The sequence below is a fragment of the Actinomadura sp. K4S16 genome, from assembly GCF_008327685.1.
Taxonomy (GTDB): Bacteria; Actinomycetota; Actinomycetes; order Streptosporangiales; family Streptosporangiaceae; genus Spirillospora.
The window spans coordinates 1-115,343 of record NZ_BDDE01000009.1; the positions used below are offsets into that span (position 1 = coordinate 1).

Consider the following 115,343-nt stretch of genomic DNA (forward strand, 5'->3'; position numbering starts at 1 on the left):
CGCCGACAGAGCCAGGAAGGCGGCCACGGCGAAGCCGGTCGGCAGGCTGAACAGCACCACCGGGTTCTGTGGAGCCGTTCCCGGCGGCCCGGCCAGATAGGCCGCGGTGACCGGCAAGGAGAAATCGGTGGCCAGCACGCCGATCAACACCGCCTGGACGGCGTGCAGCACGGCGGCCGCCGCGTTCCCGCGCCGCAGGCTCCGTCGCTGACGTCGATCCATGCCTGCTCCTGGGAGAGTGTCGTCGCGCCGTGTCACTACCCGCTGGATGCCAAGGGACGCTCACTACCGGCTCCAGGAGAGGGCTGGACCGGTTCAGCTCAACTCCAGTACGCCCTTGCCGACCGTGATGGCGGCTCCTGTGAGCGCCAGCGCGATGACGCCTTGGCGGGCGCGGGTCGCCGGCACCCGGTCGGCGATCCGGTTGCCGGCGATGATTCCGATGGCCAGCCCGAACGCGGTCACCGCCCAACCGGCGGTGCTGAGTGATGGCAGCCGGCCCTTGGCCAGCAGTGAAGCGACGCCGATGACCGCGAAGATCAACTGGGCCGTGGCGGCGAAGGACCGGTGCGGCCAGCCGGTCGAGACCGCGTAGACAGTGATCGCCGGGCCGCCCACCCCGGCCGTGACGTTCATGAATCCGGAGCCGGCGCCGGCGATCAGGGCGCCGGGGCGGCCTCGGAGCACGCGTGCCTTCTCGCTGGTCAGCACGGCGACCAGCGCCACGAGGACGAGCCCCCCGATGAGGATCGCCAACAGGGGGGCGGGAAGGCGCCTGGCGGCCCAGGCGCCTGGAATCACGGCGGGGACGGCGGGCGCGAGCAGCACGGCCGCCTGCCGGAAGTCGACGTCGCGCCAGACCTGGGTGAGTACCAGTGAGGCAGTGATCACACCACAGGCGTTGACCAGGAGCACGCCGTCGAAGGGTCCCAGCAGCAACACGAGGAAGGGGGCTGCGACCAGCGCGAACCCGAGGCCGGTGATTCGCTGCACACCGGCGCCGGCCAGCACGGCGATCCCGAGACCGGCCAGGTGCATTCAGGGCCGCCAGGCCAGGTAACGGACGTCCTGGAACTCGGTGAGCCCGGCGGCGGCGCCCTCTCGTCCCAGTCCGGACTGCTTCACGCCCCCCATCGGGGCGAACGCCACGGACGGCAGAGGGTCGTTGGCTCCTACGATGCCCACCTGGAGGTGGTCGGCGAGCCGCCAGACGCGTCCTGCGTCGGCGGTGTAGACGAAGGCGGCAAGTCCCACCTCGCTCGCGTTCGCGCGGTCGAGGGCCTCCGCCTCGTCGCGGAAGCGGGAGACGGCGGCGGCCGGACCGAACACCTCCTCGCGTGCGAGGGCGACATGGTCTGGTACGTCACAGAGCAGTTGGGGGGCGAGGTAACTGCCCCTGGAGGGGACCGGGCGCTCCGCTGTGAGCCGGCGCGCGCCTGCGGCGAGCGCCTCGTCGACCAGCGAGGTGACCGCCGCGACGCGCTGGCCGTCGATGACCGGACCCAGGTCGGGGCACGGATCGTCCAGCCCGTTGCCGATGTGCATGGCGTCCAACCGTGCGGCGAGTCGAGCGGTGAACTCTTCGTACACGTTCTCCTGGACGAGGAACCGGTTGGCCGCTACGCAGGACTGGCCGGTGTTGCGCGTCTTGGCCAGCACCGCTCCCTCGACCGCGGCGTCGAGGTCGGCGTCTTCGAACACGATGAAGGGGGCGTCGCCGCCGAGTTCGAGAAGCGGCCGCACGATGCGCCGCGCGGCCAAGGCCATGATCTTCTTGCCGACCTCGGTGGAGCCGGTGAACGTGACGATCCTGACAGCGGGATGCGCGAGCAGCGCGTCGGTGACCTCTGGGGCCGGACCGTGGACGAGGTTGACCACGCCCGGAGGTATCCCGGCGTCGGTGAGCGTCCGGATCAGTTCCGTCGCGGCGAGCGGCGCTTTCTCTGAGACGCGGGCGACGACGGTGCAGCCGGACACCAGTGCGGGTGCGAGCTTTCGCGCTTGGATGGAGCAGGGAAAGTTCCAGGGAGTCAGACTGGCGACCACGCCGGCGGGCCGGTGGAAGGTGAGCTGCCTGCGCCCGCTCTGCTCGGGGGTGAGGATCTCGCCCTGCGGGCGGCGGATCTCCTCGGCGAACCAGCGGAGGTATTCGGCGCTGAAGCGGACTTCGGCGACCGCCTCGGGAAGCCGTTTGCCCGCCTCGCGGGCGAGGAGGGAGCCGATCTCCTCGCGCCTGCGGTCCACCAGTTCGGCGGCGGCCAGGAGGATGTCGGCTCGGTCTCGCGGTGGCATGCCGGCCCACGCCGGGAAGGCCTTCGCCGCGGCATCGGCCGCCTCCACCGCTTCCGCGGCGCTGCCCCAGGCGACCGCGCCGATCACGCTGCCGTCGGCCGGGTCGATCACGTCCAGGGTGCGCTCGAGCGAGCGCCAGTTCCCGTTGATCAGCAAGGTGCCCTGATCGGTCACTGATTTCGTCTCCTTCAAACGGTGAGCAGGTCGGGACGCCGCCGTCCGGCGACGGTGAGGGTGGGCCAGTGCCCGTCGTCGACGAGCGGGCGGAGCCCCTCGCGGCTGATCAGGCAGGTGTCCTCGACCTTCCAGCTATCCGCGCTCGGATTCCACGCGACGACGCTGTGTTCGGTGATGACGTCGTCGCTGCCTTCGTGGGCGAGGTATTCACGGGGGTGCCAGCCGCTGAACCCGCCCTGGTGGTGGCGGTGCCACTCGGTGGCGTCGAAACCGTGTTCGGCATAGGCGGCGGTGCCGGCGGTGAAGGCGTCACCGAGTCGTGTCCCCGGGCGCGATGCGTTGAGGAACGCCGCCTCGACGTCGAGGAGCCGCCGGTAGGCGCTCTGCTCCGCGGCGGACGGCGGCCTGAAGCAGCGGATCCGCGTGACGCTCGAGACCAGCCCGCTGCGGCGCGCGCAGCAGACCAGCATCACGCGTTCACCGATGATGGTCATCGTGGGAAGCGGATGGCGATGCACGGCCGCGCGGCGGTCGGCGGCGACGAACAGGGCGATCGGATCGAGCCCGCGCGACAGCAGTTCGTCGGTGAGCGTAGCCGCCGCCGCGTACTCGGTCATGCCGGGGCGGACCCGAAGGGCCGCCGCCGTCGTGGCTTCGGCGGCGTCAGCGCAGACACCGCCCAGTAGTCCTGCCTGGTAAGGGGTGAGCTCTCGGCGCAGGGCCGCGAGATCGCCGCTCAGGTTCACACTCGCGGCTCCCGGACGGTCGGAGCCGACGGTGCGGCCGACGGGCAGAGAACCGGTGCGGTCTTCCCACCAGGGAACGGTGGTCCAGGCCAGTGGTAGATCGGCGAACTCGGTGTCCCGCAAACGCGGAGCCTCGATGGCGTTGACCACCACCATGGCCGCCGGCTCACCGCGGACGTCGACGATGATGTCCGCGCAGGAGGTGTCCAGGGTCTGGGGCACGTGTGAGCGGCCGCCGGTGAGCCAGCTGATCGTCGCCGGCTCGCGCAGTACGAGGGTGTCGACCCCGCGCCGGGCGGCGAGGTGCTTCAGCCTCCGGAGTCTCTCGGCGAAGTCGGGATCAGGTGCCATGGCGGACCACGATCCGGTGGACGGGTTGCGTGCCGTCCGTTTCGGCGTGCTCCCCGCGCACTCGCGAGCGGACGGCGTCACCGTCGAAGCCGATGAGGTCGACGTCCTGGTCGTCGGTGCCGAACACATGCAGCGCCCACGGAAGCCCGATCAGGTCATCGGAACGCCGCAGGCCCGCCGGTACCTCGACCATCGGGACGACGGCCCCGTGACGGACGAGAAGCGGCATGTGTTCCAGGGGCACCTTCTCCCGCCGCCACGCCGGGCCGGTGACCGTCTGTCCGCTGCGCAGGTCCGTCCAGCGCCCCTCCGGGACGTAGTAGCGGCGGGTCACCGGCTGTTCCCTGTCGTCGAACACCGGCACCACGAGCAGGTCGGCACCGAGGAGGAACTGTCCGTCCAGGCCTGTGGCGACCGGGTCGTCCGGGTAGTGCAGCGCGACTGGGCGCATCATCGGCAGGCCCTTTTCGGAAGATTCCGTCGCGACCTGCCACAGGTACGGCAGCAATGAGTAGCGAAGCCGGATCCAGTCCCGGCTGATGGCCAGTGCGCGCTCGCCGAATTCCCATGGTTCGCGTGGCCTCAGTCCGTGTGCGCGCATCAGCGGTGACAGCGCGCCGAGCTGGGTCCAGCGCACGTAGAGGCCCGGGGTGAGCTCCGGGCCGAAGAACCCTCCGATGTCGTGGCTCCAGAAGCCGGGTGCGGAAAGGGCGTACGACAGCCCTCCGCGCACGGTCGCCCGCATGCCGGCCACCGTCGACTCGGCGTCGCCGCCCCACTGGCCGGGGTACCGCTGCGAGCCGGCCCAGCCCGACCGGCCCCACACCAGCGGTGCGCGCCCGGTCCGTTCGGCGATCGCGTCGCTGACCGCGCCGTTGTAGCGCAGCGGGTAGAGGTTGTGGGCGTGCTGGGAGGGCGTGCCGTCGGCCAAGGCGGCGTCATCGGGCAGCCCTTCCCCGAAGTCGGTCTTGAAGACGGCGACGCCGTCGTCCAGGAAGGGCCCGTGCATGTCCTGCCACCAGCGCCGCGCCTCGGGGTTCGTGAAGTCGATCAATGCGCGCGGGCGGCCGTCGGGTGTCGGCGTGCCGCGGACGGAGGCGACGGTCCCGTCCGTCCGGCGGACGAGGTGGCCCGCCGCTTCTGCCTCGGCGTACCGGGGGGAGGCGGGATCGAGGTAGGGCAGCTCCCAGACGGAGAGCCGGCTACCGAGCCGGTCGAGGGAGCGGACGAAGTCGCGGCGGTCGCCGAAGCGGTCGGTGTTCCAGATGAAGTCGGTGTTGAGCCGGTCGACGACCAGCCAGTCGGGATCCAGGTGGAGCACGTCACAGGGCACGTCGTGGGCGGCCATCCCCGCGGCGACCTGCTCCATCTCGTCTCGCGAATGGTAGCGGCAGCGGCCCATCCAGTAGCCGAACGCCCACAGCGGAGGACGGGGCGCCCGGCCGGTCAGGCGCGTGTGGTCGCCGAGCCGGATCGCGGGGTCGTTCCCGACGCCCACGTAGAGGTCGAGGGCCTCGTCGGCCACGCCGAGCGCCAGCACGCTCGGCCGGTCGTGCGCGACGTCGGCCGTGACGGTCGCGCCGGTGTTGAGGAATCCCGTGTACCCCGCGGTGGAATGCCAGACGGGCACGGGTTTGTAGGACAAGCCGGTGCCGGTGCCAAGGGCGTCTTCGACTCGTAGGACGAGCCGCTGTCCGTTCTTGACCAGACGGCCGAACTGCTCCCCGAAGCCGGTGATCTCCTCGTCCGGGCCGAGTTCGCAGTGCAGGGTCACACCGTCGGCGGCGGCCAGGACCGGGGGAGCGGTCGGCAGCCCGGCGACCTGACGCAGCCGCTGCCCCGTCCGCAGCACGGTCTCGCCGCCGGGTCCGGTGACGGTGAGGGCGAAGGGGTACCGGTCGACGTGGACGGCGATTTCACCGGCCCGGACCGTGACCTGCTCGGGGCTCTCGGTCAGTCGCGCCTCGACCGGTTCGAAGCGGGGATCGGTGACGATGCCCAGCCAGGTCGCCTCCTCTTCCAGCATGCGCGCCCCGGCGGGGGCGATGACGATGCGCGCCGTCCGCGGCCCGGCGAAGCCGATGCGGACCTGCCACGGCCGGCTCTCCAGCGGCGGCAGGGCCAGCTCCGGCAGGTTGGGCATGGTGACCTCGACGCCCTGGTCCGCGACCGGTTCGCCGGTCAGCCATCCTGATGCGCCGGAATGGTGCACGGCGGGGTGGGCGGCGACGTGGAGCACCGCTTCGTCGCCGTCGCGGTGCACGTCCTGGACACGGCGCAGGATCTCTGCGCTCGGCGGAAGGTCGCGCGGCACGGCGGTCATCCCTTCACCGCGCCGGCCGTGATGCCGGCGACGAAGTAGCGCTGCAGGAAGACGTATCCGACGACCACCGGCAGGGAGGACAGCACGACCCCGGTGAACAGCAGCGGGTAGTCGGTCTGGAACTCTCCTTGGAAGCTCAGCAGTGCGAGCGGCAGCGTCCGCTTCTCCGGGGACTGGACGAAAAGCAGGGGGTAGAGCAACTCGTTCCAGTGCATGACGAACAGGAAGATCGCGGTGGCGGCGAGTGAGGGCATCGAGAGCGGCATCACGATGGACCAGTAGGTGCGCCAGGTGCCGGCACCGTCGATCTCGCCGGCCTCGAAGAGGGTCTTCGGGAGCGTGCGCATGAAACCGCCGAGGATGAACACCGCGACCGGCAGCGTCACCACGATGTTGATCAGTACCAGCCCGATCCGGCTGTCGAGCAGTCCCAGCTGCTTGAACAGCACGTATTGCGGGATCATGTTCGCCTGCGCGGGCACCGACATGCCCAGCACCAGGAACCCGAAGATGGTCCAGCCGCGCCATCCGGGTATCCGGGCCACGCCGTAGGCCGCGAGGCTGCCGATGAACAGGGTCAGCGTCACCGATGCCAGGGTGACCGCCGCGCTGTTGACGAAGGCGGTGCCGAGGTGCTCCCCGACGAGGACCTCCTTGTAGTTGTGCGGTGAGAGCGACCGCGGCGGTGTGAACGGGTTGGCGAACAGTGCGGGGGTCGTCTTGAACGTGCCGAAGACGATGACGGTGAGCGGCACGATGATCAGTACGGCGTAGATCGCGAGGATCGTGCGCCGGCCGAGCGTGTGGAGCATGGTCTCAACCCCCTGCCCGTGTCAGCCGCAGAGCGCGCCGCTGGGCGAAGGTGACCAGACCGATCAGCAGCATGAACAGCAGCGACTCCGCGGCGGCGTAGCCGAAGTGGGAATTGGCGTAGGTGGTGTAGATGCGGGTGGACAGGATGTCGAGGGAGGGTTTGGGGGGATTGCCGCCGAGGCCGAGGATCAGGTCGAACGCCTTGAACGACTGGATGGTCGTGTAGGCGACCACGATGCCGGTGGCGGGAGCGACCATGGGCCAGGTGATGTAACGGAACCGCGCCCATCGGCCCGCGCCGTCGATCTCGGCCGCCTCGTACAGCTCCGCCGGGATGGCGTGCAGGCCCGCGACGAAGACGACCATCATCTGGCCGGTGTGGAACCAGATCTGGGTGAGGGCCAGCCAGTAGATCGCCGCCTGGTCGTCGCCGAGGAAGGACGAGCGGAGCGAGTCCAGCCCGACCGCGCCCAAGGTCCGGTTGATCAGCCCGAAGTTGGGGTCGTAGACGAACTTCCAGATGAAGGCCACCGACACCGAGGAGATGATCGTGGGGAAGAAGTACAGCGCCCGGAGGAAGACGTTCGCTCGCGAGTTCCTGGCGACCAGGACGGCCAGGAACAGGGACAGGGCGGTCTGCGCGGCGACGACGACCACCATGAACTTCAGGTTGTTCGTCAGGGCGTTGCGGAAGAGGTCGTCGTTGCCGAGCGCGCGGGTGAAGTTGCCGAGCCCCACGTTGTCATAGGTCGCGCTGAACCCGTCCCAGTCCGTGATGGCGTACTGGACCGCCTGGACGGTCGGGACGGCGAAGAACACGGCCAGCAGCAGGACGGCCGGGAGCGGGAACAGGTAGAGGGTCGGCCGGACCCGGGCGGTCGGCCCGCGCCGTCTCCTCGACTCGGGGACAGTCCGGCGCACCGAGCGCGCGGGACTTTTGACAGCGGCCACGTCATCCCTCCTCGCGGGGTCGTCGGGAATGGAGCCCCACGCTCGTCACCGGCGCTGGTCGACGACCCGCTGGGCGGCTTCGGCCGCCTTCTCCGGCTGCGCCCCGCCGACGACCTTGGCGCAGGCGCCTTCGACCGCGTTGCGGATGTCCAGATCGAGGAACTGGTAGCGGGGCGCCAGGAGCGTCTTGCGGCTCAGCCACGGCGCGAGCTTCTTCAGATCCGGGTTGGTGTACTCGACGTTCTTGACGGTGACGTGCTGGGCCGTGGCGTTCGCGTAGGTCCCCGCGTTCGCCGGGTCGCTGAGGAACCTGATCCATTCCAGTGCGGCCGGCTGCAGCTCGGAGGCGGCGTTGACGCCGAGGATGAAGGTGCTGTTCGACACTCCCTTGTTGCGGGCCTTGTCGGCGGTCGTCGTGATCGGCGCGATCAGATCGATCGGGAACTTCGCGCCGAGCTTCCGTACGGCGGCGATGTTGTAGCTCCCGGTCGCCAGCATGGCCGCCTTCCCGGTGGCGAACATCTGCTGGGCCGGCTCCACCGCGGTCCCCGTCGGATTGCTCTGGAAGTACGGGCGCAGCTGCGCGTACTGCTTCAGAGTCGTGATGAACCAGTCGTCGGTGCACTTGTACTCGCCGGACTGGATCTTGCTGCACATGTCGTCGGTGGGCGCGTTGTTCGAGACCATGGAGTTGAACAGCTGGCCCGCGTTCCCGGGTTCGCCGCCCGGCCAGGCGATGGGAGTGATCCCCTTGCCCTTCAGCTTGTCGCACAGGGCGAGGAACCCGTCCCAGTCGGAAGGGAGCCCGCCCGCATCGGCCTTGGCGAACAGGTCCTCGTTGTAGATCGGCATCGGGAAGACGACCTGGTACGGCAGGCCGTACTGCTTGCCGTTCTGGGCGCCGGGTGTGATCAGGCCGCTCTCGTAGCCGGAGGCCAGGCCGGTGCCGGAGAGGTCGGCGTAGATGCCTGCCTTGACGAAGTCCTCGAACTGGGAGCCGCGGAAGGTGGTGAACGCGTCGCCCACCTTGCCGCCGCGCAACCGCTGCAGCGCTTGCGCGTTGTAGTCGTTGGAGGGGGCGACGTCCTGGCTCACCTGGACGTCGGGATGCTTCTTGGCGAACTGGCCGATCAGCTGCTGGAACACGTCCTTGTCCTCGCCCCGCCAGTGGGCGAAGGAGATCTTGCCGGTGGCCTTGCCGGTCTTGACCCCGCCGGCCTTGGCGGAGGTGCCGGAACCGGGACCGGCGCAGGCCGCCGCGGTGACGGCCAGTCCGGAGGCGCCCAGCAGGCGGAGCATCTGCCGCCGGTCGATCGTCTTGAAAGGCTGCTCGGTCATGGCTGCCTCTCCTTTTCTCAGGGGTGGGTTGTGGAGATCGAGAAGGGCGTCACCATTCGATGACGGGGATGTCGAGCAGGTCGGCGGCGGTGCGCAGCGCCGGCCGGACGTCGGTCCAGGCGAGCACGGTGTGATGCGGGAAACCGCCGGTGACGAGGCCGTGGACGAAGGCGGTGGCATCGGCTTCGAGGCGGACGGCGGCGGTGTTCCCCTGGAATCGGTTGTCAGCGGGGAGCGACTCTCCGGCCGTGAGCAGCAGCCGCAGTCCGCCGCTGGCGTTCTCGGTCAGTCTGGCCATCACGACGGGGCCGGTCCGGAGCGGGAAGTCACCGGCAACGCCGATCCGACGGTTGCAGTGCACGCTCTGCGTCGCCGCGCCGGGGTCGGCGGCGAGGCTGGTGGCGGCCGAGCCGCAGTGCCAGAGCCGCACGAGGTTGGCGTCGGCGTCCAGGTCGACGGTGTCGACGAGATAGGTGGTGCCCGCTCCCAGCGCTTCGAGCAGCAGCATGGTGACCGCCCCGTAGACGTCCCGTTCGCACACCGTCGGGGTGCCCTCGTCGGCGAGCCGGGACAGCGACGAGCACGGGCACACGCCCATCCGGACGGGGAACTCCGGCCAGCAGCGCACCGCGACCGCGGCCAGGGAGTCGCCCGCGGCCCACTGCCGGAGCGCGCTGGTGACGGCGGCGTGCCTGCCGACCTCCGCGGGGTCCAGGCCGGCCAGGCTGGGACGGGCGGCGGTGACCGCTGCGAGTTCGCGGGCGCGGTCACCCTCGTCGACCTTGTCGATCCTCTCGAACGCGTCGTCCACGGTGAGGTCGGCGGCCTCGAGTCCGAACCGGCTGCGCAGGAGGGCGGGGTCGTACTCGCTGGGCGTGAATCCGGCGGGTGCCTCGCCGAGGACGCCGATGCGTCTTCCGCGCAGGCTGTCGAGCGCGCGCCGTGCCTGGTCGGCGGGGCCGCGTTCCCCGTGCCGGGCGGGTGGAGGGGCGACCTGCGGGAGCCGACCCGCCAGAGCTTCCCGGAGGGTCTCGCGCACGGCCGGCTCGTCCGGATCGCCATGGATCAGGCACACCCGGCCACCGGACCGCACAAGGGCGTGGCCGAAGAGGTTGGCGCCGCACAGCGAATTGAGCCAGAGCCTGTCGCCCACCGGTCCCGGTTCGCGGAAGGACCACAGCACGACGGGGCGGTCGAGGTCCCGGTAGAGAGCGAGCGCGGGCGTCGCGTCGGAGAATGACGCGCAGACGTTGATGACCAGGTCGGCGTCCGCGGTGAGATGGCGGTCGGCCTCAGGGAGGTCGTCGGGGGACATCACCAGGCCGGTGGGACCGGCAACGGTGGCGCCGAGTTCCTCCAAGAGCGCACGGGCCTGTTCCGCGCGCCGCTGCGCGGTCTCCACGGCGAAGGTCGGGCGGGCGGTCGGAATCACGACCACGTGTGGCATGCGGGTCACCTCTCTTCGATCTCGGCGTCCACGACATCGCACAAATGGCGCAGCCGGGCGGTCGCACGCTCCACCAGGTCGGCCTCCACATCCGGTGCGCCGAGGCAGGAAGCCCACACGGCACGCCCCGCGAGAAAACCGGAGGCGCCCTCACGGCACGCCAGCCGGACGGCTTCGGGGAAGACGTCCTGCGGTACTCCAGAGGAGAGCACCACCCAGGGGCCGTCGATCGATTCGTTGAGCCGTGCGCAGCGCCGGCGGATCTCCGCCGGGTCGCCCTGGCCGCGCATCGGCACCTCGGCCTTGTAAAGGTCGGCGCCGCGGGAGCCCAGTTCGGCGGCCGCGGCCAGCACCCCTTCGTCCCAGTCCCAGGGGGAGCCGTCCAGCGGCTTGCGGGACACCGGTTCGATGATGCTGAGCAGATTCGCCTGCCGGCACCGGTCGACGAACGCTTCGACCATTTCGATCCGTTCCGCGGATGCGATGTCGGGGCGGAAGAGGACGAGCAGTTTCAGCGCGACCGCACCTTGCTTCCGGACGACTTCAGGGACCACGTCCGGGTCGACGTCGACCTCACCGACGAGCTCGCCGTGTGCGCTGGTGAACCGGTCGGCGGCGGCGATGAGTCCGCACCCCGGTGCTACCGCCTGTTCCTCGACGACCCGGTCGAAGGCGAACTGGCGGTCCACCAGGACTCCGGAGGCGTACGGGGTGAGGATGCGGGTCGCGGCCAGCTTGAAAGCGGTCAGGCGTTCGTCGCCGACCGGGCCGTCCTGGTGGTCGGCGAACATGGCCCGCAACGCCTCGCGCTGGTCGACGGCGAGCATGGCGAACGCTCCCGACGGCCGGCGCAGTGCGGACAGGTCCGGCGTGGATGGCGTGGCTTGGGGCACGCGTGCTCCTCGGCTCAGTGGTCGTGGACGTCCATGGCGGACATCACTTCGGAATGGGTCGGGATCGCCGAACGGCCGTCCACGCCCCGGCAGGACAGGGCGGCGGCGATGTTCGCGTAGCGCAGGCAGACGGGCAGCGGCATCTGCCGGACCAGCGCGGCCAGCAGTGCCCCGTGGAAGACGTCGCCTGCTCCGAGGGTGCTGACCACGTCGGTGGCCAGTCCAGGCGCACGGACGACGGGGTGCCGGTGCGTGGCCGCGACGGCGCCTGCGGCACCGCAGGTGGCCACCACGGAATCCGCGCCGTCGTCCAGGGCGCGGACGAGTAGTTCCTCGATCGGCAGGGGGCCGTACACCGCCTCCAGCGCTTCGGCCGTCGGCACGTAGAGGTCCACTCCGCGTGCTCGGAAGCCGGGGATCGGGTTGCCCGCGTCAACGGACAGGCGCGGTCGAGCCGTGCCTTCCCGGGCGGCCAGCGACTGGGCGGTCCGCCAGCCATGATGATCGACGTGCAGCCATTCGGCTCCTTCGAGGAGCCGCAGGAGGGCGGGGTCGGCGCCGAGGTCCAGTGGGCAGGCCTCGCGGGTGCAGATGGCGCGTGTCCCGCGAGAGCGATCGATGAGGACGACACTGGCTTGCGAAGGGCTGCCGGGCACGGTGCGGACGGCGGAGACGTCGACGCCCTCGGCACGCAGACCGCCGATGATCCGGTCGCCCTCGTCGTCGTCGCCGACGGTCCCCGCGAAGGCGGCCGCCACCCCGAGACGCGCGGCGGCGACGGCGGCCGTCGCGGCCGGCCCCCCGCCCGCGTACAGCACGGAGTCCGCGACGAGCCGCTCGTTCGGCTCCGGAAACCGGTCGACGACGCTGATCGCGTCCAGGGTCGCGGCGCCTACGAAGACGATCGGAGCCGACCGGTAACCGGACATGAAGGCCTCCCAGGCGCGATCTCGGCTATATCGTCGCGGCGAAAGCCCTGGTGGCGCCGCTCACCCTGGCTTGAGTGTTAAGAAGAAAACATAGAGGTGTTAGAAAGTCAACACTCTGGACTAGACTCCACCCTGTGGTGATGTGTCGGGCTTGTCGCTCGCGAACCGGCGGTCAGCCGCATCCCCTGGCCGTAGGGTTTGCCGCGGGACACCTTGAGGCCGGCCGATCGCCAGCGCACCGGCCGTTTGGGAAAGGCCGTGCCCGTCGGGCTGCCGCGGCCACGACGAGGGAGGAGCCGGGCATTGGTCATGGAAGACCGGCCGCAGACAGCGGTGTCGGCAAGGAGGGAAGCGATCCTGCGGCGGCTGCACACCGCGGGCTTCGCCTCCATCGCAGACCTGAGCGACATGCTCGGCGTGTCCGACATGACGATCCGCCGGGATCTGAGGCGGCTCTCCGAGGCCGGTGAGCTGCGCATCGTGCACGGCGGTGCGAGCCTGCCGCACGGGACGCTGCGCACGGCCGGATTCGCCCGCCGGGCCGGACAGCAGGCGCGGAGCAAGCGCCGGATCGCCGAATGCGCAGTGGATTTGATCGACATCGGTTCGACCGTGGCGGTCGATGCCGGGACCACGGCGTACGAACTGGCGACGCACCTGCCGGCCGGATTCAGCGGCTCGCTGATCACCCACTCGGTGCCGGTGCTGCAGCACATGCTCGGCCGGCCCGCGGCCCGGGTCGTCGCCTTGGGGGGTGAACTCCTCGCCGACAGCCAGGCGCTCGTGGGAGACATCACCATCCGGTCGCTGGCAGGGCTCCGCGCCGACGTTTTCTTCCTGGCGGCGACTGCGGTCGGGCCCGGTGGCGTCTATGTCGCCGCGAACGTGGAACGCCCCACCAAGCAGGCCTTCATCGAGGCATGTGACCGGGTGGTCCTGCTCGCCGACCACACGAAGTTCGCAGCCTCGGCGCCGATCCTGCTGACCGCGTTCGACGCCGTGCACGTTCTGGTCACCGACGCGGCACCCCCTGACGAGGTGGCTCGGGCACTGAGGAAGGCCGACGTGGAGCTCATCGTCTGCGGCGATTGAGCTCTCGCGCACCGGAGCTGCCGCTCGGGCGTCCCGTGCGCGTGCGGAAGCCCGAGAGTGCGGTCTCGGGCCTGGTGGTGCGCTCCGACCTGGCGCTGCGCGACGGCGTCGCGAATCTCCTCGCCGAGGGTGGAGAGCCGACATCCTCCGAATCGTTACATGTGTTACATCTAGCCAGTTTGCTGGCAAAGATGTAATTTCTGCTTCACGTCGCCTCGGTATCCGAGGCCGTGGAAGGAGAAATCCATGACCAGACTCGGAATCGGAGCAGGGGCCCGCCTGGCGGCGGGCATCGCCTCGCTGATGGTGCTGGCGGTCGGGTGCGGTTCGGGCGGCGGCCAGGAAGGTGGCGGTTCGGCGGCCGGCAAGCCGGTCACGGTGGCGGGCGTGACGGTCGGCAAGGACTCCGGGCTCCACGACCTGCTGCCCGCGGAGATCAAGGACGCGGGGACGGTCCGGGTCGCCACCGACGTGCCGTATCCGCCCTTCGAGATGTACACCTCGGAGGGCAGCCGCCAGATGACCGGTCTGGACTACGACCTCGGGCAGGCGATCGGCGCCAAGCTCGGCGTCAGGTTCGCTTTCTCAGCGCAGAAGTTCGAGGGCCTCCTCCCCGCGGTGCAGGCGGGCAAGTTCGACGTGGTGATGTCGGCGATGACCGACACCAAGGAGCGACAGGCCGTGCTCACCTTCGTGGACTACTCCGCGTCCGGGTCCGGGATCCTGGTCGCCAAGGGGAACCCGAAGAACATCACCACGCTCACCGACCTGTGCGGCCAACCGGTCGCGGTGCAGAGCGGTACCAAGCAGGCCAAGATGCTGAAGGACGCGAACAATCCCTGCGTCCAGGCTGGCAAGCCCCCGGTGAAGCTGTCGGTCTTCCCCAAGGACACCGATGGCCAGCTGGCCATCAAGGCCGGCAAGGTCGTCGCGGACTTCATGGACAAGCCGGCGGCCGGATACACCGCCAAGACCGCGGACGGCGGCGCCGCGTTCCAGGTGGTCGATGATCCCCAGTACCCCAACGGCGTCGACTCGACCCCGAACGGCATCGGCGTCACGAAGAAGAACCCGCAGCTTGCCCGCGCTATCCAGCAGGCGTTGCAGGCGCTGATGGACGACGGCACCTACACCAAGATCCTTGAGCTTTACGGCCAGAAGGGCATCGGGATCCCCAAGGCGACCATGAACGCGGGGGTGGGATGAGCCGTGTCCGCCGAATCGACATCCCTCACCGGTTCGCGATCCGGCCCGGCGTCGCCGCCCAAGGCCATCACGGCGACCCCCGTCCGTCACTACGGCCGATGGGCCGCTGCCCTCGTGGTGCTCGTCGCGGCGGGTGGCACGCTCTGGTCCATCGGGAAGAACCCCAACATCGACTGGCCGACCGTCGGTGACTACCTGTTCAGGCCCCTGGTCTTCCGCGGCCTCTGGGTGACCCTGTGGCTGACCGTCGCCGCGATGGTGATCGGCGTCGCGGGCGGAACGATCGTGGCGATCATGCGCCTGTCGCGCAACGTCGTCCTGTCCTCGACGGCGGCGGTCTTCGTCTGGTTGTTCCGCGGCACACCCCTGATCGTCCAACTCATCTTCTGGGGCAATCTCGGGGCGCTCTATCCGCGGATCATGCTGGGCGTCCCGTTCACGCACATCACGGTGTTCTCCACCCCGACCAGTTCGCTGATCGGCGCCTCGGCCGCCGCGCTCCTGGCACTCGGACTGAACGAGATCGCCTACGCCTCGGAGATCGTCCGGGCGGGCCTCCTGTCGGTCGACCGCGGACAGACCGAGGCGGCGCACTCGCTCGGCATGTCGCCGGCCCTGACCATGCGCCGGATCGTGCTGCCGCAGGCGATGCGCGTCATCGTCCCGCCTATGGGCAACGAGACGATCACCATGCTCAAGTCCACCGCGCTGGTATCGGTGATCGCCGGACACGATCTCCTCACCAACCTGACCGACGTCTACTCCCAGAACTACAAGGTCATTCCGCTGCTGGTCGTCGGCAGTATCTGGTACCTCGCCCTCACCTCGCTGCTGTCGGTCCCGCAGTCATGGCTCGAACGCCGGTACGGGCGCGGGCAGAGCGGCCGACCTGAGCCCGGCCCGTTCCAGCGGCTGCTCGGAGTCGGTGTGCTCGTGCGCGGGAACGGATCGCGATCGAACAGGGAAGGCGCGGCATGAGCGCACCGATGGTCCTCGCCGAGGACGTGCACAAGAGCTTCGGGCGTCTGCGGGTGCTGAACGGCATTACCCTCCGGGTCGAGGCCGGCCAGGTCATGTGCCTGCTCGGGCCGTCGGGATCGGGAAAGTCCACCTTCCTGCGGTGCATCAACCACCTTGAGAAGATCGACGCCGGCCGGCTGTCGGTCGACGGACGGCTGGTCGGGTACGCCCAGAGCGGGCAGCGGCTGCGCGAGCTCGGCGAGAAGGAGGTCGCCCGGCAGCGCCGTGACGTCGGGATGGTCTTCCAGCGGTTCAACCTGTTCCCGCACATGACGGCGTTGGAGAACGTGATCGAAGCGCCTGTCCGCGTGCGGGGACGGGACCGGCGGACGGCGAGGACGGACGGAGTGCGGTTGCTGGAGCGGGTGGGCCTGGCGGACAAGCGGGACTGCTATCCCGCCCAGTTGTCGGGCGGCCAGCAGCAGCGCGTCGCGATCGCTCGGGCGCTGGCCATGGAGCCGAAACTGATGCTGTTCGACGAACCGACCTCGGCCCTGGACCCGGAACTGGTCGGCGAGGTCCTGGACGTCATGCGGCAACTCGCGCGGGACGGTATGACCATGGTGGTGGTCACCCATGAGATCGGCTTCGCCCGCGAGGTGGGCGACCTGGCCGTGTTCATGGACGGCGGTGTGGTGGTCGAGAGCGGTGACCCCCAGCGGGTCCTGGTGCACCCTGAACACGAACGCACCCGGGCATTCCTGGCCAAGGTCCTGTGAGCGGGCCCGAGGCGAGGCCGATGCCCGCCACCCTGCTCGAAAAGCTCGTCACCGCCAGGTACGAGGGCTTCCTGAGGGACCTGGAGCTGCTCGTCAACACCGATTGCGGATCATGGGACGCCGCAGGTGTCAACAAGGTCGCCGACTATTGCGCACGCCGACTGGTGGAACTCGGTTGCACCGTCGACCGCGTTCCCGTCGGCCCGTCGGACGGACGAGCGCTCGGAGACGTGGTCGTCGGCCGCCGTCAGGGCGGCCTCCTCAACGGACGGCGCATCCTGCTGCTGAGCCACATGGACACAGTCTTCGAGGACGGCACTGCCGCGGCCCGGCCGTTCCACATCAGGAACGGCCGGGCTCACGGGCCGGGCGTAACCGACGACAAGGCCGGTCTGCTGGCCGGGCTGACCGCTTTGGAGACGCTGATCGCTGCCGGTGCCGAGACCTACCGCGAGGTCGTCGCGGTGTTCAGCCCGGACGAGGAGATAGGCGCACCCGGCAGCCGGGGACTGATCGAGCAACTGTCCAGTGAGGCCGATGTCGCCCTCTGCCTGGAGTGCGCCCGCGAGGACGGGGCCATCGTCAAGGCCCGCAAGGGCATCGCCGACGTGCACGTGGACATCCGCGGCAGGCCCGCGCACGCCGGCATCGAACCGGAGCGCGGCGCCAGCGCCGCGCTCGCGGCGGCGGGCCTGGTCATCGAGTTGGAGCGGCTCAACGGAGGCCGGCCCGGGGTGAGCGTGAACGTCGGCGTGATCCGCGCCGGGTCGAGAGCCAACATCGTCTGTCCGCAGGCCCACCTGGAAGCCGAGGTGCGCGCCACCACGCGCGCCGACCTCGCGGACACGCTCACCGAGATCGACCGGCTGGCGGCACGGCTCCCCGTACCCGGTACGGCCGCCCTGACCCGCCGGCGCGCCGTACTGCCGCCCATGGAGGCCGACGGCGGCCTGGTCGATGCGGCCGTCGCGATCGCGGCCGAACTCGGTCTGGAACTGCGGGCCGTCGGGACGGGCGGCGTGGCCGACGCGAACATCGCCGCGGCCTGCGGCACGCCGACGCTGGACGGTCTCGGCCCGGTCGGTGGCGGAGACCATACTCCCGATGAATGGCTCGACCTCTCCAGCGTCGTTCCGCGGACGACCGTGCTCGCCGCACTGATCGCCCGCCTTGGCGCAGAGGTGTCCGGGTACCTCCCGTGACCAGGGCAATGGCGACGCCCCCCGGCTCGCTGTGCGAACCGGCTGATCGGCCCAGGGGAGCTCCGCCTTTCCGATTCGCCATGGGGCCTCCTTCTGAGTCACGTCCACGGCCGGTTCCACCGACGATCCACGAATGTCTTTCCCGTCCGGCCCGGGACGGGCATTCACGTCCCTCGCCGGTACCCTCCGGCTGAGGAACACGGAAGGTGGCGAGCACATGAGCGAGGCAAGCCTCGCCGATACCATTCGGCAGCGCTTGGGCGAATGCAGCCCGGCGGAGCGCAAGGTCGCGCGCGCCTTGCTGGCCGCCTATCCCGCCGCGGGACTCGACACTGTCGCCAAGCTGGCGGAACGTGCCGGGACGAGCGCGCCCACCGTGATTCGCTTCACCGTGCGGATGGGATTCACCGGCTATCCGGACTTCCAGTCGGCGCTGCGCGACGAACTCGAACAGCGTGATGCCTCCCCGCTGACCCTCTACCAGCGGCCGGCCGAACCCGGATCCGAGAACGACATCCTCGAGCGAGGCGCGCACGTGTTCACGGCGGCCGTCCAGAGCAGTCTCAGTGCGCTGCCGCCTGACGATCTCCGGTCGGCCGTCCGACTGCTGGCGGACCACGGCCGCCGCGTCCATGTGCTGGGCGGGCGCTTCACGCACCTCATCGCCCACTACCTGCTTCTCCACCTCGCCCAGTTGCGCGGCAACGTGCAGATGTTCCCGGTGTTGCCGGTGGAACAGGCGGCTGCACTGGCAGGCAGCGGGCGCAAGGACGTCTTCGTCATCTTCGATTACCGCCGGTACGAACCCCGGGCGATGAAGGTCGCCCAACGGGCGAAGGAACGCGGCGGCCGCATCGTCCTTTTCACCGATACGTGGTTGTCCCCCGTCGCCTCCATCGCGGATGTGGTGTTGCCCAGCCACGTGGACGCGCCTTCCCCTTACGACAGCCTGGTCCCCTCTCTGGCCCTTGTCGAGACCACCGTGGCCGCGGTGCTCGCCGCCTTGGGGGAGGAGGGGCGCGAGCACATGCTGGCCTGCGAGGAGGCCGCCAGGGACGCGGACCTGTACTGAACTCGGTGGATCGGCGGGCGGCGAGCCGTGACCACCCCCCGGAGGCGCACAGTTGTTCAGTTCAGTGCGATGGGCGGGACGGCGCCAGGGCCGGGTGTGGGCCAGGGCGGCGGCCCGTTTTGATTGCTTCAGCAGGGGCGCCTGAGGAGCGGTACGAACCCGAGGTTCTTCATAGAGCCTGACCCGCGGTCGGCGTGGAGCGCAACATGGAGTTGGTATCTGCGGCTGGAGATCACCACGTCCCTGCGGGAAGCGTCGGCGGGCATGTCGGGGACAAATACCGTAACCGCAAAGCGGGAGAGGGAGACGGGAGCCAGTTTCGGGAGCCACCGCAATCAGGCTCCCATCGACTCAGCACGACGTAGTCAGGGCGTTCGTGCAGGTGAGAGGCTCCCCGTTCGACTCGGATCGACCTAGATCGACTCGCCTGCTTTGCTTCACGCCGAAGAGGTCACTGGTTCGAACCCAGTATCGCCCACCCCAAGTTTTCGCAGGTCAGAGCGTCGACCACGGCGCGATCTCGTGTGTTCCAATGAGCGCTTCGCAGTCTCGGGAGCCAGTTTCGGGAGCCACCGTACGCTTCGCAGATTCCCGAAGCGCTCACCCAGACGGTTGATCATCCTGAGTGCGCCATCCGGGGCCGCTCGAGGGCGGTGGCGAAAGCCATGCTGGCGGCCTTGAGAATCTTACGGCCCGTGGGGTCGGCGTTCTCCGCTGGGGGACGCCGACATGGTCGGCAGACCGTACGCGATGTGGGGTGAGCCGGGCATCGCGCCCGGGTAGATGCGGGGCGGCCGGCTACGTCTTGCGCAGGCACGGCAACCCGCGGACCCTGGCCAGCGCGTGCCACGGCGCTGGCCGCCGAGTGCCGCGCGGCGCGGCGTCCCGCGCGGGCGACACCAAACTCGACGCGTTCCTCATGCATCGCTTCCGCTGTCTGCGCTTGGTCGAGTGGCGTCCACGGCTCTAGTACGCGCTAGAGAAGTCGATCAGGGTCGTTGTGGCTGCGTGATGTCGTGCGCTGGTTCGTGCAGGGGGGTGGCGATGGCTCGGACGTCGTGTTACCCCGGGTCTGACCGGCGATGAGTGGGCGCTGGTGGAGTAGTTGCTTCCCTGCGCCTGGCAGCGGGTGCCGTCCGGAGGAGGACTCGCGGCGTGAGGTCGTGGGGGCGGTGTACGTGGTGCGCACCGGCTGCGCTTGGCGGCAGCTGCCTGCTGGCTCCCTGCCTGGCGGGCGGCGGTGCTGGTACTTCGTGCGGTGGGGCATAGCAGCGGGCTATGCTGCGGATGCTGGAGGTGCTGCGGCAGCAGGTCCGGCAGGCCGAGGGCCGGGGTGCCGAGTCCAGCGTGGGCATCATCGACTCCCAGAGCGGCAAGGCAGCCGACAACGTCGGCCGGGACACGCGCGGGTATGACGTGGGCGAGAAGGTGGCCGGATGCAAAGCGCTTCATCGTCACCGACCCCTTCGGCCCGCTCATCACGGTGAGCGTTTGAGCCGCGAAACCTGCTGCGGTGCGACTTGACCGCGAGTCCGTACCGCCGCTTCCCGGCCGAGCATTGGATCCGTCTGCGCACCACCAACCCGATCGAGAGCAAGGGACCCGGCTCGCGGCGGCCGGGTCGGGCCATGGCGTTCAAACTCATCGAGTCCGCGGACGCGGCCGGCTTGTCGAGCGTCCCGAAGGAGCGGCCGCGTGAGCAGTCCCGTTGACGGCCCTGCCGAGCCGGACGAGCACCGCCGCTACGCCTGCCACCTGCGGGCCCTGGCCGCCGTGGGCGCCGACGATGAGCCCACGTTAGTGAACGAGATCCTGCAGGATCCCGACCAGGCGATGGCACAGTCCGCAGTGGCCCGCCACATCGAAGACCGGGCACGCCTCCTGCTGACCGACGAACGGTTTCCCGGCTGGGTCCACACCATGACCGGCGTCATCGGCGAGCGGGACTTCCTCACCCGCCGCCTGACCGAATGGACGCTGCTGGCTGCTATCGCCCAGGACAAGCTCTGGGCACCTGCCCAAGTCACCGCGGCATCCGACTGGTTCCAGCGAAAGGCCGTCGAAGTCCTGACATCACCCGATGCCCTTGCCCTCCTTGCCAGCCAAGGAAGGACACGACGAGTTCGGGCGGCAGCCGGCCAACGGCTCCAGCAAGGTCACCAACACGGCTGACTTGATCCACTAGCCCCCACGCGCTGAAGTCGCTCACCGAATCCGACGGGACCACCGAGACCACCGACCTGTTCACCTACGCCATGAAGCGCCCCGGCTCGGGTGGAGGCTCGTTTCCCTGAGAGGATCGAGTCATTGCACGTCCGTCCCCATATCCCTGAGCTGCGCAGGCGCGCGGTCCGCATGGTGGCCCAGGTCCACCCGGACTACCACTAGTGAGTGGTTGGCGATGGAGGGCCGTCGCAGCCAAGCTGGAGTCACCTCGACCGAGACGGTGCGCAGCTGGGTACGTCGGGCCGAGGTCGCGCGGCGTGAGGCAGGACTAGGAGGCTGTCTGCGCCGCTCCGACCCGCGATTATCGCAATGGCGGAACCGAGGGCGTCAACGCCAAGATCGTTATGTGGAATCAGGTGCTGCCAAACCTTGCAGGTCAGCCGCTCGCGCCTCACATGCCGGTGGCTCCGTCAATGCGCTCGCGCAGGAGGTCGGCGTGACCGTTGTGCCTGGCATATTCAGCGATCATGTCCACCATGATCCTGCGCAGTGAGACCAGCTCGCCGGTCCGTCTCCGGGTCCCCGTCTCTTCCAGCGACGCCGCAGTGGCCACGATCTGTCTTGATCGGCGACACTCGGCCCGCCAGGTGTCGAGGGCGTGGTGGACGTCGCCGTCCAGGGTGTCGAAGTCCTGGTCGGGATCGTCGTCGGAGTAGTAGAGCAGCGGAACGTCCTCGTTGGCGAACTGGATGCGGAACCACCAGCGCTCGGCGGCGGCCAGATGGCGTAGCAGACCGTGCAGGGACAGCGAAGAGGGCGGCACGGCCCTGTCAGACAGTCGCTGTGGTGGGATGCCGCTGCACTTGAGTTCGAAGGTCTCTCGCTGCCAGTCCAGGACTGAACTCAAGATCTCCCGCTCGTCACCGACGTCCGGTGGAGTGGTGCGGGTGTCGTCATTCCATCGAGGTGAGAACTGTCTGGGCGTGGATGTCTCGGCCATGGGTCGAGCGTGTCAGGCGCCGCTGACACTCGAGCCGTTTGATGCCTGCCCTCATTGCCTGACGTCGATGATGGGCAGGAGCGTTGCGGCCGCCGGAGCGCTGATCCGGCGAGGAGCGGGCCCCACAGGGCACCTCGACCGTCACCTACGACTTCCTCGACCAGGTCAGCATCGCCAAGGACGCGCGCGACACCATGCTCGGCTACACCTACGACAACCTCGGCCGTCCCCTGGAGATCGAGGACGGCGACACTGTCAGACATGTCGAAGCCGGAAACATGGCGACGCGGGCTATTTTGATCGTTCATGGGGCCATGGCGGGTGACAGCGGTCGGGCTGCCCGACGGCCGGCCGGTCGAGGGCGGGATCGACCAGGACGGGTGCTGGACCGATACACCGCCTGCGGGCGGCGAACGGCTGCCGGGACGTTACGCGCTGGCCGGGCTGGTCGATGCGCACTGCCACTTGAGCATCGCGGTCGACGACGGCGCACCCGCCGGATGGCGCCCGCTCAGCGTGTCCCGGGCCCGGCGAAACCTGCAGGCCGCACGGCAGGCCGGGATCACGCTGGTGCGCGACCTGGGCAGCCCCATGGTCGGCTCCGGCGCCGTCACATTGCGGCTGCCCACCGCGCGCGACGGTGCGGGGCTGCTGGCGGCCGGACGTTTCCTGGCCCCGCCCGGCGGCTATCTGGCCGGACTGTTCGAGCCGGTGACCGCCGATGACCTCCTCCACGCCGCCCACGCCCAGATCGCCGCGGGAACGCGGTGGGTGAAGCTGATCGGTGACTTCCCCGCCATCGACCAGGGCGTGACCCGCCCCGACCAGGCGACGCCGACCTACCCGATCCAAACCGTCCGGCGACTGGTGCGAGCAGTGCACGCCGACGGCGCCCGCGTCGCCGCCCACACCACCACCGCCTGGGCCGGCGACCTGGTCGCAGCCGGAGTGGACTCCATCGAGCACGGCGACGCCCTCACCGGCGACGACCTGCGCGCACTGGCCGCACGCGGCGGCGCCTGGACGCCCACTCTCTGCGCGGCCCTGGCCCCGGCGCTCGTCGACGACCCCGGCCGCCGACGGCGCCTGGCCCAACGCCGCGAACGCCTCACCCACCTGCTGGCCGAGGCCGTCCGCCATCAGGTCACCGTCCTGGCCGGCACGGACGTCGTCGGCAACCTGCCCCAGGAGGTCCGCCTCCTGACCGACCTGGGCCTCACCCCACAGGACGCACTCGCCGCCGCAAGCAGCAACGCCCGTCGATACCTACTGGCCAACGACACCCACGGCGACTTCGTCCCCGGCCGGCCCGCGAACCTGGTCACCTACCACCACGACCCCCGCAACGATCCCGACGTCCTCCGCCACCCCGCCGCGACCTTCGCCGCGGGCCACCGGATCCAATGAACGACCTCTGAGCGACGCCGCAGAAACCGACCGGCCACAGTCAGGGACTGTCTGAAAGAAAAAGGAATCGGCTTTGTCGAGCTTGTAACTCGACTGGGGGGCGCGGGAAGATCGTTTCTTTTGCCGGAAAAAGTGGAGATTTGAAAGTTGCTGAGAGAGGTGGAGAGAATGTCGTTGACTATACTTTCCGTCATATCTATATGTATGGGCGCTACGCCTAAGATCCGCGATTGAGTCAAATACCTATTCCGTGGGTGAGTATATGTGTGCAATGCGAGGAGGCAATCCTGATGGTATCCGTGGAGGGACAGCCCGGCTTTGCGGGGTCGCGTGATAACTTCCGGTGAAGTGTTGAGGATCTTGAGAATATTGGGCACCGTCGAGTGGGGCCGATTCTCGGTCGGCCGGCACCCCTTGGATAGGTTGTATCAACCGCCCATGATGGTCTGGCGATTCTCTTCTCCCGAGGACTGGGTGAAGGAGTCAATGATGGCGGTCGTTGCTTCCATGGAAGGTCCTATTAAGTGGGATGGTGATTTTGCTCGGAAAAATTGGAGCGTGATGCCTGTAAGGTTGCGTGAAGCATTTCAAATGCACATGAAAGACTCTCGCCTTGGGGTGGTATCTGATCTCAAGAATTTGGATCAAGAGTTTTGTAGATTGGCCAATTTGGACTTGGGGCTAATGATGTACAAGCTGGAGGAGGTCGCCTTCTCTGGCCCCTCGAATAGGGTATGATTTCCCTTTCATCGCTATCGGCGCAAGTGTCTTGTCTTCGGTGTCTCATGTAATCTGTTTGGCGATCTTCTTGTGGCAGGTTACGGCGGCTGTGAGAACGAGAAAAACGTTGAACAGTCGCCGTAGCGTTTGTAGCGGATGGTCAGGTGCTGTAGCCGAACAGCCGGGCCAGCAGCCGTTCGATCACCCAGCCGGCGTCCTCGAGAAGTTCGAATCCCGCTTCCACCTGATGGCCGGGGGTGCGCAATCGCGGCGAACCGACAGCCTGCCGGACGCTATGGCTGACGACTGGTGGGTGTCGGGAGCGTCCGGTCGATCGCCGACCACCCGGGCTGGTCGCCACGAGCAGGACTGGCATCGGCCCACGGCGGGACCATACGTCGCGACTCCCGCTGCCGGATTCGATCGCCCGGAGTCCCGCGTGCGGACGAGTCGACGCTCAAGCGTGCGACCAGCTTGTTGAATGTGGGAGAGCGCAACGGGCTCGAGTGAGGAGCGTCGTGGTACGCCGAAGGATACTGCCTGACCTACGGCGGACCTGGGAGACGGCTTGCCACGGCCTTGATCGACCGGTTTCACAACGTACGGTTCCCAGAGAACGTGCAGGGTTGCGACCAGGAGGCCACGGGAGCCGATTTTGGGAGCCACCGCAGTCAGGCCCTCCTCGACTCAACTCGACGTAGTCAGACCGTTTCTGCAGGTGAGAGGCTCCCCGTTCGACTCGGATCGACCTAGATCGACTTGCCTGCTTTGCTTCACACCGAAGAGGCCACTGGTTCGAACCCAGTATCGCCCACCCCAAGTATCCGCAGGTCAGAGTGTTGCCAGTGGCGCGATCTTGCGTGTCCCGATGAGCGCTTCGCAGTATCGGGAGCCAGTTTCGGGAGCCACGTACGCTTCGCAGATTCCCGAAGCGCTCACACAGACGAAGAGCATGGTGACGGTGTCGTCCCAGGCGGCGGCGTCTGGGGACGAAAGCTGCACCGGCCGTCTTGAGAACCTTGCGCTTGACCGGGGACCGTGATGACGGTCATAGGCATCGCGGCCGCTGGCATCGTCGGACCCGGCCTCGATGGTCGCTGTCCGGACCGCGCCCTACGGGCCCGCAGAGTTTGTCGAGGTGATGTGCATGGCTGGCGGGGTGCACGACACCGCTACCGTCCGCGAACCGAATACGCCAGCTGGCTCGACAGGCCCGGGGCTTCAGGTAGCGGTCGATACGCTGAGGTTCTCCGTGTCAGTGGGGATGGGCGCCGTCTCCGCGCGGCCCGGGCATGTTCTGGTCCGCTGACGCCTGGCTGACGACCCGGCGGAGATACCGATGAACGCACCCACGTGGGCCGCGTTACTGAAGCGGCTTATGGCGGGGGAAGACCTGGCGGCCACCAAGACTGCTTGGGCGATGCGGCAGATCATGGCTGACGAGTTCGAGCCCGCTGTTCTCGCCGCGTTCTTGGTGGGGCTGCGCGCGAAGGGCGGGACCGCGCAGGAGATGGCCGGGCTGATCGAGGCCGTCTTGTCCGCGGCGGTCCCACTGCCACTGAGCTACGACGCCGTCGACGTGGTCGGCATTGGCGGGGACCACGCCCACTGTGCTTCCCCTCGTAGCGTGGAGACCTGAGGTGTTACCACCTGCGCCACTTGTCAGTGATCTCGTGGCGGGTCAGGCCGTGGCGTCCTGCGAAGGCGTCAACGTTGATGCCGGTCTCGGCGAGCGACTCTTCGATGTATTCACAGAGCTGTTCGCGTTCATCGGTCTCATATGCGGCGTCGTCGCAGTCGTCGTTGACCTTGTTGAGGGCAAGCACCACGCGTTCGATGGCGGCGAAGATTTCGTCGTCGGTGGGATTGGTCAGGGTTGCGATCTCGCGCTCGAAGGGCTGAAGGACCTCGTCCGTGCGGATTAGCACGGCTTCTGGGAAGAGCTCTGCCGAGAACGCGCAGTCGTCGTCAAGCTCGCCCGAGGCGATCTGTCGGGCTTCTTCGGCGACGGATCGGCGCCAGTGTTCAGTGGGGCGAGTGGCCATGTGTCGGACCGTAGCGAACCTCTCCGTCATTCCGGTCTGTGATGACTTCTGGGGCTGGTGGTAGTTGGCATGCCGAGGTCGACCGCCGAGTTGGGCGAGCGCCGGTCAATCTGGGTGATCTTGTCTCGGGTGCCGGTGAGGCTGACTTTGAGGCCTTCGACTTCGCCGAGCCAGCCCTCGCGTTCAGCTTCGGCGATCCGGGCGATGAGGTTGTTGCGGATCTCCACCAGCCGGTCGCGTTGGGTCAGGTCGGGCCAGAGCATCGGGCAGCGGACGCAGGCTTCTCTGAACTAGGTTTCTCAGCTCAGTGAGCATCCCACGGGTCGGCGCGTCGACCCGTGGCCTCGATGTCTGCCTCCTCGCAGGCAACCGTGCGTTGGTATCCGTCGATCTTGAGAACGTAGTACGGGGGGTCACCGCGTTCGCTGATCCCAACCACCACGGCGTTGCGTCCTGCGAAGTCGCCCACCCTGCCAGGCGCGCCTTCCTTCACGCGGACGATGTCATATTCCTGGAACGCAGCGCTCATGGGGTCGTTACTCACAGACCACATGGGAGATCTCGCCGCCAGGTGTCACGTTGAGATGTGTAATGTTTTTCTTTCTCTCTCGCTCGCACAGCCAGCGGTACCGCCGCTGGTTCTCCTTGGTCAGCTGCACGTCCCACTCGTAGGTCGCGCCCTCGGACAGGGACTTTTGGCTGCGTGCTGGCCCCCTGACCCAGACGTTCTCGTGCGCATCACGGAAGCCGGTTCGCCCGTTTAGCGTCCCCTTCGGCAGCCCTTTCGCTTTCGCCATGTTGTACGAGGTGCCCTCCGGTGGTACGTAGCGTACTTTTCCTCTGGTCGGCAGTTCCTGGTCCTTGAGTAACCCCTTGAGGCCGCACCGCTCCTGGTCACCGGGCGGTCGGACCACGACGACAGCGGGGCCGGCCTCCACAGACGCGCGTGACGAGAGGTAGGGCGCTGAGGTAACACCGCCGCCATACGTGCCACCGGCGAAGCTGGCTGGCATGAAGCTGGTCGGCAGATCGCAGTTGGCCGGGCTGTCTTGGATCTCCTCCTTCAGGTCGGTCGCCATCTTCTGGATGTCGGCGCTGACGACCGCCCGCGCGACGGCCTGGGCTTGAGCGGTGACCTGGTGGTTCTGGTCGGTTCGCGCGTAGTAGGAAACGTTGCAAGACACCCCTGCGCTGCCATTCGGCGCCATGGAGATCGTGCGCGAGCAGGAACCGGCTGGCCCGCCGTCCAACTGGAAGTTGATCGTAACCTCGGCGGTGACCCGTTGCTTCACCCCAAGGTACGGGTTGCTGGACGAAACGAAGTTGCTGATCCGGACGTTCGCCGTGCACCCATAGTTGTTGCACGGCTCTAGGTTGCCGGTACCGCTCGCGGTGAAGTTCACCTGCGAGTCGACGGAACTCTTCAGATCCTGGACCTTGCTCTGGAGGTCGTTAATGAACTTCTTCGCCTGCTCCTGCGTAAGCCCCGTCAGGTCGAGCTGGAACCCGCCGCTCGAAGCTGGCCGCAGCGGCGACACAGCGGGCTGGAACGTGAGCTCGTCACCGGTGCCCATTGCGCCGGGCGTCGCAGAACCTCCAGAGCCGGAGCCGCCGCTCGTGCCCGACGATGTCGCTTCGATGCGGACGATGCGCTGTGGGGCGGCGGCCGTCACGTATACCGTGCCGGCTGGCACGGTGACCTGTCGTGCCTGCACGCCGTCGACAGTCGTCACCGGGCCAGCCGTGATCTGGTGGTCGCGCACCGCAGCTCTCACCTGCTGGGCCAGCTTCGTCGGCGCAAGCGCCGCCGATAAGTCGAAGCCCAACTTGCTGATCGGCACCCTGACCCAGCGCTTGGCGTACTTTTTCAGCGAGCTATTCGGCGCACCATTAGCCACCCAATAGCTCTCACCGGCCTTCAGGAACGTCTTCGCATCAACGGCCATCAGCTGGATCTCGGCGCCGTCGACCGTCAACGTGCCGTACGTCGAGCCCTTGTATGTCATCTTGATGTCAATATGGATCTGCTCGCCCGAGGCCCCCGTAAGCGTGCCCTCGTAATGCGCCGCCGGCAGGTTCGACAGGTGGGTTGCGGCCCTGCTGAGCTGCGTCGCAGCTACGTCGACCGCGTCCGTCTTCTTCGTGGTCGGCTTCGGCTTATCGGAGCCTCCGGGGTTCACCAGCACCAAGGCAAGGACGACGATGCTGAGAACCACACCCACCGCGATCCCACCGAGCACGATAGCTCGACGCCGGGGGCTGCCGGGCATGCCGAGGAGAGAGGGGGCACCGGGAGTCGGCTCGTACGGACCATACGGCGGTGGTCCAACGGGCGGCGGACTGCCCGGCGGTGGCGGACCGGGCCGCGGTGGACCGCTCGGCGGAGGCGGTATCGGTATCGGCGGCCCGGAACCGGGTGGCCGCGCATCGCCGGCCTGTCGCGGCGGGGGTGGCGCCGATCCAGCTGGTCGCGAGGTCTCGTCCGGCCCCTCACTCATCGAGCTACCCACCTCGCCGCCACCCTTCCCCAGACCCTTCCGTCCCCGAATTTCTCCATTGGGACGGTACGACGCAGACTGGCGTTCCAACCCGACACTACAGCTGATCGCCACTAGTCGCTTACTTACCGCTACGGCCGTACGGTATTACCTACGGCGAGGCACATCCGTGAGGGTTGTCTGTAGCGGCGGGCGGGGTGGCGACGGAGCGGCCCGCGATTTCGGGGAAGGCGGGTATGCCGAGCTGGACCGCTTCGCCCTGGCGTCGCAGGGTCGCCTCGATCTGGGCGAGCTTGTCCTTGGTGCCGGCGAGGCTGACCATCAGGCTCTCGATTTCGCCGAGCCAGCCTTGTTGTTCGGCTTCGGCGATGCGGTCGTGCAGGTTGGCGCGGATCTCTTCCAGCCGACCGCGCTGGGCGGGGTCCGGCCTCAGAAGTGAGCACCTGACACAAGCGTGCTCATGGACGCAGGGCGAAGCGAACGCGCGGGCGCAGGTGCCCCACGGACACCTTCCGCTTCTCGAAGTGCGCCAAGAACGCGTCCCACTCTTCGTCGGTCGGCGTACGGTATTCCTCGCTGGGCCGGGTGGCGCGGCGGCGGGCGATGAACGCCCGGTGTGCCTCGATCGCTTCGGCGGGGTAAACGGCCTTGTATCTGATCGTGGTCTCGATGTTCTTGTGGCCGCAGATGATCTGGGCGATGTGCGGTGGCAGGCCGTTCATGATGGCGTCAGTTACAAAGATCCTGCGGAAGTCGTGTGGCGAGAACATGAGCGGGTCGCCGGCGGCGTCGGTCAGCCCGGTCGCGGCCGCGTCGTACTCCTCGACCATCCGCAACTTGTAGGCGGCACTGAAGGTCCGCCGTTTGGGCCGGCCGGTCCGCGGCCCGTCACCGGAAGGAAGATCGTGGCTGGTCATCGTCACTCTGCTCAGTACCCGTTCTCGCCCTGTCTACATCAGTTAGGGAACTTCATCCCCTCGTGTCCCATCTGAGCCTGACACGGAGGGATCCCGCGCGCACCACCACCTACACCTACAACGTCCAAAGCCTCCCCGAGACCGTCACCGACGCTGAAGGCGGCCAGCAGACCTACGGCTACGACGACACCGGCGCGCGAACGAGCCTCACCGACGAACGCGGCACCAAGTACACCTTCGGCTACACCCTCCGAGGCGAGCTGGCCACCCGCACCCTCAAGGACTGGACGGGCAACCCCAACAACCCCACCCCCGCCACCGACGTCGTCCTGGACTCCTACGCCTACGACCCCGGCGGACGCCTCGCCTCCCGCACCGACGCGATGGGCCGCACCCTGGCCTACACCTACTACGGCGACGACCGCCTCGCACAGATCACCGCGCAAGGCGCCAAGCTCAACGATTCCACGACACCCCAGGATGTCCCCCTGGAGTCGCGCGTCTACGACGGCGCAGGACACCTCACATCCCAGGTCATCGGCGGAACCCAACGCACCGACCATGAATACGACGAGACCGGGCAACTCGTCGCCACGATCGTGGACCCGGACGGCGCCGCCCGCCGAACCGACTACGGCTTCGACCCGGACAACAACATCGTCCGAACCGTCCGCACCGGTGCCGACTCCGAACGCACCGAGACCACCACCTACGCCTACGACCCGATGAACCTGCCCGTCCGGATGACGGTCCAGAACGGCGACACCGACCTGGTCACCACCTACAAGCGCGACCAGCGAGGCATGGTCACCGAGGTCGTGGAACCGCGCGGCAACGCCGAAGGCGCCACACCGGCCGACTACACCACCACCCTCGGCTACGACGCCGGCGGACGCCTGACCCAGATGCAGCAGCCCCCGGTGCAAGTGGAGCAGAACGGCCAGACCGCGACCACTGCCCGCCCGGCCGTGCACTACGGCTACAACAACGCAGGCGAACAGACCCAGGTCACCGACCCCCTCGGGCGCACCACCACGACCGCCTACGACAAGGCCGGGCGGCCGACTTCGATCACCAGCCCCGCCTACACCCCGCCCACCGGGACCCAGGTCACCCCGGCCACCACCATGCACTACAACGCAGCCGGGCAGCTCACCGAGACGACCGACGCCCGCAACAACACCACCCGGCTGCGCTACGACGCCCTCGGAAACGCCGTCCGGCTCGAAGAACCCCAGCTCAGCACCGAAAACCAGCCCGGCACCTGGCTGGCCGAGTACGACCTGGCCGGTGAGCAACTCGCGGTCACCAACCCGGTCGGCGCCCGAACCGAGTCGACCTACGACGACCTCGGACGCCAGATCACCGCCACCGAGATCGACCGCTACCCCGCCCCCGCCGCCTACACCACCAAGTACGCCTATGACCCGGCCGGGAACCTGACTTCCCGAACCCGCCCCGCAGGCGACACCACCACCTACACACCCAACGGCGCCGGCGATATCACCGCCATCACCGACCCGGCGCAGCACACCACCACCCTCGACTACGACCTTGCGGGCCGCATCACCAAGGTCACCGACCCCCGCGGCGCGAGCACCCTCGCCGAGTTCGACCCCGCCGGCCGGATGACCCAAACCAAGGACCTCGACCCGTCCGGCACCGTCCTGCGGACCTTCGGCTTCGGCTACGACGCCGCCGACAACCGCACCAGCGAAACCACACCCGAAGGCCACACCACACACCGCACCTACGACGCAGCCGGACGCCTGACCCAACTCACCGAACCGACCTCGGCCACCAGCACCATCGAAACGACCTTCGGATACGACGCAGCCGGACAGCAGACCCGACTCACCGACGGCCGCGGCAACGCCACCATCACCACCTACAACACCCTCGACCTCCCCGAAAAGGTCATCGAGCCACGCACCTCCGCGCACAACGACGACGCCGACCGCACCTGGACCACCAGCTACGACGCGGTCGGCAACCCCGTCCAGGTCGCCAAGCCCGGCGGCGTCACCCTCACCCGGACCTTCGACGAACTCGGCCGGCTCACCAAACAGACCGGAGCAGGCGCCGAGACGTCCACCCCCGATACCCGCTTCGGATACGACCTCGCAGGCAACCGGCTCCGCGTCTCGGCGCCCGGCAACGACACCCTGTTCACCTACAACGACCGCGGCCTGCCCCTGACCAGCATCAGCGCAGGCGACAAGACCACACAGTTCGGCTACGACCCCAACGGCAGGCTCACCCAGCGCACCGACCCGGCCGGCACCACCACGACCACCTGGAACGGCCAGGACCAGATAGCCACCACCACCGACACCATCACCGGCGGCACCGACACCCGCACCTACGACGACGCCGGACGTCTCACCGACATCGCCACCCAATACGGGACCACCACCGCACACCGCACCTACGGCTACGACGACCTGGACCGCCTCACCACCGACCAGCTCAAGTCACCCGACGGCGCCCTCCTGGCCTCCATCGCCTACGGCTACGACCTCGACGACCACCTGACCAGCAAAACCACCACCGGCACCGCCGGCGCAGGCAACAACACCTACGGCTACGACGACGCCGGACGCCTTACGTCCTGGACAGACCCCCAAGGCCAGCAGACCGAATACGGCTGGGACGCCGCCGGCAACCGGACCAAGGCCGGCCCCACCACCTACACCTACGACGAACGCAACCGCCTCACCTCCGACGGCACCCACACCTACACCTACACCGCCCGAGGCACCCTCACTTCCGACGGCACCTCCACTCCCGTGTGGGACGCCTTCGACCGCCTCACCGCAGACGGCGCAGCCAGCTACGGCTACGACGGCCTCGACCGCGTCGCGACCCGAACTCAGGGCTCGGCCACCAGCACTTTCCTGTACGCCACCGACCAGAACGACCTCACCGCGATTCTCGACGGATCAGGCGCCCTGACCTCCGGCTACCAGCGCACCCCCGACGGCGACCTGCTCGGCCTCCGCCAGAACAGCCAGTCCTACCGCGCCTACTCCGATCGACACGACGACCTCACCGCCCTATACGACCAGGGCACCACCACCCTGAACGGCTCCACCGCCTACGATCCCGCCGGCCAGCCCACCGCCACCAGCGGCACCACCAGCCTCATCGGCTACCAAGGCGAATACACCGAACCGGGTAGCGGCCGCGTCAACATGGCCGCCCGCTGGTACACCCCCGGCACCGCCAACTTCGCCAGCCGCGACGACTGGACCCTCAACCCCGACCCCAGCGTCCAAGCCAACCGCTACACCTACGCCAACGCAGCACCCCTCGACGCCACCGACCCCACCGGCCACCTGCAATGCTCCAGATCGAGTTCGCTTGCGGCCAACCTGATCGCTTGCCCTGTAGATTACGGAACAAAAGGCGCGAAAAAGGGTATAAAATTCGGTTTGCGCCGCAATGGAGTGGTCCTGGCGGGCACAATTTTCTGGAGCATCCTCTCATCGGGGAGACTCGCCTCTGACGACACGATCTGCGGCAAACCTCATTGTCCCAACTCGCCCTGGATCGGGCCCCCGGACGGGGAAACGTGGACGCCAATCAATTATTCGGGAAACCGCGGAACCGGTGCACCCGTGCGAGCGGCGCCGCCGCGTCCGACGCCGGCGCAGATCCAGAAAAAGCAGGCCGAATGGGCGCGCGACCACCCTAAACCCCGACCGCCGATGGTCAACACAGTCACCCAGGAACAGTTGGATGCGATACGGGACCGCGTAGAGGGCAAGGTTGAGATCAAAGTCGCGGTCAACGACCCGACTCCGATCCTGTCGCCCATCGACAGGAACAGACCGAGTCAGAACGCGAGACCGCAAACCCAGACGAGTTCCCCCGGCTCTTCTTCGCCGTCCGGATTCGACAATGATGAGGACGGATGCGTTCCGGTCAAGGATTACGGTCCTCCGGTCACAGCGGATCCCATCGGTCGACCCCAAGGAATCCATGCTAGATTCTGTAGTAAAGCTGACCTTAAGGGAGGCGAGCCTGCAGACAAGCGCATTTTCCCGCCGGGTTGGCCTGAGAAAAATGGGCGCAGCGCTAATCCAAAGGATGGGAAGGCCTATCGTTACTCAAGATGCCATCTGTTGGCTGACCAACTCGGCGGCGATGGCCGACTGCACGAAAACCTCTTCACGTGTATTCATTCTCCATTGAACGACCCGAATATGAAGAAGCTGGAGAATCAGGTCGCGGCAGCTGTAAAGCGCGGAGAAATCGTGGACTACACTGTCACACCTATCTATCGCCGTGGCCAGGCGATGCCAAGCATGATCCGGATGACCGCGCGAGGGCGAACGAAGGACAACCTGCCGGGCCTCAGTTTTGATAGATGCTTGGGAAATAGTCGGAAAGGATGGGTCACTAATGGCGGAGTTTGCCGACCTTGAGGCCCTCATCGGGCCGCCTGAATTCTCTCCTCCTCGCGTGCAGTGGGATCGACTCGAATCTGAACTCGGGATCGCCTTTCCTGCCGATTTCAAGCGGCTGGCGAATATGTATCCCTCGCTCAAATTCGACGACTTTCTCGGATTGTTCAACCCGGGCTTTCCGAGTGACCCAAGCATGGCGGCCAGAGAATTCATGGATGTGTTGAAGCCTCTTCGCCTCCGGCTTGAGGGGGAGCAGTGGATAGATGTGGTTGATTCCTCTGGAAATCGATCAACCATGCCACCCTATCCAATATATCCGCAACATCGCGGCGTCCTGCAATGGGGCATGACAGATAATGGGGATCGATGTCTATGGCTAACGCGAGGCGAGCCTGATGACTGGACGATAATTATTGAGCGAGGTTTGTGGTGGCATTTTCCGGGTGGGCTTGTTGATTTCTTGGTCGGAATTCTTCGACGTCAAATTAGATGCCCGCTCTTTCCGGAGGATTTTCCTGAGAGTGTGAGCGTGATACAGAGTCTCGATTAACTTCTAAGGTGACTGGTCAGCAGGTCTGGGGCGCGTGTCCGATTTGATCTTGATGGCTTGACTGTCGATCATGGTGGGATGTCTCCCGGGCCGCCGTCGTATGAGGAGCTTGCGGCGCTGGTGGTGGAGCTGTCGGCTCGGCTGGCCGAAGCGGACGCCCGGATCGCTGAGCTTGAGGCGCAGTTGGGGAAGAACTCTTCGAACTCCTCCAAGCCGCCCTCGTCGGACGGGCTGGTCAAGCCGTCGCCGAAGTCATTGCGGGGCCGCAGTGGCCGTCGTCCGGGCGGGCAGGCCGGGCATCGCGGGCAGACGCTGTGCCAGGTCGCCGATCCTGACCGGCGCCGGCGTCACGTGCCGGCGCGGTGCCGGGGGTGCGGCGCGGGACTGGCGGGTGCGGCCGAGGCGGGATCCGAGCGGCGGCAGGTGTTCGACATCCCGCCGATCAAGGTGCGGGTGACCGGGCATGAGCTGGTCCGCCGCCGGTGCGGGTGCGTCACTACCGCCGACGCCCCGGAAGGGGTGGACGCGCCGGTGCAGTACGGCCCGAACGTGGCCGCGATCGTCGTCTACTTGTATGTGGGGCAGTTCCTGTCCAAGGACCGTACCGCCAAAGCGCTGGCCGAGCTGTTCGGTACTGCGTTGTCGGCCGGGACGGTCGCGGCGATGACCGCACGCGCCGCCGCCGGGCTGGCTGCCGGGGGCGGGTTCGCCGAGCGGGTCCGTGATCGGCTCACCCAGGCGCAGGTGGCGCACTTCGACGAGACCGCGCTGCGGGTCGATCGGCGGCTGCGGTGGGTGCACTCGGCTTCCACCGGCAAATACGTGCTGATCACGGTGCACGACCGGCGTGGGGTCGAGGCGATGGACGCCGCCGGTGTCCTGCCCCGCTTCAACGGGATCGCGGTGCACGACGGGTGGGCGCCCTATGACACCTGCGACCAGGCCACACACGCTCGCTGCAACGCTCACGTCCTGCGTGAGCTGCAGGCCGTACTCGACCACCACGAGCGAACCGGCCACGCGGGCACCTGGTGCTGGGCGGCCCAAGCCGCCGACGCCCTGCGCACCATGAAACGCCTGGTCGACGCCTCGCTCGCCCGCGACGGCACCCTGAACGGCGTCGACGAGACCAAGATGACCACGGCCAAGCACGCCTTCCGCTCGGCCGCTCGCCTGGGCATCAAAGCAACCGCGGCCCGCGCCGACAACCTGGAGAAAGACCACAACGCACTGGCCCGCCGGCTGCTGGAACACCATGACGATCACCTGCGGTTCACCGTGGACGCGCGGGTGCCGTTCGACAACAACGCGGCCGAGCGCGAGATCAGGATGATCAAGATCCGGCAGAAGGTGTCGGGCTGCCTGCGCACCCTGGCCGGAGCCCAGCAGTTCTGCCTCATCCGCTCCTACCCGGCCACCACCGCCAAGCAGGGGCTCGGCCTGCTGGACGCGCTCACCCGCCTCACCAACCGGCGCCCCTGGGTGCCTTCCGCAGCCTGAAATTCAGCTCACGCGCTCCCAAGCAGCTGACCAGTCACGATCGCTCTAGCAATGCGCAACAGAAAAGTCACGAGGGCGACGGTGATTATTAACAACCCGAAGGGAGTCTGCTCAGGTCCCTATTCTTGCTCGACCGCAGTGCCATCGATTCTTCCTAGCGGGTCTAGCCTGACCATCTGGTGGAGAAATAGTGATGGGTGGAACGGAGTGACCCTTCTTGGAGGAGGCCAGTCCGCTTGTTGGACGAGTTGAGGGGCGTATTATGCTTGCGCTGCATGCATTCTTTCGGGGGCAGGTCCAGTATCATCTGGCAGATACGAGACTGTCGTCTCTAATAGACGATGTGCTCGGCACGGCTGACGGAAGGGGCCTACCTTCGGGTGCCGGTCCGAATGATGTCCGCGCAACCTTTATTCTTGCTGCTCCGCATCGAAACCCAGCCAAGGTGGACCTGGAGTTCGATAGTTATCTCCAGGTCATGACGAATGTTCATAGAATGCATGGAGCGCTAAAGTGGCTTCTTCCTGTTGGTTCTGTGGTTTCTGTGGAAGAATACTTGGCGAGCAATATTTGGCTTTCTGACAATCCGGAACCGCTCGCTGTGGATCCACTAATTGTTGCTGATATGGATGACGGTCAGACTCTGGATATTCGTTGCGCCTTGCCAATCTCCAAGGTGCGTATGGTTGTAGAAGAATTTTGTAGGATGAGAACGGGAAACCGCCCTGAGTCCATTAGTTGGGTTCCGGGTGATTTTAGAGGGCGCCGACTCGGCGGCGAGCAAGCCGTAGTTGGGCCAACGTACTGTGAGGATCCATGGTGCCAAGTTTCTGGCTCGCTGCATCATAGCCATTAGTGATCTGATCAAGCGAGGAGTATGCGACAGGTCCGTCCTGCAGATGCCGAGAATATCGTCCACATAGGTGAGAGCTCATGCGGCTGTTGTACAAGCGCCGGGTGCGGTGGTACTGGTTGTTCCCCTCCGAACGTCCGTGAACTGCGGTCACTGGGGGACACTGATGGTGGCGGTCATCATTCGGGCGCTGGCGGGGCATTCTCGGATGCGCCAGTGAACTGACACGCCAACGAGCAAGCCGGTCACCGGAGCAGCTTTCCGGTAGTCCGAACGGGCCTGATACTTCCGGCTACCGTGGGTCAGCGCGGTCACCGGCGGCGGGGCGTTAATTCCGGGAGATCGCAACGGACTTAATCCTCCCTGAGGTGCGCTGTGGTGGATCGAAAGATGCCGTCTGACCTGCGGCGTTGTTGAATGGCAGCTTCTCGTGAGCTCGATTGATCGTGTTCACACCGAAGAGGCCACTGGTTCGAACCCAGTATCGCCCACGTTTTGCCAGGTCAGAGGCTTGCTCGGAGGAAGAGCAGGCCTCTTTGGCGTTGTCGCAGCACCGAAGAGGTCACGGGTTTCGCGCCGGCGGCGCATGCCCTCGCCTTCCACAGGGCCTTCTCCGCCCCCGGGGCAGGCCACCGGTAGTCCAGTGGGAGGAAATTGGGAGATCATCTTTCTCCCACCGTGAACGTGGCCACGAGAAGACCGCGCTGCCGGTCACTCTGCGTGGTCGAAGGCGAAGTTGTTTGCTCGCCGCATACTCGTTCACTGCCGCGAGCCAGGTCGGCGTGTCGCCTGCCTTGGGCGCCGTCGGCAGGTCACCTGGATCGACTGGAGGGTCACCGCTGCCACGTCGAACTGTCCGATGGCCCTGGGATGGCCCGCTGGTGGGGGACGCCTTCACGGGTTCTGGCATCGTTCTCACCCGCGTTGCCGCTGCTCTTCACAGGTAGCGAAGCCAGAGGTACGGCACCGACAGCGCCACCGTGACGGTGGTGACGATCAGGCCGTACTTGGTGAATTGCCAGAAGCTGATCGGTGTGCCGTTGCGGGCGGCGATGCCGAGGACGACGACGTTGGCGCTGGCGCCGATCGCGGTGGCGTTGCCGCCGAGGTCGGCGCCGAGGGCGAGTGCCCACCACAGGACGGTGCCGTCCCCGGCGGGTTGCTGTTGGACGAGGTCGGAGACGATCGGGCTCATGGTGGCGACGTAGGGGATGTTGTCCACGATGGCCGACAGAACGGCCGAGGCCCACAGCAGGAGCATGGTCGCGAGCCCGAGCCGGCCGTCGGTGGCGTCGGTGGCGGCGCGGGAGATGTCGCCGATGACGCCGGTCTCGACCAGGCCGCCGACCATGACGAACAGGCCGGCGAAGAAGACGAGCGTCAGCCACTCGACTTCTTCCAGCGCCTGTTCGGTGGTGACCTTGGTGGCGGCGACCAGCAGTCCGGCGCCCAGCAGGGCCACCACGGACGGCTCGTAATGGAGTACCGGGTGCAGGACGAAGGCGATGATCACCAGTCCGAGCACGGCAAGGCTCTGCCAGAGCAGCCGCCGGTCGGTGATGGCCTCCTTCTCCTGCAGGGCCATGACGGCGGCGGCGCGGTCTTCGTCGTAGACGAACGCGCTGCGGAACAGCCAGCGGCACAGCAGGCAGAAGACCACCATCAGCACCACGATCAGCGGGGCCAGGTTGACCAGGAAGTCGTTGAACGACAGGTCACCGCGGCTGGCGATGATGATGTTGGGCGGGTCGCCGACCAGCGTGGCGGCACCGCCGATGTTGGAGGCCATCACCTCGGCGATCAGGTACGGGACGACCTTGAGCCCGAGTCGTTCGCAGACCAGGAACGTGACCGGGGCGATCAGCAGCACGGTGGTGACGTTGTCCAGCAGCGCCGAGGCCAGCGCGGTGATGACGGCGAGCATCACCATCAGCCGGTAGGGCTTGCCGCGGGCGCGCTTGGCGGCCCAGATCGCCACGAACTCGAACACACCGGTCTGCCGCAGCACCGAGACGATCACCATCATGCCCAGCAGCAGGAAGATGACGTTCCAGTCGATGCCCGACTCGGTGGAGAAGAACGCCTTCTGCGCATCGGTGATGTGGAAGAGCAGCATCAGCCCCGCGCCGCCGAGTGCGACGGCGGTGCGGTGGATCTTCTCCGACGCGATCAGGATGTAGGCGACGACGAAAACGACGATGGCGGCGATTGCCAAGAAGGCTCCTGGTCATTGCGGGCGGTCACGGGAATGATCTTCAGATCGCGCTGGTGGGGAGGCTTCGTCCTGCGCCTTGCCGGCGGCTCCGGGACGCCGGATGCGGGTGCGGGTGCGCTCGAACCAGGCCGGTACTTCGCGTTCCTCGTCGAAGCCGCGTGCGACGACGATGTCGGTGGAGGAGTGCGCGAGGATCGACAGGGTGATGGTGACGCCGACGAGGTGGAAGATCTTCTCGCCGGCGGGGATGCCCGACTCCAGGACGAGCAGCCCGTAGACGACCGAGGCGAAGCCCTTGGGCCCGAACCACATCACCGCGGCCTGTTCGCGGGCGGTGAGTCCGGAGCGCAGGAAGGACACCCAGATCGCCACCGGGCGCGCGACCACGAGGGCGAGGACGGCGAAGGCCCAGCCGGTCCAGCCGACGTCGCCGAGGAAGGCGGGGGACAGCAGCGCGCCGAACACCAGCAGGGCGGCGAGTTTGAGCAGTTCGGCGACCAGCTCGCCGAACTGCTCGAACGTCTCGCGGTGGCGGTGCCCGACGGTCGCGACGGTGACGCCGGCGGCGAACGCGGCCAGGAACAGGTTGCCGTGCGTGGCCTGGGCGGTGGCCAGGACGAGCAGCCCGATGGCGACGGCGTTCAGCGGCTCGTACTTGGGCGCGATCGCGAACCACCGGGTCCGCACCAGCATGATCGCGGCCCACGGGATCGCCACGCCGATGGCCACCCCGCCGGCCAGCTCGGCGCCCAGCTCACCCAGATGCAGGCTCTCCTCGCCCCGCGCGATCGCCAGGAACAGCACTACGAACGGCAGGACGAGCCCGTCGTTGACGCCCGACTCGACGTTGAGCAGATGGCGCAGCCGCGGCGGCACCTTGTCGTTGCCGACCAGCGCGGCGGCGAACACCGGGTCGGTCGGGGTGAGGATCGCCGCGATCAGCAGCGACTCCACCCAGCCGAGCCCGACGACGTAGTGCGCGAAGAGCGCGGTGACCAGCAGCGTGAGAGGCAGTCCCCAGCCGAGGGCGCGGCCGGGCAGCCGCCAGGCGCTGCGCAGGTCCTGCCAGCCCGCGTGCATGCCGTCGGTGAACAGCACGGCGAACAGCGCCAGCTCCGCCAGCTCGGACACCAGCGTGTCGCCCGGCTTCAGAGTGACAACGCCGGTGACGCCGTCGCCAAGCAGGAACCCGCCGACCAGGAACAGCGCCGCCGTCGACAGCACGGTGCGGTGGGCGAGGTTGGACACCAGCACCGCCAGCAGCAGCATGGCGGCGAAGGCGAGCAGGAGGTTGGTCATACCGGGGCTCTTTCGGGAAGGGCGGACGCAGTGCCGACCAGACTTCCCGGCTCACCAGCCAATGACCCTAACGGATCCGAGCGCGCTTATCTGCACGGCGCCCACCGGGAGCGCCCTCGCCCCGCGCCGTCGGTTACGTTGGGGCGATGCGCGCACGAGACCTCGCCGTCGACTACCCGACCGTCTCGCCGGACAGCAGTGCGCTGGACGCGGCCCGGCTGGTGGCCGAGCACCGGCTCGCGGGCCTTATCGTCGTCGACTCCGACCGCCGTCCCATCGCGGTGATCCCGGGGTCGCAACTCCTGCGGTACATCATTCCGGCGCACGTCCGTGACGACCCCGCCTTGGCCCGTGTCTACGACGAACGCCACGCCGACCTGCTGTGCGCGGAGCTCGCCGGGAAGACCGTCGCCGACCTGCTGGCAGAGGAGCGGACGGCGTTGCCCGCCGTCGACGCCCAGGCCACCGCCATGGAGATCGCCAGCGTGATGGCGGCCGACCGCAGCCCCGTCGTCGCGGTCAGCGGCGAACCCGACCGGACCGATGCCCCGATGATCGGTGTCATCACTGTCGCGCACCTCCTCGACCGGCTCCTGCCCGGGCCCATCACGGACTAGAAGGCGCCGCCGTACGATCTCGGCCGTCGGTCAGCCGAGGTTGGCCTGCGGGGCCGCAGGCCACGGCATCCGGGCCCTGACCACCGAGCGGGAGCAGCTCATGGAGCGAGCCACGACGTTGATCGACCTTCCGGCCGGGCCGGTGGAGTACCGGCTGGAGGAGCGCGGCCCGCGCGTGGTGCTGATGCTGCACGGCGGGCACATGCGTGCGGGGCTGCCACTGGGCGAGGAGGTGTTCGCCGATGCCGGTTGCACCGTGTTGGCAGTCTCCCGCCCGGGCTACGGCCGTACACCGCTGGCCACCGGCGCCATACCCGATCAGTTCGCCGCTGTGATCGGCGATCTGTGCCGCAGGCTCGGCATCGACTCGCTGAGCGCCGTCGTCGGCCAGTCGGCCGGCGGCCCTACCGCGGTGACGGTGGCGGCCTTCCTCCCCGACCTGGTCGAACGCGTCATCCTGGAAAGCGCGGTCGGGCTGCTGCCCTGGCCCGATCGACGCACCCGAGTGGGCGCGAGCATCGTGTTCCACCCCGGGGCCGAACCGGTCACCTGGGCGCTGCTCCATACTCTGATGCACCGCGCTCCCGGGCTGGGCCTGAAGATGCTGCTGCACGACCTGACGCGACGCCCGATCAACGAACTGCTGGCCGCTCTCACCACCGCTCAGCGCGCCGCGTTGCTGGAGTTGTTCGGTCGGATGCGCTCAGGCGCCGGATTCGTCAACGACATCCGCACCATGACCGCACCGCGCCATCTCGACACCCTGGCCGCGTATGCCGCCCGGCTGCGCCAACCCACTCTCGTGATCGCCGCCCGGGACGACGGGGCGGTCCCCTACGCTCACGCCGAGACCCTGGCGCGCACCATCCCCGGCGCCCGCCTGATCACCAGTGCCGCCCCCAGCCACATGATCTGGCTCGGCGACGACTACCCCGCCATCACCGCCGCCATCACCGCCTTCCTGGCAGGCTGACTCGTCCCCTCCATCCGCTTGTCAGGCATCGCGCGAGCCGAGTCTCCACCGCCTTGCGTCCCCAATCGATCATGCGGACCGGGTAGTCGGACTTTGCGGGCTCCTCAGAGTCGTTCGGTGAATCGTTCGGCCTTGGCGATGGGGCCGGCGACGATGATGACGTCGCCGTACTGCAGGATGGTGTCGGCGGTGGCGTAGGTGAACTGCTCGCCGACCGACTTCACGCAGACCACGGTCACGCCGTGTTTGGAGCGCAGGCGGGTCTCTCCCAGCGGGACACCGACGATGTCGCGGGGCGGGTGAGTCTTGACCAGGGCGAAGTCCTCGTCCACTTCGATGTAGTCGAGCATGCGGCCGCTGACCAGATGAGCGACCCGCTCGCCCATGTCGTTCTCGGGCAGGACGATGTGGTGGGCGCCGATCCGTTCCAGGATGCGCTTGTGCTGATGGGTGACGGCCTTGGCCCAGATGTCGTCGACCTCCAGTTCGGTCAGCAGGGAGGTCGTCAGGATGCTGGCCTCCAGATCACCGCCGATGGCGACCACCGCGCGATGGAATTCCGCGACGCCCAGTTCACGCAGCGCCTCCAGATCCGTGGCGTCGGCCGTGACGACATGCGTGAGCTGCCCCGACAGGGCTTGGACGATCTTGGGGCGGTGGTCGATGGCCAGCACCTCCGAACCGCGTCTGGCCAGTTCCAAAGCCAGCGCGGTGCCGAAGCGTCCCAACCCGATCACCACGACGGGGTCGTTCCTGTGGTCAGCCAACGATGGGTCGCTCCTCCGGTAGTTCGTAGCGTTGCGCGCGCTCGCGCAGCGCGAGCGCGGTGGCGAATGTCAGCGGCCCGATCCGGCCGAGGAACATCAGCCCGATCAGCAGGAGCTGCCCGCCGCCTGGAAGCTCGGCGGTGATCCCGGTGGACAGGCCGACGGTGCCGAACGCCGAGGTCACCTCGAACAGCACCCGGTCCAGCGAATGGGGGGTCAGCGTCAGCAACGTGAACGTCACCGCGGTGATCATTCCGATGCTCAGCAGCACGATCGCCGTCGCCTGCCGCTGGGTCCCTGCGGGCAGCCGCCGGTGACCGACGTTGACCTGGGTTTCTCCGCGCATCTCGGCCCACAGAACGAACCCCAGCAGCCCGAAAGTGGTGACCTTGATCCCGCCCGCGGTGCCCGCGCTGCCGCCGCCGATGAACATCAGGACGTCGGTGGCCATCCAGCTCTCCGGCCGCATCTGGGCGATGTCGATGGTGTTGAAGCCGGCGGTGCGCGGCATGACCGCCGCCGTGAACCCCGCCAGCAACCGCGCCGGCGTCGGCAGCCCGCCGAGCGTCCCGGGGTTGTTCCACTCGGCCGATGTCAGTACGAGCGTGCCGCCGGTCAGCAGCAGCGCGGTCATGCCCAGCGTGACCCGGGTCAAGACCGTCCATGTGCCAGGGCGCCGCCAGTTGCGGGCCAGATCGAACACCACCGGGAAGCCGAGCCCGCCGATGAGGATCGCCGCGCAGATCGTCAGATTGATCCACGGGTCCGCCGCGAACCGGACGAGGCTGTCAGGCCATAGCGCGAACCCGGCGTTGTTGAACGCCGACACCGCATGGAACATCCCCAAATAGAGGGCACGGCCGATGGGTTCGCCGTAGCCCTGGACCAGCCGGACGGTCAACACTGCCGCGACCAGCGCCTCCGACACCAGGCTGAACACCACCACCTGCCGGACGACGCGCCGCACATCGGTCATCCGCATGGTCTTGGTCTCGGCCTGGGCCACCATCCGGGCCCGCAGCCCCAAGCGGCGCGACAGCAGGATCGCGAACAGGGTGGCGAGCGTCATCAGGCCAAGACCGCCCACCTGGATGAGCCCCAGGATGACGACCTCACCGAACGTCGACCAGTACGAGCCGGTATCGACGGTGACCAGGCCGGTCACGCAGACCGCCGACGTCGCGGTGAAGAACGCGTCCCGCCAGTGCGCCGCATCGCCGCTCTCGGTCGCCTGCGGCAAGGCCAGTAGCAGCGTCCCGGCCGCGATCACGACCGCGAACCCGCTGACCACCACCTGCGCCGGGTGCTGGAACCGTTCCAGCAGCGCCGACCCGCGCGGCCTCCGGGCCAGCGCCAGACGATTCCCTCCGAACAGGACGGCCCCCCATCAGCCTCACTTGCGCATCGCCCACATACCACCACATCCCACGCTGAACCCAGCAGCCGACCGCTCCTCCGCCGCCACGCACGCCTGGTCCCATGGACAGCGGCGTGTGACCGGGCGTGGACGCGCCACGGGCGCTTCAGACGATGTAGTCGCGGCGGCGGAACGCGGCGAGGCCGATGACGACGAGTGCGGCGGTGAGGGTGAGCAGCCACACCAGAGGCGAGGCGGAAGCGTCTCCGCCCGGTAGCTTCGGGATGTGGGTGAAGGGCGACAGGTCGAGCACGCGCTGGCTCATTCCCACCAGGGCGCCGAACTGCCCCAGGAAGAGGAGGATCATCAGGGCTCCCCAGCCGACGGCGGCGGTGAGGCGGGGAGCAGGCCGAAGGCCGCCTCAGTGATCGCGGCCAGCGGAGCGATCAGCCAGGACATCTACACCCGGACTGCTACGCGACCACCGCGGACCCGCGCCCGACCCGCGAGGCGGCGATGAAGCGGCAGTTCGCGGAGCTGGTGACGGGCATCGCGCTGTGGGAGCCGGTGGTGAACGCCGTGCTGTCCGCGGTCGGCTACGAGCCCGGCAACAAAGCGGGAGCTTCGGGCGTGCTCAGAACAGGCCGCGCGCAATCAACATATAGAGGCTCCAGACCGACAGGATGGAGATAAAAGCGATTTCTCGCCAGGCCAGTCCGGGCTGGGCCTGGATGGCGTACGACAGCAGCTTCACGGGGGGCGTCGGCATCTGCGGCGTCTTGTCCTCGGGCAGGACGTGGATGAAGCGGTGGAAGAAGACCTGGATACAGATCATGCCGACGATGAAGCCGCTGATGAAGCTGAGGTACTCCACGCCGGTGAGGAATGCCAGCAGGACGATGACGATCCCGAGCCCGAGCGTCACCGTGTCATAGACGGTGATGAATCGATGCTTCTTGTCGTAGTAAGTCGCCATCCGCTTGATCCGGGAGCTATATGGCACGGTGAACCAGGCGACGAACTTGGCCAGGGCCTGGAGGGTGAGCAGCGTGAGAAGCACAACCAGGATGATCTTCATCGACTCTCCGTTTTGAGTTGTTCGGCGCCGAACCGGGGGAATCCCCGGTCGACAGGCGTGCTGGGCCGTAGGCCGACGGTCGGTCCATTAAACCGCCGGCCTGGGAGTTAAGCGGGCGTTCAGCGGCTCGGAGCAAGGTGGTCGGGCAATGGGCGGGACGGTCGCCGGCCGGATCCCGGCTCCCAGTCTCAACCACGGAGGTGAGACCAATGGAGGACGCTTCGAAGATCTACGATGTCGCCGTGCTCGGAGCCGGCATCGCCGGCTCCACGCTCGCCACGGTCCTGGCCCGCAACGGCGCCCGGACCCTGATCGTCGATGGCGGAAGCCATCCCAAGTTCGCCGTCGGCGAGTCGACCGTCGCGCACACGCTGGTCTTCTTCCGCGCGATCGCGGCCCGCTACGACGTCCCGGAGATCAACCACATCGCCTCCGTCGAGGCCGTCACCAAGCACATCGCCCCGACCTCGGGCATCAAGCGGGGCTTCGGCTTCATGTTCCACCAGGAGGGGCGACCGCAAGACCCCTCCGAGGTCAGCATGTTCAGCGCCTCGCCCGGACTGCACAACTGGGTGCACATGTACCGGCAGGACGTGGACGCCTACCTGTTCCGGACGGCGATCAAATACGGTGCGACGGGCAGGCAGAACTTCCCCGTATCCCACATCGACTTCGACGACTCCGGCGTGACGATCACTGGGCCGCGGGACGAGCAATACCGGGCGCGCTATGTGGTGGACGCCACCGGCGCCCCGTCCCCGCTGGCCAGGCAGCTCGGCATGCGCGAGGACCCGTGCCGGTTCAAGCACCATTCGCGGTCGATGTGGACACACGTGCTCAACGTCCCGCGTACCGACGACCTGTTCCCCCGCAAAGGCGCCGACGCCCCGCCCAAACCCTGGTATTCGTGCACGATGCATCACCTCTTCGAGCGCGGATGGTTCTGGCTGATTCCCTTCAACAACTACGAGCCGTCGCTGAACCCGCAATGCAGCGTGGGCCTGACAATGGACCCGCGCCGGTATCCGCTCGATCCGTCGGTGTCACCGGAAGAGGACTTCTACAGGGTGGCCTCGCGCTATCCCGACATAGCGCGCCAGTTCGACGGAGTGAGGCCCGTCCGCGAGTGGACGCGGGTGCCGCGCCTGCAGTACTCGTCCAGGCAGACCGTGGGGGATCGGTGGTGCCTGCTGGCCCACGCCGCGGGTTTCATCGACCCGCTCTTTTCACGCGGTATCTCCACGACCGCCGAATGCATTCTCGCACTCGGGTGGCGGCTGCTGGACGCCATCAAGGACGACGACTTCTCCGCCGACCGCTTCGAGTACATGGAGCGGCTCCAGCAGGGCCTGTTCAACCGCAACGACGACCTGGTCAACTCGGCGTTCATCTCCTTCGCCGACCACGACCTCTGGACCTCGCTGTACCAGCTGTGGGTCTGGGGCCAGACCATGGGCGCGTTCCGGCTCGCGGAGGGACTGGACAAGTACCAGTCGACCGGCGACCCGCGGGCCCTGACCGACCTGGAGGAGTGCCCGTACCTGGGGCACTACTGGCCCGACCACGAGGGGTACGGCAAGCTCTTCGACGTACTGGTGGACCGCTGCGAGCAGTTCGAGGCGGGCAACCTCCCGGTCCGGGACGCCGCGGACGAGATGTTCGAGCTGATCTCCGCCGCGGACTTCATGCCGAAGGGGTTCGGCGTCGCCGAGCGCAGGCAGCGGTACCTGGACCGGACGCTCGCCGCCGGCGTGCGCGCCTTCCGGTGGGCGCGCAGCGACGCCGACCCGGAGGTCGCCCGGATGATGAAGCAGATGTGGGTCCAGGCGAACAAGAAGCGCATGCGCCGCCAGCGGTTGTTCTGACTGATCCGATCCTGGAAGGCTCAATGGACGACTGGTCCGTTCCCTTTCGCACCACGATCCGGATGCCCGAACCCGGCGTGGCGAGGGAGCAGTTTCGCGGCGTGATGAGGATGTTCCCGAGCGCCGTGTCGGTGGTCACCGCGCTAGACGCCCGCGCCGTACCGCGCGGGCTGACGTGCAGCGCGGTGACGAGCCTGTCGATGGATCCGCCAACGATGCTGGTCTGCGTCAACCAGGCAAACGGAAGCCTGTCCGCGATCCGTGGGAGCGGCGGATTCGTCGTCAATCTCCTGCGGGCGGGCAGCGAGGCCGTCTCGGACGTGTTCGCGTCCGCCTCCGCCGACAAGTTCGGTGCGCTCGCCTGGCGGCCCAGTCCCGGTTCGGGCCTTCCCTGGCTGGCCGAGGATGCCCTGGCGTTCGTCGACTGCCGGCTCATCGCCGACGTCGCGGCCGGCTCGCATGCGATCCTGGTCGGGCTGGTCACTCACGGCGACCTCACCTCGGCCACGGAGGACGGCCCGATGGTTTATTGGGGACAGCAATACGGCTGCTGGCATGCGAACCACCTCGGCCCCGATGTCGCCACCTGAAGACAACTCGCTCCCCATGGGTTCACAGTTCTCTGCAGCGGATGAGGATTGTCCGACATGCTCCGTTCTTGATAGAGCGGAGCCGCCGCTGAGCGAACCGTGCGCGGTCCGGGGCGTGCGGGCTTCCGCGACACCGGAGTCGCCTCGGTGCGGCCAGAGGACGGGGAGGCAACGGAAACCTTGCGTGGCCGACCTGCTGGATCATAATGAGAGTCGGGGGACGGAGACGTCTCCGAGAACGAACCCCGCGAGAGGACCTCGCGGCTGGAACGTCGCGGCGGGGTGCGGTGTCTCCGGGGCGGGTGGGGGCGGTGACGCGAACCCGGTCGCCGGGTGCCGGCAATCCCGGGGGAGGACGGCGATGACGCTGGTGTCCGAATCGATCACCGTGGTGGTCGTCGACGACCACGACCTGTTCCGCGAGGGGCTGAAGGAGATCCTCCACGCCAGCGGTGACATCGAGGTCGTGGGTGAGGCGGGGGACAGCGCGTCGGCCGTCGCGGTGGTCGGCCAGCGGCGTCCCCAGGTGGTCCTGCTCGACATCGAGATCCCGGGGGAGGAGGTCACCCAAACCGTCCGGCGGATGCACGAGGCGTCCCCGGAGAGCCAGGTGATCATCCTGAGCATGTACGAGGGCCCGCACTTCCTGCGCAGCCTGCTGCGCGCGGGCATCCGGGGATACCTGCTCAAGAGCGTCAGCCGGGAGGAGCTGATCTCCATGGTGCGCGGTGCGCGGACCGGGGACGACCGCGTCCTGCTCTCGGTGTCACGGGCCAGCCTGGCGCAGTTGGAGGGCGACACCGCCCCGGGGGTGCTCTCGCAGCGCGAGTGGGAGGTGCTCAAGCTCGCGGCCGAGGCGCACAGCAACACCCAGATCGCCAGGCGTCTCGGCCTCACCGAGGGAACGGTGAAGCGGCACCTGAGCAATATCTACGGCAAGCTCGGGGCCGTTTCGCGGTTGGACGCGGTGAACAAGGCGTCGGCCGCGGCCCTCATCAGCGTCCCCAAACCGGGGCCCGGCTGATCGGTGTACGCGCCGATCCCTCAGGGCTCGTGCCGCAAGGGCACGAGCAGTTCGACACGGGTGCCCTGCCCGGGGGCGCTGTCGGTCTTCAGGAGGCCGCCGAGCATTTCGATCCGTTCCCGCATTGACGCGAGACCATTCGCGGTCCGGGAGGAACTTGACGGGTCGAAGCCGGTGCCGTCGTCCTCGACCGCCGCCTGGACCTGGTCCGAAGTGATGGACACGGTGATCGAAATATGGGACGGTGCGGCGTGCCGAAAGGAATTGCGGGCGGCTTCGCGTATGACGAGAAAGAGTTGCTCGCAGGCATGGCCGTTGATCCGGCTCTCGTCGCCGTTGAATTCCAGCGAGGTCGCGACCTCGTGTTCCTCGACCGAATCCAGATAATCTGCGAGGGCACGTTCCAATCCCTGCGCCGTTTCGGTGAGGCGGAGCCCGGAAAGAAGGAACTGCAGCCGCTCCAGGATGCCGCGGACGTCCCTGCGTGCGCGCTCCACGACAACGGCGGACCTGGCCGGATTGCTCTCCCGATAGATGTCGAAGAGGTCGAGCTGTCGGTAGACGCCCGAAATTCCATTGCCGATGTGATCGTGCAGTTCCCGGGCGATGCGCGTCCGCTCGGCCAGATTCTCCGCGTGCACGGCGTCCATGAGCGCCTCGACGTAGGTGACGGCCTCCAGCCGCAGGTCGTCGACGACCGCGCGCACGAGCCGGCGCGCCGTCAGCGACATGATCCGGGCGGTCTCCGCGGGGTCGGTGTCCGCGTCCACGGTCGCCCTAGTCACAGCGCCGATGACGCAGTCGAACAGCTCGATGGCCTCGTTGTCCTCCGGCGTCCGCAAAGGGGGCCGGGACGCCGGTTCCGCGTCGTCCTCGGGCGTCCCGGCGTGGACGGCCGCCGCCACTTGCGAGAGCAGCCCGCCAGCCCGCCCATGCCACCGTCTTGAGTCGGCGGACCTGTCGGTCAGGTCATTTCTCGTTACGCCGGCATGCTCGAGCGAAGGGCGGCCGCCCTTCTTGTGCTGCCGTTCCAGATAGAAGACGATAGGCTCGGTTTGGCGTTCTTTGCCGTCGGGAGTCATCGGCCCTTCTAACGGTTCGCTTCGAGAATAACTCGACAGGTCACGGCAAGTCTAACTGAGATCGCACCATTATCCAGTGGTGCGATGCGGGTTCCGGTATGTCATCCTGAGTGAGGCGCTGATCACGTTGGGTCATTATCGGGATACCCTCCGTTTGTGGCGGTGCCGGCCCGGCTCTTTGCCCGGCCGGCCGAAGGAGAGGGCCCATGCGTTCTGAGCCTCTGCGGGGCGGGACGAGAGGGCAAGGGCGGCGAACCAAAGATGTAGTGCATTTCAACTTTCGCATCGCCCCCCTTGAAAGTCGATCTTGATAGCTCCTAGCATCGCCGGGTGCCGCCGGCACGGCGCGGGCGTGCTCCCGCGCAATGAACGATGTTCGATACAGCGATCTACCTCGAAAGCTCTCAGGTGCAAAGGGTAGTCATGACATTGGTCGAACTGGATGATGAAATCGTTCACCTGCTGGAAATGCTTCGTTCCGCGCGGCGCGGGCGCGGCGGCGTCGTGCTGGTCACCGGCCCCGTCGCGACCGGCAAGACCGCGGTGCTGACCGCCCTCGGTGAGCGGGCCGGTGCCGCGGGAGCCCTCCTGCTGAGGGCCGCCTGTGCGCCCGTGGAGCGCGGCACCCCTTATGGCGTCGCCGACCAGCTCCTCGACCTTCCCGGGTCGGCGCAGACAGCGGCGGGACCGGACGGACGGCCCGGCGAGGGCGGGAGAGCCCCGGGCGGCTCGTGCGCCGCACTGCTCCGGCTGGCCGAGCACCGCCCCGTTGTCGTCTGCGTGGACGATGCCCAGCACGCGGACGCCGAGTCGCTGGAACTGCTCGCCCGGCTCGCCCGGCGTGCGTCGTCGGCGCACCTCCTGATCGCCCTTGCCGTCGGCGAGGAACATATCGCCCAACCGTGGTGCGCCGAGCTGACCAGGCTGCCGCACTCCCGCACCACGCGCGTCCGTCCGCTGACGCCGGAGGGGGTGGCCGGGCTCGTGCGCCACCGGCTCGGCGGCGACGCCGGCATCGTGGGCCTCACCACCGAGATCCACCGGCTCAGCGGCGGTAACCCCTGGCTCGTGAACGCCCTCCTGGACGATCATCGGGCCGCGGAACGGCTGGCGGCCGGGGCACCTGAGGGCGCCCCGCCCGCCGGGGCCGTGATCGGCGACTCCTATCTGCAGGCCGTACTGGCCTGCCTGCGACGCGGCGAACCCCACACGGCCGACGTCGCGCGCTGTCTGGCCTTGCTGGGGGAGTCTCCGTCGTCAGAGGTGGGGCAGGCGGTCCTCGGACTGCCCGCCGACGTCATCGACCGGCGGCTGGCCGGGCTGCACCGCGCCGGGGTGCTGGAGGCGGGCGGCTTCCGGCACCCAGGCGTCCGCGAGTGCGTGCTCTCCGAGATCGATCCGCCGGAGCGCGCCCGCCTGCACCTCCGGGCAGCGCGGGCCCTGCACAACGCGGGGCGCGACGTCACCGAGGTCGCGCTGCACCTGGCCGCGGGCGGGGCAGGGGGCGGCGGCCCCTGGGCGGGGAATGTGCTGCGGCTGGCAGCGGACCGCGCACTCGGTGAGGGCCGGACCGGGCGCGCCGTCCGTTTCCTGCGGGCGGCCCACCGGCTGAGCGGTGACGATGCGGAGAAGGCGGTCGCCAAGGCCCTGCTCGCCCGGGCGGAATGGCATGAGGACCCCGCGCAGGCTCTCGTCCACCTAGGTGAAGTGGAGCCGGCGGCCCGGCGCGGCCTGCCGGTCGCGCCCGCCCTGGCCGCGGCGCGCTGCCTCCTGTGGCATGGCGACATCGGAGGGGTCTACGATCTGCTCACCGCGCTCGAACGGGACACAGCCGGCCCCGGTCCGGGGCCCGGTTCAGGCCTGCTGAGGATGTGGCTGCCCTCCTTGTGGCCGGCCTTGTTCCAGGCGGCCGAGCCGACGGACCTGGCCGGGCCGAGCCGGACCAGCCCGGAGGTCATCGCGGCCGACGCGCTGCGCGCGGTCCTCACCCGCGGCCCCGGCGACGAGGCCGCGGCCGCCGCGGAGCAGGTGCTCCAGCGTTTCCGGCAGCACGACGCCTCGGCCGGAAGCGCGGCCGCGGCCCTGATCGCCCTCGTCTTCGCCGACCGGCTGCCCGCGGCCGCGCGCTGGTGCACCCGTCTGCTCGGCGCCGGCGCCGTCGCCGCGCCCAGGACCTGGAGCAGCGTCTTCACCGTGATCCGCGCGGAGATCGCCTTGCGCAGCGGGGACCTGCGGGCGGCGGCCGACCAGGGCGGCGCCGCGCTGGCCGGCCTCGGCGAGGCGGGCTGGGGCGTGGCGATCGGGGCGCCTCTGGCCACGGTCCTGCACGCGCGGACCGCGATGGGCGACCTGGACGCGGCAGGAGAGCTACTCGGTGCCCGGATACCCGGGACCATGTTCCAGACCCCGGTCGGGCTGCACTACCTGGAGGCGCGGGGGCGGTACTACCTGGCCGCCGACCGCGTGGAGGCCGCGCTCGCGGACTTCCGCGCCTGCGGCGACCTCATGCGCGGATGGGGGATGGACAGCCCCGCCGTCGTGCCCTGGCGGGCGGCCTGCGCGGCCGCGCTGCTGAAGCTCCGGCGCCCCGAAGAGGCCATGGAGATGGTCGAGGAGCAACTCGGCCTGGTCGACCCGGGCGCTGCCCCGCGGGTGCACGGGTCGTCCCTTCGCTTGCTGGCAGCGACCGCCGACGCGGGGCGCGGCCTGTCGCTGTTGCAGGAGTCGGTGAATGTGCTGGAAGCGTGCGGGGATCGCCTGGAGCTCGCCCGCGCGGTCGCCGACCTCGGCCACGCCCACCGGCGGCTCGGGGATGTCGGAACCGCCAAGGCGATGACCCGCCGGGCCGTGCACCTGGCGACCGAGTGCGGGGCGGGTCCGCTGCGCAGGGCCCTGCAGCCACGCCGCAGGCCGGTGCGCCGGTCGGGCGGCGAGGGCGGCGGGAGCGAGTCCGGTCTCAGCGCGGCCGAGCGCCGCGTGGCCGTCCTGGCGGCTCAGGGCTTCACCAACAACGAGATCTCCAAGCGCCTGTACATCACGGTCAGCACGGTCGAGCAGCACCTCACCCGGGTCTACCGCAAGCTGAACGTGCGGCGCCGCGTCGAGCTGTCGGCCAGCCTCCGGGCCGCCGCGAAGAGCGGCTGACAGGACGAGGAATCAGCGTCCGGCTCCGCCGTGCGGATGGAATCCGCGCCCGCTCTTGCGTCCCAGCAGGCCGGCTGAGACGAGCGTGCGCAGGTCCCGGGCCGGGGCGTCGGCCGGACGGCCGGACGCGCCGTGCAGGCTCCGCTGGATGGCGAGGGAGACGTCGAGGCCGATGGTGTCGAGCAGCCTGAGCGGGCCCATCGGGTACCCCCAGCCCCGGGACATCACCAGGTCGACGGCGTCGGCGCTCGCGTACCCGTCGGCGAGCAGCTGGGCGGCCTGGTTGAGATAGGGGAACAGCAGTGCGTTGACGATGAAGCCCGTCCGGTCCGTGCAGCCGACGACCTGCTTGCCGAGCGCGGCGCAGAACGCGCGAGCTCGGTGCGCGGCCTCGTCGGAGGTGCGGACCGTCCGGACGACCTCGACGAGCCGCATGCGGGGGGCGGGGTTGAAGAAGTGCAGGCCGACGACCTGTTCCGGGCGTCCGGTGGCCATGGCGCAGCCGATCACGGGCAGGCTGGAGGTGGTCGTGCCGAGGAGCGCCCCAGGGCGGCATACGCGGTCCAGTGAGGCGAAGACCTCCCTCTTGATCGCCGCGTCCTCGGTGACGGCCTCGATGACGACGTCGCACGCGGTGAGCGCCGAAGCGTCCGCCGCCCCGCTGAGCCGCGCGACCGCCGCCTCGACCTCGCCGGGCTTCGCGAGGCCCCGCGAGGCGGCGCGGTGCATCGACTGCTCCACCGCGGCGACCGCCTCCTTGGCCCGGACCTCGGTCCGGCCGACCAGGACCGTGGAATGCCCGGCACGTGCGCACACCTCCGCGATCCCGGTCGCCATGGTCCCGGTGCCGAGTATTCCCACGGCGGAGGTCGCGGGCGGGACGACTGGATCCGGGTGCGCGACGGGGCCGCGGTCCGGGGCGGCGCCGACGAGGAAGCCCCGGCCGGACTTCTCGCCGAGCATCTCCGCGGCGACCATCTGGCGGAGCAGCGGGGCCGGCGCGTAGCGGCTCTCGCCCGTCCTGTCGTGAAGTTCCGTGAGCGCGTCGAGCGCCGTGTCCAGGCCGATGCGGTCCAGTTCGGCGAGCGGTCCGCGCGGCAGCCCGCAGCCGAGCATCATCGCGGTCTCGATGTCGCGCGGAGAGGCGTACCGGCGCTCCCGCATCCGGACGGCCGCGTTGAGGTAGGCCAACACCAGGCCGCCTCCGATGTGGCCGGGCCGGTCGCCGACCATGACCCGGTCCATGCCGAGCGCCTCCGCCATCGCCTCCGCCCACGCGCGCACCGCCGCATCGGTGAAGGGCGTGTGGACGATCTCCAGCAGGGCGGGAAGCGCAGCGGTCCCGGCGGGCCGGATGCCGATCAGGCGGTCCACGCGTCCCGAGACGGAGGCGAGCCGGGTGACCGATGCCCCGGTCGCCGTGGTGGCCAGGACGGCCTCGGCGGCGCAGGCCGCCCCGAGCCGGACGAGCGCCCGGTCCTTCAGGCCGTCCCGCTCCGGGAGGGCCTCGACCACCAGCTCGCACGCGGTCGCGCGGCCGGGATCGGTGGTGAACTCGACCCTGCGGGCCGCCTCGGCCTCGCCGCCGAGCCGCGTCAGGACGCGGCGGCGCCCACGCGCCGCGGCGGCCTCGTCGCGCGCGACCGCGACGACGTCGAGCCCTCCGGCGGCGAACGCCGCGATCAGTGCGGAGCCCGCCGTACCGGGGCCGATCACGGCGGCGGAGGTGAGGGGCTGGGTCATCGCGGACTTCCTTTCAGGGACGGGGCGCGTTCCAGCGCAGCAGAGCGGTGCCGAGGGACATGCCGCCTCCGAAACCGGCGAGCATCACCAGGTCGCCGTGGCCGAGCTCGCCCGCCCGGTTCGCGAGGTCCAACGCCACCGGAATCGACGCCGCCCCGGTGTTGCCGTGCGCGGCGACCGGCCGGTGCATCCGTGCGCGACGCAGCCCGAGGGACGGGAACACCTCGCCGAGCAGGACGTCGTTGGCCTGGTGGGGGATGAGATGGTCGATCTCCTCGGGCGCGATCTCCAGATCGGCGACCAGGGCGCGAATCGCGGCAGGCAGTTCGTCGGCGATGAATCTGCGGACGGCACGCCCGTCCATCCGAAATCGGTGGCGGTCGCCGGCCACCGTTTCGGAGCTGGCAGGAGTCCGGCTGCCGCCCGCCTCGACGCCGATCATGGCGTGGTGCTCGCCGTGGCTGTCCAGGCGCCAGCCGAGCAGGCCCCGGCCCGGTGGGACCTGTCCGATGACCGCGGCGCCCGCGCCGTCGCCGAACAGGACGGCCGTGCGCCGGTCGGCCGGATCGATGATGCGCGAGTAGACGTCCACGCCGATGACCAGGGCGCGGCCCGCACGCGGGTCGGCCGCCAGCAGGGCGGCCGCGGCGACGAGCGCGTAGACGAAGCCGCTGCACACCGAGTTGAGGTCGAACGCGGCCGCGGCGCGCGCCCCGAGCCGGTCCTGCACCAGGCACGCCGTGGCCGGCTGCGGATGGTCGGGAGTGGAGGTCGCGACCACGATCAGGCCGATCCCGCCGGGGCCGGTCCGGGCGTCGGCGAGCGCCGCCGCGCCCGCCCGGACCGCCAGGTCGGAGGACGCCTCGTGTGCGGCGGCGTAGTGGCGGCCGGTGATGCCGGTCTTGCGGAGGATCCATTCCTCGCTCGCGCCGCACAGGGCGCCGACGTCGCTGTTCGACACGGCCTCGCCCGGCAGGTACGAACCGGTCCCGATTATTCCGATGTCCCGCGGACCCGCGGGCGGGTTTATCGCCACCCCACCACGCTAAGCCGGAAAATGCGGCAACCGGGAAATGCTGACCTGAATAGGGGACTAGAAAGGCGGATTAGGGGCTGTGCCGCCCGCATAGGGGTGTCTATCATCTTCTTTGACTCCTTTCCCGGCGCCCTGGTGCGCGAATATCCGGACTCGTTGGCGATAAAGAATGGACGCAATTATGGACCAGTCGGTCGCCGTCGTCGGAATGGCCTGCCGGTTGCCCGACGCGGCCGATCCGGAGGCGTTCTGGCGGATGCTGGCGGAGAGCCGGGACGCCGTCCGGGACGTCCCGCCCGGGCGCTGGGCGAGCGAGGAGCGGCACCCGGATCTGCCGCGCCGGGCGTGCTTCCTGGACGGGGTGGACGAGTTCGACGCGGCCTTCTTCGGCATCGCGCCCCGCGAGGCCGCCGCCATGGACCCGCAGCAGCGGCTCGCGCTGGAGCTGAGCTGGGAGGCACTGGAGGACGCGGGGATCGTCCCGGGACGGCTGGCCGGCCGCCCGGTGGCGGTGCACCTCGGCGCCATCTGGGACGACTACGCCGCGCTGACCCGCCGGGGCGGCCTCGGCGCCGTCACCGCGCACACCGTCACCGGCCTGCACCGCAGCATGATCGCCAACAGGGTGTCGTACCTGCTGCGGCTGCGCGGCCCGAGCCTCACGCTCGACTCGGGGCAGTCGTCGTCGCTCGTGGCGGTGCGGACCGCCTGCGACAGCCTGCGCCGCGGGGAGTCGGAGCTCGCGCTGGCCGGAGGCGTCAACCTCAACCTCGCCGCCGACAGCGCCCTCGGCACGGCCCGGTTCGGGGCCCTGTCGCCCGACGGCCGATGCCACGTCTTCGACGCGCGCGCCAACGGCTACGTGCGTGGGGAGGGCGGCGGGGTCGTGGTGCTCAAGCCGCTGGAACGCGCGGTCGCCGACGGAGACCGGGTGTACTGCGTGATTCGCGGTGGCGCGGTCAACAACGATGGCGGCGGCGACGGGCTGACGGTGCCCGACCAGTCCGCGCAGGAAGAGGTGCTGGCCGCCGCCTACGCGGCCGCAGGCGTGGATCCGGCGGACGTGCAGTACGTCGAGCTGCACGGGACCGGCACCCGGCTCGGCGACCCGGTCGAGGCGGCGGCACTGGGCGCGGTCATAGGGCGGTCCAGGCGGGCGGACCGGCCGCTGGCGGTCGGGTCGGCCAAGACCAACGTCGGTCACCTGGAGGGCGCGGCCGGAGTGACCGGACTGATCAAGGCGGCACTGGCGCTGTGGCACCGGCGCATTCCGGCCAGCCTCAACTACGCCGAGCCGCATCCGCGGATCCCCATGGACGAGCTGAACCTGCGGGTGGTCGGCGAGTGGCAGGACTGGCCCGACACGTACCGGCCGCTCATCGCGGGCGTCAGCTCCTTCGGCATGGGGGGCACCAACTGCCACCTGGTGCTGGAGGAAGGGCCGCGTCCACCGGAGCCCGGACCCGGCCCTCAGGAGCCGGTCCTGTTGCCGTACCTGCTGTCGGCGCGCACGTCGCAGGCACTCCGCGAGCAGGCGGCGAGGCTCGGCCGGCGGATCGAAACGATGCCTGCGGGGGAGCACGCGCTCGACCTCGCGCTCGCGCTGGCCACGACGCGGACGGCCTTCGAGCATCGTGCCGTGGTCCTCGCGCCCGCACCCGAGGTGGCCGCGGCGGGGCTGGCGGCGCTGGCGGCGGGCGAGCCCTCGGCCGCGCTCGTCGAGGGGGACCGTCCGGTTCGCGACGGCCTGAACGGGCCGGGGCCGGTCTTCCTGTTCGCGGGCCAAGGCAGCCAGCGGCCCGGAATGGGCGGCGGCCTGCGTGCGGCCTTCCCGGTCTTCGCCGCAGCCTTCGACGCGGCGTGCGGGGAACTGGACCGGCACCTTGAGCGCCCGCTCAGCGAGATCGTCCTCGCCGGCGAGGGTACCCCCGAGTCGGCGCTGCTCGACCAGACCATGTACACCCAGGCGGCCTTGTTCGCCCTGGAGACCGCCCTGTTCCGGCTGGTCGAGGACTGGGGCGTACGTCCCGCCCGGCTGCTCGGGCACTCGATCGGCGAACTCTCCGCGGCACACGCGGCGGGCGTCCTCGGCCTGCCGGACGCCGCCGTCCTCGTCGCGGCACGCGGACGGCTGATGCAGGCCCTGCCCGAGGGCGGTGCCATGGCCTCGCTGGACGGCGGTGAGGAGGAGGTGGCCGCCCTGATCGAGCCGCACCGGGGACAGGTGGACATTGCCGCGCTGAACGGCCCGGCGGCCACCGTCGTTTCCGGTGACGCGCCCGCCGTCGAAGAGATCGCGCGCCGCTGGCGGGAGGCGGGGGGCAAGGCCAAGCGGTTGCGTGTGAGCCACGCCTTCCACTCCGTCCACATGGACGCGATGCTCGGCGAGTTCGAAGCGATCGCGGCCGGGCTGGAGTTCCGGGCACCTCGGATCCCGATCGTCTCCGACGTGACCGGCGATCTGCTTCCGGCCGAGACGCTCGGTTCACCCGCGTACTGGGTCCGCCACGCCCGGGAGACCGTGCGGTTCGCGAGCGGAGTGCGCCGCCTCCTCGACGAGGGCGCCACCACCTTCCTGGAACTCGGGCCCGACGGAGTGCTCTCAGGCATGGCACGGGACTGCGCCTCCGGTGCCGAGGCCGCGTTCGTTCCCATGCTGCGCCCAGGACGCCCCGAACGAGACGAGGTCCTGCGGGCCGCGTCCGCGCTGCACGTGCGCGGTGTCGAGCCGACCTGGACGGCCGTCCTAGGCGCCGAGCCGAGCCGTCCGGTCCCGCTGCCGACCTACGCCTTCCAGCGCCGGCGCCACTGGCTCGACAACGTTCCCCAGATGCTCGGGTCAGGGGAGCCGGCTCCCGTCGAGGCCCCGGCCGGCCGGCCCGAGGCGCCGGTCACCGACGGTCGCCCCGGCGGCTGGTCCGAGAAGCTCAAGGGGCGGACGGGCGAGGAGCGCGCCCGGACGGTGCTCACCTGGGTGCGTACGCACGCCGCGGCTGTGCTCGGGCACTCGGGCGCGGACGACGTCGATCCGGTCATCTCCTTCCGCGAACTCGGCTTCGACTCCCTCAGCGGAGTCGAACTGCGCGACCGCATCGCCTCGGCGAGCGGCCTCGCGCTTCCCGCGACGCTCCTCTACGAACACCCCACGCCCCATCGGGTCGCCGACTTCATCAAGGGACAACTGGAGGACACCGGCCGGGACGGCGCTCGCGCGGATGCCGCCGTGGGCACGCCGGCGGCCGGCGAATCGCTTGCCATCATCGGCATGGCCTGCCGCTTCCCGGGGGGCGTCGGATCTCCCGAAGACCTGTGGCACATCGTCTCCAACGAGATCGACGCGATCTCCGAATTCCCCTCTGACCGGGGATGGGACCTGGAGGAACTGTTCTCGGACGACGAGGACTCGCGAGCACGCAGCTATGTGCGCCAGGGCGGCTTCCTGTACGACGCGGGGGAGTTCGACGCGGGGTTGTTCGGGATCTCGCCCCGTGAGGCGCTGGCGATGGATCCGCAGCAGCGGCTGGTGTTGGAGACGTCGTGGGAAGCCCTGGAGCGGGCGGGGATCGATCCGCTGTCGCTGCGCGGCTCGTCCACCGGCGTCTACGTCGGCACCACCTTCCAGGACTACGGCCCTCGTCTCCACGAAGGCGGTGAAGGAGTCGAAGGGCATCTGCTGACCGGCAGCACACCAAGCGTCGTGTCCGGTCGGGTGGCGTTCACGTTCGGTCTGGAGGGGCCTGCGCTGACGGTGGACACGGCGTGTTCGTCGTCGTTGGTGGCGATGCACCTGGCGGGGCGTGCGCTGCGGTCGGGCGAGTGCTCGCTGGCTCTGGCAGGCGGCGTCACCGTGATGGCGACCCCAGGGATGTTCGTCGAGTTGAGCCGTCAGGGGGCCCTGTCCCCTGACGGCCGCTGCAAGGCGTTCGGTGCCGGGGCGGACGGTGCGGGGTGGTCCGAGGGTGTGGGGATGGTGGTGCTGGAGCGCCTGGAGGACGCCCGGCGCCACGGTCACCATGTGCTCGCGGTGGTACGCGGGTCGGCGACCAACCAAGATGGCGCCAGCAACGGCCTCAGCGCCCCCAGCGGCCCCGCGCAGGAGACCGTGATCGCCCATGCGCTGGCCGACGCGGGAGTGGCCCCTGACGAGGTGGATGCGGTGGAAGCGCACGGGACGGGTACGCGGCTCGGCGATCCCATCGAGGCACGCGCCCTGCTTGCGGCCTATGGGCGCGATCGCGCGGCGGAACGGCCGCTGTGGCTGGGGTCGGTGAAGTCCAATATCGGGCACACGCAGGCCGCCGCCGGCGTCGCGGGCGTCATCAAGATGGTGCAGGCACTGCGCCATCGGATGCTGCCGCGGACCCTGCACGCGGCCGAACCGACACCCCACGTGGACTGGTCGTCCGGCGCCGTGCGACCCCTGTCAGAACGAATGCCGTGGCCGGACGACGCGCGCCCGCGCCGCGTGGGGGTCTCGTCGTTCGGAATCAGCGGGACCAACGCGCACCTCATTCTCGAACAGGCACCCGACATCCCCGGACAGGCACCCGACGCCGAGGCCGGCGAGGCAGGGCGGCCGTCCGTGCGGCCCGGTGGCGGCGTCTCGAACAGGCCCGCAAAGGTGGTGCCCTGGGTGATCTCGGGCCGCGACGGGGCCGCGGTCCGCGCCCAGGCGGCGCGTCTGGCCGGGACGGCCGCGTCACTCGACATCGGCGACGCGGCGTGGTCACTGGCCCGCACCCGTGCCCTGCTGCCCGCCCGCGCCGTCGTCCTCGGGGCCGGAGCCGAGGAACTGACCGCCGGACTCCGCGCTCTCGCCAATGGCGACACGAGCGCCGAAGTGGTCTCGGGTACGGCCGTGGAGGTGGGTCGTCCGGTTCTGGTGTTTCCGGGGCAGGGGTCGCAGTGGGTGGGGATGGGGCGTGAGCTGCTGGATTCGTCGGAGGTGTTCGGGGGGTGGGTGGAGGAGTGCGAGCTCGTTCTGTCGCGGTATGTGGATTGGTCGTTGCGGGAGGTGCTGGAGCGGGCTGATGAGGCGGATCTGGCGCGTATCGAGGTTCTCCAGCCGCTGTTGTTCGCCGTGATGGTCGGAATCGCCCGAATCTGGGCTTCCCTCGGCGTCCTCCCGGGTGCGGTGGTGGGGCATTCGCAGGGTGAGGTGGCCGCCGCGTACGTCGCCGGCGCGCTTTCGCTCGACGACGCCGTACGGGTCGTGGTGTTGCGCTCGCGATTGTTCGCTCGCGCGCTTGTCGGCCACGGAGCGGTCGCCGCCATCGCGGCCGGGCGGTCCGCGGTCGAGGAGTTGATCGGGCGGTGGGGCGGGACGCTGTCGTTGGCGGGTGCCAACGGGCCGGGCGCCACGATGGTGGCGGGTCCGGAGGACCTGCTGGATGAGCTGGTGGTGCTGTGCGGGGAGCGGGGGATCCGTGCGCGTGTCGTGGCGGGGACGGTCGCTTCGCACAGCGCGCAGGTCGATCCACTACGCGGGGAACTGCTCGACCTCCTGGAACCAGTAGCCCCGGCCGCGGGGCAGGTTCCGTTCTGCTCAACCGTCACGGGCGGGGTCATGGACACCTCGGCGCTGGGCGCGGAGTACTGGTTCGACAACGCGCGCCGTCCGGTGGATTTCGCCGGGGCGATCGGCGGCCTGCTCGGCGAGGGCCATCGGGCCTTCATCGAGTGCAGCCCGCACCCCATCCTGGTCCCCAACATCGCCGAGATCGCCGACGAGGCCGATGTCCCGGTCGTGGCCACCGGTTCGCTGCGCCGCGAGGAGGGCGGCCTCGCCCGGCTGCTGCGCTCGGCCGCCGAGGGCTTCGTGCGGGGCGTCGCGGTGGACTGGGCGGCGCTCGTGCCCGGCGGTGCGGCCACGGACCTGCCGACCTACGCGTTCCAGCGCCGGCGCTACTGGCTCGCGCCGGGCGGGCGCCCGCTGCGCGACGCGCCCGGAGAGGGCGTCGAGGTGGCGGGTCATCCGCTGCTCGGCCTGGTGATCAGGCAGGCGGGAAACGGCCCGGTCACCCTCACGGGGCGGCTGTCGCTCACCTCCCATCCCTGGCTGGCCGACCACGCCGTCCACGGAACGGTCCTGCTGCCGGGCGCCGCCTACGTCGAGCTGGCCGTCCGGGCGGCGGACGCGGTGGGGCTCTGCGAGATCGCCGACCTGGTCCTGGAATCGCCGCTGGAGATGCCGGCAGGGCAGGACGCGTACGTGCAGGTGGTGGTCGAGGCACAGGACGAAGCGGGCTGCCGGGAGGTGCGAGTCCACTCCCGGACCTCGCCCGACGCGCCGTGGACACGGCATGCGACCGCCGTCCTCACGGGAGCGCCGTCGGAGCCCGCGGGACGCGAGCCCGGGGCGTGGCCGCCGCCGAACGCCGCACCGATCGACCTCGACGGCTTCTACGACGGGCTCGCCGAGATCGGCTACGAGTACGGCGCGGCGTTCCAGGGGCTGCGCGCGGCATGGCGGGCCGGCCGCGACGTCTTCGCCGAAGTGGCCCTTCCGGCGGACGTGCGCTCTGACGCGGGACGGTTCGCCCTCCATCCCGCCCTCCTCGACGCCGGGCTGCATGCCGTCGTCGGGCTGAGCGACGTCGCGGCCGACCACCGGGTCTGGCTGCCGTTCGCCTGGGAGGGCGTGTCGCTCAGCGCCGACGGCGCGGCGGCGCTACGGGTGCACGTGGCCCCGGCCGGCGACGACGGGGTGTCCCTGGCGATGTCCGACGAGGAAGGACGGCCTGTCGCGCGCGTGGCCGCGCTGCGGCTGAGGCCGATGCCGCGGTCCGGCCCTTCCGCCGCCCAGGCGCCGGCCCGGCGCGACCTCTACACGCTCGCCTGGTCGCCGCTGCACCTGACCGCGTCCGGCGGCACCGGACCGAGGACCGTCCTGGTGAGCGAGCCCGGTGAGGACGCGGATGCCGCGGCTGTTGCGCGCGCCGTGCGTACGGCGACCGCTCGCGTGCTGTCCGCCCTCACCGAGCCGCCGCCCGCCGGAGACCCCGGGACGGTCGTCGTGATCACCACGGGCGGTGTGCCGGGTGCCGCGGCCGGGGGCCTCGTCGCCTCGGCCCAGGCCGAGGATCCCGGCCGGTTCGTCCTGGTGGACACCGACGACCCCGGCTCGGCCGGGCCGCTGCTGCCGGCGATCCTCGCCACCGGTGAGCCGCGGGTGCGCGTTCGCGGCGGTGCGGTCTCGGTGCCCCGGCTGGTCCGCGCCGAGCCCGCGGCCGGGCCGCCTCCGGAACTCGGCCCCGACGACGCCGTCCTCATCACGGGCGGGACGGGGACCCTCGGCGCCGCCGTCGCCCGACACCTCGTGGCCCGCCACGGTGTGCGGCGGGTGCTGCTGGCGAGTCGCCGGGGCATCGACGCGCCCGGCGCGCGCGAGCTCGCCGCGGAGCTGACCGGCCTGGGCGCCCGGCCCTGGATCACGGCCTGCGACGTGAGCGACCGCGCGGCGCTCGCGCGGCTCGTCGCCGAGATCGAGCAGGACGGTCCGCTGCGCGGTGTGGTGCACGCCGCGGGCGCACTCGACGACGGGCTGATCGGGTCCTTGACCCCCGGGCGCCTCGACCGCGTCCTGCGTCCCAAAGTGGAAGCCGCCCTTCACCTGGACGAACTGACCAGGGACCTCGACCTGTCGATGTTCGTGCTCTTCTCCTCGGTCGCGGGTGTGCTCGGGAACCCGGGCCAGGGCAACTACGCCGCCGCCAACGCAGCCCTCGACGCGATCGCCGAGCGGCGCCGTGCGCGCGGCCTGCCCGCCACTTCGCTGGCCTGGGGCCTGTGGGAGGAGCGCAGCGGCATGACCGGGCACCTTGCCGACAGGGACCTGTCCTGGCTGGGACGCGCGGGAGTCCTCCCGCTGCCCACCGGCGACGGTCTGCGGCTGCTGGACGCCGCCCTCGCCCGCGACGACGCGTTCCTGGTCGCGGCGCGACTGAGCACCGCCGCGGTACGCGCCCGCGTCGCCGACGGTACGGTCGCGGCACCCCTGCGGGACCTGGCGGGGGCGCCCGCCCGCCGCCGGGCCGCCACCGCGGCCGCCGACCTGCCCGGCACCGCACCGGACTCGCCGCTCGCCCGCCTCGCGAACCTTCCGCCGCGCGAGCGGGAGCGGGAGCTGGCCGACCTGGTGCGGTCCTTGACCGCCGAGGTCCTCGGGCACGAGTCCTCCGACGCCGTCCCGGACGAGCACGCCTTCAAGGAACTCGGATTCGACTCGCTCACCGGAGTGGAACTCCGTAACCGCCTGTCGGCCGCGACCGGTGTCAGGCTGCCGGTGACGCTGGTGTTCGACCACCCGACGCCGAAGGCGGTGGCCCGGCTCCTCCACGCGACACTGGACGGCGCGCCCGGCGATGCCGGAGTCCCGGCGGCCGCCGGCCTCGCCCCGCGTCCGCCGTCCGCCGAGCCGATCGCCGTCATCGGGATGGCGTGCCGCTATCCCGGCGGGGTGTGCTCGCCGGAGGATCTGTGGGACCTGGTCGCCGCGGGCCGCGACGCCGTGTCCGCCTTCCCCGGCGACCGTGGATGGGATCTCGACGCCCTCTACCACCCCGACCCCGACCATCCGGGCACCAGTTACGCCAGAGAGGGCGGCTTCCTTGACGGCGCGGCGGACTTCGATCCCGGCTTCTTCGGCATCCCGCCCCGCGAGGCGCTCGCGATCGACCCTCAGCAGCGGCTCCTGCTGGAGACGTCGTGGGAGGCGATAGAGCGGGCCGGGATCGACCCTCGCTCTCTCGCGGGAAGCAGGACCGGGGTGTTCGCCGGGCTGATGTACCACGACTACGTCTCGCGCCTCGGTGAGGTGCCCGGTGCCGTCGAGGGCTACTTGACCACCGGCGCCCAGGGCAGCGTGGTGTCGGGCCGGGTCGCATACACCCTGGGCCTGGAGGGGCCCGCGGTCACGCTCGACACCGCCTGCTCGTCCTCCCTGGTGGCACTGCACCTGGCCGGCCAGGCTCTGCGCTCCGGAGAGTGCTCACTGGCCCTCGCGGGCGGGGTCACCGTCATGGCCACCCCCGGAATGTTCGTCCAGTTCAGCCGGCAGCGCGGGCTCGCGCCCGACGGGCGCTGCAAGTCGTTCGCCGCCGCCGCGGACGGCGCGGGCTGGTCCGAGGGCGCCGGGATCGTCCTCGTCGAACGTCTCTCCGATGCCCTCCGCAACGACCACCCGGTGCTTGCGGTCATCCGCGGCTCGGCGACCAACCAGGACGGGGCCAGCAACGGCATCAGCGCCCCGAGCGGCCCTTCGCAGCGGCGGGTCATCCAGCAGGCGCTCGCCGCGGCCGGGCTCGCCTCCGCCGACATCGACGCGGTCGAGGCGCACGGCACCGGCACCACCCTCGGGGACCCGATCGAGGCGCAGGCCGTCCTGGACGTCTACGGCCCGGACCGGCCGCGGGACCGGCCGCTGTGGCTGGGCTCGGTGAAGTCCAACCTCGGCCACCCGCAGGCCGCGGCCGGGATCGCGGGCGTGATCAAGATGGTGATGGCGCTGCGCCGCGGACTGCTTCCGCGGACCATCCATGTGGACCGGCCGACCCCGCATGTGGACTGGTCGTCGGGCGCTGTGCGGCTGCTGACCGAACCGGTGCCCTGGGAACCCGGCGTACGGACGCGCCGGGCGGGCGTGTCCTCCTTCGGCATCAGCGGTACCAACGCCCACGTCGTCTTGGAGGAGGCGCCCGAAGCCCGCCCTGCGGACAACGCCGGCGACGCCGACGACGCCGCCTCGGGCCCGTCGCTGGTGCCCTGGACCATCTCGGGACAGGACGTCGGCGGGCTGCGGGCGCAGGCCGGCCGCCTCGGCGAATTCCTCCAGGCCGGGGGCGTGGACGCCTCCTTGGCCGACGTCGGCAAGGCACTCGCGACGGGCCGGGCCGCCCTGACGCACCGCGCGGTCATCCTCGCCGAGGACCGCACCGCGGCCGAGACCGCGCTCGCGGCGCTCGCCGCGGGGCGGCCCGGCCCGGACGTCGTCACCGGCAACGCTCGTACGCACGGACGGCTCGCGTACCTGTTCTCCGGCCAAGGATCCCAGCGGCAGGGCATGGGACGCGAATGGCACCGGGAGCACCCCGTCTTCGCGGCCGCGTTCGACGAGGTGTGCGCGGGCGTCTCCGAACGGCTCGGCCAGAACGTCAAGGACGTCGTGTTCGACACCGACGACGAGACCGGGCTGCTGGACCGGACCGTCTTCACCCAGGCGGGGCTGTTCGCGCTGGAGGTCGCGCTCCACCGGTTCCTGGAAAGCGCGGGCCTGGTCCCCGACGCGGTGACCGGACACTCCATCGGCGAGGTCGCCGCCGCGCACGTCGCGGGAGTCCTGAGCCTGGAGGACGCGTGCGCCTTGGTCGCGGCGCGGGGACGGCTCATGCAGGAGCTGCCGCCCGGCGGTGCGATGGTCTCCCTGCGGATGAGCGAGCGGGATGTGCTGGACCTGATCGGGGAGCGCTCCGGGCGTGTGTCGATCGCCGCGGTGAACGGCCCGTCCGCGGTCGTGGTGTCCGGGGAGGAGGACGCCGTCGCCGAGGTCGAGGCCGAAGCGGCCGCCTCCGGCCGCAAGACCAGGAGGCTGCGCGTCGGCCACGCCTTCCACTCCCACCGCATGGAACCCATGCTGGAGCGGTTCGCCGAGGTGGCCGCCTCCTTGAGCTACGGCGACCCTGCCATCCCCATCGTCACAACGTCCGACGGCGACGTCCGCGACCCCGGGTACTGGGTGCGCCAGGTGCGCGCGCCGGTGCGGTTCGCCGACGCAATGCGCGCCCTAGAAGCCCGAGGCGTCCGGGAGTATCTGGAGTTGGGACCCGACGCGGTGCTGAGTGCGCTCGGGCCGGACTGCCTGCTGCGACCGGAGGAGGCCGTCCTCTTCCCGACCGGGCGTGCCGACCGGCCGGCCGACCGCACCCTGGCGTCCGCCGTGGCCGCCGCCCATGTCCGAGGCCACGACGTCGACTGGGCCGCGTTCCTGCCCGCAGGGCCGGTGCGGCGGGTCGACCTCCCCACCTATGCCTTCCAGCGGCGGCGCCTCTGGCTGGAGGCGGCACCCGGCGCGGACCGCGGCGGGCCGGGCGAACGGATCGACGGGCACGCTCTGCTGGCCTCGCGGATGACGCATGCCGGCTCGGGCGAGACGGTGATCACTGGCGGCCTGTCCGTCCGGGAGCACCCTTGGCTCTCCGACCATGCCGTGCTCGGGACCGTCCTGGTCCCAGGCGCGGCGCTGGCCGACCTGGCCCGGCGTGCCGGGGAGGAGACCGGGCGCCCACGCCTTGCCGAACTGGTCCTCGAACACCCGTTGACGCTCCCGGGGGGCCGAGGGATCCGGCTCCAGATCGTCGTCGGCGAGGAGGACGAGTCCGGCGACGCCCCGATCGCCGTCTACGGACGTCCGGCCGATGGCGACGCCGCGTGGACGCGCCATGCCCAGGGCATGGTGGGGCGCGATGAGGGCGCCCTGCCGGAGCGGCTCGACGACTGGCCTCCGGCCGACGCCGAGCCATTGAACCTGGACGGGTTCTACGAGGAGGCGGCCGCCGCCGGATACGACTACGGCCCGGCGTTCCGCGGGCTCACCGCCGCGTGGCGCCACGGCGACGACCTGTACGCCGAGGCTGCCCTGCCAGGCGATCAGGATCCCGGAGGTTTCGGCGTGCACCCGGCGCTCTTGGACGCCTCCCTGCATCTGCTCGTGCGTGCCGAACCAGGAACGGCGCCCCGACTCCCGTTCGCCTGGCACGGCCTGACGCTGCACGCGCTGGGGGCGACGGCGCTGCGCGTGCGCCTGACGCGCACGGGCCCGGACAGCGTCCGGGTACTGCTGACCGATCCGGCCGGCGAGCCGGTTCTCGCCGTGGAGTCCCTCTCGCTTCGGGAGGCCCCGCCCGGCGAGTTCGCGGCCACATCGACGGGTGAGGGCGCGGCGCTGTTCCGCGAGGAGTGGGCTCTGCTGCCGCCGGCGCCGGCAGAGAAGGCAGAGACGGCGGAGCGTGGGACCGCGTTCGGGCCTGATGAGTGGCCCGACCCGGCGGAACTGGCGGGCGATATCGGTGGGAGCGCCGGCACCGGCGTCGCGGTACTGCTCGCCGATCGCGCCGGAGCCTCGGACCTTCCCGAGGCCGTACAGGCGACCACGGCCGAGGTCCTTGCGCTGCTGCAGGGATGGCTGGCGGAGGACCGGTTGTCCGGGGTCCCTCTGACGCTGGTCTCCCGCCGGGCCGTCGCCACCGGGCCGCAAGAGCCCGCCGAGGACCTGGCCGCCGCGGCGGCCTGGGGACTGGTGAAGTCCGCCCAGGCCGAGAACCCCGGACGCTTCGTCCTGGTCGACAGCGGCGAACGGGACGAGGCCGCCGCCCTCGCCGATGCCGCGCGCGCGGCCTCCCATCCCGGCGAACCCTGCCTCGCGGTCCGCGAAGGCGGCGTGCGGGCGCCGCGTCTCATCCGCGCCGAAACAGGGGAGCGGCTCGAACTGCCCCGGGACACGGGCTGGCACCTGGCACCGGTCGAGCCGGGCTCACCGTCCGGCGTGCGTCCGACGGTGTCGGAGCGCACCGGCCGACCGCTCGGGCCCGGCGAGGTGCGAGTGGCCGTCCGCGCGGCCGGTCTGAACTTCCGCGATGTCATGATCGCCCTGGGGGTCTACCCGGGCTCCGCCGCGCTCGGCAGCGAGGGCGCCGGAACAGTGGTGGACGTCGGTGCCGGCGTGACCGGGCTCGCCCCGGGCGACCGCGTCATGGGTCTGCTGGACGAGGGGTTCGCGCCCGTCGCGGTGACCGACCACCGGCTGCTCGTGCCCATCCCGGACGGCTGGTCGTTCGAGCGGGCCGCCGCGGTGCCCGTGGCGTTCATGACCGCCTACTACGGCCTGCGCGATCTGGGGGGCCTGCATGAGGGAGAGCGCGTCCTGGTGCACGCCGCCGCCGGCGGGGTGGGGACGGCCGCCGTCCGGCTCGCCCGGCATTGGGGGGCCGAGGTGTACGGCACAGCAGGCCCGGGCAAGCAGGGGGTTCTCGCCGGGCTCGGCCTGGACGCCGCGCACCGCGCGTCCTCCCGCGACCTGTCCTTCGCGCGGGAGTTCGCCCCGGCGGACATGGACGTAGTGCTCAACTCTCTCGCGGGCGAGTTCGTGGACGCCTCGATGGGACTGCTCGGGCCCGGGGGCCGGTTCGTGGAGATGGGCAAGACCGATCTGCGCGACCCGTCCGAAGCGGCCGCATTCCGCCCGGATGCGACCTACCGCGCCTTCGACCTGCGCGATGCGTCTCCGGAACGACTCGGCGAGATCCTGGCCGAGGTCGTGGATCTGCTGGAGCGGGGGACGCTGCGCCCGCCTCCCGTCGAGGTCCACGACCTGCGTGCCGCACCGGAGGTGATGCGGCACATGGGACGCGGCGGACACGTAGGCAAGATCGTGTTCACCGTGCCGCGGCGGCCCGATCCCGCGGGCACGGTCCTGATCACCGGCGGCACCGGCGCCCTCGGCGGCCGGGTCGCCCGCCACCTGGTGACACGGTACGGTGCGCGCAACCTCCTGCTCGCCGGCCGGCGCGGGCCGGACGCCGAGGGCGCGGTGGAACTGGCGGACGCCCTGCGGGCCCTCGGTGCCTCGGTGACGGTGCGGGCCTGCGACGTCGGAGACCGCGACGCCCTGGCCGGGCTGTTGTCGGAGATTCCCGGAGACCGCCCGCTCACCGCGGTCGTCCATGCGGCGGGCGTCCTCGACGACGGGGTGGTGGCCTCCCTCACCCCGCCGCGCCTGGCCCGGGTGCTCGGCCCGAAGGCCGGTGCGGCGCTGCATCTGGACGCGCTGACCCGCGGGCTGGACCTCACCGCCTTCGTGGTGTTCTCCTCCGTCGCCGGCGTGCTGGGAACACCAGGCCAGGGCAACTACGCGGCGGCCAACCGCGTGCTCGACGCCCTCGCCACGCGCCGCCGTGCCGAGGGGCTCCCGGCGGTCTCTCTGGCATGGGGGCTATGGGAGCACGGCAGCGGGATGACCGCCGACCTCGACCACGCCGACCGTGACCGGATGGGGCGACTGGGCATCCGGCCGATGCCGTCGGCCGAGGCGCTCGCCCTGTTCGATCATGCCCTGGAACGGGAGGACGCCGTCCTCGTCCCAGCGCACCTCGCGCCCTGGCGGGCAGGTGAGGGGACGCAGGCTCCCCTCCGCCGTGCCGCCGGCGGCTCGGTGCGAAGTAGCGCGTCCGGGTCCCTTGCCCGGCGGTTGGCGGACCTTCCGCCCCAGCGGATGCGGGAGGTCATGGTGCGGGAGGTCCGGGAGTGCCTTGCCGCCGTTCTCGGTCACGCGTCCGCGGATGCCGTCGACGCCGAGGCCAGCTTCAAGGAGCTGGGCGTGGACTCCCTCGGCGCGGTCGAGCTGCGCAACGCGCTGAGCGCCGCGGCGGGCACCCGGCTGCCCGCGACGCTGGTGTTCGACCATCCGACCGCGACCGCGCTGGCCGAACACCTTTGCCAGACGCTGGCGCCGAGCGCCCCGTCCGCGGCCGACGCGGTCCTCAGCGGCCTGGACCGGCTGGCGGAGGCGATGGCGCGCGCCGGTTCCAGGGCCGCGGAGGAGGAGCGCGCCATGATCTCGGCCCGGCTGGAGCGGCTGCTGGAGGAATGGCGGGCGCGGTCCGCACCCGAGGGCGCCGCGGAGGTTCACGACGACGGCGTAGGGGAGCGGCTCGCGGCCGCCTCCTCCACCGAAGTGCTGGATTTCGTCCGCAACGAACTCGGCCTGTAAGCGGGCCGAGGGCGGTGCTCCGTGCCCCCAGTTCTCGGCGTGCCGCCCCCTATAAACCCAGTGGCGCCTTGCCCTGTTTCAGGCCCGATGCGACCTTCGACCGTAACGACCGTGCACCATTCTCAGGGACGGAAAATGCGGGAGATTCTGCAAGCGATCGAACAGCGTGCTCCAGCCCTGGAATGGGAGGGCATCGCGGTGCCCGACTCCTATCGCGCGCTGACCGTGCACAAGAGCGAGGTCGGAGTCTTCGAGGGGATCCCGGTCGAAGACCGGGACCCGCGCGATTCATTGCACGTGCACGACGTCGACGTCCCGGAACTGGGGATCGGCGAGGCGTTGATCGCCGTCATGGCGAGCTCGGTCAACTACAACACCGTGTGGTCCGCCCTCTTCGAGCCCATTCCGACGTTCGAGTTCCTGCAGCGATACGGCCGCCGCTCCCCGCTCGCCGCCCGTCACGACCTGCCTTACCACGTGCTCGGCTCGGACCTGTCGGGGGTCGTCCTGCGGGTCGGCCCCGGTGTCACCCGCTGGCGTCCGGGGGACCGGGTCGTGGCGCACTGCCTGTCGGTCGAGCTGGAGGAGCCCGAGGGGCACGACGACGCGATGCTCGACCCCGAGCAGCGGATCTGGGGCTTCGAGACCAACTTCGGCGGACTCGCCGAACTGGCCCTGGTCCGGGCCAACCAGCTCATGCCCAAGGCGGAGCACCTGACGTGGGAGGAGGCAGCGGCCCCGGGGCTGGTGCACTCCACCGCCTACCGGCAACTGGTCTCGCGCAACGGCGCGGATATGAAGCAGGGCGACGTCGTGCTGGTCTGGGGGGCCTGCGGCGGACTCGGCTCCTACGCCACCCAGCTCGCCCTGCGGGGCGGCGCGGATCCCGTCTGCGTGGTCTCCTCGCCGGAGAAGCGCGACATCTGCCTGTCGATGGGCGCCGAGCTGGTGCTGGATCGGTCGGCCGAGGGATTCCAGTTCTGGCAGGATCGCGGGGTCCCCAACCGCAAGGAGTGGCGGCGTTTCGGCGGCGCCATCCGGGAGCTGACCGGCGGTCTGGACCCCGACGTGGTGTTCGAGCATCCGGGGCGGGAGACCTTCGCAGCGAGCGTGTACGTCGCCCGCCGGGGCGGGACGATCGTGACCTGCGCCTCAACGAGCGGCTACGACCACTACTTCGACAACCGCTATCTCTGGATGAACCTCAAGCGGATCATCGGGTCGCACTTCGCCAACTACCAGGAGGCGTGGCGGGCCAACGAGCTGGTCCGTCGGGGGCGGGTGCACCCGACCCTGTCACGCAGCTACCCGCTCGCCGATGCCGCCCAGGCCGTGCGCGACGTGCAGCGCAACACCCACCAGGGAAAGATCGGCATTCTCTGCCTCGCCCCGCGGGAGGGGCTCGGCGTGACCGACCCGGAAATGCGGGAGAGGCATGCCGCCAAGATCGACCTCTTCCGCTGACCGCGCGGAGCCCTCCGTCCGCCGAAGGTGGTGGCAGCCATGAGCACGTCCGCAGAGGTGGCGGACCGCTGGTTCCGGCGGTTCCCCGCGTCCCCCGCACCCGCTGTGCCCGCGCGCCCCCGGCTCGTCTGCTTCCCACACGCCGGCGGCTCGGCGAGCTTCTACCACCCGTTCGCCCGCGAGCTCGCCGGCGCCTGCGAGGTCGTCGCCGTCCAGTACCCGGGACGCCAGGACCGGCGGGCCGAGGCCCCGTGCACGGACCTGGAGTCCCTCGCCGGGCTCGTCCACGAGGTGCTGCCGCGGGAACCGGGACGGCCGCTGGCGCTGTTCGGGCACAGCATGGGCGCCGTGCTCGCCTATGAGGTGGCACGGAGGCTCGAAGGGGAGGGGACGGATCCGGCCGTGCTCATCGTCTCCGGGCGCCGGGCGCCGTCCACGCACCGCCACGAAGACGTGCACCGCCGCTCCGACGACGCGCTGCTCGCCGAGGTGGCCGGGCTGAGCGGGACCAGTGCCGCCCTGCTGGAGGACGAGGAACTGCGGCGCATGATCCTTCCCGCGCTGCGCGCCGACTACCGGGCGATCGAGACCTACCGGCACCGTCCCGGCCCGCCGCTGGCCTGCCCGGTGAGCGTGCTGACGGGTGACCGCGACCCCCGCGTCTCCACCGCGGAGGCCGAAGCATGGCGCGCCCACACCGGCGGCGGCTTCCGGATGCGCACCCTGCCCGGCGGCCACTTCTACCTGAGCGAGCGCCGCGCCGAGGTCGCCGCCGCCATCGCCGCCGATCTGGCGGGCTTCGCGGCCGACCACTGAGCCGGCCGGCGGCGGTTCGCCCCTGAGCACCTGGCCAGAATGCTGGACGAGTGTATAGGGATCTAGTACGTTGATATGGACAACTGATCATGTGTTAAGGAAGCTGTATATGAGTTCAGTCCCGCCCGCGGAACGTCCTGCCGATGCCGACCTGACCGCGCGGGCGCGGATCAGGGACGCCGCGCTGCTGCAGTTCGCCGAGCGCGGCGCCAAAGAGGCGACGATCAGGGACATCGCCGAGGCCGCGGGCGTGTCGTCCGGACTCGTCCAGTACCACTACAAGAGCAAGGAGGCGTTGCGGGAGGCGTGCGACGAGTACGCCTTCGACTTCTTCCGGAGGACCAAGGACGAGGCCCACGCCAAAGGCCAGTTCGCGGACCCCAACTTCCTGTCCATCGCCTTCCGGACCAGCATGCCGGTGCTGCGCTACCTGGCCCGTGCGCTGGTCGACGACTCCCCGTCCTCAGCGCAGCTCTTCGACGAGCTGGTCGACTACACCAAGGACGCGCTCTGGGCGGGCATGCCCGGCGTCATCGCTCCCCCGGACCATGACCGCGAGGGCCTTTCGGCCGTGCTGACCGCCATGCAGCTCGGCGTCATCGTCCTGCACACCCACCTGTCGCGCACGCTGGGCACCGAGACCTTCAGCCCCGAGACCTACCCCCGCCTGGTCCTGGCGTTGCTCGACATCCACTCGCACGCGCTCGTCAGCCCGGAGACGGCCGCCGAGGCCCGCGCCGGACTCGAACGTTTCCTAGCAGGTCCCCCCACCGCAGAGGAGTAACGGCAATGAGCGACGCGATCCACATCGAGGGTCTCGTCAAGGCGTACGGCCGCACCCGGGCTCTGGACGAGCTGCGGCTGCAGGTCCGCACCGGCGAGGTCCACGGGTTCCTCGGACCGAACGGGGCCGGCAAGACCACCACCATCCGCATCCTGCTCGGCCTGCTGCGGGCCGACGCCGGCGAGGTCCGGCTCCTCGGCGGCGACCCGTGGGAAGAGGCCACCGCGCTGCACCGGAGGCTGGCCTACGTCCCCGGCGACGTCACGCTCTGGCCGGGGCTCTCGGGCGGCGAGGTCATCGACCTGCTCGGCCGGCTGCGCGGGGGGCTCAACAAGAACCGCAGGGCCGAACTGCTCGACCGGTTCGACCTGGACCCCCGCAAGAAGGCGCGCTCCTACTCCAAGGGCAACCGGCAGAAGGTGGCGCTGGTGGCCGCGCTCGCGTCCGACGTCGAGCTGCTCATCCTCGACGAGCCCACCTCGGGACTGGACCCGCTGATGGAGGCGGCCTTCCGCGAGTGCATCGACGAGGAGCGCAGCAGCGGCCGCACCGTCCTGCTGGCCAGCCACATCCTCGCCGAGGTCGAGGCGCTGTGCGACCGCGTCAGCATCATCCGCGACGGCCGGACCGTGGAGACGGGCACCCTCGCCGATCTGCGGCACTTCACCCGGATCTCCATCCAGGCCGAGCTGGCCGGGCCGCACGAGGGCCTCGGCTCCCAGCCGGGGGTGCACCACCTGGAGGAGCAGCCCGGTGGGCGGCTGACCTGCGAGGTCGACTCCGACCGGCTCGACGAGGTGCTGCAGGTGCTCTCCAAGGCCGGTGTCCGGTCCCTCATCAGCCGGCCTCCGACGCTGGAGGAGCTGTTCCTGCGCCACTACCAGAAGGAACCGGCCGGTGCCGGGGGGCAGGGCGCCCGGAACGGCCGGGTCGCCTGATGGGCGCGCTGACGGGGACGCGCGGGCTCGTCCGGCTCATCCTGCGCCGCGACCGGTTCCTGATGCCGATCTGGGTCATCTACCTGGGCGTGGTGCCGTCCGCGTTCGCCTCCAGTACCGCCGACCTGTACCCGACCGTCGCCGACCGCCATGAGTACGCCCAGGTCAGCGGAAACAACCCGGCCTTCATCGCGCTGTTCGGGCCGCTCTACGACGAGGGCGTCGGCGGCATCGTGACCCAGCGGCTCGGGCTGATCCCGCTCGTCGTCGGGCTGCTCAGCCTGCTCACGGTCATCCGGCACACCCGCACCGACGAGGAGGCCGGGCGCCGGGAGCTGCTGGGCTCGGCGGCCGTGAGCCGCCACGCCGGCCTGGCCGCCGCGCTCATCGTGACGATCGGCGCCAACCTCGTCCTCGCGCTCATCATGATGGCGGGACTCAACAAGCAGGATCTGCCGGCCGCGGGCGGTGTCGCGCTCGGGCTGGAGTTCGCCGCCGCCGGCTGCATCTTCGCGGCGGTCGGCGCGCTGGCCGCCCAGCTCACCACGAGCGCCGGCGGCGCGCGAGCCATCGCCATCGGCGTGCTCGGCGCCTCCCTTCTGCTGCGGATCGCCGGTGACAGCGGGGGAGCGACCTGGCTTTCGTGGCTGTCGCCGATCGGATGGGTCCACCGCATCCGGCCGTACGCGGACGAGCGCTGGTGGGTGCTCGGGATCGTCGTCGTCGCCATCGCCGGCCTCGTCGCCGCGAGCGTTGCCCTGTCGGCACGCCGCGACGTCGGCGCCGGTGTGCTGCCGCCGCGTCTCGGTCCGGCCGAGGCGGCGGGACGGCTGCGCAGCCCCCTGGCCCTCGCCTGGCGGCTGCACCGGGCGCCGTTGCTGGGCTGGACGGCGGGCTTCGCCGTGATCGGCGTGGTGCTGGGCGGAGTGGCCAAGGGCGTCGCCGACATGATGCGCGACAACGAGAGCCTGCACGACGTCTTCACCCGGATGGGCGGTGCCTCGGGCTTCAGTGACGCCTTCCTCAGCTCGATGATGGGCCTGTTCGGGCTCATCGCGGCGGCCTACGCGATTCAGGCGGCGCTGCGGATGCGTGCCGAGGAGGACGGGCTGAGAGCCGACCCCGTGCTCGCCACCTCCGTCGGGAGGCTCCAGTGGGCGGGAGGGCACCTGCTGTTCTCGCTGCTCGGCCCGGCCGTCGTGCTGACGGTCGCGGGCCTCGCCGCGGGGCTGACGCATGGCATCAACACCGGCGACCCCGGGCACGAGGTGCCCCGCGTGCTCGGCGGGGCCCTCGTCCAGCTCCCCGCCGTGTGGGTGCTCGCGGGACTCACCATCGCGCTGTTCGGTATCCTGCCGCAGTTCACGCTGGCGAGCTGGGGCGCGCTCGCGGTGTTCGTCCTGCTCGGGCAGATCGGATCGGCGATGCAGCTCAGCCAGAAGGCGCTGGACGTCTCCCCGTTCACCCACATTCCCAAGCTGCCGGGAGGAGAGGTCGCGGTGCAGCCGCTGGTCTGGCTGGCCGCCATCGCGGCCGTCCTCACCGTCGCGGGCCTGTTGCGGTTCCGCACCCGCGACGTCAAGTCGGTCGCCTGACCGGCTGGGCGGCACGGCCACACTGCGCGGCACCGGTGCCGCCCGCCGGGGATCGAGTCCGGCGGGCGGCCCGTCGCCTCCTCGACGAAGGAGACGTGGCTTGCACACAGTGGAGCGCGACCAAGAACTGCAGCGGCTGGACGCCCTGCTGGCCGACTGCCGGCACGGCGCGGGGGGAGCGGCGCTGGTGAGCGGCGCGGTGGCGTCCGGCAAGACCGAGCTGCTGCACGCCTTCACCGAGCGCGCCGTCGCGGCGGGAGCGTTGTACTTCGAGGCCGGGACCCCTCTCGGCGAACCCGGCGATCCCGCCGACCTCACCGAGGGCCTGCTACAAGGCATGGAGCTGTTCGCCGAGGAGACCGGGAGGCCGAGACCCGGCGCGCCGACTCCCGCGGGGCCGCGCGGAGGCGGCCTGCCCTCCGACGAGACTGCGCGGCGGCTGCACGCCCTGCTGCTCGCCTTAGCCGAGCGCGATCCGGTCGTGGTGGGCGTGGACGACACGCACCGGGTCACCCTCTCCTCGCTGAGGGACCTGCTCGGCGTGGTCCGCGGCCTGCGCGGCGCGCGCGTCATGATGATCTTCACCGACGCCGGGGTGGCCCACCCCGGACGCGGGGTGCTGCGCGAGGAGCTGTCCCGGCTGCCCGGCACACCGCTGCTGCGGATGCGCCCGCTGTCGCGCGAGGGCGCGGCCCGCATGTTCGCCTCCCGGCTCGGCGCCGCCCGCGCCGAGCGCCTCGCCGCGGGCGCCCTGGCCATCACCGGCGGCAGCCCGCTGCTGCTGCGCGGCCTGCTGGAGGACCAGCGGGACGCCGCCACGGGGAACGCCGGCCGGCTGGTGGTCGGGCCCGGTTTCGAGCGCGCGGTACTGGACTGCCTTCGGCGCGGGGACGAGGACACCCGGCGGCTGGCCGAGGCCGTGGCCGTGCTCGGCGACATGGCCGTCCCGCGCACGGTGGCCGACCTGCTCGGCTGGGCGGAACCGGACCTGGGCGGGCCGCTGAACGCCCTCGGCACGGCCGGACTGCTTGACTCGGTGCGGTTCCGGCACGAGGCCGCTCGCTTGGCCGTCCTGGCCGGCATGGAACCCGCGCGGCGCAGCGATCTGCACATGCGCTCGGCCCGCCTCCTCTACCGGAAAGGCGCGAAAGCAGATGACGTGGCCCATCACGTCGTGGCCGCCAGCCAATGGGTGACGCTGGAATATCTGGCCCGGGGGCGTGACGCGAATGGAATCGGAAAAGCGCGGAGCGCCGGTGCCGAATAGGGGTCCGGTAGGGGTTATCCCGCCCGGGAGCGCGGAACTACCGTCGCTCCAGACGTTCCCCGGGAGGCGCCCATGGCCCAGCAGACGATCTGCGAGACGGCACCGTCCGCCGCGGACGGCGGCTCTGACCTGATCGCGTGGGCGCACCGGATGCAGGACGAGTGCCCGGTCGGACGGGACGCGCAGGGCGTATGGAACGTCGTTCGCGCCGCGGAGGCGCAGCGCGTGCTGTCGGAACCGTCGTCCTTCTCCAGCGATCCCTCGCACGCCTTCCCCGCCGCCGGCCGCTTCCGGGGGAACATGCTCTGGCTGGATCCGCCCGAGCACCGCAAGCTGCGCACCATCGTCAGCCGGGTCTTCGTCCCCAAGGCGGTCTCGGCGCTGGAGCCCGAGATCCGGAAGGTTGCCGCCGGCCTGCTGGACGCGGCGGGCGGCGCGGACGAGATCGAGCTCGTCTCTCAGTTCACCCAGCCGCTGCCCGTGATCGTCATCGCCGAGCTGCTCGGCATCCCGAGCCTGGACCTCGCCCAGTTCAAGGCCTGGGCGGACCGGATGCTGGGCGCCGTCGTGCTCGACCCGCTCGCGAACGAGGACGCGCGGCGGGAGATCGCGATGGGCACGATGGAGATGAACGCCTACCTGCTGGAGCACGTGCGGCGCAGGCGGGCGGCCCCGCGCGAGGACCTGCTCAGCCGGCTGGTGGCCACGCAGGTCGGCGGCGACCGGCTCGACGACCAGGAGGTCGTGAACTTCAGCCGCGTCCTGCTGGAGGCAGGGCATGTCACCACGACGATGATGCTCAGCAACGCGATCTGGTGCTTCGAGGAGGATCCGGGGCTGGCCGCCCGGCTGAGGGCGGACCGCTCGCTCCTGCCGAGCGCGATCGAGGAGCTGCTGCGGTACCGGCCCCCGGTGCTGATGGTGCTGCGCTACACCCGGACCGACGTCGAGCTTGCGGACACCCGCATCCCGGCGGGTTCGGTGGTGAAGGTGTGGATCGTCGCGGCGAACCGGGACCCGCGCCAGTTCGACCGCCCGGACGTCTTCGACCTCGGCCGGCACCCCAACGGCCACCTGGCCTTCGGGAAGGGCATCCACTACTGCCTGGGGTCCCAGCTCGCCCGGCTGGAGGGCGAACTCGGGCTGAACCTGTTGTTCGACCGCTTCCCGGACCTGCGCATCACCCCGGGAGCGGACCTCGAGTTCTATCCCCAGAACTTCTTCGGGATGAAGCGGCTGCCCGTCACGGTGTCCCGGTCCGGCCGGTAGCCGGCTCCTCGTCCACCAGCGTCACATCGGAGGCGCTCCAGAACACCCGGACGTCCTCAATGAGACCGTCGTCGCCGACGCCGAGCAGGCCGATCAGGGTGTACCGGACCCGCTTGCCGCGAGGCACGGACGGGTCCGACACGGTGACGGTCGCCGGCAGCAGCACGTGCCGGCCGTCCATGGCGGCCACCGGCGTACCCGGCTCCTCGCTCACCCGTCCGGCGATGGCCCGGGCGAGGTGCTCGCGCAGGGCTCTGGGGGAGCCGACCGGATCCTCGAAGACGGCATCGTCGCGGAACAGCGCGAGGACCCCTTCGAGGTCTCCCGCGTTCATCCGGGCGCAGTACTCCAGAGCGATCCTCTTGCGGGCCATTTCGCCGGCCATGAAATCCTCCGCCGCTCGGCTAAGGGGATTCTATGGGCGGCTCGCCCGCATTCAATTCAGCGCGGATGAATCAGGGGCGATGGCGGCCGGAAATAGGGGGTCGGTTTTCTTGCCGGTCCCGTATCGCGCTGCGAGCGTGAGGGAAACGAGGTTGAGGAGACGCCCGAGATGACCAGACGGACCCATGCCGTCGTGCTGGGCGGCAGTGTGGCGGGGATGCTGGCGGCCGCGGCCCTGGCACGTCACCTGGACGCCGTGACCGTCGTGGAGCGCGACGTCCTCCCCGGCGGGCCGGACCATCGGCGCGGGCTGCCGCAGGCGCGCCACGCGCATCTGCTGTGGTCCGGGGGAGCCAGGGTGATCGACAAGCTGCTCCCGGGCACGATGGAGCGGCTGTACCGGGCCGGTGCGCGCAAGATCAGCATGTATCAGGACATGGTGTCGCTCACGTCGCACGGGTGGCAGCATCGGTTCCCCACCGAGCACTTCATGATCGCCTGTTCGCGTCCGCTGCTGGACTGGACCGTCCGGGACCAGGTCGGAGCCGGGGGCTCCGTCACGGTGCTCGGCGGGACGGAGGCGACCGGGCTCCTGGGCGACGCCGAGCGGGTGCGCGGCGTCCGCCTGCGCGGGACGGCGGAGGGGACCGTCACCGACCTGGAGGCGGACCTGGTGGTGGACGCGACCGGGCGAGGTTCCCCGCTGCGGCGCTGGCTGGCCGGGCTCGGGCTCCCGGAGGTGCCCGAAGAGGTCGTGGACTCCGGCATCGCCTACGCCACGAGGATATTCCGCGCGCCGGCGGAGCCCTTCCCGGTGGTGTCGCACTACGCCGACCACCGCACGGGACGGCCGGGGCACAACGTGGTGCTGCTGCCCATCGAGGACGGGCAGTGGATCGTGACGGTGTCGGGCACCCGGGGCGGCGAGCCGCCGGCCGGCGAGGAAGGGTTCGCCGAGTTCGTGCGCGCCGCGCGGCACCCCCTGGTGTCGGAGTTTCTCGCCGGGGCCGATCCGCTCACGGAGGTGCGCGGCACGCGCAGCACGTCCAATCGCCGGCTCCGCTACGAGGGACTGAACCGTTGGCCCGACGGACTGGCCGTTCTCGGGGACGCGCTGGTGGCCTTCAACCCGGTGTACGGGCACGGCATGGGGGCGGCGGCTCTCAGCGCGGCCGCGCTCGGCGAGGAGATCTCGCGCGACGGCGTCGGCGGCGGCGCGGCGCGTCGTGCGCAGAAGTCGATCGGGGCCGTGGTGGACGGCCCGTGGTCGCTGGCGGTCTCCCAGGACATCTTCTACCCGGGCTGCCGGGTGGACGTCGCCGACGCCCGCTGGATCGCGGTGCTGAGGAGACAGCGGGCCTTCGCCGACCTCGTCACCGAGACCGCGATCCGGGATCCTCGCGTGGGCGCGGCGGTCGCGGGCGTGACCAGCCTGTCGGCCCCGTTGAACAGCCTGGAGCATCCCGACGTGATCGCCGCGCTGCGGCGCGGGCCGACCCGTCCGCCGCTCAGCCGCCCGCAGCTCACACCCGCGGAGCTGGCCGTTCGCGGCACGGTTCGGACGGCCCGCTAGTCGGGCCCCCGGCGGTGGACCGGGTGGTGGGCCGGGCGGGCATGGTCAGGACATCTCGTTCGTCGACGACGGTCACGTCGGTGCGGCCCCAATAGGCGCGCATCACGGCGATGAGGCCGCTCCCGTCCACCTCGATCACCATCACGTAGTGGATCTGGAGCCGTTTGCCTGGGCCGGCGGGTTTCCCGTCCCAATCCATGAAGCCCTGGGAGGACAGAAGGGGCGCCGTCGTGCGGAAGTCCAGGTGCGCGGTCACCGGCACCGCGGCTTGCTTTCCGTTCAGTGCGCCGACCGGATCGTGCGCGTATTCATGGACGCCGCAATGAATGGCGCCCATGGCGTGCTGCCGGAGTTCCGCGTGCCCGCGCCGAATACCCGACCCGACGGGGTCTTCGAAACGCACGCCGGGTGAGTAGAGGCGCAGGAGGCCGGTGACGTCGCGCGCGTTGACCCTCCTGCAGTGCTCGACCACTAGATCCTTGCAAGCCCGGTCATCGAGCATGGACATCTCCTCAAGGTGCTTGCGGCCGGCCATGTCGCACCACCCATTCTGGCCTCCCCTAGCGGTTCTCGTTGACCCCTAAAAGAGGATGTCGTCCCCCTGTGCTGAGGGGCTGAAAAATAGGGTCAAGGGAACTGCCTGGACATTATCGCGGCGTGTGCATGAAGGTTTGCCCACCGTGTTCTTGAAGGGCCGGAACCGCTGTGTAAAAGTCGCGAATCACAGACCCCGAATTAGTGGAGTCGGGCACCGATGGCGGACGATGGCAAGCTGCTGGAGACCCTCAAGCGTGTCGCCGCGGACCTGCACGAGACCCGGCGCAGGCTGGCCGAGGCCGAACGGCGCGACCGCCACCCGATCGCCATCGTCGGCATGGCCTGCCGCTTTCCCGGCGGTGTCCGCGACCCCGAGGGCCTCTGGGAGACGGTCGTCTCCGGACGGGACGCGATCTCCGAGTTCCCGACCGACCGCGGCTGGGATCTCGGGGACCTGCTGGGCTCCGACGCGACCCGCCCCGGGCGCAGTGTCGCCCGCGAGGGCGGTTTCCTTTACGACGCGGGGGAGTTCGACGCGGGGTTGTTCGGGATCTCGCCGCGTGAGGCGCTGGCGATGGATCCGCAGCAGCGGCTGGTGTTGGAGACGTCGTGGGAAGCCCTGGAGCGGGCGGGGATCGATCCCCTGTCGCTGCGCGGCAGCTCGGCAGGCGTGTTCGTCGGCGCCGGCAATTTCGGCTACCTCGTGGGGATGCAGCAGGCGGCCGATGACGCGCACGGCTATGCCCTCGTCGGCAACATCGGCAGCGTCATCTCGGGCCGGGTGGCGTTCACGTTCGGTCTGGAGGGGCCTGCGCTGACGGTGGACACGGCGTGTTCGTCGTCGTTGGTGGCGATGCACCTGGCGGGGCGTGCGCTGCGGTCGGGCGAGTGCTCGCTGGCGCTCGCGGGCGGTGTCACGATCATGCCCAACCCCAGCGAGTTCGTGGAGTTCAGCCGGCAGGGCGCTCTCTCGCCCAGCGGCCGCTGCAAGGCGTTCGGTGCCGGGGCGGACGGTGCGGGGTGGTCCGAGGGCGTCGGGATGGTGGTGCTGGAGCGTCTTGAGGACGCCCGGCGCAATGGCCACCGGGTGCTCGCGTTGGTGCGGGGATCGGCGGTCAACCAGGACGGGGCGAGCAACGGGCTGACCGCCCCCAACGGGCCGTCGCAGCGGCGCGTCATCCGGCAGGCCCTCGCGAACGCCGGTCTGGGCCCCCACGAGGTGGACGCGGTCGAGGCACACGGGACGGGCACGCGGCTCGGCGACCCCATCGAGGCCCAGGCTCTGATGGCGATCTACGGACGTGACCGTCATGTCGAGCTGCCGCTGTGGCTGGGGTCGGTGAAGTCCAATATCGGGCACACGCAGGCCGCCGCCGGCATCGCCGGCGTCATCAAGATGGTTCACGCGCTGGACGAGGGCGTCCTGCCTCCCACCCTGCACGCGGACGAGCCCAGCGACGAGATCGACTGGTCCGCGCGCACGGTCCGACTGCTGACCGCCCCGAAAGACTGGCCGGACACGGGGCGCCCGCGCCGTGCGGGGGTGTCGTCGTTCGGGATCAGCGGAACCAACGCGCACCTGATCCTGGAGCAGGCCCCCGTGGAGGCCGCCGAGGCCGAGACCGGGGCCCCGAATGCCGCCGGCGCGGTGCTCAGCACGATCCCCTGGACGCTCTCAGGGGCGAATGCGACCGCGCTGCGCGCACAGGCCGAACGGCTCCGCGATTGGCTCGACGCTCACCCGGACACCCGACCTGCCGACGTGGCGCGAACCCTGGCCACCTCACGGGCCGCTCTTACCCACCGAGCCGTAGTCCTTGGCAGTGAGCTCCTCCGCCTGCGCGACGCGCTGGGTGCGTTCGCCTCAGGCGAGTCCGCTCCCGCCATCGTGACCGGCACGGCTCTGGAGGTGGGCCGTCCGGTTCTGGTGTTTCCGGGGCAGGGGTCGCAGTGGGTGGGGATGGGGCGTGAGCTGCTGGATTCGTCGGAGGTGTTCGGGGGGTGGGTGGAGGAGTGCGAGGTCGTTCTGTCGCGGTATGTGGATTGGTCGTTGCGGGAGGTGCTGGAGCGGGCTGATGAGGCGGATCTGGCGCGTATCGAGGTTCTCCAGCCGCTGTTGTTCGCCGTGATGGTCGGAATCGCCCGGATCTGGGGAAGCTGGGGAGTGGTGCCCGGTGCTGTCGTGGGTCATTCGCAGGGTGAGGTCGCTGCGGCGTACGTCGCCGGCGCGCTGTCCTTGGATCACGCCGTACGGGTCGTGGTGCTGCGGTCGCGATTGTTCGCTCGCGCGCTCGTGGGACACGGAGCCGTTGCCGCGCTGGCCGCGGGACGCGCCGTAGCCGAGGAGCTGATCGGGCGGTGGGGCGGGGCGCTGTCGCTGGCGGGTGCCAACGGGCCGGGCGCCACGATGGTGGCGGGTCCGGAGGACCTGCTGGATGAGCTGGTGGTGCTGTGCGGGGAGCGGGGGATCCGTGCGCGTGTCGTGGCGGGGACGGTCGCTTCGCACAGCGCGCAGGTCGATCCACTACGCGGGGAACTCCTGGAACTCCTGGAGCCCGTGAGTCCGGTGGCCACCGACGTGACCTTCTGCTCGACGGTGACCGGCGCCCCGGTGGACACCTCGGCGCTGGGCGCGGAGTACTGGTTCGACAACGCGCGCCGTCCGGTGGATTTCGCCGGGGCGATCGGCGGCCTGCTCGCCGAGGGCCATCGGGCCTTCATCGAGTGCAGCCCGCACCCCATCCTGGTCCCCAACATCGCCGAGATCGCCGCGGAACGAGACGCGGAGGTCGTCGCGGTCGGATCGCTGCGCCGCGACCAGGGATCCGCGGACCGCCTGCTGCGCTCGGCCGCCGAGGCGCACAGCGGCGGCATCACGGTGGACTGGACGGCGCTGTTCGGCCGGGGACCCCGCCCCGATCTGCCGACCTACGCATTCCAGCGCCGGCGCTACTGGCTGGAGGCGGCCGGACGCCCCCTCTCGGGAACCGCCTCGGCCGGAGTCGAACGCGTCGAGCATCCCCTGCTCGACGCGCTGCTGCGGCTCGCCGACGCCGACACCGCCGTCATCACCGGACGCCTTTCGGCGTCGTCCCCTGGCTGGCTGGCCGATCACACGGTCAACGGCATGGTCGTCGTTCCGGGCGCGGCCCTGGTGGAATTGGCCATCCAGGCGGGCGACAAGATGGGATGCGCCGGGGTCGAGGAACTGGTCCTGGAACAACCGCTCGTCCTCCCGGGCCACGACGAGACCGAGATCCAGGTCGCGGTCGGAGCAGCCGACGCCGCTGGGCGGCGGGGGCTCACCGTGCACGCCAGGCCCGCCCGGTCACAGACGGAGGCGGCCTGGACCCGGCATGCGACCGGGACGCTCGTCCCCACCATTCCCGGAGACCATCCGGAACCGGTTCTCCTGCCCGTTCGCCCCGCAGACGCCGCACCCGCCGACGACCTCTACGCCCGCCTGAACGACCGAGGTCACGGATACGGACCCGCCTTCCGCGGCGTGCGGGCCGTCTGGCGGGACGGCGAGGATGTCGTCGCCGATGTGGCCCTGCCCGAAGAACATCGCGAGGAGACCGGCCCCTTCGCCATCCACCCGGCCCTCCTGGACGCGGCGCTGCACGCAGTGGCGGAGTTGCCGGATCCTTCCCGGGAGCGGCCCGGGCCACGGCTGCCGTTCGCGTGGTCGGACGTCTCCCTGGAGATCGAAGGTGCCACGGAGCTGCTCGTACGCATCAGCCCGGAGCGTGACGGGGCAGTCTCGGTGGACCTCTTCACCCCCGGCGGCGAGAGAGTCGGCCGGATCGGCTCCCTGACCGTGCGCCCCGCACCCGAGGGCGCGCTCGCGCACGGCGCCGGCGACTCCCTTTACCGCCTCGATTGGACGGCACTGCCCGCAAAGCCCGTCTGGGAGGCTTCGTCCATCCGGTACGCCGTACTCGGTGACGACGTCCACGATCTCGCCGGACGGTTGGGCACCGTCGAGCACCCGGTCGAGAACCACGTGGACCTGGCCGCTCTCGTCCACACCGTCCGCGAGGGCGCGCCCGGACCCGACCTGCTGCTGTTCTCCCCGGACGCGCCGTCCGGCGGCGGCTTCACGGCCACTGCGCGTGCGGAACTGGGCGCCGCGCTGGCCGTGCTGAAGGAGTGGATCGCGACCGGTGACGTCCTCGCGGGAACGCGACTGGCCCTCGTCACCCGGAACGCCGCCGGCATCGAAGGGGAGACTCCGGATCTCGCCGCTGCCGCGGTGTGGGGTCTGACCCGCTCGGCGCAATCGGAGAACCCGGGCCGCATCGCACTGATCGACCTGGACCCCGCCGCCGAACCGGGTTCCGCCACACGCTCGGCCTGCGCGGCCGCCGCCCGCGAAGAGGACTTGCAGGCGGCAGTGCGCGGGGAGACGGTCCTGATCCCCCGGTTGGCCCGTGTTGCCCGGCCCGCGGCGCCCGCCGACCCGGGCTGGGATCCCGACGGCACGGTCCTCGTGACCGGAGGCACGGGTGCGCTCGGCTCCGCCGTCGCGCGCCATCTCGCCGCAGCGCACGGCGTCCGGTCGCTGCTGCTGGTGAGCCGCCGTGGTCCGGACGCCGCGGGCGCCGGGGAACTCGTGGCCTCGCTGGCCGGGCTCGGCGCGGAGGCCACGGTCGCCGCATGCGACGTCGCCGATCGGGACGCGGTGGCGCGCCTCGTGGCGGAGCTTCCTGCCGACCGTCCCCTCACCGGCGTCGTCCACACCGCCGGCACGCTGGACGACGGGACGATCGGGTCCCTCGACGCGGACCGCGTGGACCGTGTCCTGCGACCCAAGCTCGACGCCGCGCTCCACCTGCACGAACTCACCGCGGATCTGCCGGTCACCCGTTTCGTGCTCTTCTCCTCGGCCGCCGGGGTCCTCGGCAATCCAGGCCAGGGGAACTACGCCGCCGCGAACGCCGCCCTCGACGCCCTGGCGCACCTCCGCCGCGCGGCCGGCCTGCCCGCGACCTCTCTGGCCTGGGGGCCGTGGGCGCTGCACAGCGGAATGACCGAGCACCTTTCCGGCGCCGCACCCACGGGACCGACCGGAGCCGGAACGGTCGCGCTCGACCGGGGCGAAGCCCTCGGTCTTCTTGACGCCGCACTGGCGAGTGGGCACCCGGCCCTCTTGCCGGTCCGCCTCGACCTGCCGGGGCTCCGCGACCGTGCCGCCCTCGGGTTGGTGCCCGCACCCTTGCGTCCACTCGTCCCGGCTAGTCCGTCCCGCCGCCGGCTTGAGGGCCGGGACGTGAGCGGCGAGCAGACGGACGAAGCGGTCGAGCGGCTGTCGGCGTTGCCCCGGGAAGAAAGGGAGCGCGAACTCCTCACCGTGGTCATGAGCCATACCGCGAGCGTCCTCGGTCACGATTCGCCCGACGACCTAGACCCCGGCCGCGCCTTCAAAGAGGTCGGGTTCGACTCGATGACAGGGGTGGAACTGCGCAACCGGCTCGCCGGCGCGACCGGGCTCCGGCTGCCGATCACGCTCGTCTTCGACCACCCCACGCCCGCCGCCGTCGCCCGGACCCTCGCCGCCCTCGCCGGTGCGGGCGGCGAGCCCGCCGCCCTCGCGAGGCCGCACGTCGCGGCTCGGCCCGTGCCCGCGTCGGCGGAGCCGATCGCCATCGTCGGGATGGCGTGCCGTTTCCCGGGCGGGGTGTCTTCGCCCGAGGCATTGTGGGACCTGGTGGCCACCGGCGGGGAGGTCCTGTCGGAGTTCCCGGCAGATCGTGGGTGGGATCTCGCCGCGCTGTACGACCCCGACCCGGACGCGCCCGGGGCCACCTACGTACGCGTGGGCGGCTTCCTGGACGACGCGGCCTGCTTCGACGCCGGGTTCTTCGGGATCTCCCCGCGCGAGGCCGCGGTGATGGACCCGCAGCAGCGAGTGCTCCTTGAGGTGACGTGGGAGGCGCTGGAACGCGCCGGGATCGACCCGGACTCGCTGCGCGGCACCGCCACCGGGGTGTTCGCCGGGGCCATCCACCAAGACTACGCGGGCGGCGCGCCTCCGGACCAGGCCGAGGGCTACCTGCTCAGCGGCACCTCGACCAGCGTGGTGTCCGGGCGGATCGCCTACGCGCTGGGGCTGGAGGGCCCCGCGATGACGGTGGACACCGCCTGCTCGTCCTCGGTGGTGGCGCTGCATCTCGCCGCACAGGCGCTGCGGGCGGGGGAGTGCGGCATCGCGCTCGCCGGCGGCGTCACCGTCATGCCGGCCCCGGTGCTGTTCACCGAGTTCAGCCGGCAGCGCGGCCTCGCCCCCGACGGCCGCTGCAAGCCGTTCGCGGCCGCCGCCGACGGGACGGGATGGTCCGAGGGCGCGGGCGTTCTGGTGTTGGAGCGGCTGTCGGACGCACGGCACCGCGGCCATCGCGTCCTGGCCGTCGTCCGCGGGTCCGCGGTCAACCAGGACGGTGCCAGCAACGGCCTTACCGCTCCCAACGGCGCCGCCCAGCGCCGCGTCATCGCGCAGGCGCTCGACGCGGCCGGACTCGCCCCCGCCGACGTCGACGCGGTCGAGGCGCACGGCACCGGCACCACCCTCGGCGACCCGATCGAGGCGCAGGCCGTCCAGGAGGCGTACGGCGCAGGCCGGCCGGACGAACGGCCCCTGTGGCTGGGCTCGGTGAAGTCCAACCTCGGGCACACCCAGGCCGCCGCGGGAATGGCCGGGATCATCAAGATGGTCCAGGCCATGCGGCACGCGGTGCTGCCCCGCACCCTGCACGTCGACGCACCGACCCCGCACGTGGACTGGTCCGCCGCGGACGTGCGGCTGCTCACCGAGCCGGTGCCGTGGCCGTCCGGCGGGCGGCCGCGTCGCGCGGGCGTGTCGTCCTTCGGCGCGAGCGGCACCAACGCCCACCTCATCCTGGAGGAGCCGCCGCCCGGGGAGCAGGGTCCGCAAGGCCCGCCCGCACCCGCGGCGGACCTGGCGCTCGTCCCGCTCGTCCTGTCGGCCCGAGACCCGGACGCGCTGGCGGACCAGGCCGGGCGGCTGGCCCGGTTCGTCGAGGCGAACCCCTCCCTCGACCTGCGCGACCTGGGCAGGACGTTGATCACCTCGCGCGCCCTGCACCCGTACCGCGCCGTGCTGGACGCCCACGACGGCGACGACGCCGCGGCGCTCCTCACGACGCTGGCCACCGAAGGCGCGCGCGGCACCGGCCCTGCCCGCTCCGGCAAGACCGTGGTCCTCTTCTCCGGTCAGGGCGCGCAGTATCCCGGCATGGGCCGCGGCCTGTACGAGGCGATACCGGAGTTCGCCGCCGCGCTCGACGACCTGTGCGCACGGTTCGACCGCCTCCTCGGCGGAAGTCTGCGGGACGTGGTGTTCGGTGAGACAGGCGAGGACATCCTGCACGAGACCCGCTGGACCCAGCCCGCGCTGTTCGCCGTCGAGGTCGCGCTGTTCCGGACCCTCGTCGCATGGGGCCTGCGTCCCGACCTGCTGGCCGGTCATTCCATCGGTGCGCTGGCCGCGGCGCACGCCGCGAGCGTCCTGACCGCCGACGACGCCGCCGAGCTGGTCGCCGCACGCGGGCGCCTGATGCAGGCGCTCCCGTCCGGGGGAGCCATGGCCGCCTTCGAGGCGGCCGAAGAGGAGATCGTCCCCCTTCTGCGGGACGGAGTCGTGATCGCCGCCGTCAACGGTCCCGCCGCGACGGTCGTGTCCGGCGACGAGGACGCGGTGGACCGCCTGGTCGCGCACTGGTCCGGTCTCGGCGGCAAGGCCCGCCGCCTGCGAGTCAGCCACGCCTTCCACTCGCCGCGCATGGATCCCATGCTGGACGAGTTCCGCCGCGTCGCGGAGGGGCTCGCATGGCACCCGCCGCAGATCCCGATCATCTCCGACCGCACTGGACGTCCCGCCGGCGAAGGCGAGCTGACTTCGCCCGCGTACTGGACCGAGCACGTCCGCGAGCCGATCCGTTTCCTGGACGCCCTGCGCTCCGCCGCCGATGCCGGCGGCCGGTTCTTCGTCGAGTCGGGCCCGGGTGGCGGCCTCGCGGCCGCCGCCAGTGAGGCGTGCGGCGACGCCGCCCCGATCACCGCGGCGACGCTGCGCCGGGACAAGGACGAGGCCACCACCCTGCGCGCCGCCCGTGCGCGGGTCTTCGAGGGCGGCGCGGACGTCCGCTGGGACGCGGTCCTCGGAGCCGGGACCGGAGCGCTTCTCGATCTGCCCACCTATCCGTTCCAGCGCCGCCGGTACTGGCTGGAGAGCGGCCGCGCCGCGACCGGCGCGTCCGGTCTCGGCCTGACCGACGCCGGGCACCCGCTCGTCCCGGCGGCGGTGGACCTCGCCGGTGGCGAGGAGCTCCTGCTCACCGGACGGCTCTCCCCGTCCGTCCACCCCTGGCTCGCGGACCACCGGATCGGCGGGACCGCGGTCCTCCCCGCCTCGGCCATCGCCGAGCTGGTCGTGCGGGCCGGTGATGAGGCCGGCCTCGACCGGATCGCCGAGCTGGTCCTGGAGTCCCCGCTGGTGTTCCCCGACGGCACCGGCTTCGCCCTCCAGGTCCGGGTCGCGCCATCCGAGGAGTCGGGGCGGCGCCGGGTGAGTGTGCACGCCCGCCCCGACGGCGCGACGGCGGACACCCCCTGGGTTCGGCACGCAGGCGCGGTGCTCGCCTCCGGCACCGCGCCTGCCGGCTCGCCCCCGGTGGCCGCCGCGTCGCTCCCGTGGCCGCCGCCCGGTGCCCGGCCGGTGGACGTCCGCGGCCTCCACGAGGACCTGGCGGCTCGCGGCATCGGATACGGCCCGGCGTTCCGGGGACTCCGCGAGGCTTGGCGGCTCGATGACACCGTCTTCACCGACGTGCTGCTTCCGCCCGAGGAACACGACCGTGCCGCCAGGTTCGGCGCCCACCCCGCTCTGCTCGACGCGGTGCTCCAGGCAGGGCTGTTGCTGGACGGGCCGGACTCCCCGCTTCGCCTTCCGTTCGCGCTGGACGACCTCACCCTGCACGCCTCCGGGGCGACGGCGCTGCGCGTCCGAGTGGAGCGGACAGGCCCCGACACGTTCGCCGTTCGCGCCCACGATCCCGGCGGCGCGCCCGTCGTCACCATCTCCTCCGTGGCCGTGCGGCCGATCTCCGCCGACGCCCTGAGCCGGATGCGGGCCGGAACCGCGCCGGCCGCCCACACCCTCGCCTGGACACCCCTCGGCTCGGCCACCTCGCCGGCCGCCGCCCGCTCCGGCTGCGCTGTGATCGGCGCCGCGCCCGCCGACCTCGGACTGCCGGGCGAAGTGCCCGCGCATCCCGACGTGCCCTCGCTGCTGGACGCCCCCGGCCCGGTCCCGGACCTGGTCTTCCTCGCGCCGGTGACCGAGGAGGGAGGCGAGCCGGCCATGACGGTGCGGGTGCGCGTGCACGCCACCCTCGACGCAGTCCGGTCCTGGACCGGCGATGAACGGATACCGGGCGGCTCCCGACTCGTCGTCGTCACCACCGGCGGCGTGACCACCGGGGACGAGCCGGTTCCCGGCGACCCCGCGGAAGCCGCCCGCTGCGGTCTGGTGCGCGCCGTGCAGGCCGAACGGCCAGGCCGCCTCCTCCTTCTGGACACCGACGGAACCGACGAGTCCCGTGCCGCCCTGGGAGGTGCGGCCGCCACGGCGGTGCGGGCGGGCGAACCAGAGATCGCCGTGCGAGACGGCGCCGCCTTCGCCGGCCGCCTCGTCCCCGTGGAAAACGCGCTCACACCGCCCGCGGGCCCTTGGCGGCTCGACGTCAGCGACGGCGGCACGCTCACCGACCTCGCCGCCGTGGCCGCCCCCGAAGCGACCGCCCCTCTTGAGGCGGGGCAGATCCGGGTCGCCGTCCGCGCGGCCGGACTCAACTTCCGCGACGTCCTCATCGCCCTCGGCATGTATCCCGGCACGGGTTCCATGGGCACCGAAGCGGCCGGGATCGTCACCGAGACCGGCCCCGGGGTGTCCGGCGTCGCCGTCGGCGACCGGGTCATGGGGTTGATCGACCATGCGTTCGGACCGGTCGCCGTGACCGACCACCGCACGGTCGTCCCGCTACCCCCCGGCTGGTCGTTCACCGAGGCCGCCGCCGTGCCCGCCGCGTTCGTGACGGCACGGCACGGCCTGGTAGAGCTCGCCCGGCTCCAGCCGGGCGAGACAGTACTGGTACACGCCGCCGCGGGCGGCGTCGGGATGGCCGCGGTGCAGGTGGCGCTCGGGCTGGGCGCCGAGGTCTACGCCACCGCCTCGCCGGGCAAGCATCACGTCCTGCGAGGCATGGGGCTGGACGACGCGCACATCGCGTCCTCTCGCGACCTCGGCTTCGAGGACCGCTTCCGTGCCGCGACCGGTGGGCGCGGCGTCGACGTCGTGCTGAACTCGCTCGCCCGAGAGTTCGTGGACGCCTCCCTTCGGCTGCTGGCGCCGGGAGGGCGGTTCATCGAGATGGGCAAGACCGACCTGCGGGCCGCGCAGGACGTCGCCGCCCGCGACCCCGGTTTCGCCTACATGCCCTTCGACCTCGCAGACCTCGGACCGGACCGGCTCGGAGCGCTGCTCGCCGAGGTCACCGGGGCCCTCGCCCGCGGCGAGCTGGCGCCGCCCCCGGTTCGCGCGTTCGACGTGCGCCGCGCTCCCGAGGCGTTCCGCTTCATGAGCCGCGCCCGGCACCTGGGGAAGATCGTCCTGACCGTCCCCCCGGACCGCGACCCCGCCGGCACCGTCCTCGTCACCGGAGCGACCGGTACGCTCGGCGGCCTCGTCGCCCGGCACCTGGTCACCCGGCACGGCGTCCGGCATCTGGTGCTGGCGGGACGCCGCGGCGCCGCCGACCCGGGAACCACCGCCCTCGCCGCCGAACTGACCGCCCTCGGAGCCGAAGTGGTCCTCGTGGCCTGCGACGTCGCCGACCGTGCCGCGGTGGACCGACTTCTCGACGCCGTGCCCGCCGGGCATCCCATCACCGCCGTCGTGCACGCCGCAGGTGTCGTCGACGACGGCTTGGCCGACACCCTGACCCAGGACCAAGTCGAGCGTGTCCTCCGCCCCAAGGTCGACGGGACGCTCGTACTTGACGAGGCGACCCGGCAGCTGGACCTGTCGGCCTTCGTGGTGTTCTCCTCCGTCGCGGGCGTCCTCGGCTCCGCGGGCCAAGCCGGCTATGCGGCCGCCAATGCCTTCGCTGACGGATGGGCGCATGCACGGCGGGCCGGAGGCCGTCCCGCCGTGTCCATCGCCTGGGGCATCTGGGAGGAGGCCAGCGGCATGACCGCCGACCTGGACGCCGCCACCCGCGCGCGCCTCTCCCGTACCGGGCTGCGACCCCTGCCGACCGAACATGCCCTTGCCCTCCTCGATCACGCCATGACCGGACCTGACCCCGTGCGGATCGCGGCCGCACTGGACCCCGCCGCCCTCCGCTCCGCCGCCGCGGACGGCACGCTCCAGCCCCGGCTGAGCGGGCTGGTCCGGGGCCCGTCCCGCCGCACCGCCGGTCCGGCCCCCACCGAGATCCCGCTGGGCGACACCCTCGCCGCGCTCCCTGAGGACCAGCGGGCCGACCGGCTCTTGGAGCTGGTCCGAGTACAGGCCGCCGCCGTGCTCGGGCACGCCACCCCGGCGGCGATCGACGCCGAGCGCGGTTTCCTCGACCTCGGCTTCGACTCCCTCACCGCCGTCGAGCTCCGCAACACCCTGACCCGGCTCAGCGGGCTCGAACTGCCCGCCACGCTGCTGTTCGACCAGCCCAGCCCGGCCGCCGTCGCCGCCTACCTCGAAGCCAGGCTGGCGGCCAACGGGTCCGTCCCGACCGGGCCGCCATCGGTGCTGCGCCATCTTGAGGCACTCGAAGGTCTTCTTCGCGACCCGTCCCTCGACTCCGGGCTCGGCCGCGACGTCGCCGAACGTCTGCGCGCTTTGGCATGGGAGCTGGAGGACACCGGCCCGGACGACGCCGACGCCGTGGCGCCCGGCGCGTTCGACGCCGAGACCGATGACGAGATGTTCGCCCTGATCGACCGGGAGCTCGGACATGACTGACCGCGACGCCGACCGGCGCGTCGGCGAAGGAGGCGACATGGACGGCGGGGACGACAGGCTTCGCGAGTACCTCAGGCGGGTCACGGCCGAACTGCGGCAGACGCGCCGCCGTCTCGGTGCCGCCGAGGGCCGTGCGGGCGAGCCGATCGCCGTCGTGGGGGCGGCCTGCCGCTATCCCGGCGGTGTCACCTCGCCCGAGGAGCTGTGGGACCTCGTCGAGTCCGGCCGTGACGCGATCACCGGCTTCCCCGTCGACCGCGGCTGGGACGTCGCCGCCCTCCACGACCCCGACGGGCGGCGCCCCGGGACCAGCTACGTCGACCACGGCGGATTCGTGCACGATGCCGCGGACTTCGACGCGGAGTTCTTCGGCATCTCGCCGCGCGAGGCCCTGGCCATGGACCCGCAGCAGCGGCTCTTCCTGGAGGTCGCCTGGGAGGCGCTGGAACGCACCGGGCTCGACCCGCACACATTGCGCGGCTCCAGGACCGGCGTCTTCGTCGGCGCGGGCAACCCCGGCTACCTCGGCGGTGTCCAGCAGATCCCCGAGGAGGTCGAGGGCTACTCCCTCACCGGCAACGTGGGCAGCGTGGTGTCGGGGCGGGTGTCTTACACGCTGGGTTTGGAGGGCCCGGCGGTGACGCTGGACACCGCGTGCTCGTCGTCGCTGGTGGCGATCCACCTCGCCTGCCAGGAACTCCGCACGGGAGAGAGCACGCTTACCCTCGCCGGCGGAGTCACCGTGCTCACGACGCCCTGGCTGTTCGTGGAGTTCAGCCGCCAGAACGGCCTCGCACCCGACGGCCGATGCAAGGCGTTCGCCGAGGCCGCCGACGGCACCATCTGGGGCGAGGGCGCCGGGGTGCTGGTGTTGGAGCGGTTGTCGGACGCGGTGCGTCATGGGCGGCGGGTGTGGGGGGTGATCCGCGGTTCGGCGATGAACCAGGACGGCGCCAGCAGCGGACTGGCGGCGCCGAACGGTCCTTCGCAGCAGCGGGTGATCCGGCGTGCGCTGGCCAATGCGCGGTTGTCGGGTGCGGACGTGGACGTGGTGGAGGCCCATGGGACCGGCACCTCGCTGGGCGACCCGATCGAAGCCCAGGCGTTGCTGGCGACCTACGGCCAGGACCGTCCAGAGGACCGTCCGCTCTGGCTGGGTTCGGTGAAGTCGAACATCGGCCACACCGCCGCCGCGGCTGGAGTAGCCGGTGTGATCAAGATGCTGACCGCGTTCCAGCATCCCGAACTACCGCGGACGTTGCATGTGGACGAGCCGTCGCGGGCGGTGGACTGGTCGGCCGGTGCGGTGCGGCTGCTGACCGAGGCCACCGAGTGGCCGCGGGTGGACCGGCCGCGCCGGGCCGGGGTGTCCTCGTTCGGGATCAGCGGCACCAACGCCCACCTCATCTTGGAACAAGCCCCCCAACCCGAGCCCGTGGCCGAGTCCGCCGAGTCCGCGGCTGAGCCGCGCGCCGAGTCTGCCGAGTCCGCCGAGTCTGCCGGCTGGGATGGTCCGGTGGTGTGGGTGGTGTCGGGTCGCGGCCAGGGCGCGGTGCGCGACCAGGCCCGCCGGCTGGCCGCCTGGACCCGCACCAACGCCCCCACCGCCGGCACCGGTACCGGTTTCGCGGTTCGGACCGCGCGCGCGCTGCGGTCGGGCCGGACCCTGTTCGACCACCGCGCGGTCATCATCGGCACCAGCACCAGCGAACTACTGGACGGGCTGGACGCGATCGCCGCCGGCCGCGACACCGGCCCCCGCGGCACCGGCCCCCGCGGCACCGGCGCCCGCGGCACCGGCGGGGTGGTGACCGGTCAGGCCCGCCCGGCCGGCAAGACGGTGTTCGTGTTCCCCGGCCAGGGATCGCAGTGGCCGGGCATGGGCGCGGCCCTGCTGCAGCAGTCCCCGGTGTTCGCCGCATCCATGGCCGAATGCGAGCAGGCACTGGCACCACACCTGGACTGGTCCCTGACCCAGACCCTCACCCAACCCCCCGACAGCCCGGTATGGGACCGCACCGAGGTAATCCAACCCGCCCTGTTCGCGATCATGGTGTCACTGGCCCGGCTCTGGCAAGCCCACGGCGTCCACCCCGACACCGTCATCGGCCACTCCCAAGGCGAAATCGCCGCCGCCCACATCGCCGGCGCCCTCACCCTGCACGACGCCGCCCGCATCAGCGCCCTGCGCTCCCAAGCCCTCACCCGCCTGCACCACACCGGCGGCATGGCCCACATCGCCGCCCACCCCCACACCCTCGACCAGTTGGACGGCCTGGAAGAGATATCGATCGCCGCGGTCAACGGACCCGACTCCACCACCGTCTCAGGACCCGACACCGCCCTGACCCGCCTCCTGGAGCACTGCACCCGCAACGGCATCCGCAGCAAACGCCTCCCCGTCAACTACCCCTCCCACCACCCCGCCATCGACACCCTCCAAACCCACATCCTCACCGCCCTGACCGGCATCACCCCCCAACCACCCACCATCACCTGGATCTCCACCTGCACCGGCCAAACCAACCCCCACCCCGACCCCGCCTACTGGCACACCAACCTGCGCCACACCGTCCAACTCCACCAAACCACCACACACCTCCACCACACCGGCCACACCACCTACCTCGAAATCAGCCCCCACCCCATCCTCACCACCGACCTCACCCACACCCTCACCCACACCCACACCCCAGACACCACAAACAACCCGCCCGCAGAACCCCTCGTCCACCACACCCTCACCCGCGACCACCACACCTACACCCACTACCTCCACAACCTCGCCCACCTACACACCCACACCCACCACCCCATCACCTACACACCCACCCAACCCAACCAACCCGAACCCCCCGAACCACCCGAACCACCCGAACCCGACCACACCGCCACCCACCTGCCCACCTACCCCTTCCAACACCACCACTACTGGGTCAGCGTCGGAGCCGGGGCGGGCGCGAGGGTGACGGGTCCGTCGTCGGACGCATGGCGGTACGAGACCGTGTGGCGGCCCAGTCCGGCAGGCGCACGTGCGCTGAGCGGGCACTGGCTCATCGTGGCTCCTCCAGGACATCCGTTCGCCGGCCCGGTCGCCGAGACACTGGCGGGGCTCGGGGCCGAAACGCATGTGGCGGCCGCGGACGGCGCCCGCGAGCTGCGTTCGGAGTTGGAGATCGCCGGAGTGGTCTCGCTCCTGGCACTGGCGGAGGACGACGGCGACCGGAGCCGCGTGGTTCCCGCAGGGCTTGCCGCGACCTTGGAGCTGGTGCGGTGGCACGCGCAGGCGCCCGAGGGCGTGCCGCTGTGGTGCGTGACGCGCGCGGCGGTCCGGGCCGGTGCGGAGGATCCGCCACCGGACCCGCGCCAGGCGATGGTGTGGGGACTCGGCAGGGTGGCCGCGCTGGAGCATCCGCGGCACTGGGGTGGGCTGATCGACCTGCCCGGCGAACCGGACGAGCGAACCTGGGTGCGGCTGAGCGAGGCCATCAGCAACGCGGACGGGGAGGACCAGCTGGCCGTCCGGTCCTCGGGACTGCGTGCGCGCCGGCTCGTGCGGGCCCGCCTCGGAGGGCCCGCCGCGGCTCGGACGTGGCGGCCGGAGGGGACGACGCTCGTCACCGGCGGCACCGGTGCGCTCGGCGTGCTCCTGGCTCGGGCGATGGCCGAACGGGGCGCGGAGCATCTGCTGCTCGTGTCCCGCCGTGGCGCGGAGGCGCCCGGAGCCGATCGCGTCGCCGCGGAACTGGCGGCGCTCGGTACGCGAGTGACTTTCGCGGCGTGCGACGTCACCGACCGGGAGGCGGTGGAGGGACTGGCGCTGAGGTGTGAGGACGAGGGCGCGCCGGTCCGTTCGGTGGTCCACGCCGCCGTCGTCGGCGAACTCGCCCCGCTCACGAGCCTCGGCACGGTGGACCTGGCCGCGGCGCTGGCCGCCAAGGTCGGGGGAGCGCGGGTCCTGGACGAGGTGTTCGCCGACAGGGACCTGGACTCCTTCGTCCTGTTCTCCTCCATCACGGCCGTGTGGGGGAGTGGCGAGCATGGCGCGTACGCCGCGGCCAACGCCTATCTCGACGCGCTCGCCGAGCGCCGCCGGGCGGAGGGGCGTCCCGTGACGTCGGTCGCCTGGGGGATCTGGGCGGCGCCCGGCGAGGAGGACGAGGACCGACGCCTGGAGCTGACCGACCGTGCGCACCGCCAGGGGCTCGTGCCGCTCGACCCGGCGTCCGCCTTCGCGGCGCTCTGGGAGGTGCTGGACCGTGGCGACGCCGCACCGGTGGTCGCGGACGTGGACTGGGACCGGTTCCTGCCCATGTTCACCCTGGCGCGGCCGAGTCGCCTCTTCGCCGAGATCGCGCCGGCCGGGCCGGGCACGGCGGGGGGCGTCGCCGGCGCGGACGAGGAGAAGGCCGCGGCCTGGCGCGAGCGGTTCGCGGGGCTGCCCGCCGCCGAGCACGAGCGGGCACTGGTCGAGCTGGTCCGGGCGGACGTCGCGCACGTCCTCGGCCACGGGTCTCCCGAGGCCGTCGATCCCAGGCGTGCCTTCAACGAGATCGGTTTCGACTCACTGACAGCGGTGGAACTTCGCAACCGCCTCACCCGCGCGACGGGACTGCCGCTGCCCGCGACGCTGGCGTTCGACCATCCGACCGTCGTGGAGGTCGCGCGGCGCCTCGCCGCCGAGCTGACCGGCGACGCCGCGGTCGCGCCGGCCGCGACGGCGGTGGCGCGCGCGGACGACGACCCATTGGTCATCGTGGGCATGGCGTGCCGGTTCCCGGGCGGGGTGCGTTCCCCGGAGGACCTGTGGGAGCTGGTGCTGTCCGGCACCGACGCCATCTCCGACTTCCCCACCGACCGCGGCTGGGACCTACAGGCGCTGTTCGATCAGGACCCGGACCGTCCGCGGACCACCTACACGCGGCGGGGCGGGTTCCTGTACGACGCGGCGGACTTCGACGCCGAGCCTTTCGGCATCTCGCCGCGTGAGGCGCTCGCGATGGACCCGCAGCAGCGGATCCTGCTGGAGACCGCCTGGGAGCTGTTCGAACGCACGGGCATCGACCCCGGTTCGCTACGAGGTTCCTCGACCGGTGTGTTCGTGGGCTGCAACCTGCCCCAGTACGGCGGGGGCATCCAACGGGTGCCCGGCGACCTGGAGGGGCACTTGCTGACGGGCTCGAACTCCAGTGTGGTGTCGGGGCGGTTGGCCTACACCTTCGGGCTGGAAGGCCCGGCCGTGACCGTGGACACCGCCTGCTCCTCCTCCCTCGTCGCCCTCCACCTGGCCGCCCAGGCCGTCCGCAACGGGGAGTGTTCCCAGGCGGTGACGGGCGGGGTCGGGATCCTGACCAGTCCCGATCCGTTCGTGGGCTTCAGCCGTCAACGCGTGCTGTCACCGGACGGGCGGTGCAAGGCGTTCGGGGCCGGTGCCGACGGCATCGGCCTGGCCGAAGGCGCCGGCCTCGTCCTCATCGAACCCCTCACCCAAGCCCAACAAAACCACCACCCCATCCTGGCCACCATCCGCGGCACCGCCACCAACCAAGACGGCGCCAGCAACGGCCTGTCGGCCCCCAACGGACCCTCCCAGCAACGCGTCATCCACCAAGCCCTCACCAACGCCCACCTCACCCCCCACGACATCGACACCGTCGAAACCCACGGCACCGGCACCACCCTCGGCGACCCCATCGAAGCCCAAGCCCTCCACAGCACCTACGGACACCACCGCGACCCCGCACACCCCCTCTGGATCGGATCCATCAAATCCAACATCGGGCACCCCGCCGCCGCCGCCGGGATCGCCGGCGTCATCAAAACCGTCCAAGCGCTCCGCCACGGCGTACTGCCCCCGACCCTGCACGCCGACGAACCCTCCCCCCACGTCGACTGGTCCACCGGCACCGTCCGGCTCCTGACCGGACCCGTCCAATGGCCCGAGACAGGCAGACCCCGCCGCGCCGGAGTGTCCTCCTTCGGCATCAGCGGCACCAACGCCCACCTCATCCTCGAACAAGCACCCCCAACCGACCCCGAACCCACCCAAGACCACAACACAGACACCACCCCGCTCCCATGGATCCTGTCCGGAGCAACGGACACCGCACTACGGGCTCAAGCCGCCCGGCTCCATGAGTGGACCGTCGGCGCCACCGATGGCCTCGGCGCCGTGGCGCGCGCCCTGGCGACGACGCGCGCGGCCCTTGCTCATCGAGCCGTCGTCCTCGGGAGCGATCTGGAGGAGCTGCGCTCCGGTCTGGCCGCCGTCGCGTCCGGTACGGCGACTGCGAACACCGTGACGGGAACCGCGGCCGCCCAGGAACGGCCGGTCCTCGTCTTCCCCGGCCAGGGCTCACAGTGGACGGGAATGGGACGCGACCTGCTGGCGCGGTCCCCGGTCTTCGCCGACTGGATCGCCGAATGCGAGGAGGCCCTCCGCCGCTACGTGGACTGGTCGCTGCGCGAGGCCCTGGAGTCCGACGAGGGAAGCCTGGACCGGATCGACCGGCTGCAGCCGGTCCTGTTCGCCGTCATGGTCGGATTGGCGCGCGTCTGGCGGTCCTGGGGGGTCGAGCCCGGTGCCGTCGTCGGCCACTCGCAGGGCGAAGTCGCCGCCGCCTACGTGGCGGGCGCGTTGTCGCTGGACGACGCGCTGCGCGTCGTGGTCTTGAGGTCGCGGCTGTTCGCCCGCGATCTCACCGGGCGCGGCGCGGTCGCGGCCGTCGGCGCGGGCGTCGAACGGGTGCGCGGCCTGCTGGCGCCCTGGGACGGCGAACTCGCCGTCGCGGGCGTCAACGGGCCGGCCGCGGTGATGGTCGCCGGGCCCGAGGACCTGCTCGGCGAGCTCGTTAAGGAGTGCGGTCGACAGGACGTCCGGGCCCGGGTGGTGCCGGTCACGGTCGCTTCGCATTGCTCCCAGGTCGACCCACTGCGCGAGGAACTGCTGGAGCTGCTCGCGGCAGTCGCCCCGCGCACCGGCAAGGTGCCCTTCTGGTCGACGGTCACCGGCGGTCCGCTGGACACCGCCGCGCTCGGACCGGACTACTGGTTCGAGAACGCACGGCGACCGGTCGATTTCGCGGGGGCGGTCGGCGCGCTGCTGGCGTCCGGGCATCGGGCGTTCGTCGAGTGCAGTCCCCACCCCATCCTGGTCCCGAACGTGGAGGAGATCGCCGACGAGCGCGAGGCCAGGGTGGCCGCAATCGGCTCCCTGCGCCGCGGCGAGGGCGGCGCGGACCGCCTGCTCCGCTCGGCGGGAGAGGCGTCCGTCCAGGGCGTCGGGGTCGACTGGTCCGCGATCCTCGGACCAGGACGCCGAGCCGACCTGCCCACCTACGCCTTCCAGCGCCGCCGCTACTGGCTCGATTCCACCAACGGTCCCACCGGCGCTGAGGTGACGGACCCCGAAGAGGCACGGTTCTGGACGTCGGTCGAACGCAGCGACCTCGGGGCTCTCGCCGAAGAGCTCAGGCTCGACGAGACGGCCCTTGCCGAGGTGCTTCCAGCGCTGTCGGACTGGCATCGGACCCGGCGGGAACGCACGGCGACCGGGGCCTGGCGCTACGACGTCGCCTGGCGCGCCGCGCCCAGCGGGGCCGGAGCGCTGTCCGGTACCTGGCTGGTGGTGCTCCCGGAGGAGCCCGGGACCTGGGCCGACTCGGTCGCGGGGGCGCTGGAGGAGACGGGCCTGGACACCGTCCGGCTGCGTGCGGGAGACCTGTACGCGGGCGGGAACGGGTCCTCTCCGGCGGCCGGGCTGCGCGCGGCCCTGGCCGAGGGCCGGTTCGCCGGGGTGCTGTCGCTCCTCGCCGCGGACGCGACCCCTCACCTGGCGCACCCGGCGGTGCCGCGCGGTGTCGCGAACACCCTCGCGCTCCTCCACGCGCTCGCCGGGACCGAGCCCGACGTGCCGCTGTGGTGCGTGACCCGCGGCGCGGTGTCCACGGGCCCGGGCGACCCGGTCGGCGACCCGTCGCAGGCACAGCTGTGGGGGCTGGGGCGGGTCGCCGCACTGGAGCATCCACGGCTGTGGGGAGGGCTGGTCGACCTGCCGGCCGAGCCCGTGCCGGACGAGGCCCGGCACCTGTGCGCGGCCCTGGCCCGCACGGACGGCGAGGACCAGCTCGCGGTCCGCGAATCCGCCGTGTCGGTCCGCCGTCTCGTCCGCGCCGCCGCGCCCGCGACCGTCCGGGACTGGCGGCCGCGTGACGCGACGCTCATCACCGGGGGCGGCGGCCCCGCCGATGGCCGGATCGCTCGCTGGCTGGTGGGCCGCGGCGCCCGGCACCTGGTGCTGACCCACCCGGACGGAGACGCCGCGCCCGGTGTCCAGGACCTCGCCGCCGAGCTGGCCGAGCACGGCACGCGGATCACCCTGGCCCGCTGCGACGTCACGGACCGGGGCGCGCTGCGCGCCCTCGCTCGCGGCCTGGCCGCCGACGGCACCCCGGTCCGGACGGTGCTGCACACTGCCGCCACCGGCGAGCTGGCGGCGATCGCCGACACCGGGCTGCCGGAGTACGCCGCCGCCGTCTCCGCCAAGGTCGACAGTGCCCGCAACCTCGCCGATGTCTTCGACGAGATCGGCGAGCCCCTGGACGCGCTGGTGTTCTTCTCCTCGATCGCCGGGGTCTGGGGCAGCGGCGACCACGGCGCGTACGCGGCGGCCAACGCCCACGTGGACGCGCTCGCGCAGTGGCTGCGCGCCCGCGGCCTGCCGGCGACGTCCGTGGCCTGGGGGGTGTGGGACGTCTTCGAAGACCCCGCCGACCGTGCGATCGTCGAGGAGCGCTCGGCCAGGCACGGCCTGCCGCTGATGGACCCGGCCATCGCGCTGGCCGCGCTCGGCGGCGCGCTGGACCGCGATGACGTCCATACGACGGTCGCCGACGTGGACTGGCCGGTTTTCCTGCCGCTGTTCTCCGTCGCGCGGCCCACGCGCCTCGCGGACGAGATCCCCGAGGCCGCGGAACGGGCGGCCGCGGGAACCGTAGCGGAGGCGCCGGGTGAGGCGGCGGCCCTGCGCACCCGGCTCCTCGATCTGGACGAGCCGGGCCGCGACCGCCTGCTCTTGGAGCTGGTGCGGCAGCAGGCCGCGGCCGTCCTCGGCCACGGCACATCGCAGGCGATCGAGCCGGACCGGGCGTTCCGCGAGATGGGGCTGGACTCGATCACCGCCGTGGAGCTGCGCAACCGGCTCGGGGCCGCCACCGGCCTTCGCCTTCCGGCGACGCTGGTGTTCGACCATCCGAGCGCCGACGACGTCGCCGCGCACCTGCGGTCGGCACTGCTGCCCGAGGACGGCGCCGGACGCTCGCCCGCCCTGGACGGCCTGCGCTCCCTGGAGGAGGCGTGCGCGGCCCTCGAACCCGGGGACCGGGCCCTGGACGAGATCGGTGCGCGGCTGCAGGCCCTGCTGTGGCGGCTGACCGACCGGGACGCCGCGCCGGGGCCGGCGGAGTCCGCGTCCGACATCGACACGGCGACCGCGCACGAGATGTTCGAACTGATCGACAAGGAGCTTGGGCCGTGACGGCACCGAACCCGAACGGGGGCGCGTGATGCGATACGAGATCCTGGGACGGATAAGGACCGTCGACGGCGCCGGGCCGGCGGAGCTGAGCGCGCCGAAGACCAACCTCCTGCTGGCCCTGCTGCTCTCCCGCGCCGGCCGGGTCGTCACCCCCGAGCAGATCGTCGCGGAGCTGTGGGGCGGGACCGAGCCGCGGCGCGCCCAGGCGGCGATCCACGTCTACATCTACAAGATCCGCAGGTTCCTGGCGCGCCCGGACCGGCAGGGCTGCCCCGTCTCCACCCATCCGCACGGCTACCTGCTGACCCTCGGCCCGGACGAACTGGACCTGGACCAGTTCCTCGGACTGCTGGACGACGGCCGGGAACGCGCCCGCGCGGACCGTTTCGAGGAGGCGTCGGCCACGCTCCGGGCGGGGCTGGCGATGTGGCGCGGCCCGGCGTTCGAGGGACTGGCCTGGGGGTCCGCCGTCAGCACCTTCGCCGCGTGGGCCGAGGAGAGCCGGCTGGAGTGCCTGGAACTGCTGGTGGAGTGCGACCTGATGATGGGCCTGCACCGGGAACAGGTCAGGCCGCTGTACGAGCTGACCGAGGCGCATCCGCTCCGCGAGGGCTTCTACCGGCAGCTCATGCTCGCGCTCTACCGGTCGCACCGGCAGGCGGACGCCCTGGAGGTGTACCAGCGTGCGCGGGCCACGCTGAAGAAGGAGCTCGGACTGGAGCCCTGCCGGGCTCTGCGGGATCTGCAGCAGGCGATTCTGTCGGCGGACCACTGGCTGCTCAGGATCCCCGCCCACGCCGAACTGCGCGCGGTCTCCTGACCGCCGCACCGGACCCTCCCCGAAGGCTGGTGACGAGATGGCGGACGACACGAGGATCGTCGAGTACCTGAAGTGGGTCACCGACGAGCTCCAGCGGGCCCGCGGACGCATCCTCGAGCTGGAGAGCGGGCGGCAGGAGCCCATCGCCATCGTCGGCATGGGCTGCCGCTACCCGGGCGGGGTCACCTCGCCCGAGGACCTCTGGCGGCTGGTCGCGGACGGCACCGACGCGATCGCGCCCTTCCCCGCCGACCGCGGGTGGGCGGTCGAGGACCTCTACGACCCGGACCCGTCCAAGCCCGGCAAGGTGTACGCCCGCGAGGGCGGTTTCGTCTACGACGCCGGCGACTTCGACCCGCGCTTCTTCGGGATGAGCCCGCGCGAGGCCGTGGCGACCGACCCGCAGCAGCGGCTGCTGCTCGAGGTGGCGTGGGAGACGTTCGAACGCGCCGGCATCGACCCGATGTCGGTACGCGGTTCCCGGACCGGGGTGTTCACCGGCGTCATGTACTACGACTACCACACGCGCCTGCCCAAGGCCCCGGACGAGCTGGAGGGGTTCCTGGGCAACGGCAACGCCGGCAGTGTCGTGTCGGGGCGGGTGGCGTACACCTTCGGGCTCGAAGGCCCGGCGGTCTCCCTGGACACGGCGTGCTCGTCGTCGCTCGTGGCGCTGCACCTGGCGTGCCAGGCACTGCGGGCGGGGGAGTGCTCCCTCGCCCTCGCCGGCGGCGTCACGATCCTTGCGACGCCCGGCGTCTTCATCGAGTTCAGTCGTCAGCGGGGGTTGGCGGTGGATGGGCGGTGTAAGGCGTTCGGGGCGTCGGCGGATGGGACGGGGTGGTCGGAGGGGGTGGGTCTGGTGTTGGTGGAGCGGTTGTCGGATGCGGTTCGTCATGGTCGGCGGGTGTTGGCGGTGGTGCGTGGTTCGGCGGTGAATCAGGACGGTGCCAGTAATGGTCTGACGGCTCCGAATGGTCCCTCGCAGCGGCGGGTGATCGGGCAGGCGCTGGGTGCGGCGGGGTTGGCGGCCTCGGATGTGGATGCGGTGGAGGCGCATGGGACGGGGACGGCGCTGGGTGATCCGATCGAGGCGCAGGCGTTGCTGGCGACGTATGGGCGGGATCGGGTGGCGGGTCGTCCGTTGTGGTTGGGGTCGGTGAAGTCCAATATCGGGCATGCGCAGGCCGCGGCGGGGGTGGCGGGTGTGATCAAGATGGTGATGGCGTTGCGGGAGGGGGTGTTGCCGCCGACGTTGCATGCCGATGAGCCCTCGCCGCATGTGGATTGGTCCTCGGGTGGGGTGGAGTTGCTGACCGAGGCGGTGGCGTGGCCGGAGACGGGGCGTGCGCGGCGTGCGGGGGTGTCCTCGTTCGGGATCAGTGGCACCAACGCCCACGTCATCCTCGAACAGGCACCGCCCCCGGGCGCCGGGGACTCCGCCGGTCCACCGGAAGCGCTGGCCGACGACGCACGGGAGACAGGGCCGTCCAAGCCTCGCTTGCCCCTCCATGCCTGGCCCGTCTCCGGCCGTGGGACGCCCGCCTTGCGCGCCCAAGCCGAGCGCCTGCACGCCCACGTGGCCGCCCACCCCGACGTCGACGCCGCGGGCATCGCCGCCGCGCTGATCGGCACCCGTGCCGCGCTCGAAGACCGCGCCGTCGTGCTGGGCGAGAATGTCGGCGCCCTGTCCGAAGGCCTCCGTGCCCTCGCGGCGGGTGTCCCGCACCCGGCGGTCGTGGCCGGACGCACTGGAGCCAAGCGGGGCAAGGTGGCGGTGCTGTTCTCGGGTCAGGGGTCGCAGCGGGTGGGGATGGGCCGGGAGCTGTACGAGGCGTTCCCGGTGTTCGCGGGCGTGTTCGACGAGGTGTGCGGGCTGCTGGATCCGCTGCTGGGGTGCTCGCTGCGGGAGGTGGTGTTCGAGGGGGACGCGCAGGTCCTGGAGCGGACGGTGTTCGCCCAGGCGGGGCTGTTCGCGGTCGAGGCGGCGCTGTTCCGGCTGCTGGAATGGCTGGGCCTGCGCCCCGACTTCGTCGCCGGCCACTCGGTCGGCGAGGTCACCGCCGCGCACGTGGCCGGGGTGCTGTCCCTGGCCGACGCCTGCACCCTGGTCGCCGCCCGCGGCACCCTGATGCAAAGCCTCCCGCCGGGCGGAGCCATGACCGCGATCGGGGTTGGCGCCGACCAGGTCCTGCCGCTGCTCGCCGAGCATCCGGGGGTGGCGCTGGCCGCCGTGAACGGCCCCGACCAGGTCGTCATCTCCGGTGACGAGGAAGCCGTCGCCGAGATCGCCGGTTTCTGGGAGATCTGGGGACGCAAGGTCCGGCCACTGCGGGTGAGCCATGCGTTCCACTCACCCCGCATGGACCCGATCCTGGACGACTTCCACCAGGCCATCGCCCACCTGGACTACCGGCCCCCCACCACACCACTCATCACCAACCTCACCGGCGCCACCGCCGACCCCGACACCCTCACCACAGCCCAGCACTGGACCCAGCACATCCGCCACACCGTCCACTTCGCCGACACCATCGCCACACTCCATGAACACGGAACCACCGCCTACCTCGAAATCGGACCGCACCCGACGCTGACACCCCTGCTCCCGTCGATCCTCGACGCGTCCGAGTCGGTGTCCGAGTCGGTGTCCGAGTCGGTGGCTGTGTCGGCGGGTGTCCCGGCACGTCTCGTCACCACGCTGCGCGAAGACCGCCCCGAAGCCGAGGCTGTGCTCACGGCCGCCGCCCACCTCTTCAGCCAGGGCCACGACGTCGAATGGTCCCGGCTGGCACCGGACGCTCCCGCCGCCGCGCTGCCGACCTACGCCTTCCAGCGCCGCCGCTACTGGCTGGGCCTGCCCGGCGAGGAGACACCTGAGCATGTTCCCGACGTCCCGGCCGGGACCGGCGGCGCCGACGGCGTCCTCTGGGAGGCGATCGAGCGCGGCGACCTTGACGACGTGGCCGGCAAGCTCCAACTGGCCGCGGCGGAACGCGATGCGCTCGGCACGATCCTGCCCGCGCTGTCGGCCTGGCGCCGCAGCCGTACATGGTCCTACCGAATCGGGTGGCGCCCGGTCGCCGACACGTCAGCCGGACGCCTGCATGGCACCTGGCTCGCGGTCGTTCCCGCCGCGCCGGCCGCGGACGGCCCGCTGGCCGCGGTGCTGAACGCCCTGGCGGCGGGCGGCGCGACGGTGACACGGGCGAGCATTCCGGACGGTGCCACAACCCCCGGGCAGGTGCGCTCCGCCCTCGCCCAGGCGATCGGGGACGGCGGACCGCCACCCGAGGGGGTCGTGTCGCTCCTCGCCTTCGGCGCCGAGGAGGCCGAGGCCGCCACGCTCTGCCTCGTCGCGGCCCTCGCCGAACTCGGTGTCGAGGCGCCGCCATGGATCATCACGGCCGGTGCGGTCGGCGCGCTTCCGTCCGACCCTCCCGCCGACCCGCACGCGGCCCGCCTCTGGGGGGTGGACGCCGCCGCGAGGCTCATCGACCTGCCTCCGTCGCTCGGTTCCGCCGAGGAGGCTCGGCTTCGCGTCGTCCTCTCCGGCGCCACCGGCGAGGACGACGTGGCCCTGCGAGGGTCGGGCCTGTTCGCCCGGCGCCTCGTGCGCGCGGCCGCGGGGCGGAACGACGGAGCACCGTCCTGGCGTGCGGACGGCACCGTCCTCGTGAGCGGCGCGGACACCGGGACCGGCCGGCACCTCGCACGATGGCTGGCGGGCACCGGACCGGACGAGGTCGACCTCCTGCTCGCGGTCGCCGACGAATCCGGCGCCGCCGCGGCCGAGGCCCTCGCCGCCGAGGTGCGCGCGCTGGGCGCCGCCGCCCGAGCACTGGTCTTCGACCCGGCCCGCCCCGATGAGGCCGCGGCCCTACCTGCCGTCGGCGCGGTCGCGCACGTCGTCGGTGATATGGAGCACCCGGCCGCCGAGGCGGCGGCGTCCACCCTGGCCGGACTCGCCCGCGACCGGAACCTGGCGGCCGTCCTGCTGTGCGCGGAGCCGGCCGGTGATCACCTCCCGGCGTTGACCGAGCGCACGTCCGGAACCGCGTTCCTGGCGGCCTTCGCCCGCGCCCGGCGCGCCGAGGGGGTGCCGATGACGTTCGCGGTGGCGGGCCCCTGGCCTGAGCCCGGGGCGCCGCCCGCGGACCCGCCGGGCCGCCTGCGGCCGCTGCCCCCGCTCCAGGCCATCGGACTGCTGGCCGAAGCCGCCGTGCGCGGTGAGCCGTCCGTTCTGATCGCCGACGTCGACTGGGAGAAGACCGCCGGGGACGCGCCACCGCGCGTGCTGGCCACGCTGCTGCGCGGCACGGAGGCGGAGGCTGAGCAGGAGGAGGACGCGCCGGACGCGGTGGCGTCGCGGCGCCGCGAGCTGCTCGACGCCGATCCGGCGGAGCGCTCGCGCCTGCTCCGGACGGTGGTCCGTGACGCCGTCGCAGAGATCCTCGGCTATGCCGAGCCCGAAGCCGTCGGTTCCGACGACAGCGTGGTCGAGCTCGGGATGTCGTCGTTCGCCGCGCTCGAGCTGGCCACCCGCCTCACCGCGGCGATCGGCGCGACGGTGCGGCCCGCCGCCGTCTTCGACCACCCGACCCCGGACGGGCTCGCGGAGCACCTGAGCACCGTTCTGGACGGCGAGGAGGGCCTGGAAGACGACCGTCCGCCCGCGGGCCCTGAACAGGTGCCGGCTGAGCGGACGGCCGTGGAAACCGTCAACTGAGGGCGGCTCAACCGGCCAGATCGCGTCGCCGGAAGGCCAGCAGCCCGACCGCCGTGAACGCGCACGCGGCCGCCAGCAGCCCGAGCACCGGCACGACTCCGACCGGTCCCGCCGGCACCTCGTGGACGTGCGTGAACGGCGAGACGTCGAGGAGCGGCTGGGGCAGGTCTCCGAACATCGCCAGCGGGCCGAGGACCACCGCCACCACGAACACCAGCCACATCGGCACCCGTGCCCGGGGCCCCGCCAGCCCGAACACCGCGATGGCCGCGCCGCCGACCACGAACTCGGCCGGGATGCGCGCTGCGGCACCGCCCAGGATCGCGCCCAGCTCACCTGTCGCGTCACCGGACGCCGCACCGTAAGCCGCCGCCGCGCTCAGTGCGATGAGCAGCAGCAGCCCGACCGTCCCGGCCGCGACCCACAGGACGTGCGCGAGGAGCCAGCGGCTCCGGCCGACCCCCGCTGTCAGCAGCGGGCCGAGCCGCCCTGCCGCCTCCTCGGCCCGCATCTTCTGCAGCGCCTGCACGGTGAACCGCGCGGTCAGGATCGCCGCCGTGAGCCCCATGTGGAAGGTGAACCACACCTGTACCGGTTCGGCGCCGCCGAGCCGGTCGGCGAACGTGGTGAGCTGGTCGCTCGTCCGCACGATCTCCTCGGCCTCGGCACCGATCCCGCCGAACGTGGCCCCCAGTGCCACGAACGCGATCGCCCATCCGAGCAGGTGGGCCCGCTGGATGCGCCAGGCCAGCCCGATCGGGCCGCGCAGGGAGCGCGGCGCGCCCTCCGCGGCCTCGCGCGCGGGCAGGACCCCGGCGCCGATCTCGCGGTGCGCCGCCAGCCGGAAGGCGAGCGCGGCCGCGGCGCCGCTGAACACCGCGAACAGCGCGAGCACCCACCAGCGCTCGCCCGCGTAGGGGGACAGCTTCTGGCACCAGCCGATCGGCGACAGCCAGGACGGCCAGGCGCCCTCCACCGACACGCCGCCCGGGCCGACATGGCCCATCACGTCGCCGACGGCGCGCACCAGGAACGCGGCCGCGACCAGCGCCACGGCCAGCAGGTTCGCGCCGCGGGCCGTCGCGGTGAGCTGCGCCGCGACGGCGGCCATGGCCCCGCAGGCCACGCCGACGCCGCCCAGCCCGGCCGCCGCGGCGAACGACCCGGCGGCGGGCAGCCCGTTGACGATGAGCGCCCCGGCCGCCGGCGGCACCAGCAGGACATTGGCGCCGAGCACGCGGAGCAGCGCCGCCGCCGGGGCCGCGCAGCGCCCCACGGCACCCGCGCCGACCAGGTCGGCGCGCCCCGCCTCCTCATGGGCGCGGGTAAGCCGGACGACCGCGAACGTGCTGATCAGCCCGACCGCCGCGGCCGCCGAGATCAGCACCTCGGCCATCACGAGGGAGCCGATCCCGGTGCCCGACACCGCGCCGTCCACCGCACGGGCGGCGGCGCTGCGCGCGAACACCCTGGCCTGGCCCATCCGGTCTTGCGCGGTCGGGTAGGAGGCCACGACCGAGGTCACCCACAGGCACAGAATGGCCGCGGTCCCGAGCGTCCAGGCAGGCAGCCGCACCCGGTCGTAGCGCACCGCGAGCCTGGTCAGGGCGATGGTGCCGGCGAAGGCCGTCGGTCGGCGCTCTCGCGCGCGTGAGCGGCGGGGTGCCGAGGGCGCCCTCTCGGCGCCGCGCGTCCGCGCGTCCTCTCGCGCGCGGCCGACGGTCCGAGGATGCATCATGGGGCGCTCCTAGGAGAGGGCGCGGGCGGGCGCGCGACTGCCCCGCCCCGGCGCTCCCACGATCATCCGTCCCCCGCGCCGCCCGGCCCACCCCTATTACCGGTGCCGCCCGCCCCTAGGCCCCGCGATCGCGCGGGAAAGCGCCGTCCAAGCCCCGCTTCCTAGCCTGATCCGGCAGGCGTCATGGGCGCGGCCGCGCCCGCCGGCGACCACGCCCGACCGCGGAGAGGAATCCCATGGCTGCTCCGGACATCAGCGTCCGCTCGGTACGGACCGCCCTGCCCGGCCCACCGGTCGACAACGCGACGCTGGCCCGGCGGTTCGGCATGGGGGAGGCGTGGCAGAGCTGGGTGGACACCTTCGTCGGCACCGCCAACCGGCATTACGCCGTCGACCTGGAGACCGGCGAGACCCGCTGCACGCTCGCCGACCTCGGTGCGGAGGTCGGCGCGGAGGCGCTGGCGGCCGCGGGCGTCGACCCGTCCGAGGTGGACCTGATCGTGCTCGGGACCGCCTCGCCCGACGAGCTGATGCCCGCCACCGTGAACGTGATCGCCGACCGGCTCGGCGTGGACGGTGTACCGAGCTTCCAGCTCCAGTCCGGCTGCACCGGCGCCGTGCAGGCGCTCATGGTGGCGCAGCAGGCGCTGCTGGCCGGAACGGCGCGCACCGCCCTGGTCCTCGGCGGGGACGTCTCCTACAAGCACCTGGACCCGAGCGCGGACATCTCGGCGGCGCTTCCGGCCCAGCTCGTCAACCTGGTGCTGTTCGGCGACGGGATGGGCGCCGCCGTGCTGTCCACCGCTCCGTCCCCCGACGGAGTCCTGCTGCGCCGGCTGCTGCTGCGGCTGTCGGGCCTCGGCCGCCCGCCGGGTCAGACCGTCGCCTGGTACGGGGCGAGCCGGCGCGCCGAGGGCCCGGCCGCCAGCGAGGACTACAAGGCGATCGAGGCGTCCGTGCCGGAGATGGCGGCGGAGACCATGTACGAGCTCCTGGGCCAGGTGAACTGGAAGGCCGACGAGCTGTCCTACCTGCTCCCCCCGCAGCTCTCCGGCCGGATGACCGCCCGGATCGCCGAGCGGATGGCCGTCCCCGGGCCGGAGGAGCTGTCCTGCGTCCGCGAGATCGGCAACAACGGCAACGGCCTGCTGTTCTTCCAGCTCGAACGCCTGATGGAGCGGATCGGGCCGGGGGAGCGGGCGCTCGCCGTCGCCATCGAGGCCAGCAAGTGGATCAGGGGCGGGCTGGCCCTGGAGAGGGCCTGAGGTGCCGCGCCGCCCCGTCCCCGCCGTGAAGGGACCCGGACGGCTCACCGAGCTGGCCGCGGCCGGCCGGCTCGCCGCCGAGTACCCGCGTGTCCGGGCCCTGCTGCTCGGCGCCTCCGACGCCGAACTGGCCAGGGCAGGGAGGCTGCTGGCCCGGCTCGACCCCGACGAGGTCGCGCGGACCCATCCCGGCGTGCCGGCGTGCACCGTCGCGATCACCGGGCACGGCACCGTCGCCGGGCTGGTGCCCGCGCTGACCGCCGAGCTGGCCCGGCACGGGATCCTCACGCGTCCCCACCTGGCTCCGTTCGGCACGTACGTGAGCGAGTTGCTCGACCCCGCGAGCGCCCTGTACGCCGCCGAGCCCGACCTGACGCTGTGCGTCCTCGACGCCGGAGTGGTATTCGACGAGGTCCCCCCGTCTTGGCGGCCCGGCGACGTCGAGCGAGCCGCTCGGGAGAAGGCCGCCCTGCTGCGAAAGCTGGCCGTCGCGTTCACCTCCGCCGGCCGGGGCACGCTGGTGCTCAACACCGTTCCGCTTGAGCACGGGCACGCCGCCCAGCTCGTGGACCACCGCTCCAGGGCGCGGCTCGGCATCGTCTGGCGGGAGTTCAACACCGCGCTCCTGGAACTGGCGGCCGAACACCCCGATGTCGTCGTCCTGGACCTCGACCCCCTCGTCGGCGCAGCCGGAGCGGTCGAGGACCCGCGGCCCTCGGTCTACGCCAAGGCGCACCTGAACGCGGAGGTCCTCGCGGCCTACGCCCGGGAGGCCGGGCACCTCGCACGGCACCTGGCCGGGCGCACACGCAAGTGCCTGGTCCTGGACCTCGACGGCACGCTGTGGGGCGGAACACTCGGGGACGACGGACCGGAGGGCGTCACCGTCGGCGAAGGCCTGCGCGGGGAGGCGTTCGCGAGCTTCCAGCGTGTGGTCGGCCAACTCGCCTCGCAGGGGATCCTCCTCGCCGTCGTCAGCAAGAACGACGCCGACCTGGTCCGGACCGCGTTCCGGGACCATCCGGGCATGGTGCTGCGCGAGGAGGACTTCGTCCGGATCGTCGCGAACTGGGGGCCCAAGCCCGACAACCTCGTCGAACTGGCCGCCGATCTCGGCCTGGGCGTCGAGAGCCTCGTCTTCGTGGACGACAGCCCCTACGAGCGCGACCTGGTCGCGCACCGCCTCCCGGAGGTCGCCGTCGTCGCGGTGGACGAAGAGCCGGCCTGGCACGCGCCGCGCCTGCTGCGCGACGGCTGGTTCGACGTGGTCGAGCTGACCCGGGAGGACGCCGCGCGTCCGGCCCGCTACCGCGCCGAGCTGGACCGGCGGGACTTCTCCGCCGGGTTCGACTCCCTGGCCGACTACCTCCGGGAACTGGACGTCAGCGTGGACGTCGCCCCCGCCCGGGAGCGCGACATTCCGCGCGTCTCCCAGATCACGCTGCGCACCAACCAGTTCAACCTCACCACGCGGCGCCTCTCACAGGGCGAGGTCGCCGCCATGGCCACGGATCCGGACACCTCCGTGCTGACCGTCCGCGCCGCCGACCGCTTCGGCGACAACGGGACGGTGGGCGCGGTGTTCCTGCGCCGCCGCGGCGATGAGCTGCACATCGACAACTTCCTGCTGAGCTGCCGGGTCTTCGCCCGAGGCATCGAACAGGCGTGCATGTCCGCCGTCCTCCTGCACGCGCGCGCCACAGGGGCCAGCGCGGTGGTGGGCACGTACGTGCCGACGCCCCGCAACGCGGGGGCCCGGGACTTCTACCCGCGGCAGGGCTTCCGGCGCGACGGCGGAGCGGACGGCCCGGACGGCGCGCGCACCTTCCGCCACGACCTGCGCCACATCGCCCCGGCACCCGGCCACATCAGGCTCACCGCCGGATTCGCGGCATCCGAAGGGACGCAACAGTGAACACGATCGACGACCTCGTCGCGCTCGTCCGCGACGAACTCGGCCTGCCGGTGACGGTCGAGACCGCCGGCCTGGAGTTCGACAGCCTCCCCGGCTGGGACTCGGTCCACCTGCTGTGGCTGCTCACCGTGCTGGAGGAGCGGACCGGCCGCAGCCTGTCCATGCCGGACCTGCTCGAGGCGGCCAGCCTGGAGAGCGTCTACGCCCTCGTCGCCGCGCCATGAGGACCGCACCCGTCGCCCACGAGCGGCGCCACACCCTGCACTTCCTGGAGGAGCTGCGGCCGTTCGCGCCGGTCTTCCTGGACACCGAGGTCGACATGTCCCGCGTGCTGGCGCACCGCGCCGCGAGCCGCGCCGGCGGCGGGCACTACTCGATCGTCTCCTACGTGCTGCACGTCGCGGGCCGGGCCCTCGTCCGCCACCCGGAGGCCAACGCCGCCATCCGCGGCCGGGTCCGGCCCACGGTGGCCCGCTACCCGGCGGCACACGGCAAGGTCACCCTGGACAAGACCCTGAACGGCCGGCGGGTGGTCCTCGCCGCCGTCGTCCCGGACACCGACCGCGCCTCGCTGGAGGAGGTGCAGCGCCGCATCGACCACCTCCGTGACGGTGACCCGGCCGCGATGCCCGAGTTCTCCGGGGTCCGGGTGCTGCATCGACTGCCATGGCCGCTGCGCCCGCTGGCCTACCGGCTGGGGTCCCGGCCGCTTGCGCGTCGTGCCGAGGTGCTGGGGACGTTCGCGGTCACCTCCCTCGGCCACCGTCCGGTGGACGGTTTCCACTCGGTCGGCGGCACCACCGTCACGCTCGGGATCGGCCGCGTGCTGGAGCGGCCCGTCGTCCGCGACGGGGCGGTCGCCATCGCGCCGATCATGCGGCTCAACCTGGCCTTCGACCACCGCGTGATCGACGGTGCCGAGGCCGCGGACCTGCTGGCCGACGTCAAGGACGGCCTGGAGGGCTTCGCCGAGCACCTCCCGGCCCTGTCGGGAGAGGGCGCCGATGAACGACGTTGAGGAACTGAAGACCTTCGCCGCCGTGCACGCCCGCACCCAGCGGATGTCGCCGCGGCATTGCGCGGAGATCCTGCGCCGGATCACCGGCGACGAGGAAGGGGCGCGCGGCTCCTGGGCACGCGTCTGGTGCGAGGCCGCCGAGGAGTTCGAGCGCCGCGGGCGTCCGCTGGAGGCAGGCAGGCACTACGCCATGGCCCGGTTCCCCTATGTGGACGGCCCGGCCCGCGCGCACGCGCACAAGAAATGCGTGGAGATGTTCGGCGAATGGCGGCGCGGGCTCCGCGGGGTCGAGCGCCTCGACATCGAGGCCGCCGGCGGGCGATTCGGCTGCTACGCCGCCGGCCTGTCGTCCCGGAAACCGCTGCCGCTGCTGATCGTCACGGGGGGCATCGTCAGCGTGAAGGAGCAATGGGCGCCGACGCTTCGGCAGTCCGCCCGGCTCGGCATGGCGTGCGTGGTGACAGAGATGCCGGGCGTGGGGGAGAACGGCGTCCCGTACACCGCACGGGCGCACGAGATGCTGTCGGCGCTGATGGACGCGGTCGGCTCCCGGGCCGACACCGCCCGCACCTACGCGCTCGCGCTCAGCTTCAGCGGACACCTGGCACTGCGCTGCGCCGCCGAGGACTCGCGGCTGCGCGGCATCGCGACGACCGGTGCCCCGGTCGGCCCGTTCTTCACCGACGCGTCCTGGCGCCGCGGGGTCCCGCGCATCACCATGGACACGATCGCGCATCTCGCCGGGGTCGCACGCGCGGATCTGGACGGGATCCTGCCCGGGTACGCGTTGGATTCCGCCGAACTGGCGCGCGTCCGGGCGCCCGTCCGGTACGTCTCCAGCCTGCGCGACGAGATCATCCCGCGTGCGGACGTCGCCCGCCTCCGCGCGCACCTGCGCGACCTGAAGGTCCTGGAACTGGACGATGTGCACGCTTCGCCGCACCATCTGGCCGAGTCGAGCCTGTGGACGGCGCGGTCGCTGCTGGAGATGAGAGGCCGGGGCGGCGTCCAGGCCGCGCTCCTCGGCGGGGTGCTGGCGGCGTTGCGGGCCCGTCGCGGCCTGACCGCCCTCCGGAGCCGCTGATCCGTCAGGCCGGCACGACGGTCAGCGGCAGGCGCTTGACCCCGAAGAAGTTCTGCGGGTGGTGCTCCAGTGCCGCACCGGGCGTGACCCGGATGTCCGAGTAGCGGTCCAGCAGGAGGTTCAGGGCGATCTCCCCCTCCAGGCGGGCCAGTTGCGCGCCCAGGCAGTAGTGGATTCCCTTGCCGAAGGCGATGTGGGGGTTCGGGCGGCGCCGCAGGTCGAACTCGTCGGGGCGGGCGAACTGCCGCTCGTCCCGGTTGGCGGAGGCCAGCCATGCCTTGACCAGCGAGCGCGGGGGGATCGTCGCCCCCGCGATCTCGACGGCGCCGCGGGTGTAGCGGGGGATCATCAGGATCGGGGGCCGGTACCGCAGCGTCTC

Annotated in this window: 71 protein-coding genes and 1 pseudogene (1 of these 72 running past the window's edge); 42 read left to right on the forward strand and 30 right to left on the reverse strand. The window is 71.1% G+C overall.

Annotated features, from left to right (window positions below; translation table 11 throughout):
- The 11 genes from K4S16_RS00045 to K4S16_RS00095 all read right to left on the reverse strand — a co-directional run.
- Positions 1–222: hypothetical protein (locus K4S16_RS00045; protein WP_200841589.1), on the reverse strand; the 222-nt coding region annotated here is incomplete at its 3' end.
- A 93-nt stretch (positions 223–315) separates the two neighbouring features.
- Entirely contained in the window at positions 316–1,011 is a 696-nt protein-coding gene (locus tag K4S16_RS00050) for a sulfite exporter TauE/SafE family protein (protein ID WP_160160816.1), read from the reverse strand.
- Between the two features lie 27 nt (positions 1,012–1,038).
- Positions 1,039–2,466: an NAD-dependent succinate-semialdehyde dehydrogenase gene (locus tag K4S16_RS00055; protein WP_149256725.1), complete on the reverse strand. Its 1,428-nt coding sequence runs from the start codon at positions 2,464–2,466 to the stop codon at positions 1,039–1,041.
- A 14-nt stretch (positions 2,467–2,480) separates the two neighbouring features.
- Positions 2,481–3,566 carry a Xaa-Pro peptidase family protein gene (locus K4S16_RS00060; RefSeq protein WP_160160817.1) on the reverse strand — a complete coding sequence of 362 codons (1,086 nt, stop codon included), beginning with the start codon at positions 3,564–3,566 and terminating at the stop codon, positions 2,481–2,483.
- Positions 3,556–5,889: a TIM-barrel domain-containing protein gene (locus K4S16_RS00065; RefSeq protein ID WP_149256727.1), complete on the reverse strand. Its 2,334-nt coding sequence runs from the start codon at positions 5,887–5,889 to the stop codon at positions 3,556–3,558. The genes K4S16_RS00060 and K4S16_RS00065 overlap by 11 nt, the downstream gene beginning before the upstream one ends.
- Positions 5,886–6,701, reverse strand: a complete 816-nt coding sequence (locus tag K4S16_RS00070) for a carbohydrate ABC transporter permease (protein ID WP_149256728.1) — start codon at positions 6,699–6,701, stop codon at positions 5,886–5,888. The genes K4S16_RS00065 and K4S16_RS00070 overlap by 4 nt, the downstream gene beginning before the upstream one ends.
- 4 nt (positions 6,702–6,705) lie before the next feature.
- Positions 6,706–7,653, reverse strand: coding sequence for a carbohydrate ABC transporter permease (locus tag K4S16_RS00075; protein ID WP_149256729.1), 948 nt, complete (start codon positions 7,651–7,653; stop codon positions 6,706–6,708).
- A 45-nt stretch (positions 7,654–7,698) separates the two neighbouring features.
- On the reverse strand, positions 7,699–8,991 hold the full coding sequence (locus K4S16_RS00080; protein WP_149256730.1) for an ABC transporter substrate-binding protein: 1,293 nt from the start codon (positions 8,989–8,991) through the stop codon (positions 7,699–7,701).
- Between the two features lie 49 nt (positions 8,992–9,040).
- The gene (locus K4S16_RS00085; RefSeq protein ID WP_149256731.1) at positions 9,041–10,438 is read right to left on the reverse strand and encodes a hypothetical protein; all 1,398 of its coding nucleotides are present in this window, start codon (positions 10,436–10,438) and stop codon (positions 9,041–9,043) included.
- A 5-nt stretch (positions 10,439–10,443) separates the two neighbouring features.
- Complete coding sequence (locus tag K4S16_RS00090; protein ID WP_200841590.1) at positions 10,444–11,331, reverse strand: hypothetical protein; 888 nt, start codon at positions 11,329–11,331, stop codon at positions 10,444–10,446.
- A gap of 14 nt (positions 11,332–11,345) precedes the next feature.
- Entirely contained in the window at positions 11,346–12,260 is a 915-nt protein-coding gene (locus tag K4S16_RS00095) for a carbohydrate kinase family protein (protein ID WP_149256732.1), read from the reverse strand.
- A 309-nt stretch (positions 12,261–12,569) separates the two neighbouring features.
- Between K4S16_RS00095 and K4S16_RS00100 the strand changes: the two genes are divergently transcribed.
- From K4S16_RS00100 to K4S16_RS00145, 10 genes and pseudogenes are all read left to right on the forward strand, one after another.
- Positions 12,570–13,352, forward strand: coding sequence for a DeoR/GlpR family DNA-binding transcription regulator (locus K4S16_RS00100; RefSeq protein ID WP_235036483.1), 783 nt, complete (start codon positions 12,570–12,572; stop codon positions 13,350–13,352).
- 246 nt (positions 13,353–13,598) lie between these two features.
- Complete coding sequence (locus K4S16_RS00105) at positions 13,599–14,558, forward strand: ABC transporter substrate-binding protein (RefSeq protein WP_149256734.1); 960 nt, start codon at positions 13,599–13,601, stop codon at positions 14,556–14,558.
- Between the two features lie 3 nt (positions 14,559–14,561).
- Entirely contained in the window at positions 14,562–15,536 is a 975-nt protein-coding gene (locus K4S16_RS00110) for an amino acid ABC transporter permease (protein WP_149256735.1), read from the forward strand.
- Entirely contained in the window at positions 15,533–16,297 is a 765-nt protein-coding gene (locus tag K4S16_RS00115; RefSeq protein ID WP_305790865.1) for an amino acid ABC transporter ATP-binding protein, read from the forward strand. The genes K4S16_RS00110 and K4S16_RS00115 overlap by 4 nt, the downstream gene beginning before the upstream one ends.
- Positions 16,298–16,317: 20 nt before the next feature.
- Positions 16,318–17,499 carry a M20 family metallopeptidase gene (locus K4S16_RS00120; protein WP_149256736.1) on the forward strand — a complete coding sequence of 394 codons (1,182 nt, stop codon included), beginning with the start codon at positions 16,318–16,320 and terminating at the stop codon, positions 17,497–17,499.
- A 217-nt stretch (positions 17,500–17,716) separates the two neighbouring features.
- On the forward strand, positions 17,717–18,571 hold the full coding sequence (locus K4S16_RS00125) for a MurR/RpiR family transcriptional regulator (protein ID WP_149256737.1): 855 nt from the start codon (positions 17,717–17,719) through the stop codon (positions 18,569–18,571).
- A gap of 757 nt (positions 18,572–19,328) precedes the next feature.
- Positions 19,329–19,541 (forward strand): RtcB family protein, encoded by a 213-nt coding sequence (locus K4S16_RS46855; RefSeq protein ID WP_375708315.1) that lies wholly within the window; start codon positions 19,329–19,331, stop codon positions 19,539–19,541.
- A 112-nt stretch (positions 19,542–19,653) separates the two neighbouring features.
- Positions 19,654–19,821: pseudogene (locus K4S16_RS46860) on the forward strand (transposase); the annotation flags it as partial.
- A gap of 28 nt (positions 19,822–19,849) precedes the next feature.
- Positions 19,850–20,095, forward strand: a complete 246-nt coding sequence (locus tag K4S16_RS44205; protein WP_160160819.1) for a hypothetical protein — start codon at positions 19,850–19,852, stop codon at positions 20,093–20,095.
- A 171-nt stretch (positions 20,096–20,266) separates the two neighbouring features.
- Positions 20,267–20,743: a hypothetical protein gene (locus K4S16_RS00145; protein ID WP_149256741.1), complete on the forward strand. Its 477-nt coding sequence runs from the start codon at positions 20,267–20,269 to the stop codon at positions 20,741–20,743.
- 445 nt (positions 20,744–21,188) lie between these two features.
- Here K4S16_RS00145 and K4S16_RS00150 read toward each other — a convergent pair whose 3' ends face one another.
- Positions 21,189–21,737, reverse strand: a complete 549-nt coding sequence (locus K4S16_RS00150) for a DinB family protein (protein ID WP_149256742.1) — start codon at positions 21,735–21,737, stop codon at positions 21,189–21,191.
- Between the two features lie 306 nt (positions 21,738–22,043).
- Here K4S16_RS00150 and K4S16_RS00155 point away from each other — a divergent pair, with 306 nt between their 5' ends.
- The 3 genes from K4S16_RS00155 (at position 22,044) to K4S16_RS00170 (ending at position 25,503) form a co-directional block, all read left to right on the forward strand.
- Positions 22,044–23,144 (forward strand): amidohydrolase family protein, encoded by a 1,101-nt coding sequence (locus K4S16_RS00155; protein ID WP_149256743.1) that lies wholly within the window; start codon positions 22,044–22,046, stop codon positions 23,142–23,144.
- Positions 23,145–23,582: 438 nt separating this feature from the next.
- Positions 23,583–23,882, forward strand: coding sequence for a hypothetical protein (locus K4S16_RS00160; RefSeq protein WP_149256744.1), 300 nt, complete (start codon positions 23,583–23,585; stop codon positions 23,880–23,882).
- Positions 23,883–25,203: 1,321 nt separating this feature from the next.
- The gene (locus tag K4S16_RS00170; RefSeq protein WP_149256746.1) at positions 25,204–25,503 is read left to right on the forward strand and encodes a hypothetical protein; all 300 of its coding nucleotides are present in this window, start codon (positions 25,204–25,206) and stop codon (positions 25,501–25,503) included.
- 4 nt (positions 25,504–25,507) lie between these two features.
- Here K4S16_RS00170 and K4S16_RS00175 read toward each other — a convergent pair whose 3' ends face one another.
- Genes K4S16_RS00175 through K4S16_RS00190 form a run of 4 tightly spaced genes read right to left on the reverse strand, consistent with a single transcriptional unit; the run spans position 25,508 to position 28,149 of the window.
- Positions 25,508–25,909 (reverse strand): hypothetical protein, encoded by a 402-nt coding sequence (locus K4S16_RS00175; protein ID WP_149256747.1) that lies wholly within the window; start codon positions 25,907–25,909, stop codon positions 25,508–25,510.
- A gap of 26 nt (positions 25,910–25,935) precedes the next feature.
- Positions 25,936–26,172, reverse strand: coding sequence for a hypothetical protein (locus tag K4S16_RS00180; RefSeq protein WP_149256748.1), 237 nt, complete (start codon positions 26,170–26,172; stop codon positions 25,936–25,938).
- Positions 26,173–26,213: 41 nt separating this feature from the next.
- Positions 26,214–26,438 carry a hypothetical protein gene (locus tag K4S16_RS00185; protein ID WP_149256749.1) on the reverse strand — a complete coding sequence of 75 codons (225 nt, stop codon included), beginning with the start codon at positions 26,436–26,438 and terminating at the stop codon, positions 26,214–26,216.
- Between the two features lie 7 nt (positions 26,439–26,445).
- On the reverse strand, positions 26,446–28,149 hold the full coding sequence (locus tag K4S16_RS00190) for a polymorphic toxin type 17 domain-containing protein (protein ID WP_160160820.1): 1,704 nt from the start codon (positions 28,147–28,149) through the stop codon (positions 26,446–26,448).
- A 427-nt stretch (positions 28,150–28,576) separates the two neighbouring features.
- Here K4S16_RS00190 and K4S16_RS44825 point away from each other — a divergent pair, with 427 nt between their 5' ends.
- Complete coding sequence (locus K4S16_RS44825) at positions 28,577–28,846, forward strand: hypothetical protein (RefSeq protein WP_200841591.1); 270 nt, start codon at positions 28,577–28,579, stop codon at positions 28,844–28,846.
- 19 nt (positions 28,847–28,865) lie between these two features.
- Here K4S16_RS44825 and K4S16_RS44830 read toward each other — a convergent pair whose 3' ends face one another.
- Positions 28,866–29,324 carry a tyrosine-type recombinase/integrase gene (locus K4S16_RS44830; RefSeq protein WP_200841592.1) on the reverse strand — a complete coding sequence of 153 codons (459 nt, stop codon included), beginning with the start codon at positions 29,322–29,324 and terminating at the stop codon, positions 28,866–28,868.
- 62 nt (positions 29,325–29,386) lie between these two features.
- On the opposite strand from K4S16_RS44830, the gene K4S16_RS00200 reads away from it, so the two are divergent.
- From K4S16_RS00200 to K4S16_RS46865, 4 genes are all read left to right on the forward strand, one after another.
- Entirely contained in the window at positions 29,387–33,754 is a 4,368-nt protein-coding gene (locus K4S16_RS00200; protein ID WP_149256751.1) for a DNA/RNA non-specific endonuclease, read from the forward strand.
- On the forward strand, positions 33,732–34,286 hold the full coding sequence (locus tag K4S16_RS00205) for a hypothetical protein (protein ID WP_149256752.1): 555 nt from the start codon (positions 33,732–33,734) through the stop codon (positions 34,284–34,286). Before K4S16_RS00200 ends, K4S16_RS00205 begins: the two co-directional genes overlap by 23 nt.
- Before the next feature lie 78 nt (positions 34,287–34,364).
- Entirely contained in the window at positions 34,365–35,786 is a 1,422-nt protein-coding gene (locus K4S16_RS00210) for an IS66 family transposase (RefSeq protein ID WP_149256753.1), read from the forward strand.
- Between the two features lie 51 nt (positions 35,787–35,837).
- Positions 35,838–36,038: a DddA-like double-stranded DNA deaminase toxin gene (locus tag K4S16_RS46865; RefSeq protein WP_149256754.1), complete on the forward strand. Its 201-nt coding sequence runs from the start codon at positions 35,838–35,840 to the stop codon at positions 36,036–36,038.
- Between the two features lie 1,538 nt (positions 36,039–37,576).
- Here the strand turns inward: K4S16_RS46865 and K4S16_RS00225 are convergent.
- On the reverse strand, positions 37,577–38,854 hold the full coding sequence (locus K4S16_RS00225; RefSeq protein ID WP_149256756.1) for an ArsB/NhaD family transporter: 1,278 nt from the start codon (positions 38,852–38,854) through the stop codon (positions 37,577–37,579).
- A gap of 12 nt (positions 38,855–38,866) precedes the next feature.
- Entirely contained in the window at positions 38,867–40,153 is a 1,287-nt protein-coding gene (locus tag K4S16_RS00230; protein ID WP_149256757.1) for a sodium:proton antiporter, read from the reverse strand.
- Between the two features lie 146 nt (positions 40,154–40,299).
- Between K4S16_RS00230 and K4S16_RS00235 the strand changes: the two genes are divergently transcribed.
- Entirely contained in the window at positions 40,300–40,770 is a 471-nt protein-coding gene (locus tag K4S16_RS00235; RefSeq protein ID WP_149256758.1) for a CBS domain-containing protein, read from the forward strand.
- Positions 40,771–40,870: 100 nt separating this feature from the next.
- Positions 40,871–41,743 carry an alpha/beta fold hydrolase gene (locus tag K4S16_RS00240; protein ID WP_149256759.1) on the forward strand — a complete coding sequence of 291 codons (873 nt, stop codon included), beginning with the start codon at positions 40,871–40,873 and terminating at the stop codon, positions 41,741–41,743.
- A gap of 104 nt (positions 41,744–41,847) precedes the next feature.
- On the opposite strand, the gene K4S16_RS00245 is transcribed toward K4S16_RS00240, so the two are convergent.
- The 4 genes from K4S16_RS00245 to K4S16_RS00260 all read right to left on the reverse strand — a co-directional run bounded on the left by K4S16_RS00245 (position 41,848) and on the right by K4S16_RS00260 (position 44,945).
- Positions 41,848–42,510 (reverse strand): TrkA family potassium uptake protein, encoded by a 663-nt coding sequence (locus K4S16_RS00245; RefSeq protein ID WP_200841593.1) that lies wholly within the window; start codon positions 42,508–42,510, stop codon positions 41,848–41,850.
- Positions 42,503–43,861: a TrkH family potassium uptake protein gene (locus tag K4S16_RS00250; protein WP_149256760.1), complete on the reverse strand. Its 1,359-nt coding sequence runs from the start codon at positions 43,859–43,861 to the stop codon at positions 42,503–42,505. The genes K4S16_RS00245 and K4S16_RS00250 overlap by 8 nt, the downstream gene beginning before the upstream one ends.
- Positions 43,862–44,033: 172 nt before the next feature.
- Positions 44,034–44,234, reverse strand: a complete 201-nt coding sequence (locus K4S16_RS00255) for a hypothetical protein (protein ID WP_149256761.1) — start codon at positions 44,232–44,234, stop codon at positions 44,034–44,036.
- Positions 44,235–44,501: 267 nt separating this feature from the next.
- Positions 44,502–44,945: a hypothetical protein gene (locus K4S16_RS00260; protein WP_149256762.1), complete on the reverse strand. Its 444-nt coding sequence runs from the start codon at positions 44,943–44,945 to the stop codon at positions 44,502–44,504.
- Positions 44,946–45,154: 209 nt separating this feature from the next.
- On the opposite strand from K4S16_RS00260, the gene K4S16_RS00265 reads away from it, so the two are divergent.
- From K4S16_RS00265 to K4S16_RS00275, 3 genes are all read left to right on the forward strand, one after another.
- The gene (locus tag K4S16_RS00265) at positions 45,155–46,810 is read left to right on the forward strand and encodes an NAD(P)/FAD-dependent oxidoreductase (RefSeq protein ID WP_149256763.1); all 1,656 of its coding nucleotides are present in this window, start codon (positions 45,155–45,157) and stop codon (positions 46,808–46,810) included.
- Between the two features lie 23 nt (positions 46,811–46,833).
- Entirely contained in the window at positions 46,834–47,400 is a 567-nt protein-coding gene (locus tag K4S16_RS00270) for a flavin reductase family protein (RefSeq protein ID WP_149256764.1), read from the forward strand.
- A 361-nt stretch (positions 47,401–47,761) separates the two neighbouring features.
- Positions 47,762–48,424 (forward strand): response regulator transcription factor, encoded by a 663-nt coding sequence (locus K4S16_RS00275; protein WP_149256765.1) that lies wholly within the window; start codon positions 47,762–47,764, stop codon positions 48,422–48,424.
- 20 nt (positions 48,425–48,444) lie between these two features.
- Here K4S16_RS00275 and K4S16_RS00280 read toward each other — a convergent pair whose 3' ends face one another.
- On the reverse strand, positions 48,445–49,506 hold the full coding sequence (locus tag K4S16_RS00280; protein WP_149256766.1) for a sensor histidine kinase: 1,062 nt from the start codon (positions 49,504–49,506) through the stop codon (positions 48,445–48,447).
- Positions 49,507–49,929: 423 nt separating this feature from the next.
- On the opposite strand from K4S16_RS00280, the gene K4S16_RS46330 reads away from it, so the two are divergent.
- Positions 49,930–52,650, forward strand: coding sequence for a LuxR family transcriptional regulator (locus K4S16_RS46330; RefSeq protein ID WP_268843201.1), 2,721 nt, complete (start codon positions 49,930–49,932; stop codon positions 52,648–52,650).
- A gap of 12 nt (positions 52,651–52,662) precedes the next feature.
- On the opposite strand, the gene K4S16_RS00290 is transcribed toward K4S16_RS46330, so the two are convergent.
- Entirely contained in the window at positions 52,663–54,393 is a 1,731-nt protein-coding gene (locus K4S16_RS00290; protein ID WP_149256768.1) for a 3-hydroxyacyl-CoA dehydrogenase family protein, read from the reverse strand.
- Positions 54,394–54,406: 13 nt separating this feature from the next.
- Positions 54,407–55,429, reverse strand: a complete 1,023-nt coding sequence (locus tag K4S16_RS00295; protein WP_235036473.1) for a 3-oxoacyl-ACP synthase III family protein — start codon at positions 55,427–55,429, stop codon at positions 54,407–54,409.
- A 181-nt stretch (positions 55,430–55,610) separates the two neighbouring features.
- Between K4S16_RS00295 and K4S16_RS00300 the strand changes: the two genes are divergently transcribed.
- The 8 genes from K4S16_RS00300 to K4S16_RS00335 all read left to right on the forward strand — a co-directional run bounded on the left by K4S16_RS00300 (position 55,611) and on the right by K4S16_RS00335 (position 78,323).
- On the forward strand, positions 55,611–70,190 hold the full coding sequence (locus tag K4S16_RS00300) for a type I polyketide synthase (RefSeq protein ID WP_160160822.1): 14,580 nt from the start codon (positions 55,611–55,613) through the stop codon (positions 70,188–70,190).
- A 135-nt stretch (positions 70,191–70,325) separates the two neighbouring features.
- The gene (gene ccrA, locus K4S16_RS00305; protein ID WP_149256770.1) at positions 70,326–71,654 is read left to right on the forward strand and encodes a crotonyl-CoA carboxylase/reductase; all 1,329 of its coding nucleotides are present in this window, start codon (positions 70,326–70,328) and stop codon (positions 71,652–71,654) included.
- A 39-nt stretch (positions 71,655–71,693) separates the two neighbouring features.
- Positions 71,694–72,470, forward strand: coding sequence for a thioesterase II family protein (locus tag K4S16_RS00310; protein ID WP_149256771.1), 777 nt, complete (start codon positions 71,694–71,696; stop codon positions 72,468–72,470).
- A gap of 109 nt (positions 72,471–72,579) precedes the next feature.
- A complete protein-coding gene (locus K4S16_RS00315) occupies positions 72,580–73,254 on the forward strand; it encodes a TetR/AcrR family transcriptional regulator (RefSeq protein WP_235036474.1) in 675 nt (224 codons plus the stop codon).
- Positions 73,255–73,259: 5 nt separating this feature from the next.
- Positions 73,260–74,192: an ABC transporter ATP-binding protein gene (locus K4S16_RS00320; protein WP_149256772.1), complete on the forward strand. Its 933-nt coding sequence runs from the start codon at positions 73,260–73,262 to the stop codon at positions 74,190–74,192.
- Entirely contained in the window at positions 74,192–75,787 is a 1,596-nt protein-coding gene (locus K4S16_RS00325) for an ABC transporter permease (protein ID WP_149256773.1), read from the forward strand. Before K4S16_RS00320 ends, K4S16_RS00325 begins: the two co-directional genes overlap by 1 nt.
- 109 nt (positions 75,788–75,896) lie before the next feature.
- On the forward strand, positions 75,897–77,054 hold the full coding sequence (locus K4S16_RS00330; RefSeq protein ID WP_235036485.1) for an AAA family ATPase: 1,158 nt from the start codon (positions 75,897–75,899) through the stop codon (positions 77,052–77,054).
- 72 nt (positions 77,055–77,126) lie between these two features.
- Positions 77,127–78,323 (forward strand): cytochrome P450, encoded by a 1,197-nt coding sequence (locus K4S16_RS00335; RefSeq protein WP_149256775.1) that lies wholly within the window; start codon positions 77,127–77,129, stop codon positions 78,321–78,323.
- Here K4S16_RS00335 and K4S16_RS00340 read toward each other — a convergent pair.
- On the reverse strand, positions 78,298–78,708 hold the full coding sequence (locus K4S16_RS00340; protein ID WP_149256776.1) for a nuclear transport factor 2 family protein: 411 nt from the start codon (positions 78,706–78,708) through the stop codon (positions 78,298–78,300). The two genes, K4S16_RS00335 and K4S16_RS00340, sit on opposite strands and share 26 nt — an antisense overlap.
- A 168-nt stretch (positions 78,709–78,876) precedes the next feature.
- On the opposite strand from K4S16_RS00340, the gene K4S16_RS00345 reads away from it, so the two are divergent.
- Positions 78,877–80,280 (forward strand): FAD-dependent oxidoreductase, encoded by a 1,404-nt coding sequence (locus K4S16_RS00345; protein WP_149256777.1) that lies wholly within the window; start codon positions 78,877–78,879, stop codon positions 80,278–80,280.
- On the opposite strand, the gene K4S16_RS00350 is transcribed toward K4S16_RS00345, so the two are convergent.
- Positions 80,231–80,815, reverse strand: a complete 585-nt coding sequence (locus K4S16_RS00350; RefSeq protein ID WP_149256778.1) for a nuclear transport factor 2 family protein — start codon at positions 80,813–80,815, stop codon at positions 80,231–80,233. The two genes, K4S16_RS00345 and K4S16_RS00350, sit on opposite strands and share 50 nt — an antisense overlap.
- 219 nt (positions 80,816–81,034) lie before the next feature.
- Between K4S16_RS00350 and K4S16_RS00355 the strand changes: the two genes are divergently transcribed.
- The 4 genes from K4S16_RS00355 to K4S16_RS00370 are packed head-to-tail and all read left to right on the forward strand — an operon-like array spanning position 81,035 to position 107,944.
- Positions 81,035–92,860, forward strand: a complete 11,826-nt coding sequence (locus K4S16_RS00355) for a type I polyketide synthase (protein WP_149256779.1) — start codon at positions 81,035–81,037, stop codon at positions 92,858–92,860.
- Positions 92,853–102,395 (forward strand): type I polyketide synthase, encoded by a 9,543-nt coding sequence (locus K4S16_RS00360; protein WP_200841594.1) that lies wholly within the window; start codon positions 92,853–92,855, stop codon positions 102,393–102,395. Before K4S16_RS00355 ends, K4S16_RS00360 begins: the two co-directional genes overlap by 8 nt.
- A gap of 28 nt (positions 102,396–102,423) precedes the next feature.
- Positions 102,424–103,215 carry an AfsR/SARP family transcriptional regulator gene (locus K4S16_RS00365; RefSeq protein ID WP_149256780.1) on the forward strand — a complete coding sequence of 264 codons (792 nt, stop codon included), beginning with the start codon at positions 102,424–102,426 and terminating at the stop codon, positions 103,213–103,215.
- Positions 103,216–103,252: 37 nt separating this feature from the next.
- Positions 103,253–107,944 carry a type I polyketide synthase gene (locus K4S16_RS00370; protein WP_149256781.1) on the forward strand — a complete coding sequence of 1,564 codons (4,692 nt, stop codon included), beginning with the start codon at positions 103,253–103,255 and terminating at the stop codon, positions 107,942–107,944.
- 7 nt (positions 107,945–107,951) lie between these two features.
- On the opposite strand, the gene K4S16_RS00375 is transcribed toward K4S16_RS00370, so the two are convergent.
- Entirely contained in the window at positions 107,952–109,682 is a 1,731-nt protein-coding gene (locus K4S16_RS00375) for an ABC transporter permease (protein WP_149256782.1), read from the reverse strand.
- 236 nt (positions 109,683–109,918) lie between these two features.
- Between K4S16_RS00375 and K4S16_RS00380 the strand changes: the two genes are divergently transcribed.
- The 5 genes from K4S16_RS00380 to K4S16_RS00400 are packed head-to-tail and all read left to right on the forward strand — an operon-like array spanning position 109,919 to position 114,964.
- On the forward strand, positions 109,919–110,947 hold the full coding sequence (locus K4S16_RS00380; protein ID WP_149256783.1) for a 3-oxoacyl-ACP synthase III family protein: 1,029 nt from the start codon (positions 109,919–109,921) through the stop codon (positions 110,945–110,947).
- 25 nt (positions 110,948–110,972) lie between these two features.
- On the forward strand, positions 110,973–112,862 hold the full coding sequence (locus tag K4S16_RS00385; protein ID WP_200841595.1) for an HAD family hydrolase: 1,890 nt from the start codon (positions 110,973–110,975) through the stop codon (positions 112,860–112,862).
- Positions 112,859–113,086 carry an acyl carrier protein gene (locus K4S16_RS00390; RefSeq protein ID WP_149256785.1) on the forward strand — a complete coding sequence of 76 codons (228 nt, stop codon included), beginning with the start codon at positions 112,859–112,861 and terminating at the stop codon, positions 113,084–113,086. The genes K4S16_RS00385 and K4S16_RS00390 overlap by 4 nt, the downstream gene beginning before the upstream one ends.
- Positions 113,083–113,880: a 2-oxo acid dehydrogenase subunit E2 gene (locus tag K4S16_RS00395; protein WP_149256786.1), complete on the forward strand. Its 798-nt coding sequence runs from the start codon at positions 113,083–113,085 to the stop codon at positions 113,878–113,880. Before K4S16_RS00390 ends, K4S16_RS00395 begins: the two co-directional genes overlap by 4 nt.
- Complete coding sequence (locus tag K4S16_RS00400) at positions 113,867–114,964, forward strand: alpha/beta hydrolase (protein WP_149256787.1); 1,098 nt, start codon at positions 113,867–113,869, stop codon at positions 114,962–114,964. Before K4S16_RS00395 ends, K4S16_RS00400 begins: the two co-directional genes overlap by 14 nt.
- Positions 114,965–114,968: 4 nt before the next feature.
- On the opposite strand, the gene K4S16_RS00405 is transcribed toward K4S16_RS00400, so the two are convergent.
- Positions 114,969–115,343: the 3' portion of a cytochrome P450 gene (locus K4S16_RS00405; RefSeq protein WP_200841596.1), read on the reverse strand. It continues 822 nt past the right edge of the window; only the last 375 of its 1,197 coding nucleotides appear in the window; its start codon lies beyond the right edge, outside the window; it ends in the stop codon at positions 114,969–114,971.

Coding starts and splice junctions, on each gene's coding strand:
- K4S16_RS00360 (WP_200841594.1), top strand. CDS start 92,853: ATGACTGACCGCGACGCCGACCGGCGCGTCGGCGAAGGAGGCGACATG.
- K4S16_RS00275 (WP_149256765.1), top strand. CDS start 47,762: ATGACGCTGGTGTCCGAATCGATCACCGTGGTGGTCGTCGACGACCAC.
- K4S16_RS00120 (WP_149256736.1), top strand. CDS start 16,318: ATGCCCGCCACCCTGCTCGAAAAGCTCGTCACCGCCAGGTACGAGGGC.
- K4S16_RS00310 (WP_149256771.1), top strand. CDS start 71,694: ATGAGCACGTCCGCAGAGGTGGCGGACCGCTGGTTCCGGCGGTTCCCC.
- K4S16_RS00340 (WP_149256776.1), bottom strand. CDS start 78,708: ATGGCCGGCGAAATGGCCCGCAAGAGGATCGCTCTGGAGTACTGCGCC.
- K4S16_RS00115 (WP_305790865.1), top strand. CDS start 15,533: ATGAGCGCACCGATGGTCCTCGCCGAGGACGTGCACAAGAGCTTCGGG.
- K4S16_RS00370 (WP_149256781.1), top strand. CDS start 103,253: ATGGCGGACGACACGAGGATCGTCGAGTACCTGAAGTGGGTCACCGAC.
- K4S16_RS00080 (WP_149256730.1), bottom strand. CDS start 8,991: ATGACCGAGCAGCCTTTCAAGACGATCGACCGGCGGCAGATGCTCCGC.
- K4S16_RS00160 (WP_149256744.1), top strand. CDS start 23,583: ATGATGGTCTGGCGATTCTCTTCTCCCGAGGACTGGGTGAAGGAGTCA.
- K4S16_RS00380 (WP_149256783.1), top strand. CDS start 109,919: ATGGCTGCTCCGGACATCAGCGTCCGCTCGGTACGGACCGCCCTGCCC.
- K4S16_RS00265 (WP_149256763.1), top strand. CDS start 45,155: ATGGAGGACGCTTCGAAGATCTACGATGTCGCCGTGCTCGGAGCCGGC.
- K4S16_RS44830 (WP_200841592.1), bottom strand. CDS start 29,324: ATGACCAGCCACGATCTTCCTTCCGGTGACGGGCCGCGGACCGGCCGG.
- K4S16_RS00325 (WP_149256773.1), top strand. CDS start 74,192: ATGGGCGCGCTGACGGGGACGCGCGGGCTCGTCCGGCTCATCCTGCGC.
- K4S16_RS00240 (WP_149256759.1), top strand. CDS start 40,871: ATGGAGCGAGCCACGACGTTGATCGACCTTCCGGCCGGGCCGGTGGAG.
- K4S16_RS00100 (WP_235036483.1), top strand. CDS start 12,570: ATGGAAGACCGGCCGCAGACAGCGGTGTCGGCAAGGAGGGAAGCGATC.
- K4S16_RS00095 (WP_149256732.1), bottom strand. CDS start 12,260: ATGTCCGGTTACCGGTCGGCTCCGATCGTCTTCGTAGGCGCCGCGACC.
- K4S16_RS00355 (WP_149256779.1), top strand. CDS start 81,035: ATGGCGGACGATGGCAAGCTGCTGGAGACCCTCAAGCGTGTCGCCGCG.
- K4S16_RS00375 (WP_149256782.1), bottom strand. CDS start 109,682: ATGATGCATCCTCGGACCGTCGGCCGCGCGCGAGAGGACGCGCGGACG.
- K4S16_RS00205 (WP_149256752.1), top strand. CDS start 33,732: ATGGCGGAGTTTGCCGACCTTGAGGCCCTCATCGGGCCGCCTGAATTC.
- K4S16_RS00150 (WP_149256742.1), bottom strand. CDS start 21,737: ATGGCCGAGACATCCACGCCCAGACAGTTCTCACCTCGATGGAATGAC.
- K4S16_RS00060 (WP_160160817.1), bottom strand. CDS start 3,566: ATGGCACCTGATCCCGACTTCGCCGAGAGACTCCGGAGGCTGAAGCAC.
- K4S16_RS46865 (WP_149256754.1), top strand. CDS start 35,838: ATGCGCAACAGAAAAGTCACGAGGGCGACGGTGATTATTAACAACCCG.
- K4S16_RS00155 (WP_149256743.1), top strand. CDS start 22,044: ATGGGGCCATGGCGGGTGACAGCGGTCGGGCTGCCCGACGGCCGGCCG.
- K4S16_RS00315 (WP_235036474.1), top strand. CDS start 72,580: ATGAGTTCAGTCCCGCCCGCGGAACGTCCTGCCGATGCCGACCTGACC.
- K4S16_RS00260 (WP_149256762.1), bottom strand. CDS start 44,945: ATGAAGATCATCCTGGTTGTGCTTCTCACGCTGCTCACCCTCCAGGCC.
- K4S16_RS00235 (WP_149256758.1), top strand. CDS start 40,300: ATGCGCGCACGAGACCTCGCCGTCGACTACCCGACCGTCTCGCCGGAC.
- K4S16_RS00255 (WP_149256761.1), bottom strand. CDS start 44,234: ATGATCCTCCTCTTCCTGGGGCAGTTCGGCGCCCTGGTGGGAATGAGC.
- K4S16_RS00210 (WP_149256753.1), top strand. CDS start 34,365: ATGTCTCCCGGGCCGCCGTCGTATGAGGAGCTTGCGGCGCTGGTGGTG.
- K4S16_RS00395 (WP_149256786.1), top strand. CDS start 113,083: ATGAGGACCGCACCCGTCGCCCACGAGCGGCGCCACACCCTGCACTTC.
- K4S16_RS00345 (WP_149256777.1), top strand. CDS start 78,877: ATGACCAGACGGACCCATGCCGTCGTGCTGGGCGGCAGTGTGGCGGGG.
- K4S16_RS00335 (WP_149256775.1), top strand. CDS start 77,127: ATGGCCCAGCAGACGATCTGCGAGACGGCACCGTCCGCCGCGGACGGC.
- K4S16_RS00270 (WP_149256764.1), top strand. CDS start 46,834: ATGGACGACTGGTCCGTTCCCTTTCGCACCACGATCCGGATGCCCGAA.
- K4S16_RS00230 (WP_149256757.1), bottom strand. CDS start 40,153: ATGACCAACCTCCTGCTCGCCTTCGCCGCCATGCTGCTGCTGGCGGTG.
- K4S16_RS00180 (WP_149256748.1), bottom strand. CDS start 26,172: ATGCTCTGGCCCGACCTGACCCAACGCGACCGGCTGGTGGAGATCCGC.
- K4S16_RS44205 (WP_160160819.1), top strand. CDS start 19,850: ATGCTGCGGATGCTGGAGGTGCTGCGGCAGCAGGTCCGGCAGGCCGAG.
- K4S16_RS00280 (WP_149256766.1), bottom strand. CDS start 49,506: ATGACTCCCGACGGCAAAGAACGCCAAACCGAGCCTATCGTCTTCTAT.
- K4S16_RS00320 (WP_149256772.1), top strand. CDS start 73,260: ATGAGCGACGCGATCCACATCGAGGGTCTCGTCAAGGCGTACGGCCGC.
- K4S16_RS00065 (WP_149256727.1), bottom strand. CDS start 5,889: ATGACCGCCGTGCCGCGCGACCTTCCGCCGAGCGCAGAGATCCTGCGC.
- ccrA (WP_149256770.1), top strand. CDS start 70,326: ATGCGGGAGATTCTGCAAGCGATCGAACAGCGTGCTCCAGCCCTGGAA.
- K4S16_RS00300 (WP_160160822.1), top strand. CDS start 55,611: ATGGACCAGTCGGTCGCCGTCGTCGGAATGGCCTGCCGGTTGCCCGAC.
- K4S16_RS00175 (WP_149256747.1), bottom strand. CDS start 25,909: ATGGCCACTCGCCCCACTGAACACTGGCGCCGATCCGTCGCCGAAGAA.
- K4S16_RS00070 (WP_149256728.1), bottom strand. CDS start 6,701: ATGCTCCACACGCTCGGCCGGCGCACGATCCTCGCGATCTACGCCGTA.
- K4S16_RS00170 (WP_149256746.1), top strand. CDS start 25,204: ATGAACGCACCCACGTGGGCCGCGTTACTGAAGCGGCTTATGGCGGGG.
- K4S16_RS46330 (WP_268843201.1), top strand. CDS start 49,930: ATGACATTGGTCGAACTGGATGATGAAATCGTTCACCTGCTGGAAATG.
- K4S16_RS00400 (WP_149256787.1), top strand. CDS start 113,867: ATGAACGACGTTGAGGAACTGAAGACCTTCGCCGCCGTGCACGCCCGC.
- K4S16_RS00350 (WP_149256778.1), bottom strand. CDS start 80,815: ATGGCCGGCCGCAAGCACCTTGAGGAGATGTCCATGCTCGATGACCGG.
- K4S16_RS00105 (WP_149256734.1), top strand. CDS start 13,599: ATGACCAGACTCGGAATCGGAGCAGGGGCCCGCCTGGCGGCGGGCATC.
- K4S16_RS00290 (WP_149256768.1), bottom strand. CDS start 54,393: ATGACCCAGCCCCTCACCTCCGCCGCCGTGATCGGCCCCGGTACGGCG.
- K4S16_RS00085 (WP_149256731.1), bottom strand. CDS start 10,438: ATGCCACACGTGGTCGTGATTCCGACCGCCCGCCCGACCTTCGCCGTG.
- K4S16_RS00125 (WP_149256737.1), top strand. CDS start 17,717: ATGAGCGAGGCAAGCCTCGCCGATACCATTCGGCAGCGCTTGGGCGAA.
- K4S16_RS00365 (WP_149256780.1), top strand. CDS start 102,424: ATGCGATACGAGATCCTGGGACGGATAAGGACCGTCGACGGCGCCGGG.
- K4S16_RS00185 (WP_149256749.1), bottom strand. CDS start 26,438: ATGAGCGCTGCGTTCCAGGAATATGACATCGTCCGCGTGAAGGAAGGC.